Annotated in this window: 97 protein-coding genes, 1 other RNA gene and 3 pseudogenes; 48 read left to right on the forward strand and 53 right to left on the reverse strand. The window is 60.1% G+C overall.

The features are described 5' to 3' along the window. Window positions 1-154: 154 nt before the first annotated feature. The 8 genes and pseudogenes from E0F99_RS09510 to grpE form a co-directional block, all read right to left on the reverse strand. A pseudogene (locus tag E0F99_RS09510) lies at window positions 155-550 on the reverse strand (MFS transporter); the annotation flags it as partial. 28 nt (window positions 551-578) lie between these two features. Next, window positions 579-1055: a transcription elongation factor GreA gene (gene greA, locus E0F99_RS09515; protein ID WP_083356716.1), complete on the reverse strand. Its 477-nt coding sequence runs from the start codon at window positions 1053-1055 to the stop codon at window positions 579-581. Continuing rightward, a complete protein-coding gene (gene carB, locus E0F99_RS09520) occupies window positions 1052-4273 on the reverse strand; it encodes a carbamoyl-phosphate synthase large subunit (protein WP_017139259.1) in 3222 nt (1073 codons plus the stop codon). Before carB ends, greA begins: the two co-directional genes overlap by 4 nt. A gap of 105 nt (window positions 4274-4378) precedes the next feature. Further along, window positions 4379-5515, reverse strand: coding sequence for a glutamine-hydrolyzing carbamoyl-phosphate synthase small subunit (carA, locus tag E0F99_RS09525; RefSeq protein ID WP_083356715.1), 1137 nt, complete (start codon window positions 5513-5515; stop codon window positions 4379-4381). 259 nt (window positions 5516-5774) lie between these two features. Beyond that, window positions 5775-6581, reverse strand: coding sequence for a 4-hydroxy-tetrahydrodipicolinate reductase (dapB, locus tag E0F99_RS09530; RefSeq protein ID WP_083356714.1), 807 nt, complete (start codon window positions 6579-6581; stop codon window positions 5775-5777). Between the two features lie 10 nt (window positions 6582-6591). Continuing rightward, window positions 6592-7716, reverse strand: coding sequence for a molecular chaperone DnaJ (gene dnaJ / locus E0F99_RS09535; RefSeq protein ID WP_083356713.1), 1125 nt, complete (start codon window positions 7714-7716; stop codon window positions 6592-6594). A 317-nt stretch (window positions 7717-8033) separates the two neighbouring features. After that, complete coding sequence (dnaK, locus tag E0F99_RS09540) at window positions 8034-9950, reverse strand: molecular chaperone DnaK (protein WP_083356712.1); 1917 nt, start codon at window positions 9948-9950, stop codon at window positions 8034-8036. 102 nt (window positions 9951-10052) lie between these two features. Continuing rightward, window positions 10053-10613 (reverse strand): nucleotide exchange factor GrpE, encoded by a 561-nt coding sequence (grpE, locus tag E0F99_RS09545; protein WP_017139264.1) that lies wholly within the window; start codon window positions 10611-10613, stop codon window positions 10053-10055. A 254-nt stretch (window positions 10614-10867) separates the two neighbouring features. On the opposite strand from grpE, the gene recN reads away from it, so the two are divergent. Next, complete coding sequence (gene recN, locus E0F99_RS09550) at window positions 10868-12541, forward strand: DNA repair protein RecN (protein ID WP_083356711.1); 1674 nt, start codon at window positions 10868-10870, stop codon at window positions 12539-12541. A gap of 87 nt (window positions 12542-12628) precedes the next feature. Here the strand turns inward: recN and fur are convergent, their stop codons facing one another. Then, window positions 12629-13033, reverse strand: a complete 405-nt coding sequence (fur, locus tag E0F99_RS09555) for a ferric iron uptake transcriptional regulator (RefSeq protein WP_083360362.1) — start codon at window positions 13031-13033, stop codon at window positions 12629-12631. A 98-nt stretch (window positions 13034-13131) separates the two neighbouring features. Here fur and E0F99_RS09560 point away from each other — a divergent pair, with 98 nt between their 5' ends. Continuing rightward, window positions 13132-13659 (forward strand): outer membrane protein assembly factor BamE, encoded by a 528-nt coding sequence (locus E0F99_RS09560; protein WP_017139267.1) that lies wholly within the window; start codon window positions 13132-13134, stop codon window positions 13657-13659. 63 nt (window positions 13660-13722) lie between these two features. On the opposite strand, the gene E0F99_RS09565 is transcribed toward E0F99_RS09560, so the two are convergent. Both E0F99_RS09565 and E0F99_RS09570 read right to left on the reverse strand, forming a co-directional pair. After that, window positions 13723-14025, reverse strand: a complete 303-nt coding sequence (locus tag E0F99_RS09565; RefSeq protein ID WP_083356710.1) for an RnfH family protein — start codon at window positions 14023-14025, stop codon at window positions 13723-13725. Next, window positions 14018-14452 carry a type II toxin-antitoxin system RatA family toxin gene (locus tag E0F99_RS09570; protein WP_083356709.1) on the reverse strand — a complete coding sequence of 145 codons (435 nt, stop codon included), beginning with the start codon at window positions 14450-14452 and terminating at the stop codon, window positions 14018-14020. Before E0F99_RS09570 ends, E0F99_RS09565 begins: the two co-directional genes overlap by 8 nt. 166 nt (window positions 14453-14618) lie before the next feature. On the opposite strand from E0F99_RS09570, the gene smpB reads away from it, so the two are divergent. Then, on the forward strand, window positions 14619-15101 hold the full coding sequence (smpB, locus tag E0F99_RS09575; RefSeq protein ID WP_003235073.1) for an SsrA-binding protein SmpB: 483 nt from the start codon (window positions 14619-14621) through the stop codon (window positions 15099-15101). Window positions 15102-15135: 34 nt separating this feature from the next. Here smpB and E0F99_RS09580 read toward each other — a convergent pair whose 3' ends face one another. Then, window positions 15136-15903, reverse strand: coding sequence for an FCD domain-containing protein (locus tag E0F99_RS09580; protein WP_083356708.1), 768 nt, complete (start codon window positions 15901-15903; stop codon window positions 15136-15138). Window positions 15904-16153: 250 nt separating this feature from the next. On the opposite strand from E0F99_RS09580, the gene E0F99_RS09585 reads away from it, so the two are divergent. The 6 genes from E0F99_RS09585 to E0F99_RS09610 all read left to right on the forward strand — a co-directional run bounded on the left by E0F99_RS09585 (window position 16154) and on the right by E0F99_RS09610 (window position 24404). Next, window positions 16154-17848 (forward strand): lactate permease LctP family transporter, encoded by a 1695-nt coding sequence (locus tag E0F99_RS09585; RefSeq protein WP_083356707.1) that lies wholly within the window; start codon window positions 16154-16156, stop codon window positions 17846-17848. A gap of 70 nt (window positions 17849-17918) precedes the next feature. After that, window positions 17919-20729, forward strand: a complete 2811-nt coding sequence (locus E0F99_RS09590) for an FAD-binding and (Fe-S)-binding domain-containing protein (RefSeq protein ID WP_083356706.1) — start codon at window positions 17919-17921, stop codon at window positions 20727-20729. A gap of 136 nt (window positions 20730-20865) precedes the next feature. After that, complete coding sequence (locus E0F99_RS09595) at window positions 20866-21147, forward strand: hypothetical protein (RefSeq protein ID WP_083356705.1); 282 nt, start codon at window positions 20866-20868, stop codon at window positions 21145-21147. A gap of 104 nt (window positions 21148-21251) precedes the next feature. Continuing rightward, window positions 21252-21648: a transfer-messenger RNA gene (gene ssrA, locus E0F99_RS09600) on the forward strand. 170 nt (window positions 21649-21818) lie between these two features. Further along, on the forward strand, window positions 21819-22844 hold the full coding sequence (locus E0F99_RS09605; RefSeq protein ID WP_083356704.1) for a hypothetical protein: 1026 nt from the start codon (window positions 21819-21821) through the stop codon (window positions 22842-22844). A gap of 126 nt (window positions 22845-22970) precedes the next feature. Beyond that, a complete protein-coding gene (locus tag E0F99_RS09610) occupies window positions 22971-24404 on the forward strand; it encodes an ArnT family glycosyltransferase (RefSeq protein ID WP_083356703.1) in 1434 nt (477 codons plus the stop codon). A 15-nt stretch (window positions 24405-24419) separates the two neighbouring features. On the opposite strand, the gene E0F99_RS09615 is transcribed toward E0F99_RS09610, so the two are convergent. After that, entirely contained in the window at window positions 24420-24908 is a 489-nt protein-coding gene (locus E0F99_RS09615) for a TIGR00645 family protein (RefSeq protein ID WP_071485524.1), read from the reverse strand. 162 nt (window positions 24909-25070) lie between these two features. Between E0F99_RS09615 and E0F99_RS09620 the strand changes: the two genes are divergently transcribed. After that, complete coding sequence (locus E0F99_RS09620; RefSeq protein WP_083356702.1) at window positions 25071-26894, forward strand: hypothetical protein; 1824 nt, start codon at window positions 25071-25073, stop codon at window positions 26892-26894. A 148-nt stretch (window positions 26895-27042) separates the two neighbouring features. On the opposite strand, the gene E0F99_RS09625 is transcribed toward E0F99_RS09620, so the two are convergent. Together E0F99_RS09625 and E0F99_RS09630 are read right to left on the reverse strand one after the other, a co-directional pair. After that, entirely contained in the window at window positions 27043-27360 is a 318-nt protein-coding gene (locus E0F99_RS09625; RefSeq protein WP_083356701.1) for a PA4575 family protein, read from the reverse strand. 222 nt (window positions 27361-27582) lie between these two features. Continuing rightward, window positions 27583-30021 carry a Lon protease family protein gene (locus E0F99_RS09630; protein ID WP_083356700.1) on the reverse strand — a complete coding sequence of 813 codons (2439 nt, stop codon included), beginning with the start codon at window positions 30019-30021 and terminating at the stop codon, window positions 27583-27585. Window positions 30022-30288: 267 nt separating this feature from the next. Between E0F99_RS09630 and E0F99_RS09635 the strand changes: the two genes are divergently transcribed. From E0F99_RS09635 to E0F99_RS09645, 3 genes are all read left to right on the forward strand, one after another. Beyond that, entirely contained in the window at window positions 30289-30777 is a 489-nt protein-coding gene (locus E0F99_RS09635; protein ID WP_083356699.1) for a DUF3015 domain-containing protein, read from the forward strand. A 90-nt stretch (window positions 30778-30867) separates the two neighbouring features. Beyond that, on the forward strand, window positions 30868-32721 hold the full coding sequence (locus tag E0F99_RS09640) for an Lnb N-terminal periplasmic domain-containing protein (protein WP_083356698.1): 1854 nt from the start codon (window positions 30868-30870) through the stop codon (window positions 32719-32721). Window positions 32722-32893: 172 nt separating this feature from the next. Then, window positions 32894-33199 (forward strand): chorismate mutase, encoded by a 306-nt coding sequence (locus tag E0F99_RS09645; RefSeq protein WP_083356697.1) that lies wholly within the window; start codon window positions 32894-32896, stop codon window positions 33197-33199. A 51-nt stretch (window positions 33200-33250) separates the two neighbouring features. Here the strand turns inward: E0F99_RS09645 and E0F99_RS09650 are convergent, their stop codons facing one another. Next, window positions 33251-33541 (reverse strand): DUF3077 domain-containing protein, encoded by a 291-nt coding sequence (locus E0F99_RS09650; RefSeq protein ID WP_083356696.1) that lies wholly within the window; start codon window positions 33539-33541, stop codon window positions 33251-33253. Window positions 33542-33968: 427 nt separating this feature from the next. Here E0F99_RS09650 and E0F99_RS09655 point away from each other — a divergent pair, with 427 nt between their 5' ends. Both E0F99_RS09655 and E0F99_RS09660 read left to right on the forward strand, forming a co-directional pair. Then, window positions 33969-34325: a hypothetical protein gene (locus E0F99_RS09655; protein WP_083356695.1), complete on the forward strand. Its 357-nt coding sequence runs from the start codon at window positions 33969-33971 to the stop codon at window positions 34323-34325. A gap of 70 nt (window positions 34326-34395) precedes the next feature. Continuing rightward, window positions 34396-34893, forward strand: a complete 498-nt coding sequence (locus E0F99_RS09660) for a GreA/GreB family elongation factor (protein WP_083356694.1) — start codon at window positions 34396-34398, stop codon at window positions 34891-34893. Here the strand turns inward: E0F99_RS09660 and gdhA are convergent. Next, window positions 34890-36227, reverse strand: coding sequence for an NADP-specific glutamate dehydrogenase (gdhA, locus tag E0F99_RS09665; RefSeq protein ID WP_083356693.1), 1338 nt, complete (start codon window positions 36225-36227; stop codon window positions 34890-34892). The genes E0F99_RS09660 and gdhA overlap by 4 nt on opposite strands. A gap of 344 nt (window positions 36228-36571) precedes the next feature. Then, on the reverse strand, window positions 36572-38263 hold the full coding sequence (gene ettA / locus E0F99_RS09670; RefSeq protein ID WP_130908752.1) for an energy-dependent translational throttle protein EttA: 1692 nt from the start codon (window positions 38261-38263) through the stop codon (window positions 36572-36574). A 682-nt stretch (window positions 38264-38945) separates the two neighbouring features. Between ettA and E0F99_RS09675 the strand changes: the two genes are divergently transcribed. From E0F99_RS09675 to E0F99_RS09690, 4 genes are read left to right on the forward strand one after another with little or no spacing between them, the layout of a single operon-like run. Beyond that, window positions 38946-39725, forward strand: coding sequence for an efflux RND transporter periplasmic adaptor subunit (locus E0F99_RS09675; RefSeq protein ID WP_083356692.1), 780 nt, complete (start codon window positions 38946-38948; stop codon window positions 39723-39725). Next, complete coding sequence (locus tag E0F99_RS09680) at window positions 39722-41041, forward strand: efflux RND transporter periplasmic adaptor subunit (RefSeq protein WP_130908753.1); 1320 nt, start codon at window positions 39722-39724, stop codon at window positions 41039-41041. The genes E0F99_RS09675 and E0F99_RS09680 overlap by 4 nt, the downstream gene beginning before the upstream one ends. Then, window positions 41042-43138, forward strand: coding sequence for an efflux RND transporter periplasmic adaptor subunit (locus E0F99_RS09685; protein WP_130908754.1), 2097 nt, complete (start codon window positions 41042-41044; stop codon window positions 43136-43138). 12 nt (window positions 43139-43150) lie between these two features. Beyond that, complete coding sequence (locus E0F99_RS09690; RefSeq protein WP_083356689.1) at window positions 43151-43645, forward strand: GNAT family N-acetyltransferase; 495 nt, start codon at window positions 43151-43153, stop codon at window positions 43643-43645. A 55-nt stretch (window positions 43646-43700) separates the two neighbouring features. Here E0F99_RS09690 and E0F99_RS09695 read toward each other — a convergent pair whose 3' ends face one another. Both E0F99_RS09695 and E0F99_RS09700 read right to left on the reverse strand, forming a co-directional pair. Further along, window positions 43701-44012, reverse strand: coding sequence for a DUF6916 family protein (locus E0F99_RS09695; protein WP_083356688.1), 312 nt, complete (start codon window positions 44010-44012; stop codon window positions 43701-43703). 51 nt (window positions 44013-44063) lie between these two features. Continuing rightward, a complete protein-coding gene (locus E0F99_RS09700; RefSeq protein ID WP_083356687.1) occupies window positions 44064-44651 on the reverse strand; it encodes a phage tail protein in 588 nt (195 codons plus the stop codon). Between the two features lie 658 nt (window positions 44652-45309). Here E0F99_RS09700 and E0F99_RS09705 point away from each other — a divergent pair. The 6 genes from E0F99_RS09705 (at window position 45310) to glyA (ending at window position 60502) form a co-directional block, all read left to right on the forward strand. Further along, window positions 45310-46155, forward strand: coding sequence for a sulfotransferase family protein (locus E0F99_RS09705; RefSeq protein WP_083356686.1), 846 nt, complete (start codon window positions 45310-45312; stop codon window positions 46153-46155). 55 nt (window positions 46156-46210) lie between these two features. Further along, complete coding sequence (locus tag E0F99_RS09710) at window positions 46211-52567, forward strand: Ig-like domain-containing protein (protein ID WP_083356685.1); 6357 nt, start codon at window positions 46211-46213, stop codon at window positions 52565-52567. A gap of 48 nt (window positions 52568-52615) precedes the next feature. Continuing rightward, window positions 52616-54133: a TolC family protein gene (locus E0F99_RS09715; protein WP_083356684.1), complete on the forward strand. Its 1518-nt coding sequence runs from the start codon at window positions 52616-52618 to the stop codon at window positions 54131-54133. After that, complete coding sequence (gene cysC, locus E0F99_RS09720; protein ID WP_083356683.1) at window positions 54117-54722, forward strand: adenylyl-sulfate kinase; 606 nt, start codon at window positions 54117-54119, stop codon at window positions 54720-54722. The genes E0F99_RS09715 and cysC overlap by 17 nt, the downstream gene beginning before the upstream one ends. A 519-nt stretch (window positions 54723-55241) precedes the next feature. Continuing rightward, window positions 55242-59093: a sensor domain-containing protein gene (locus tag E0F99_RS09730; RefSeq protein ID WP_083356682.1), complete on the forward strand. Its 3852-nt coding sequence runs from the start codon at window positions 55242-55244 to the stop codon at window positions 59091-59093. Between the two features lie 155 nt (window positions 59094-59248). Continuing rightward, entirely contained in the window at window positions 59249-60502 is a 1254-nt protein-coding gene (gene glyA, locus E0F99_RS09735) for a serine hydroxymethyltransferase (RefSeq protein ID WP_083356681.1), read from the forward strand. Window positions 60503-60698: 196 nt separating this feature from the next. Here the strand turns inward: glyA and yjiA are convergent, their stop codons facing one another. The 3 genes from yjiA to E0F99_RS09750 all read right to left on the reverse strand — a co-directional run bounded on the left by yjiA (window position 60699) and on the right by E0F99_RS09750 (window position 64117). Beyond that, on the reverse strand, window positions 60699-61658 hold the full coding sequence (yjiA, locus tag E0F99_RS09740; protein WP_083356680.1) for a GTPase: 960 nt from the start codon (window positions 61656-61658) through the stop codon (window positions 60699-60701). A 179-nt stretch (window positions 61659-61837) separates the two neighbouring features. After that, window positions 61838-62035 (reverse strand): YbdD/YjiX family protein, encoded by a 198-nt coding sequence (locus E0F99_RS09745; RefSeq protein WP_003194308.1) that lies wholly within the window; start codon window positions 62033-62035, stop codon window positions 61838-61840. A 15-nt stretch (window positions 62036-62050) separates the two neighbouring features. After that, window positions 62051-64117, reverse strand: coding sequence for a carbon starvation CstA family protein (locus E0F99_RS09750; protein ID WP_083356679.1), 2067 nt, complete (start codon window positions 64115-64117; stop codon window positions 62051-62053). A gap of 175 nt (window positions 64118-64292) precedes the next feature. On the opposite strand from E0F99_RS09750, the gene E0F99_RS09755 reads away from it, so the two are divergent. Beyond that, window positions 64293-64661: a PilZ domain-containing protein gene (locus E0F99_RS09755; RefSeq protein ID WP_083356678.1), complete on the forward strand. Its 369-nt coding sequence runs from the start codon at window positions 64293-64295 to the stop codon at window positions 64659-64661. A gap of 68 nt (window positions 64662-64729) precedes the next feature. Here the strand turns inward: E0F99_RS09755 and radA are convergent, their stop codons facing one another. From radA to E0F99_RS09770, 3 genes are read right to left on the reverse strand one after another with little or no spacing between them, the layout of a single operon-like run. After that, a complete protein-coding gene (gene radA, locus E0F99_RS09760; RefSeq protein WP_017139308.1) occupies window positions 64730-66097 on the reverse strand; it encodes a DNA repair protein RadA in 1368 nt (455 codons plus the stop codon). Between the two features lie 35 nt (window positions 66098-66132). Beyond that, window positions 66133-66672, reverse strand: a complete 540-nt coding sequence (locus E0F99_RS09765; protein WP_083356677.1) for an ankyrin repeat domain-containing protein — start codon at window positions 66670-66672, stop codon at window positions 66133-66135. Window positions 66673-66732: 60 nt separating this feature from the next. Next, window positions 66733-68274, reverse strand: coding sequence for a catalase (locus E0F99_RS09770; protein ID WP_083356676.1), 1542 nt, complete (start codon window positions 68272-68274; stop codon window positions 66733-66735). Window positions 68275-68561: 287 nt separating this feature from the next. On the opposite strand from E0F99_RS09770, the gene mscL reads away from it, so the two are divergent. Next, window positions 68562-68978, forward strand: coding sequence for a large-conductance mechanosensitive channel protein MscL (gene mscL, locus E0F99_RS09775; protein ID WP_083356675.1), 417 nt, complete (start codon window positions 68562-68564; stop codon window positions 68976-68978). A 47-nt stretch (window positions 68979-69025) separates the two neighbouring features. Here mscL and E0F99_RS09780 read toward each other — a convergent pair whose 3' ends face one another. Beyond that, complete coding sequence (locus tag E0F99_RS09780; RefSeq protein WP_083356674.1) at window positions 69026-69802, reverse strand: ferredoxin--NADP reductase; 777 nt, start codon at window positions 69800-69802, stop codon at window positions 69026-69028. A 457-nt stretch (window positions 69803-70259) separates the two neighbouring features. Between E0F99_RS09780 and E0F99_RS09785 the strand changes: the two genes are divergently transcribed. Next, on the forward strand, window positions 70260-70970 hold the full coding sequence (locus E0F99_RS09785) for a helix-turn-helix transcriptional regulator (RefSeq protein ID WP_083356673.1): 711 nt from the start codon (window positions 70260-70262) through the stop codon (window positions 70968-70970). A 168-nt stretch (window positions 70971-71138) separates the two neighbouring features. Further along, window positions 71139-72263: a methyltransferase gene (locus E0F99_RS09790; RefSeq protein WP_083356672.1), complete on the forward strand. Its 1125-nt coding sequence runs from the start codon at window positions 71139-71141 to the stop codon at window positions 72261-72263. A 66-nt stretch (window positions 72264-72329) separates the two neighbouring features. On the opposite strand, the gene E0F99_RS09795 is transcribed toward E0F99_RS09790, so the two are convergent. Genes E0F99_RS09795 through E0F99_RS09805 form a run of 3 tightly spaced genes read right to left on the reverse strand, consistent with a single transcriptional unit; the run spans window position 72330 to window position 74958 of the window. Then, on the reverse strand, window positions 72330-72497 hold the full coding sequence (locus E0F99_RS09795; RefSeq protein ID WP_083356671.1) for a DUF2474 domain-containing protein: 168 nt from the start codon (window positions 72495-72497) through the stop codon (window positions 72330-72332). Between the two features lie 12 nt (window positions 72498-72509). After that, a complete protein-coding gene (gene cydB, locus E0F99_RS09800) occupies window positions 72510-73517 on the reverse strand; it encodes a cytochrome d ubiquinol oxidase subunit II (RefSeq protein ID WP_083356670.1) in 1008 nt (335 codons plus the stop codon). 1 nt (window position 73518) lies between these two features. Then, window positions 73519-74958: a cytochrome ubiquinol oxidase subunit I gene (locus E0F99_RS09805; protein ID WP_083356669.1), complete on the reverse strand. Its 1440-nt coding sequence runs from the start codon at window positions 74956-74958 to the stop codon at window positions 73519-73521. Between the two features lie 329 nt (window positions 74959-75287). Here E0F99_RS09805 and E0F99_RS09810 point away from each other — a divergent pair, with 329 nt between their 5' ends. After that, window positions 75288-76526, forward strand: coding sequence for an MFS transporter (locus E0F99_RS09810; protein WP_083356668.1), 1239 nt, complete (start codon window positions 75288-75290; stop codon window positions 76524-76526). A gap of 154 nt (window positions 76527-76680) precedes the next feature. Here the strand turns inward: E0F99_RS09810 and E0F99_RS09815 are convergent, their stop codons facing one another. The 4 genes from E0F99_RS09815 to E0F99_RS09830 form a co-directional block, all read right to left on the reverse strand. Continuing rightward, window positions 76681-78864 (reverse strand): xanthine dehydrogenase family protein molybdopterin-binding subunit, encoded by a 2184-nt coding sequence (locus E0F99_RS09815; protein ID WP_083356667.1) that lies wholly within the window; start codon window positions 78862-78864, stop codon window positions 76681-76683. Beyond that, window positions 78861-79850, reverse strand: a complete 990-nt coding sequence (locus E0F99_RS09820) for an FAD binding domain-containing protein (protein ID WP_083356666.1) — start codon at window positions 79848-79850, stop codon at window positions 78861-78863. The genes E0F99_RS09815 and E0F99_RS09820 overlap by 4 nt, the downstream gene beginning before the upstream one ends. Next, window positions 79847-80371 (reverse strand): (2Fe-2S)-binding protein, encoded by a 525-nt coding sequence (locus E0F99_RS09825; protein ID WP_083356665.1) that lies wholly within the window; start codon window positions 80369-80371, stop codon window positions 79847-79849. The genes E0F99_RS09820 and E0F99_RS09825 overlap by 4 nt, the downstream gene beginning before the upstream one ends. A 97-nt stretch (window positions 80372-80468) precedes the next feature. Continuing rightward, window positions 80469-80912, reverse strand: a complete 444-nt coding sequence (locus tag E0F99_RS09830; protein WP_083356664.1) for a DUF4879 domain-containing protein — start codon at window positions 80910-80912, stop codon at window positions 80469-80471. A 210-nt stretch (window positions 80913-81122) separates the two neighbouring features. Here E0F99_RS09830 and E0F99_RS09835 point away from each other — a divergent pair, with 210 nt between their 5' ends. Then, a complete protein-coding gene (locus E0F99_RS09835) occupies window positions 81123-82418 on the forward strand; it encodes an NCS2 family permease (protein ID WP_083356663.1) in 1296 nt (431 codons plus the stop codon). Beyond that, window positions 82415-83494: a tRNA (uridine(54)-C5)-methyltransferase TrmA gene (gene trmA / locus E0F99_RS09840; RefSeq protein ID WP_083356662.1), complete on the forward strand. Its 1080-nt coding sequence runs from the start codon at window positions 82415-82417 to the stop codon at window positions 83492-83494. Before E0F99_RS09835 ends, trmA begins: the two co-directional genes overlap by 4 nt. Here the strand turns inward: trmA and E0F99_RS09845 are convergent. Together E0F99_RS09845 and E0F99_RS09850 are read right to left on the reverse strand one after the other, a co-directional pair. Continuing rightward, a pseudogene (locus tag E0F99_RS09845) lies at window positions 83477-83647 on the reverse strand (DUF2442 domain-containing protein); the annotation flags it as partial. The gene trmA and the pseudogene E0F99_RS09845 overlap by 18 nt on opposite strands. 8 nt (window positions 83648-83655) lie before the next feature. Continuing rightward, window positions 83656-83883, reverse strand: a pseudogene (locus E0F99_RS09850) (DUF4160 domain-containing protein); the annotation flags it as partial. A 196-nt stretch (window positions 83884-84079) separates the two neighbouring features. Here E0F99_RS09850 and aroQ point away from each other — a divergent pair. Together aroQ and E0F99_RS09860 are read left to right on the forward strand one after the other, a co-directional pair. Beyond that, window positions 84080-84520 carry a type II 3-dehydroquinate dehydratase gene (aroQ, locus tag E0F99_RS09855; protein ID WP_083356661.1) on the forward strand — a complete coding sequence of 147 codons (441 nt, stop codon included), beginning with the start codon at window positions 84080-84082 and terminating at the stop codon, window positions 84518-84520. A 5-nt stretch (window positions 84521-84525) separates the two neighbouring features. Then, window positions 84526-85374 carry a shikimate dehydrogenase gene (locus E0F99_RS09860; protein WP_083356660.1) on the forward strand — a complete coding sequence of 283 codons (849 nt, stop codon included), beginning with the start codon at window positions 84526-84528 and terminating at the stop codon, window positions 85372-85374. A 115-nt stretch (window positions 85375-85489) separates the two neighbouring features. On the opposite strand, the gene E0F99_RS09865 is transcribed toward E0F99_RS09860, so the two are convergent. Then, window positions 85490-86155, reverse strand: coding sequence for a TetR/AcrR family transcriptional regulator (locus E0F99_RS09865; RefSeq protein ID WP_083356659.1), 666 nt, complete (start codon window positions 86153-86155; stop codon window positions 85490-85492). A gap of 80 nt (window positions 86156-86235) precedes the next feature. After that, window positions 86236-88137, reverse strand: a complete 1902-nt coding sequence (gene quiC / locus E0F99_RS09870) for a 3-dehydroshikimate dehydratase QuiC (RefSeq protein ID WP_130908755.1) — start codon at window positions 88135-88137, stop codon at window positions 86236-86238. 232 nt (window positions 88138-88369) lie between these two features. Here quiC and E0F99_RS09875 point away from each other — a divergent pair, with 232 nt between their 5' ends. After that, a complete protein-coding gene (locus E0F99_RS09875; RefSeq protein WP_083356657.1) occupies window positions 88370-89704 on the forward strand; it encodes an MFS transporter in 1335 nt (444 codons plus the stop codon). A 1-nt stretch (window position 89705) separates the two neighbouring features. On the opposite strand, the gene E0F99_RS09880 is transcribed toward E0F99_RS09875, so the two are convergent. Beyond that, entirely contained in the window at window positions 89706-90584 is an 879-nt protein-coding gene (locus E0F99_RS09880; RefSeq protein ID WP_083356656.1) for a DMT family transporter, read from the reverse strand. Window positions 90585-90783: 199 nt separating this feature from the next. Between E0F99_RS09880 and E0F99_RS09885 the strand changes: the two genes are divergently transcribed. From E0F99_RS09885 to E0F99_RS09895, 3 genes are all read left to right on the forward strand, one after another. After that, complete coding sequence (locus E0F99_RS09885) at window positions 90784-91200, forward strand: membrane lipoprotein lipid attachment site-containing protein (protein ID WP_083356655.1); 417 nt, start codon at window positions 90784-90786, stop codon at window positions 91198-91200. 170 nt (window positions 91201-91370) lie between these two features. Continuing rightward, window positions 91371-92243, forward strand: a complete 873-nt coding sequence (ypfJ, locus tag E0F99_RS09890) for a KPN_02809 family neutral zinc metallopeptidase (RefSeq protein WP_083356654.1) — start codon at window positions 91371-91373, stop codon at window positions 92241-92243. After that, window positions 92244-93230, forward strand: coding sequence for an alpha/beta hydrolase (locus E0F99_RS09895; protein WP_130908756.1), 987 nt, complete (start codon window positions 92244-92246; stop codon window positions 93228-93230). A 135-nt stretch (window positions 93231-93365) separates the two neighbouring features. Here E0F99_RS09895 and E0F99_RS09900 read toward each other — a convergent pair whose 3' ends face one another. From E0F99_RS09900 to E0F99_RS09910, 3 genes are read right to left on the reverse strand one after another with little or no spacing between them, the layout of a single operon-like run. Continuing rightward, window positions 93366-93953 (reverse strand): HAD family hydrolase, encoded by a 588-nt coding sequence (locus E0F99_RS09900; RefSeq protein WP_083356652.1) that lies wholly within the window; start codon window positions 93951-93953, stop codon window positions 93366-93368. Further along, entirely contained in the window at window positions 93950-94819 is an 870-nt protein-coding gene (gene tesB, locus E0F99_RS09905; RefSeq protein ID WP_083356651.1) for an acyl-CoA thioesterase II, read from the reverse strand. The genes E0F99_RS09900 and tesB overlap by 4 nt, the downstream gene beginning before the upstream one ends. Before the next feature lie 41 nt (window positions 94820-94860). Beyond that, window positions 94861-95430, reverse strand: a complete 570-nt coding sequence (locus E0F99_RS09910) for a GNAT family N-acetyltransferase (protein WP_083356650.1) — start codon at window positions 95428-95430, stop codon at window positions 94861-94863. Between the two features lie 75 nt (window positions 95431-95505). Here E0F99_RS09910 and E0F99_RS09915 point away from each other — a divergent pair, with 75 nt between their 5' ends. Continuing rightward, window positions 95506-96426 (forward strand): histone deacetylase family protein, encoded by a 921-nt coding sequence (locus E0F99_RS09915; RefSeq protein ID WP_083356649.1) that lies wholly within the window; start codon window positions 95506-95508, stop codon window positions 96424-96426. A 170-nt stretch (window positions 96427-96596) separates the two neighbouring features. After that, entirely contained in the window at window positions 96597-97823 is a 1227-nt protein-coding gene (locus E0F99_RS09920; RefSeq protein ID WP_083356648.1) for a TIGR03862 family flavoprotein, read from the forward strand. Between the two features lie 116 nt (window positions 97824-97939). Here E0F99_RS09920 and rhlE1 read toward each other — a convergent pair whose 3' ends face one another. Then, on the reverse strand, window positions 97940-99277 hold the full coding sequence (rhlE1, locus tag E0F99_RS09925; RefSeq protein ID WP_083356647.1) for an RNA helicase RhlE1: 1338 nt from the start codon (window positions 99275-99277) through the stop codon (window positions 97940-97942). 48 nt (window positions 99278-99325) lie between these two features. Beyond that, on the reverse strand, window positions 99326-100228 hold the full coding sequence (yedA, locus tag E0F99_RS09930) for a drug/metabolite exporter YedA (protein ID WP_083356646.1): 903 nt from the start codon (window positions 100226-100228) through the stop codon (window positions 99326-99328). 160 nt (window positions 100229-100388) lie between these two features. Between yedA and E0F99_RS09935 the strand changes: the two genes are divergently transcribed. Further along, window positions 100389-100850: an Lrp/AsnC family transcriptional regulator gene (locus tag E0F99_RS09935; RefSeq protein WP_083356645.1), complete on the forward strand. Its 462-nt coding sequence runs from the start codon at window positions 100389-100391 to the stop codon at window positions 100848-100850. Between the two features lie 120 nt (window positions 100851-100970). Here E0F99_RS09935 and E0F99_RS09940 read toward each other — a convergent pair whose 3' ends face one another. Both E0F99_RS09940 and E0F99_RS09945 read right to left on the reverse strand, forming a co-directional pair. Next, the gene (locus tag E0F99_RS09940; protein WP_064454251.1) at window positions 100971-101234 is read right to left on the reverse strand and encodes an acyl carrier protein; all 264 of its coding nucleotides are present in this window, start codon (window positions 101232-101234) and stop codon (window positions 100971-100973) included. Beyond that, entirely contained in the window at window positions 101224-101790 is a 567-nt protein-coding gene (locus E0F99_RS09945; protein WP_083356644.1) for a hypothetical protein, read from the reverse strand. The genes E0F99_RS09940 and E0F99_RS09945 overlap by 11 nt, the downstream gene beginning before the upstream one ends. Before the next feature lie 334 nt (window positions 101791-102124). Between E0F99_RS09945 and E0F99_RS09950 the strand changes: the two genes are divergently transcribed. After that, window positions 102125-102433 carry a DUF3077 domain-containing protein gene (locus tag E0F99_RS09950; RefSeq protein ID WP_083356643.1) on the forward strand — a complete coding sequence of 103 codons (309 nt, stop codon included), beginning with the start codon at window positions 102125-102127 and terminating at the stop codon, window positions 102431-102433. A 141-nt stretch (window positions 102434-102574) separates the two neighbouring features. Here E0F99_RS09950 and E0F99_RS09955 read toward each other — a convergent pair whose 3' ends face one another. The 3 genes from E0F99_RS09955 to E0F99_RS09965 all read right to left on the reverse strand — a co-directional run bounded on the left by E0F99_RS09955 (window position 102575) and on the right by E0F99_RS09965 (window position 104590). Further along, on the reverse strand, window positions 102575-103186 hold the full coding sequence (locus E0F99_RS09955) for a 3'-5' exonuclease (RefSeq protein ID WP_083356642.1): 612 nt from the start codon (window positions 103184-103186) through the stop codon (window positions 102575-102577). A gap of 42 nt (window positions 103187-103228) precedes the next feature. Continuing rightward, the gene (locus E0F99_RS09960) at window positions 103229-103705 is read right to left on the reverse strand and encodes a LabA-like NYN domain-containing protein (protein WP_083356641.1); all 477 of its coding nucleotides are present in this window, start codon (window positions 103703-103705) and stop codon (window positions 103229-103231) included. Window positions 103706-103822: 117 nt separating this feature from the next. Further along, window positions 103823-104590, reverse strand: coding sequence for a DUF2076 domain-containing protein (locus E0F99_RS09965; protein WP_083356640.1), 768 nt, complete (start codon window positions 104588-104590; stop codon window positions 103823-103825). Between the two features lie 180 nt (window positions 104591-104770). Between E0F99_RS09965 and E0F99_RS09970 the strand changes: the two genes are divergently transcribed. After that, window positions 104771-105430 (forward strand): YciC family protein, encoded by a 660-nt coding sequence (locus E0F99_RS09970; RefSeq protein WP_083356639.1) that lies wholly within the window; start codon window positions 104771-104773, stop codon window positions 105428-105430. A gap of 39 nt (window positions 105431-105469) precedes the next feature. Continuing rightward, complete coding sequence (locus E0F99_RS09975) at window positions 105470-106558, forward strand: endonuclease/exonuclease/phosphatase family protein (protein ID WP_083356638.1); 1089 nt, start codon at window positions 105470-105472, stop codon at window positions 106556-106558. A gap of 60 nt (window positions 106559-106618) precedes the next feature. Here the strand turns inward: E0F99_RS09975 and hrpB are convergent, their stop codons facing one another. Then, entirely contained in the window at window positions 106619-109126 is a 2508-nt protein-coding gene (gene hrpB, locus E0F99_RS09980) for an ATP-dependent helicase HrpB (RefSeq protein ID WP_083356637.1), read from the reverse strand. Between the two features lie 191 nt (window positions 109127-109317). On the opposite strand from hrpB, the gene E0F99_RS09985 reads away from it, so the two are divergent. Beyond that, window positions 109318-109737, forward strand: coding sequence for a polyribonucleotide nucleotidyltransferase (locus E0F99_RS09985; protein ID WP_083356636.1), 420 nt, complete (start codon window positions 109318-109320; stop codon window positions 109735-109737). Window positions 109738-109752: 15 nt separating this feature from the next. Then, on the forward strand, window positions 109753-110646 hold the full coding sequence (locus tag E0F99_RS09990; protein ID WP_083356635.1) for a cation diffusion facilitator family transporter: 894 nt from the start codon (window positions 109753-109755) through the stop codon (window positions 110644-110646). On the opposite strand, the gene E0F99_RS09995 is transcribed toward E0F99_RS09990, so the two are convergent. Then, window positions 110643-111710, reverse strand: a complete 1068-nt coding sequence (locus E0F99_RS09995) for a DUF6515 family protein (protein ID WP_083356634.1) — start codon at window positions 111708-111710, stop codon at window positions 110643-110645. The genes E0F99_RS09990 and E0F99_RS09995 overlap by 4 nt on opposite strands. Window positions 111711-112154: 444 nt before the next feature. Here E0F99_RS09995 and E0F99_RS10000 point away from each other — a divergent pair, with 444 nt between their 5' ends. After that, window positions 112155-112634: an Lrp/AsnC family transcriptional regulator gene (locus tag E0F99_RS10000; protein WP_003194418.1), complete on the forward strand. Its 480-nt coding sequence runs from the start codon at window positions 112155-112157 to the stop codon at window positions 112632-112634. 203 nt (window positions 112635-112837) lie between these two features. Next, window positions 112838-113047: a DUF2788 domain-containing protein gene (locus E0F99_RS10005; RefSeq protein ID WP_048724945.1), complete on the forward strand. Its 210-nt coding sequence runs from the start codon at window positions 112838-112840 to the stop codon at window positions 113045-113047. Here E0F99_RS10005 and E0F99_RS10010 read toward each other — a convergent pair. Both E0F99_RS10010 and amn read right to left on the reverse strand, forming a co-directional pair. After that, window positions 113042-113677 carry a pseudouridine synthase gene (locus E0F99_RS10010; RefSeq protein WP_083356633.1) on the reverse strand — a complete coding sequence of 212 codons (636 nt, stop codon included), beginning with the start codon at window positions 113675-113677 and terminating at the stop codon, window positions 113042-113044. The two genes, E0F99_RS10005 and E0F99_RS10010, sit on opposite strands and share 6 nt — an antisense overlap. A 71-nt stretch (window positions 113678-113748) precedes the next feature. Continuing rightward, on the reverse strand, window positions 113749-115221 hold the full coding sequence (amn, locus tag E0F99_RS10015) for an AMP nucleosidase (protein ID WP_162276180.1): 1473 nt from the start codon (window positions 115219-115221) through the stop codon (window positions 113749-113751). Between the last annotated feature and the right edge of the window lie 122 nt (window positions 115222-115343).

A 115343-nucleotide genomic window follows, 5' to 3' on the forward strand; every position in this document is an offset into this window, starting at 1 on the left:
CGAACGAGCAGAGTGTCGGGCTCGGTGCCCACGCTGTTGCACGGGTCTGGTAAGGTGAGTGCATGTGTAAAAAACAAAGACATACAGACAACAAAACGTGATCGACCTCCCCCTTCAACATTTCACATACAAACGACCCGAGTGGCGCGCGCGCCGCGCCGCGCGCCCCGCCACTCCATCCCGGCGCCGGTTGCAAAACCAGCACCAGGCCGCAGAACCCTAGCACAAGATAGCTGAATAGCTGCCAGCGCAACGCTTGCGGCAGCCACACATGCACCACGCAGAACATTGCGCATGCATACAGCGCCATCAACAGCAGTTGGCCGCGAATATCCCGCCACAAACTCTCCAAGCCTTCGGCCTTGATCAGCACCAGCACTTGGAGCGTCACGCACGCCGCCGCAAAAACCACCAGCAGCGCACTTAGCAATCCGTCGATCTCATCGATCAGCAACGGCGCCAGGCCAATCAGGCCCAGCGTCGGCAATATACCAATGTGTAACAACCACACGCCGCCCACCCAAAGCATCTGGGCAAGCTGCCAAAGCATGGCGCCCGCATGAAGCGGGCGCCGTCTTTCAGATGTGACGAACTTCAACAATCTCGTACTCGATAACGCCACCGGGCGTTTTCACAGCCACCACGTCACCCTCTTCCTTGGCAATCAAGGCACGGGCAAGTGGGGAACCAACAGAGATCTTGCCGAGTTTGAAGTCAGCTTCGTCTTCACCCACGATGTGGTAAACAACGCGCTCATCAGTCTCGACGTTGGCGATTTCCACGGTGGTGCCGAAAATCACTTTGCCCGTGTGCGGGATGGTCGTGACGTCGATGATTACCGCATTCTGCATACGGCCTTCGATGTCACGGATCCGCGCCTCGACCATACCCTGCTGCTCGCGAGCAGCGTGGTATTCAGCGTTTTCCTTCAAGTCACCCAGCTCGCGGGCCGTACCGATGTCCTGGCTCAGCTTTGGACGGACGACCTTGGTCAGATGGGCGTGTTCCTCTTCCAGGGCCTTGGCGCCCTGGACGGTCATTGGGTATTTGGTCATGCCTTCAATCCTGCGTGTAGATCCTGCAAGCGACGCACGGTCTTTTCCGGACCGAACTTGAGCGCTTCGCAGATGGCTTCGCCAGCAGCAATGGTGGTGGTGCAATAGATCTTGTGCTGCAAGGCATTACGACGAATGGAGTAGGAGTCCGCGATCGACTGGCGACCTTCGGTGGTGTTGATGATCAAAGTGACTTCGTCATTCTTGATCATGTCGACCACGTGCGGACGACCTTCCGTCACCTTGTTAACGCGGCGCACTTTCAGACCGGCAGCTTCGATCAGCTTGGCGGTCCCGGCGGTGGCCACGACTTCAAAGCCCAAGTTGATCAGATCACGGGCCACACCTGCAACCAGCGGTTTGTCATCATCACGCACGCTGATAAACGCGGTACCGCCAGTCGGCAGCACTTCGCTCGCGCCCATCTGGGCCTTGGCGAATGCTTCACCGAAGGTATCGCCCACGCCCATCACTTCACCGGTGGACTTCATTTCTGGGCCCAGGATCGGGTCCACACCAGGGAATTTAGCGAATGGGAATACCGCCTCTTTCACGCTGTAGAAGTTAGGAATGATTTCCTTGGTGAAGCCGATTTCCTTCAAGGTCTTACCCGCCATCACGCGGGCAGCGATCATGGCGAGGGACACACCGATGCACTTGGATACAAATGGCACGGTACGCGAAGCACGCGGGTTGACTTCGATGACGTAGATGTCTTCGCCTTGCAGCGCCAACTGAACGTTCATCAGGCCGACAACGCCCAGTTCCAGGGCCATTTTCTTGACCTGTTCACGCATCTCGTCCTGGATGTGCGCCGGCAGCGAGTACGGCGGCAGCGAGCATGCGGAGTCACCGGAGTGAACCCCCGCCTGTTCGATGTGCTGCATGATCGCGCCGATCACTACGTCGGTGCCATCGCAAACCGCATCCACGTCCATTTCGATGGCGCAGTTGAGGAAGTGGTCCAGCAGCACCGGGCTGTCGTTGGACACTTTCACCGCATCACGCAGGTAACGCTTGAGTTCTTCTTCTTCGTAAACGATTTCCATCGCACGGCCGCCCAATACGTAGGACGGACGCACCACCAGCGGGTAACCGATCTTGCTGGCTGCACGGATGGCTTCGTCTTCGCTGCGCACGGTGGCGTTAGGCGGCTGACGCAGGTTCAGGCGCTCAACCATTTGCTGGAAGCGCTCACGGTCTTCGGCACGGTCGATGGCGTCAGGGCTGGTGCCGATGATCGGCACGCCGGCAGCTTCCAGGGCGCGAGCCAGTTTCAGCGGAGTTTGGCCGCCGTACTGAACGATCACACCTTTTGGTTTCTCGACGCGGCAGATTTCCAGCACATCTTCCAGCGTTACCGGCTCGAAGTACAGACGGTCGGAAGTGTCGTAGTCAGTGGAAACAGTTTCCGGGTTGCAGTTGACCATGATGGTCTCGTACCCGTCTTCGCGCAGGGCGAGGGCGGCGTGTACACAGCAGTAGTCGAATTCGATGCCCTGGCCGATACGGTTTGGACCGCCGCCCAGGATAATGATCTTGTCGCGCCCAGACGGCGCGGCTTCGCACTCTTCCTCGTAAGTCGAGTACAGGTACGCAGTGTCGGTTGCGAACTCCGCCGCGCAGGTGTCAACGCGCTTGTAGACCGGGAAGATCTCCAGCTTGTGGCGATGAGTGCGCAGGTTTTTCTCGGTCACGCCCAGCAGCTTGGCCAGACGCTGGTCGGAGAAACCTTTGCGCTTGAGGCGGAACATCAGGTCGCGGTCGATAGAGGACAGGCCGAGAGTCTTGACCTTCTCTTCTTCCTTGATCAGATCTTCGATCTGCACCAGGAACCACGGGTCGATCATGTTCATGCCGAAGATTTGTTCGACGGTCATGCCGGCGCGGAAAGCATCGGCCACATACCAGATGCGCTCGGCGCCCGGCACGGTCAGCTCGCGCTTGAGCACGCTCATGCTTTCCGGGTTGCTCAGGTCGAGCTTTTCGTCCAGGCCGCAAACACCCACCTCCAGACCGCGAAGGGCTTTCTGCAGGGATTCCTGGAAGGTCCGGCCGATAGCCATGACTTCACCCACGGATTTCATCTGGGTAGTCAGACGAGCGTCAGCCTTGGCGAATTTCTCGAAGGCAAACCGTGGCAGCTTGGTCACGACGTAGTCGATAGACGGCTCGAAGGACGCTGGCGTTGCGCCGCCAGTGATTTCGTTTTGCAGCTCGTCCAAGGTGTAACCGATCGCCAGCTTGGCAGCGATGCGCGCAATCGGGAAGCCGGTCGCTTTCGATGCCAGCGCCGAAGAGCGCGAGACACGCGGGTTCATCTCGATCACGACCATGCGGCCTGTGTCCGGGCAGATACCGAACTGAACGTTGGAACCGCCGGTTTCAACGCCGATCTCACGCAGCACCGCCAACGAGGCGTTACGCATGATCTGGTATTCCTTGTCCGTCAGCGTCTGCGCCGGCGCAACGGTGATCGAGTCGCCGGTGTGCACGCCCATCGGGTCGAAGTTTTCGATCGAGCAGACGATGATGCAGTTGTCCTTTTTGTCGCGAACAACCTCCATCTCGTACTCTTTCCAGCCAATCAGCGATTCGTCGATCAGCAGCTCTTTGGTCGGCGACAGGTCCAGACCACGAGCGCAGATTTCTTCGAACTCTTCACGGTTGTAAGCGATACCGCCACCGGTGCCGCCCATGGTGAATGACGGACGGATGATGCACGGGAAGCCCAGCTTTTCGAGGACTGCATTGGCCTCCTCCATGCTGTGGGCAATGCCGGAGCGCGGGCAGTCAAGCCCGATGGACTTCATGGCCTTATCGAAACGCGAACGGTCTTCAGCCTTGTCGATGGTGTCGGCATTCGCGCCGATCATCTCTACGCCGAATTTTTCCAGGACGCCTTCGCGCTCCAGGTCCAGGGCGCAGTTCAGTGCAGTCTGGCCGCCCATGGTCGGCAGCAGTGCGTCCGGACGCTCTTTCTCGATGATCTTGGCAACGGTCTGCCACTTGATCGGTTCGATGTAGGTGGCGTCGGCCATGTCCGGGTCGGTCATGATGGTGGCCGGGTTGGAGTTCACCAGGATGACGCGGTAGCCCTCCTCGCGCAGAGCCTTACAGGCCTGGGCGCCGGAATAGTCGAATTCGCAGGCCTGGCCGATCACGATCGGGCCAGCGCCGAGAATCAGGATGCTTTTTATGTCTGTACGTTTTGGCATGGGTTTGTCACTCAAATCCGCAGGTCAGTCGGCAAGCCGTCTTGAACACTCTTTGAAGAGCCTGCGGGGGCCACCGAGGTTCGGGGCCGCCCGCAAGCCACTCAGTCAGCGTCGCTTGGCCATCTCATTGATGAAACGGTCGAACAGCGGCGCTACGTCGTTCGGGCCCGGGCTTGCTTCAGGGTGGCCCTGGAAGCTGAACGCGCTCTTGTCGGTGCGCTCGATGCCTTGAAGGGAGCCGTCGAACAGCGATTTGTGAATCGCGCGAACATTGGCCGGCAAGGTCGCTTCATCCACAGCAAAACCGTGGTTCTGGCTCGTGATCATCACGACGCCAGTGTCCAGGTCCTGCACAGGGTGGTTGGCACCGTGGTGGCCGTGGCCCATCTTCAAGGTTTTGGCGCCGGAGGCCAGAGCCAGCAGTTGGTGACCGAGGCAAATACCGAATACCGGGATCTCGGTTTCCAGCACTTCCTTGATCGCCTTGATGGCGTAGTCGCAAGGCTCCGGGTCACCCGGGCCGTTGGACAGGAACACACCGTCCGGCTGCAGGGCCAGCACGTCGCTGGCCGGGGTTTGCGCCGGCACCACGGTTACGCGGCAACCACGCTCGACCAGCATGCGCAGGATGTTGTACTTGATGCCGTAGTCGTAGGCGACTACGTGGTATTGCAGGTCAGCTGCAGCGATGGTCTCGTGGCTGTCAGTCTTCAAGTCCCAGACAGTGGAGCGCCACTCGTACTGCTCTTTAGTGCTGACTTCTTTCGCCAGGTCCATGCCTTTCAGGCCTGGGAAGCCTTGCGCTGCGGCAATTGCCGCTGCTTCGCAAATATTGTCACCCGCCATGATGCAGCCGTTCTGCGAGCCCTTTTCACGCAGGATGCGTGTCAGGCGGCGCGTATCGATACCAGCGATCGCCACAACGTTGTTGGCTTTCAGGTAATCGGACAGCGACATCGTGTTACGCCAGTTGCTCGCAACCAGTGGCAGGTCACGAATGACCAGGCCGGCCGACCAGACACGATCAGACTCAACGTCTTCCGGTGTAGTACCGGTGTTGCCGATGTGCGGATAGGTCAGGGTAACGATCTGTTGGGCATAGGAAGGATCGGTAAGGATTTCCTGATAGCCGGTCATGGCAGTGTTAAACACTACCTCTCCAACGGTTTGACCGTCGGCTCCAATGGCTTCGCCGCGAAAAATGCTGCCATCAGCAAGGGCGAGTATGGCTGGCTTAGTCAAGAAGACCTCCCGTAAATAAAGCCTGAAAGGGCGATCGCAGGTTGCAAAAAAGCGGAGTGACGTATGGACACGTCACCCCGCTTCTTCACTGAATTATTCTGCGCGCTTTTAGTGGACACACTAAAGCTGTAGCTTACAGAAAAAGGCTTTTTTGGTCCACCGCTAATGAGCCTTAAAGGCAGGAGAATGCGACAGGACGTCGCTTAGCGGGTAAAAACGGTGGCTCAGGATAATCCTGAGCCACCGTTTTAGCTACCGATTAGTGCAGATCCAGCACGTCACGCATGTCATACAGCGAAGGCTTGCGACCCTCCAACCAGAGCGCAGCACGCACGGCGCCCTTAGCGAACGTCATGCGACTGGACGCTTTGTGCGTGATCTCCAGGCGCTCGCCTTCGGAGGCGAACAGCACGGTGTGATCACCCACGACATCACCACCGCGTACGGTAGCGAAGCCGATGGTGTCACGCGCACGTGCACCGGTATGACCTTCACGACCGTACACTGCGACTTTCGACAGATCACGCCCCAACGCATCGGCGATCGCCTCACCCATGCGCAACGCGGTACCCGACGGCGCGTCGATCTTGTGCCGGTGATGGGTCTCGATAATCTCGATATCCGCCTCATCACCCAGCACACGCGCCGCCAGGTCCAGCAACTTGAGCGACAGGTTCACGCCGACACTGAAATTGGCCGCGAAGACAATCGGAATGTCCTTGCCCGCCTCAACCAGCAACTGCTTCTGCTCAACACTCAAGCCCGTGGTACCGATCACCATGGCCTTGCCTGCCTTACGGCAGAACGCCAGGTTTTTCAGCATCACCTCCGGCAAGGTAAAGTCGATCAGCACATCGAACTCATCAGCCACCTGCTCAAGGTTGCCTGACAACGAAACGCCAATGCGGCCCAACGAGGCCAGCTCACCCGCGTCCGCACCGATCAACGTGCTGCCCGGGCGAACGATCGCCGCCGTTAGCCCGGAGGCCGGCGAGCGCTGCTGCACCGCCTCGACCAAGGTCTTGCCCATGCGCCCGGCAGCGCCCATTACGGCTATACGTCGCATACTCACTTCCTTACAGGTCGCCAAAGAAGCGCTTCACGCCATCGAAAAAGCCGGTGGTTTTCGGCGAGTGAGATTCATCACCTTCCAACGAGCTGCGGAACTCTTCCAGCAGTTCGCGCTGACGACGACCGAGGTTGACCGGTGTTTCCACCGCGACGCGACACATCAGGTCGCCAGCACCGCCACCGCGCACCGGCGCAACGCCTTTGCCGCGGATACGGAACTGCTTGCCGGTCTGCGTGCCCTCAGGAATCTTCAGCTTGACCCGACCATCCAGCGTCGGAATCTCCAACTCGCCACCCAGGGCCGCATCGACAAAACTGATCGGCACTTCGCAGAACAGGTGCTTGCCGTCGCGCTGGAAGATCGAGTGCTCACGCACGTTGATCACCACATACAGGTCGCCCGTAGGCCCACCCTGAGCCCCCGCCTCGCCTTCGCCCGACAGGCGAATGCGATCACCAGTATCCACGCCCGCCGGCACTTTCACCGAGAGCGTTTTGTATTCTTCGACGCGGCCTTCGCCGTGGCAGGAGTCGCACGGATCGGAAATGATCTTGCCCTGACCATGGCAACGCGGGCAGGTCTGCTGCACTGAGAAGAAGCCTTGCTGCATCCGCACCTGACCGATACCGCCGCAGGTTGGGCAGGTGATCGGCGAGGAACCTTTCTTGGCACCTGAACCGTCGCACGGCTTGCAATTGACCAGCGTCGGCACACGGATATTGACGCTGGTGCCGCGCACGGCTTCTTCGAGGTTCAATTCCAGGGTGTAGCGCAGGTCGCTGCCGCGCTGAGCACCGCCACGCTGGCCGCCACGGCCACCGCCGAAAAAGTCACTGAAGACGTCGCCGAAAATGTCAGAGAAGTTCTGACCGCCAAAACCGGCACCGCCGCCGCCCATGCTCGGATCAACGCCGGCATGACCGTACTGATCGTAGGCCGCACGCTTGTTTGGATCACTCAGGCATTCGTAGGCCTCATTGGCCTCTTTGAACATCTCTTCGGATTCTTTGCTATCCGGATTACGGTCCGGGTGGTGCTTCATCGCCAGGCGACGGTAAGCCTTTTTCAGGTCCGCCTCGCTGGAGCCGCGCTCCACACCCAACACTTCGTAATAGTCACGCTTTGCCATAAGTCTTTGCACTCTTAAGGACGTTCGGCGAGACCCTCCTGAGCCTTGCCAAACTCGTTGAGCCCCAATACAGGCCCGGACCCAACTCACGTCAATTCAACGATCCTGGTCATTACTGCTTTTAGCCAGGGACCCGGCCAAAAAACACGGTGACTGTCAGCCAGGAAGCAGGAGCATTCCCAGTCACACCGCCAACATTCGACCTTGTCGCATGTTGTAAAAATTCGCATACCCCAGACACGCCAACGCGGGAGCAAGCTCCCGCGCGGCGACATCCTACCAGTCACCGCTTGATAGCGGTCAACCGTACAACCAACTTACTTGTGCTCTTTGACTTCTTCGAACTCGGCATCGACAACGTCGTCGTGCTTGGCTTCAGGCTCTGCGTGCTGCTCACCGCCTTCTGCCGGCTGGCCTTGCTCGGCATACATTTTCTGAGCAACCGGTGCGGAGACTTTCGACAGTTCCTCAACCTTGGCTTCGATGGCAGCCTTGTCGTCGCCTTTAATGGCGACTTCCAGGGCAACCACTGCCGCTTCGATCGCAGTTTTCTCTTCAGCGGTCACTTTATCGCCTGCTTCGGAGACCATTTTGCGCGTCGAGTGAACCAGGGCATCGCCTTGGTTACGGGCGCCGGCCAGCTCAGCAAACTTGGCATCAGCATCAGCATTGGCTTCAGCATCACGAATCATCTGTTGAATTTCTTCATCAGACAGACCGGAGTTGGCCTTGATGGTGATCTTCTGCTCTTTGCCAGTGGCTTTGTCTTTAGCACCTACGTGCAAAATACCGTTGGCATCGATGTCGAAGGTCACTTCAATTTGTGGCACGCCACGTGGTGCTGGTGGAATCTCGGCCAGGTCGAACTTGCCCAGGGACTTGTTCTGAGCCGCTTGTTTACGCTCACCTTGCAGCACGTGAATAGTCACAGCGCCTTGATTGTCGTCAGCAGTCGAGAAAACTTGCGATTTCTTGGTAGGAATCGTGGTGTTTTTCTCGATCAGCGCGGTCATCACGCCACCCATGGTTTCGATACCCAGGGTCAGCGGGCTGACGTCCAGCAGCAGCACGTCTTTCACGTCGCCGGCCAGTACTGCACCTTGGATAGCAGCACCCATGGCAACGGCTTCGTCCGGGTTCACGTCTTTACGTGCTTCTTTGCCGAAGAACTCAGTCACCAGCTTCTGAACCAGTGGCATACGGGTCTGACCGCCAACCAGGATCACGTCGTTGATCGCGCCAACGTCGATACCGGAGTCTTTCAGCGCGATGCGGCAAGGCTCGATGGTGCGCTGAACCAGGTCTTCAACCAGCGCTTCCAGCTTGGAACGCGAGATTTTCACGTTCAAGTGCTTAGGACCGGTAGCGTCTGCAGTGATGTACGGCAGGTTCACGTCAGTCGACTGAGCGGAAGACAGCTCGATCTTGGCTTTCTCAGCGGCTTCTTTCAGGCGCTGCATGGCCAGCGGGTCACCTTTGAGGTTCATGCCGCTTTCTTTCTTGAATTCGTCAACGAGGTAGTCGATCAGACGAATGTCAAAGTCTTCACCACCCAAGAAGGTGTCACCGTTGGTGGCCAACACTTCAAACTGGTGCTCGCCGTCAACTTCAGCGATCTCGATCACGGAGACGTCGAACGTACCGCCACCCAGGTCATAAACGATCACAGTGTGGTCGCCTTTGGCCTTGTCCATACCGTAAGCCAGTGCAGCTGCGGTCGGTTCGTTGATGATACGTTTTACGTCCAGGCCCGCGATGCGGCCGGCGTCTTTAGTCGCCTGGCGCTGGCTGTCGTTGAAGTAGGCTGGAACGGTGATCACCGCTTCAGTCACTGTTTCACCGAGGTAGTCTTCGGCGGTTTTCTTCATCTTTTTCAAGATTTCAGCCGAGATTTGCGGCGGCGACATTTTCTGGCCGTTTACTTCAACCCAGGCGTCACCGTTGTCAGCCTTGGCGATTTTGTAAGGGACCATCTTGATGTCTTTCTGTACGACTTCTTCGTCGAACTTACGACCGATCAGACGCTTCACCGCGTACAGGGTGTTATGCGGATTGGTCACAGCCTGACGCTTGGCCGACTGACCGACGAGGATTTCACCGTCGTTGGCGTAAGCAATGATCGACGGCGTGGTACGCGCGCCTTCGGCGTTTTCGATAACTTTAGCAACACCGTTTTCCAGCACGGAGACGCAGGAGTTGGTAGTCCCCAGGTCGATACCGATAATTTTGCCCATGATTTACTCTCCCGAAACTTTAATTTGGATGCCGCAGCAGTGGTGGCTAACTGCGGTAGCACTTAAACGCTTGACTTATAAATGGGGGCCTTGCGGCGGATTTCAAGCCTGCTCATCAATAGAAGGTGCAACAGGTGCAGGCGCCTTGCTCACCACCACCATTGCCGGGCGCAGCAAGCGACCGTTGAGCTGATAACCCTTCTGGAATACTTTCAAAACACTGTTCGGCTCCAGGTCATGGCTTTCCTGCATGGCCATGGCTTGGTGATGCTCTGCATTGAACGGCTCACCGCCTTGCGGATCGATGGCTTCCAACTGATAACGCTTCAGGGTGTCCTGAAACATTTTCAGGGTCAGTTCGATCCCTTCGCGCATCGGGCGGATGTTTTCATCGTCCGGGTTGGATAACTCAAGGCCACGCTCCAGGCTGTCGATGATCGGCAGCAGGTCATTGGCGAATTTTTCCAACGCGAATTTGTGAGCCTTCTCAACATCCTGCTCGGCACGGCGACGGACGTTCTGCAGATCAGCGGCAACACGCAAAGACTGATCTTGCGCAGCAGCCAATTGCTCCTCGAGCACTTGCACACGAGTCGCCAGTTCATCACCGGCAGCCGAATTGGCGTCTGGAGTTTGCGTATCCTGCGTCTGTTCGTCAGCCATAGATTTCTCCTTTCAAAATCATGCGCGAACTCAACTCGCGCTTCTGTTCCGGTATATGGGGCCACAATTTCCAGGTTCAAGAGCGCAAGCGTTACCAAAAGTCTTTCACTTGCGGCAGATCAATTCCTGCGCACTCATTCCCCGTTGAGCTAAAAAAGCGATTGCATCAAGCAAATCGAGCTAAAGCTCAGGATTGTCAGCATCAAGCAAAACACTGTATAAATAACCAGACCTAACGCCTCGGAGCGGCCGCTATGCTCGTGCATCTGTCTGTACATAACTACGCCATCGTTGAACATCTGGACCTCGAACTGGATCGCGGGATGAGCGTAATCACAGGCGAAACCGGTGCCGGCAAGTCGATCATGCTCGATGCCCTGGGCCTGACCCTCGGTGACCGCGCCGACAGTGGCGTCGTGCGCCCCGGTGCGGACAAGGCCGACATCCTGGCCACCTTCGACCTGGTAGACATTCCCGAAGCCGAAGCCTGGCTGGCCGAGCGCGACCTTAATAATGAAGGCCCATGCATCCTGCGCCGAGTCATCACGGCGGAAGGACGCTCACGCGGCTACATCAACGGCACGCCCTGCCCTCTTGGCGACCTGAAAGCCCTGGGCGAACTGCTGATCGATATCCACAGCCAGCACGAACACCAGTCCCTGCTGAAAACCGACACCCATCGCCGCCTGCTCGATGAGTACGCCGGCGCCACTGATCTTGCCCGGCAGGTACAGCTTGCCGCCCAGCGCTGGAGGCAGACACGCCAAGAACTGGAGCGTCTCTCCAATTCCGGCGATGAGCAGCGCGCCCGTCATCAACTGCTCAGCTACCAACTGGAAGAACTGGAAAGCCTCGGCCTGGGCGAGACCGAGTTGGAGCAACTGGAGCAGGAACACAAGAACCTTACCAACGCCGAGACCCTGCTGAGTATCTGCCGCCAGGTGGTGGAGCAATGCAGCGAAAGTGATTCGGGCAACGTGCTCAATGCATTGACCGCCAGCCTCAATCGCCTGTCCAGCGTGAACAGCGGGTCGGGCTCATTGGGTGAAGCCACTACCCTGCTGACCAGTGCACAGATCCAAGTAGAGGAAGCCGTGGGAGAACTCAATCGCTTCCTCGACCACTTCGATGCCGACCCGGCGCGCCTGCAGGAAATAGAAGAACGCTTGGACACCATCTACACCCTGGCGCGCAAACATCGCATCCAGCCCACCGAAGTGGCCACGATGCAGCAAAAACTGCTGGATGAAATCGAAACCCTCAACGCCAACGACGAATCCATTGAGCGCCTGGGCGATGAACTCGCCTCGTTCGCCCGGCACTACCAAGAAAAGGCCCGCGAACTGAGCGACCTGCGCCAACACGCGGCAACAAGCCTGGCCAGCGCCGTAGAGCAGGAGATTCAGCGCCTGGGCATGCCCGGCGGGCGTTTCACTATCGAGCTGCACGCCAACACCAGCAACGAGCTACAACCCCACGGCCTGGAACAGGTGGAACTGCTGGTCAGCGCCAACCCTGGCCAGCCGCTCAAGGCGCTGGCAAAAGTGGCGTCCGGTGGCGAGCTGTCGCGCATAAGCCTGGCGATCCAGGTGATTACTGCCCAGACCTCACGGGTACCCACGCTGGTATTCGATGAAGTGGACGTGGGTATCGGCGGGCCGACTGCCGAGATTGTTGGCCAATTACTGCGTCGCCTGGGGGATCGCGGCCAGGTGCTTACGGTGACTCACTTGCCGCAAGTGGCTGCCCAAGGGCATCAGCATTTGTTTGTACATAAAGTACGCGCAAGCGATGCGACGCACACGGCCGTGTCCAAGCTGAACAAATCGGAACGCGTGGAGGAAGTGGCACGGATGTTGGGCGGTATCGATCTGACGAAAGAGTCCTTGGCTCACGCGAAGAAAATGGTCGTGGCCGCCAAAGCCTGAATCGAGCATTTTTCTACCTTATAGAAAGCACGAAGGCGACCCTAGGGTCGCCTTCTATCGTTTCACAGAGCGAATCTGTGTCGATTTTTACTTTTTCTTACGGATGTAAAGAACCAGATTATGGTCCACCAAATCGAAACCATGCTCCTCAGCAATCTGGTGCTGGAGCTTCTCGATTTCCGGACTGGTGAACTCGATAACCTCATTGGTATCCAGGTCAACCATGTGATCGTGATGACCACCGTCAGCTAATTCGAACACTGCATGACCGCCGTCGAAATTATGACGAACCACCAGCCCTGCGGCTTCAAACTGGGTCAGCACACGGTAAACCGTGGCCAGGCCAACGTCCTCGTTAGACTCCATCAGTGCCTTGTAAACATCCTCGGCACTCATGTGGCGCTGCTCAGCAGAATCGAGCATTTGTAGAATCTTGACTCGTGGCAGAGTCACTTTAAGACCGGCTTTGCGTAGTTCGCTATTTTCAACCATGGTTAGCTTTCTCGCGGATGCTGCTTCGCAGCTTCTCTTAATACGGGTATGATCGGCGTTTACGTTGTCCCAGCCAAGATAGTGGAAGTCGCCCACCGATGCAAAACACCAAGCTCTTGCTAACCAGTTTCACCCTTGTGGGACTGCTCGCACTCGCCGGTTGTTCATTCCCCGGGGTTTACAAAATCGACATCCAGCAGGGCAATGTCGTCACGCAGGACATGATAGACCAGTTACGCCCGGGAATGACCCGACGGCAAGTACGGTTTATTATGGGCAACCCCCTGCTGACCGACACTTTTCATGCCGATCGCTGGGATTATCTCTATAGCATCCAGCCAGGTGGCGGTGAACGCCAGCAGGAGCGCGTCAGTGTCATCTTCAATGGCAATGACCAGCTTGTCAGCCTGTCCGGCGACTTCATGCCCGGCGTAAGCCGGGATGAAGCCTTGCTGGGCAAGGACAACGGCACCAATGTGACTGCGCCTGCGCAGGAAGCGGAGAAACCGAAGTCCGAGGTACCGGCCAAGCCTGGCTCCTTGCTGGATCAGATCCAGAAGGACGTCGACGGTGTGCAAACCGTTCCAGTCCCGACGCCTCAGCCTCTGGACACCAGCCCGCAGTAATTTTGCGGCGCTCGATAAAAAGCCCGGCATGCCGGGCTTTTTGTTGCCTGCCGTTTGGCCGACTTATGAGTTGCGTTGCTTGGCCATTGCAGCCTTGACCGCTCGTAGCCTGCGCACCTCTTTCGGGTCTGCCAGCAAGGGCCGATAAATCTCAATACGATCACCCGACTGCACCGCACGCACGTCCGCGTCGACAACCACTTTACCGAATATACCCAAAGGGCAATCGGCCAATGCGAGTTCCGGAAAGCGCACTGCAATTCCCGACGCCTGCACCGCCGCCTTCAGGCTTGTACCCGACGGTACCGTCACCGCCAGCAAAACCTGGCGATCCTCGGCGGCGTACACCACTTCAATCTCAACCATGCAGTTGTTTGGCCCGCTGACAGAATGCGTCCACCAAGGTGTTGGCAGCCTGATTGAACAATGGCCCCAACGTTGCCCGCACAATCGGACCTGCGTAATCAAAGGACAGGTCCAGACTGATCTTGCAGGCCTTGTCAGTCAGCGCCTTGAAGACCCACACCCCATGCAACTGAGTGAACGGCCCTTCCTGCAGGTTCATTTCAATCGATTGTCCAGGCGCCAGAGTATTGCGCGTGACAAAGTGCTGGCTCATACCCGCCTTGGCGACTCCGACACTGGCAACCATGTGCTCATCACTGCTCTCCAGCACCTCGGCGGTGTTGCACCACGGCAGGAATTCCGGGTAACGCGCCACGTCGTTGACCAGGTCATAGAGCGCCTGCGCCGGATAAGGCAATAAAGCCGAACGTTGAATATGCGTCGTCATGTGAGCGTTACTTCCACTGCTGAGGCAAACATCGCGAAAGAACAGCCCGATCCGCGAGAGAAAAAAACCAAAGAACTGCCGGTATTGTCCGGGATTCGTCCAACACGCTCAAGCACGCAGGTTGACCGTAGCCGACTCGCTCGCAACTCCCTATAATGCCGCCCCTATGGCTAAACAAAAGAAACACCCCACAGGGACCATCGCGCAAAATAAAAAGGCGCGACACGATTACTTCATCGAACATCGGTTCGAGGCTGGTCTGGTCCTGGCCGGCTGGGAAGTAAAAAGTCTGCGCGCCAGCAAACTGCAACTGGTCGACAGCTACGTATTGCTCAAAGATGGCGAGGCATGGCTGCTCGGCAGCCATATCACCCCGCTGACCACCGCGAGCACTCACGTAATTGCCGACCCGGTGCGCACGCGCAAGCTGTTGCTCAATGCTCGCGAACTGGAAAAGCTCGCTGCCGCCGTACAGCAGAAAGGCTATGCCTGCATCTGCCTGTCCTGGTACTGGAGCAAGCACCTGGTCAAGTGCGAGATCGCACTGGGCAAGGGCAAGAAGGAATACGACAAGCGCGATACCGAGCGCGAGCGCGATTCCAATCGTGAGCTGCATCGCGCTGTGCGCAACAAGGGCAAGGAAGACTAAGCCTTGTGATGTAGCCCTGGGTGACTCACCCAGGCTACATGCCTTTACGTCGCTCTGCCCGAGCCACGCGCTGAACCTCCTGACGCACCTCCTCCAACACTTCCTGCACATACAACAGGTGACGTGTTGAGACTTCACGTGCCTGCTCGGCCCGTCCCTCGATAATCGCCAAGTACAAATCCCGGTGCTGACTGATCAGCATGTCGCGGGTTTCCGTACGCTGCTGATACATGCCGCCGATGTTGGTCACCACGTTCCGCTTGAGCAGATCGAACAGACCGCGAATCGTGTGCAGCAACACCGCGTTATGGCTGGCCTCGGCAATGGCCAAGTGAAACCGCGCATCCGCCGCGCCCTCCTCCACCCGGCTGACCTCATCAACCCGCGTGTAGCAATCCTGCAACGCCTCAAAGGCGGCGGTCAGCCGCTCACGGTCAACCTCGGTGGCGCGCTGCGCCGCGTAGTAAGCACACGAAGCTTCTAAGGTCTGGCGAAACTCCAACAAATCACGCTGGGCCTCGGGGTTATTTTCCAGCAGGTGCAGCAGCGGATCGCTGAACGTCGACCCCAAGGACTCCGCCACATAGTTACCGCCGCCTTGGCGACTGACCAGCAACCCCTTGGCCGCCAGTTTCTGGATCGCCTCGCGCAACGACGGGCGCGACACGCCAAACCGCTCAGCCAAAGCGCGCTCGGCTGGCAAGCGCTCGCCTGACTTGAGCGTGCCCTCAAGGATCATGCCCTCAAGCTGCTCGACAATATCGTCAGACAAACGGCGCTGACGCACCTGATCAAACCCCATAACTCGCTCTCCGCAATCCCGACCACTCGCCGGGCCCTCTATTCTGGCCTATCGCCGCGCTTGCGGCACCTATCAGAACAGCTTCGATTGATCAGACCAGAACACTCCACTCGTGACCTAAGACCAAAGTTTCGCGAGCGGCAAATTGACACACCCCATCCGAGGCTTTTACTCTAGCCGACAGCGACTGTAAATTGGTATTACCAATTGTCCAAGCTGACCAAACAACAACAATCAGGGGCCACCCCATATGCAAACCTGGCAACAGCTCTACAACCCTCTCGGCAGTCTCGGCCTGTCCGCTCTGGCGGCCGTTATTCCGATCGTATTCTTCTTCCTCGCTCTGGCCGTGTTTCGCCTGAAAGGTCACGTCGCCGGGAGTATCACCTTGGGGCTGTCGATCCTGGTGGCGATCGTTGCCTTCCAGATGCCCATGGATATGGCGCTGGCCGCTGCAGGTTATGGGTTTGCCTACGGCCTCTGGCCAATCGCCTGGATCATTGTCGCCGCGGTGTTCCTCTACAAACTGACGGTCAAAAGCGGACAGTTCGAGATCATCCGCAGCTCGGTCCTGTCGATCACCGACGACCAGCGCTTGCAAGTGTTGCTGATCGGCTTCTGCTTCGGCGCCTTCCTGGAAGGTGCCGCCGGTTTCGGTGCACCCGTGGCAATCACCGCCGCATTGCTGGTCGGCCTGGGTTTCAACCCGCTGTACGCCGCTGGCCTTTGCCTGATCGCCAACACCGCGCCTGTCGCCTTCGGCGCACTGGGTATTCCGATCATCGTTGCAGGACAAGTCACCGGCATTGACGCATTCAAGATCGGCGCGATGACCGGCCGCCAATTGCCGTTGCTGTCGCTGTTCGTACCTTTCTGGCTTGTATTCATGATGGACGGCCTGCGCGGTGTTCGCGAAACCTGGCCAGCAGCACTGGTGGCAGGCCTGAGCTTTGCCATCACCCAGTACTTCACCTCCAACTTCATCGGCCCGGAACTGCCGGATATCACCTCAGCCCTCGTCAGCCTGATCGCCCTGACCCTGTTCCTGAAAATCTGGCAGCCCAAGCGCACCGCTGGCGCACAGATTGCCGGCGCCACCTCCAGCGCAGGCGTTACCGCCAGTGTCGGCGGCTTCGGTCAACCACGCCAAACTGTCGCTTCGCCCTACAGCCTGGGGCAGATTTTGAAAGCCTGGTCGCCGTTCCTGATCCTGACCGTACTGGTGACCCTCTGGACCCTCAAGCCGTTCAAAGCAATGTTCGCGGCGGGCGGCTCGATGTACAGCTGGGTGTTCAACTTTGCGATCCCTCACTTGGACCAGTTGGTGATCAAGGTCGCCCCCATCGTCACCAACCCAACGGCGATTCCGGCCGTGTTCAAGCTGGACCCGATTTCAGCCACCGGCACCGCGATTTTCTTCTCCGCACTCGTATCGATGCTGGTACTGAAGATCGACATCAAAACTGGTCTTACCACTTTGAAAGAGACCTTCTACGAGCTGCGCTGGCCGATTCTGTCCATCGGCATGGTGCTGGCGTTCGCCTTTGTCACCAACTATTCCGGCATGTCCTCGACCATGGCGCTGGTATTGGCAGGCACGGGAGCAGCCTTTCCGTTCTTCTCGCCTTTTCTCGGCTGGCTGGGGGTGTTTCTGACAGGCTCGGACACATCGTCCAACGCCTTGTTCAGCTCGCTGCAAGCCACTACCGCTCACCAGATCGGCGTCAACGACGTGCTGTTGGTCGCCGCCAATACCAGCGGCGGCGTGACCGGCAAGATGATCTCGCCGCAGTCGATCGCCGTGGCCTGCGCTGCCACTGGCCTGGTGGGCAAGGAGTCCGACTTGTTCCGCTTTACCCTCAAGCACAGCCTGTTTTTTGCCACCATCGTCGGGCTGATCACGCTGGCGCAGGCCTACTGGTTCACCGGTATGCTGGTGCACTGAGACCTGCACGCAATAGGGTAAAAATCGACGCCGGACAACCATGCCGGCGTCAGCTATTTCTGGAGGACCGATGAGCCTGCCTGCTGCTTTTTTCAGCGACGTCGCACAACTGATCCCGAAAGATCGCCGTTTCGACGATCCACTTTCCACCCTCGCCTTTGGCACCGACGCCAGCTTTTACCGACTGATCCCGCAGCTGGTGATTCGCGTGGAGTCGGAAGATGAAGTGATAGCGCTGCTGCAACTGGCCCAGCGTGACCGCGTGCCGGTCACCTTCCGTGCAGCCGGCACCAGCTTGTCCGGCCAAGCCATCAGCGACTCGGTGCTGATCGTGCTGGGTGACAATTGGAATGGCCGCGAAATTCGTGGGCAAGGCACGCAGATCCGCCTTCAGCCCGGCGTGATCGGCGCACAGGCCAATGCGTGGCTCGCGCCATTCGGGCGCAAGATCGGGCCAGACCCGGCGTCGATCAATGCCTGCAAAATCGGCGGCATCGTCGCCAACAATGCCAGCGGCATGTGCTGCGGCACGGCGCAAAACACTTATCACACCCTGGCAGGTATTCGTTTAGTACTGGCGGACGGCAGCCGCCTCGATACAGAAGATACCGCCAGCGTCGCGGCATTTCGTGAACAGCACGGCGAACTGCTTGAGCGCCTGGCGACACTGGGCCGCGAGACGCGGGCAAACGCAGAATTAGCAGCCAAGATCCGCCACAAATACCGTCTGAAAAACACCACCGGCCTGTCGCTCAATGCCTTGGTCGATTTTGATGAGCCGGTGGATATCCTCAGCCACCTGCTTGTGGGTTCCGAAGGCACTCTGGGCTTTATCAGTGCAGTGACTTACGACACGGTAATTGATCACCCGAACAAAGCCTCGGCGCTGATCGTGTTCCCGGATGTGGAGACCTGCTGCAACGCCGTGACCGTATTGAAATCCCAACCGGTCTCGGCCGTCGAGTTGCTGGACCGGCGCAGCATGCGTTCGGTACAGGACAAGCCGGGCATGCCCGCTTTCGTACAGCAGTTATCGGAAAATGCCTGCGCGCTATTAATCGAGTCCCGCGCCGCGTCGCCGTCATTGCTGCACGAGCAACTGGCGCTGATCATGGCGACCCTGGCGCCCTTCCCCGTGGAAAGACAGGTCGATTTCACCGAAGACCCGGTCGAGAACGCGCGCCTGTGGGCTATCCGCAAAGACACCTTCCCCGCCGTCGGCGCCGTGCGTAAAACCGGCACCACGGTGATCATCGAAGACGTGACCTTCCCAGTCGAACAACTGGCCATCGGCGTGAACCGCTTGATCGCGTTATTCGACAAACACCACTACGACGAAGCCATCCTTTTCGGACACGCCCTGGAAGGCAATCTGCACTTTGTATTCACTCAAGGCTTCAACAGCAGCGAAGAAGTCGCACGCTATCAAGCGTTCATGGACGACGTCGCGCAACTGGTGGCGGTGGAGTTCGGTGGCTCGCTGAAAGCCGAACACGGCACTGGCCGCAATATGGCGCCATTCGTTGAGCTGGAATGGGGCAGCGATGCCTATCAGTTGATGTGGCAGCTCAAACGCCTGCTCGACCCCAACGGCATTCTCAACCCCGACGTAGTGCTCAGCGAAGACCCGCAAATCCATCTTAAGCACCTCAAGCCATTGCCGGCCGCCGACGAGCTTGTGGATAAGTGCATCGAGTGCGGCTTCTGCGAGCCGGTGTGCCCTTCCAAGGGCCTGACCTTGAGCCCACGCCAGCGCATTGTGATCTGGCGCGACATCCAGGCGAAGAAACGTGCAGGCGTCGACACCACCAAACTGGAAGCGGCTTATCACTATCAAGGCATCGAGACCTGCGCCGCCACCGGGCTATGCGCGCAACGCTGCCCTGTAGGCATCAATACCGGCGACCTGGTGAAAAAGCTGCGCGCCCGCGACGCCGACCGTACGAAAACCGCCGACTGGCTGGCTAGCCATTTCGCCACTGCACTGCAAGGTGCGCGATTTACCCTACATGTCGCCAACGGCGCGCGCATGCTTCTGGGCGCGCCGCGCCTGGCCAAGCTGTCAGCCACAGTGACCAAGCTGTCCAAAGGGCAAATCCCCCAATGGACCAGCGCCATGCCACAGCCGGAGAAAGCCATCCGCTTCAGCCCCGCCGTGACGAACGAACGACCGCGTGTGGTCTACCTGGCCGCCTGCGTCTCACGCGCCATGGGCCCGGCGTCGGGAGATAAAGAGCAAATGTCGCTGTACGACAAAACGCGTGGCCTGCTGGAAAAAGCCGGTTACCAAGTCGTCTTGCCTGACAACCAAGACAGCCTATGCTGCGGCCAGCCCTTCGCCTCCAAAGGCTATGCCGAACAGGCCGAGCACAAACGCCAGGAATTGATCGGCGCGCTGCTCCATGCCAGCCGTGGCGGCCTCGACCCGATCTATTGCGACACCAGCCCATGTACCCTACGGCTGGTACAAGACCTCGGCGAAACACGCCTGGACCTCTACGACCCGGTACGGTTTATCCGCACCCACCTGATGGACCGCCTCGACTTCACACCGCAGGAAGCGCCCATCGCCGTGCACGTCACCTGCAGCACCCAGCACCTGGGCGAAAGCCAGGCCCTGATTGACCTGGCGCGACGCTGCTCCAAAACCGTGGTGATCCCCGAAGGCATCCACTGCTGCGGCTTTGCCGGCGACAAAGGCTTTACCACGCCGCAACTCAACGCCCACTCCCTGCGCTCGCTCAAGGACGCCGTGCAATATTGCAGCGAAGGCATTTCCACCAGCCGCACCTGCGAGATCGGCCTGAGTCAGCATGGAGGCATTGATTATCACGGGCTGGTGTACCTGGTGGACCGGGTAACCCAGGCGCGGGCGCATTAATCCGCCAACAAAACCGAACCCCTGCGCGCCGGCGTAGTCATCTGCATAGGCCTCGGTGAACGAGGCTCATCAGTGATGTCGCTGGCAGGTCTTGAACGCCAGTAGCGTCGAGCCCTTTTTCGCAAGGAGATACCCTATGAAGCGTTCCGCTCTTGCTGGCTTGTTTATTACCGCTGCGATGATGGCCTCGCCTGTTTTTGCAGCTGGCAAAACAGATGACCTTTGCCAGATTAACTTGGACAAAATCAACAACGGCAAAGCCCTGCTGGCCACCGACACCAGTGGCAAAAGCGGCGAAATCGACACCGCAGTCTCCCAGGCCAAGGCTGCCCACGCGGCCGGCGATGACAAGAAGTGCATCGAGATCACCTCCAAAGCCATCCAGGACTTGCAGAGCAGCGAAAAAGGCGGCCAGTAAGCCCCTGGCTCGCGCGCGGCCAACCTTCGGGTTGGCCTTCTGCGAACGTTTGGCGTACACTGCACAGGCTTGTCACTCACTATGAAACAACGAGTTACAAGCACGGGGCCGTTTAGGATTCGACGCCGGTCGCGAAACTTTAGGTGCATGCCGAGTTGGTAACAGAACTCGTAAATCCACTGTTGCAACTTCTTATAGTTGCCAATGACGAAAACTACGGCCAGGAATTCGCTCTCGCTGCGTAAGCAGCCTTAGCCCTGAGCTTCTGGTACCTTCGGGTCCAGCAATCACCAGGGGATGTCTGTAAACCCAAAGTGATTGTCATATAGAACAGAATCGCCGTGCAGTACGTTGTGGACGAAGCGGCTAAAACTTACACAACTCGCCCAAAGCACCCTGCCCTTCGGGTCGCTGAGGGTTAACTTAATAGAAACGGCTACGCATGTAGTACCGACAGCGGAGTACTGGCGGACGGGGGTTCAAATCCCCCCGGCTCCACCAATTCGAAGCATCGACAAAACCCGCCTAGTGCGGGTTTTGTTGTTTCTGGGGTTCTGAATGTTGCGGGACATAAAAAGGCGAGCGGCCTCACAACGCCTCGCCCGCTGGAATCCCCCCACGCTTCCCATTACCCTGACGGCCTTTATCAGACAACCGGAAGTCAGATACCCGTGCTCAAGCCCCTCGCTGTCATTACCCTCGCCTTCACGCCCTTGCTCGCCTGCGCCGCCGACCTCGCGGGCGTCTGGCAGGGCACGCTGGGTAAATCCGCTGTAACCGCCTGTTTCAACGGCGCCGATGGCGAGCATGGCAGTTACTACTACCAACGCATCCTCACGCCGATTCAACTGACCCAAGCCAGCGATAACGCGCCGTGGGTGGAGGAAGGCAACACCGGTTTCTGGGCATTGCAGAACCCCCAGGGCGATACGCTCTCAGGTGGCTGGAGTAAAACCAAGGGCGGCAACACGCTGCCACTCAGCTTGCAACGCATCAGCCCCGACGGCTGCGGCAGCGATGCCTACAACGCGCCTATGGAAGCGGCGCCTCTGCCGGTCAAGACCGAGAAGAAAAGCGTCGAAAACCACGCGTATCGACTCAAGACCCAAGGCGCCCAGGTCACGCTCAAACTGGGTGGCGACGGCCCGGCGATTCAGAAGATCAACCAACAACTCGCCGCCCTGGCCATCAATAACGATGACCAGGCTGACTACTTACAAGAGCGCCGCGAATACCTGGGTCGAAATGGCTCGGCCTACACCAGCGAAATCGCGGTGGAGCCCACGTATTGGTCATCGCAGTTCATCACCGTCAGGTTTTACCGCTGGGCCGCAGGTACCGGCGCCAGAGGCATCAGTTGGGGCCTGCATTCCTGGAACCTGCAAACCGGCGAAAGCGTTGACCCGTGGACGTGGCTCGGCGGGCGCCAGGAGTGGTACTCCGCTTACTCCGGCCACGTGGAGTTACCGGCCACATTCAGCGCCTGGCTGGCCAAGCAAACCACCACCGATGAGGGCTGCCCGGCGATCACCAGCTATTCCTCCTTTGACTTGAGCTTCAACACCCAAGGCCTGCAACTCTCCACCCGCGCCACGGGAGACGGCTGCGACAACGACTTGAGCTTCACTTGGGAGCAGTTGGAACCGGTACTGACCGAGCGAGGCAAAGCGGCATTACCGCGCTTAAAACGCCTTTGAACAGCAGGTTTGGCCGCCTTACAAAAACCCCACACTCGTTCACGAAATGTTAAGAAACGGATACATATACTGACGGATTAACATGCCCGCTCCTCCGAGCGGTCCCCTGCCCGGTAGCCAGAACCCATGACGCGCCCCGTTCCTCTGCTGCTCCTTCTCGTTGCTGTGTTGTTCTTCTTCGCCCTGGGCAGCCATGAGCTGCAAGGCTCCACCGAAGCCCGGGTCGCCGGGATCGCGATGGCCATGCACTTGGACAATGATTGGGTGATCCCGCGCCTGTTTCGAGAACCCTTCCTGGAAAAACCGCCCCTGAGCCTGTGGCTGGACGCCGGTGCGATTCGGCTGTTTGGCGGCACCACCTGGGCGGTGCGCCTGGCATCGGCGTTTGCCGGGCTGTTCAGCGTGATGCTGTTTTACGCGATGCTGCGTAAGTTTGGGCGGCCGCAGACGATGGCGTTCTGCGCGGCGCTGATCCTGGCGACCATGGCCAGTTACTGGGGCAACGTGCGCGGGGTGGGTGAAGATTCGTTGCTCAGCCTTGGCGTGACCGCCGCGCTGCTCGGGTTTTACCAGGCTGTGCGGCCAGAACGCGAGGGCTCCAGTGTTTGGGCCTGGGCGTTGTTTACCGTGGGGATGGTGATCGCCACACTGAGCAAAGGTGTGTTGGGCTTGGCGATGCCGGGCATTGTGATCTTTGTGTACCTGGCCAGCACCAGCGTGATGGATAAACGCCTGCGCATCGGCGACTGGCTCAAGCCGGCGCTATTCACCATGCTGGCCCTGGTGCCGCTGATGATCTGGCTAGGGTTTCTGTTTCATCGCGGCGGCATGCAGGCCGTGGCCGAAGTGCTGTGGACCAACAGCGTCGGGCGCTTCAGCGGCTCGTTTGTCGAGGCTGGGCATTACGAGCCGATCTATTACTACATCGCGAAGCTGCCCGAGGCGTTTCTGCCTTGGAACATTCTGGTGTACCTGGGCCTGTGGCACTTCCGCAAAAGCCTGGTACGTAACCGCTACCGCCTGTTTTTCAGCGTGTGGCTGCTGGCGCAGTTCACATTGCTGACCCTGGCTTCGAGCAAGCGCACCGTTTATTTAATGGCACTCACGCCCGCTGCTGCGGTGCTCGCAGCAGAATACGCCGGGGTGTTGCTGGCGTGGCTCAAAGCGAATAAACCCACGCTGTACCGTTATCACCGCGGCGTAATCGCCGGCGTGTTCACGCTACTGATCGCCAGTTACATGACTGCCGCCTTCTGGTTTGCGCCAAAAGCCGACTTACGTGAGTCTTTCGTACCGGTGATCAGCCAGGCGAAGGCGTATCAAACCGAAGGCAAAGAGGTGGTGCTGTTCCAGCCCAACGAGCGCATCGCCGGGGCCAGCGTGTTCTATCTGCAGGCCTACTTACCGATCCTGCAAACCGAAACGCAGTTGCGCAGTTTTCTTGAGGCCAAGCCCGGGAACATGGCGCTGCTGGATCGCCCTGACGACCTGGCGGAGAAGGTACACGTGATCAAGCAGATGGCAATCGGTCGCCAGCCTTACTTCTTCGTCGAACAGTAAGGCTGACGCGGGGCCTCAGTGCTTGGTGAGCTTGTCCAGGTAACCCATGGCGAACGCCGAGATCACGAAGGTCATGTGGATGATCACGTACCACATCAAATGCTGCGGATCGACGTTCTTGGCGTCCATGAAGATGCGCAGCAGGTGGATAGACGAAATCGCCACGATGGAGGCGGCCACTTTCATCTTCAGCGATGAAGAGTCCATGGTGCCCAACCAGTTAAGCTTTTCCTTGCTCTCATCGATATCCAGCTGCGAGACGAAGTTCTCGTAGCCGGAAATCATCACCATCACCAGCAAGCCGCCGACCAGTGCCATGTCGATCAACGACAGCAGCACCAGGATCAGTTCGGACTCGGCCATCGAGAACACGCTCGGCAGCAAGTGAATCACTTCCTGGAAGAACTTCAGCGCCAGCGCCAGCAACCCCAGGGACAAGCCGAAATAAATCGGCGCCAGCAGCCATCGCGAGGCGTACATGGCATTTTCGATAAAGCGTTCCATTGAATCTCACACAGCGTGGTTAAAAATGGCCGCGAGTATACCAGCCGCGCCCGAACACCTGTCACCGCGAGAAAACTGACGTGGGCGGCATCTGTAAGAGATTTTTTCTGCTAGTGTCGAGCCCATCAAATCAGCTTGATGCTGTGGAACAGGAAAACTCAGATGATGGATGTGCGATCCCCTTTGGCCACGTTCGGCCTGTGTGCGGTGTTGCTGATGGCCAGCGGCTGCTCCCCTAAAGAAGAGCAGAAGCAAGCTACCCTCGAAGAGAAAACCGCCAAGTTCGAACAATCACTGGACAGCATTCAAGACCCCAAGCTTAGAGATGCCATCGCCGACCTAGGCGGCTCGCTGCTGTTGCTGGAGCGCGCGCAGGCCAAGCTTGCCACCAAGCCCATCGAAGCCGAATACGGCGAAGACACCCTGGCGCTGCTCAAGCACTACCCCACGCCCCAAGCCTTGGTGGACACCTACATCAACGGCCTGTTCGTACTGCGCAAAGCCTCGCACTCCGACTACCTGACGGATCTGCAGCCGGTCCTGCCGTTCAACTTCAATACCCCGAATCAGTTCCCGTTCCCCCACGGCCTGGAATGGCAGTCGGTGACCTTGAGCAACAACAAAGTCATCCCCTTCCAGCCAGAATGGTCGGAAACCGACCCGGGCATCCAACTGAGCCCGAGCAGCTCCAACCTGACCAACCCCGATGATCTGACGGTAACCTACCCGTTCATCGAGGGCTTGGAGACCGAGAACAAGAGCCAGCCACAGCCCGTCAGCCTCAAGGGCGCGGTTGAGGTGGTTGCGCCCGGCAAGGTGCTGACGTTCGACTTGTCGAAAAAAGACGTGGGCCACAAACGCACCGAGGGCAATATCACCCTCAACCTGCTGCGGCTTGAGAAAAACTACGCCGAGATCGAGCTGACCAACCGCGAGCCGCTGGCGCCGGAAGTCGGCGACGACTCGCCGAACCCTTTGCTGGTGCAGGCACGCGACAGCACGGGGCAATTTCTCACCCGCTCGGGCTCGATCAACGAAAACGCCGCGCAGGTGGCGTTCTACGAGAAGCAACTGGCCGAGATGCAAAAGCAGACGGCTTGGTCAGACGCCTTTGAAAAACAACTGACCGACGAGCAGAAAGCCTTCGAACACAAACAGAGCAGCCATTACGCCAAGGTGTATTTCAATGGTTTGATCGAAAACCTGCAGGTCAACGTGCTGGACTTCTCCAAAGCCACGCTCACCCGCAAGGACCTCGACCTGCCGGTGATGCGCTTCGACAAGAACAGCCTGCAAAACACCGTGCAAGCCTTGCCGATGCCCGTCACCGTGTATGACGACAGCGCCGCCAGCTGGCTTAAAGATGCATCGATGACCGAGGAGCAGCTGAAAAAAAGCGTCACCATCAGCCAATCGACCGAAGACGCCAGCGCCGCGAAGATCGTGTTTGACCACCCGTTCACCTTCAATGACGACCTGGTTGGCGCCGAGCGCAACAACAGCGATGCCCCAATCACCTTCTTCACGGCGGACGACAAGGGCGAGCGCGGCGAGCCCATCGAGCTGCCAGCCGAGGCCTTTGAGTTGAATGCGGGCAGCGGCACGCTCACGTACGACCTCAACCTGTTCCCGGAAACCCCAGCGTTTGTGGTGGGCTCAGTGCCGCTGTTCCTGGCCACCATCGAGAAAGCCACGCTTGACGTGGCCAAGCTGCCCAGAGGCCTGTCACTCAAGGACAACGCGCTGATCGTCGATCAAACAGACTTTCCCGCCGACAGCTGGCGCTTCTACGCCAAGGACGCGAGCGGCAACTACCTCAAGGAGATCCTCGGCGTGAGCCACCGTGCCGAGGAGTACGGCACGGCGCTGTTTGACGTGCATTACTTCTACGGCCAGCCGACCAGCCTGGAAAGCTACCAGCGCACCGACCTCGACACCGTGCAATATGGTTTCGAGGTAAAGCTGGACAAGCCCGAGGCAAAATAGCCGCCTACGGCCGATCGTTCCTACGCGCAGCAAAGGCATGCATCCCCAGACGCGCAGCGTCACCCAGCGCAGGGCTTGAGCCGTGTGGCGACAGCGGGACGCAGAGCGTCCGGGGCGGCGTTACCACGCAGAGCGTGGGAACGATCAGTCACAAGGCCAGAAGCTCATGCCCGCCATTGAGCTGTCGCAGATGGGCCTGCATATGCAGGCACCATATCTGCGGATCGCCCGCCAGCTCATAGCCATGCAGCGTCAGGCTTTCGACGATTGCCCCCAGAATGGTTTCTGCCACAAAAGGCCCATGAAACGGGCCCTGGGACTTGATGGTGGACGGCTGTTCGCCGCTCATTCCGGCCGCAAACAACAACGTCCACATACCGTTATCCCCCGCGAGAGGGCGAATGGAGCATTCGATACGGGTGACCAGGCCCAGGCATTGGCGGGTAAGGCAAAGGTTGCGCGGCATGGCGGCGACCCTCGGTAGATCGGTGTTCAACCTCGCGCAGGGCAAGGCTGTCTCTATCCTGCGACTCCTGTGGATATCCCTAGCACTCAGAATAGAAGAAAACCGGTACAAACCAAGGTTGTAGGGACCAACGGGCGTTGGTCCCTACACACGAGTCAAGATTGTGGCGAGCGGGCTTGCCCAACAAGCCGGCGCCCGCCCTTACTGCGCCACCACAAAAAATCAGGTTGGTTTGGCTTCCGCCAACGCCTGCTGCGCCAGCTCCTTCTCCGCCTCTTTCAAATCATCCTCGCTGACCATCTCGGCAATCGCGCGCAAACGCTCAACCACGCGCGCATTCACGCTGCCTTCGGGGAACTGCCCTTCCTCATCCGGCTCACCGGCAGGCTCGCCCACCAACAAGCTCAACGCCTCGTCCGCCTGACGCACAGCATAGATGTGGAACTGCCCGTCGCGCACGGCCTTCAGCACCTTCTCATCGAGCATCAGCGTGGCGACGTTGGCCTGCGGAATGATCGCCCCCTGCTCGCCGGTCAAGCCGCGTGCTTCGCAGAGGCGGAAGAAGCCTTCGATCTTCTCGTTAACCCCGCCCACCGCCTGCACTTCACCAAACTGGTTGATGGAGCCGGTGATCGCAAAGCACTGCTTGAGCGGCGTCTTCGACAGGGCCGAAATCAAGGTGCACGCCTCGCCCAGGGACGCGCTGTCGCCGTCCACGTAACCGTAGGACTGCTCAAGTGCGATGCTCGCGGAGATCGCCAGCGGGAATTCCTGAGCATAACGGCTGCCCAGGTAACCGGTGAGGATCATCACGCCCTTGGAGTGAATTGGCTGGCCGAGGTTAACTTCGCGCTCAATGTCGACAATGCCGCTGCCGCCCGGGTACACCGTGGCGGAAATTCGCGCCGGCACACCGAAGGCCGAATCGCCGACTTCCAGCACCGTCAGCCCGTTGCACTTGCCAACCGCCGCGCCGGCGGTGTCGATCAGGATCACCCCGGCGAGCATGTCGTCGAGAATCCGCGCCGACACCCGCCCGGTGCGCGTAGCCTTGGCCTTGAGCGCGCGTTCGATATGGCCAGCATCGGTCATCTCATCGCCGGCCAGGTGGCGAATGAAGTCTGCCTCGCTGACCAACTGGAACAAGTCGCCAATGCGTGCCGACAAACGCCCTTGGTGTTCGGCCAGGCGTGCGCTGTACGTCGCCAAGCGTGCCACCGCGTCCGACGTCAGCGGCGCCATGCCTTCTTCCGACGTACGGGTTTTGAGCAACTGGGCGAACTGCTCCAGGCTCTCGTCCACCATCGGGATGTCTTCGTCGAAGTCCACCAAGACGCGGAACATCTCCTGGAAGTCTGGGTCGGCATCCTGCAACGCGTAGTACAGCTGGCGCGAACCGATGATGATGACCTTGACCTGCAACGGGATCATTTGCGGGTTGAGGGTCACGGTGGCCAAGCGGCCGAGCTCGCCCAGCGGCGACTCCATCTTCAGCTTGCGCGACTGCAGGGAGCGCTTGAGGGCGTCCCACACGAAGGGCTCGCTGAGCATTTTCTCGGCTTCAAGAATCAGGAAACCGCCATTGGCACGGTGCAATGCGCCCGGGCGCAACTGGCGATACGTGGTGTAGAGCGCACCTTGGTCGGTGCTGTATTCGATACGGCCGAACAGGTTGTCGTACGTCGGGTGCGGCTCAAACACCACCGGCGCGCCGCCGTTGACCGAGTGGCCCACCACCAGGCTCGGGCAGTATTGCTCTTCGAGCAGCTTGCGCGCCTGGGCGTCAGTCTTGGCGTCGTCGACAAACTGCTCGACCACGGATTTGAGCAAGTACACCTGCATGGCCTGCAGGTAACCGCAGACAGCCGCGTTTTCTGCGTACTTTTCCGACAGCGGCGCCAGCAAAGGCTGCAGGGCCAGGGTGATGGTTTCTTCGTTGAACTGGCGCAGTTGGTTGTTCGACTCGCGTTTCCACTGCGGCAGGCTGGCCAATTCTTCGTTGAGGCGCTCTTCCAGTTCGGAAATATCCGTGTGGAAACGCTCGCGGTCAGCCTCCGGCAGTTGCGAGAACTCCGCCTCGTCCAGCGCCTTGCCGTCGAGCATCGGCGTGAACGCGATGTTGGAGCTGTCGCGGTACAGCGCCACGTCCTTTTCCAGGGCCAGGCGTTCAATCACGTCCAACGCCTTGTCGTAACGCTGGTTGAAGGCGCGGTCGATGGCGCTTTTGCGCTGTTGATAAGTCGGGTGTTCAAACACCGCCGGGAAGGTGGCGACCAGATTGTCGACCAACCCGTTGATATCGGCGATGAACGCCGCCGCGCCGCCGCCCGGCAATTCCAGGGCCCGCGGTTCACGTGGCTCATCAAAATTATTCACATAGACCCAGTCCGCCGGGGTCTGCAGGCGTTTGCCTTCGGCTTTCAGGTAGCGTTTGACGAACGAAAAGCGGCCGGTACCCGGCTCGCCCATGACAAACACGTTGTAACCGGGGCGTGGCATGGCCACACCGAACTGCAAGGCTTCAACCGCACGTTCCTGGCCAAGCACACCGCGAAAGGGCTCCAAATCATTGGTGGTCGAGAAGCTGAACTGTTCAGCGGAGAAAGGGCGAGTCAGCGCGTCGGGCGCTAGACGCAAGCTGGCAGCAACAGGATCAGGCATCGGGCTTCCTTACATCAGGCGGGGCAGATGACGGCATTCTGGCTCCCGGTTACGCGCTCTGGCAAGGCGCGACTTTGGGAAAGCATCGTCAGGGGACACGTCTTACAAAAAAATCGCGGCAACACTGATTGTTTTATAAAAAATCACGGAACCCTAGGAACATGCCTAAACTCCAAACTGCGCGGGTTGGACTAATAACTGGCCCCTAGGGCGCTGCGATGCGCCTGAACCCTTGTCCATTGGTTTGCACACAAAGAGAACAAAGCTATGAAACGGATCCTTCTTGGTACTCTCTTCACCGTCGTCTCCCTCAATGCAATGGCAGAAGCACCAGGCGGCCCGAACTGCGGTTGGGGCAACATGTTGTTTGAAGGCCAGCGCGGTACGCCAGCGCATTTCCTCGCATCCACCACCAACGGCACCTCGGGTAACGCCACCTTCGGCATGACCTCAGGCACCAACGGTTGCAGCACCAACAGCGCCCTGACCTACGGCGGCAAGTCCTGGATTGCCATGAATGGCATGATGAACGAGCTGTCCGAAGACATGGCCAAAGGCAACGGCGAAGCACTGACCACCTACGCGGTGGTACTGGGCGTTGCGCCGGAAGATCGCGATCATTTCGCGGCCGTGACCCACGAGCACTTCCAGCAGATCTTCAGCAAAGCTGACGTGACCGCTGATGACGTGCACAACAACACCCTGGCTGTACTGAAAAGCGATGCCCGCCTGGCCAAATACGCGACCCAGGCTTAAGCTCGACCCGCCCGCGCCTTTCGAGGCGCGGGCTTTATTTTGGACCCGCCTCCCCTTTGGGTCTCACTATTTCCGACTTAAGTTGCCCCTATGCTCAAACGCTTTGCCTGGTTGGCACTCTTCGCCTGCGCCCCGCTGTACGCGGCCCCGCATATTGATGATCAACGTTTGCAGCAATTGGCCAACGATCCGTTCTGGCTGTCTTTGGGCCATTACGAAGCCGGCAAGATCAGTGGCTGGCGCAGCTATATCAGCGACAAGAAATTCTTCCTCGCCCCCGATGGCGCGCACCACCCGGACCAGGAACTGAAGGCGACCGTAGAGGCGCTGTATGCCCCGGCCAGCCTCGGCGAAAAGCACGTCCAATGCGTTTACCCCGCACGTACCCGTTGGCTCAAAGATCAGTTGCACCTGACCGACCTGCCCGCTCTGGACTGCAAAGCATTCACTCAATGGTTCAAGGACGTCGCCCCTCACAGCGCGGTGATGATCTTCCCGGCGGCCTACCTCAACAGCCCGTCGTCGATGTTCGGCCACACCCTGCTGCGTATCGACCAGGCTGACGTGCAGAGAGACAAGACCGCCCTGCTCAGCTATGCGATCAACTTCGGCGCCTATATCGAAGGCTCCGACAACAGCATTCTCTACGCCTGGAAAGGCCTGATGGGCGGCTATCCCGGCCTGTTCGCCCTGGTGCCGTATCAGGAAAAACTCTCGGAATACCGTAACCTCGAGAACCGCGACCTGTGGGAATACCGCCTGAATCTCACCCAAGTCGAGACCGAGCGCATGGTCCGGCACGTGTGGGAGCTCAAGCAGATCCAGTTCGACTACTTCTTCTTCGACGAAAACTGCTCCTATCGCCTGCTGGAACTGCTGCAAGTGGCGCGCCCGAGCCTGCGCCTGACCGAGCAGTTCCCGCTGACCGCGATCCCCACCGACACGGTCAAAGCGGTGAAAGAGGCAGGCCTGGTCGAGAAGATCGACTACCGCCCCTCCCGTGAGCGCGAACTGCTGGAACGCGCCAAGCCGCTCGATAGCGACGAGCAACAATGGGTGCTGAAAATCAGCGATGACCAGAAGCAATTGCAGGAGCCGACCTTCAAAGCCCTGCCGCGCGACCGCCAAGCCCTGATCATCGACGCCGCCTATCGCCTGGGCCGCTACCGCGCCAATGGCCTGGAACGCGACACCGAACGCTCACAACGCAGCTTCGAACTGCTGCGCGCGATCAACCAGAACCCTGCGCCCGACCTCCAAGTCGAACGCCCGGGCCTGCCCGAGAACGGCCATGAGTCACGCACCTGGCAAGCCGGCATCGGCACCCGTGGCAGCAAGACCTTCGGCGAATACGGCCTGCGCATGGCCTACCACGACCTCAACGACAACGCCGAAGGCTTCCCGCTGGGTGCGCAGATCGAAATCCTGCAGATGAAACTGCGCCAGTACGAAGGCAACCACTGGCAGTTGCAGCAACTCGACCTGGCGACCATCCGTTCCCTGACCCCACGCAACGCCCTGTTGCAGCCTTGGTCATGGCAGGTCACCGGCGGCCTGGAGCGCGTACCGGGCAAACACGACGACGAAACCTTGGTGGCCCACGTCAACGGCGGCGCGGGCGGCACCTGGCAACTCACCGACGACATGCTCGGCTTCGCCCTCGGCACCGTGCGCGTGGAACACAATAATGACTTCAGCGAAGCCATCTCCCCGGCTGCCGGGTTTAACACCGGCGTGCTGTGGAAAAACCCGCTGGGCAATTTAAGCCTGGAAGCCAAGGGTGATTTCTTCACCAATGGTGAAGTGCGCCGCAGTATCAGCCTGAACCAGCAGTGGGAACTGTCCCGCAACCTCGGGTTACGCCTAAGCGCCCAGCGTGAGTACAGCCACCTGTCCACGCCAGTCAATGAAGTGATGCTCGAAGTGAAGTGGTATCACTACTAACCAAAGCCAGACAAAGATCAAAAGGTGGGAGCCGGGCTTGCCCACGATGGCGGTCCTTCAGGCAATAATGTATTGATCGACCCACCGCATTCGCGAGCAAGCCCGCTCCCACATTTAGCTCGCGTATATTCAGATGCATCGCATTGCCCGCCTATACAGGAGTTCAACCAACATGGCCGTTAACTGCACCACCCTTGAAGAGATCCGCGCAAACATCGACCACCTCGACCAACAAATCGTCGCCCTGCTCGCCGAACGCGGCCACTACGTCTCCCAAGCTGCGCGCTTCAAAAAAGACACCGATGGCGTCAAGGCGCCGCAGCGGGTTGAACAGGTGATCGCCAAGGTGCGGGGTTTATCCGAGGCGGTAGGCGCCAACCCTGAGGTCACTGAGCAGGTGTATCGCGCAATGATTGCGGCGTTTATTGAGCAGGAATTGGCCGAGCATGCTTCGCTGAAGAACCTCCAGACGACATAACCCTTGTGGCGAGGCAGCTTGCTCCCTCGCCACAAGGGCGGTGTCAGCTTTTCAGGTGGCGGGTGTCATCGCTTGGGTCAGGTCATCAACGACGGCTTTGCCCATCTCGCACAGATAATGCGCGGCCCAGGCGTATTGTTCGCCGCGCACGTCCATGGCGGCTTCCATGGCGAGTTTCTTGGAGTAGTAAAGCAAGGTGGAGGCGTGTTCCAAGACTTGATCAATCGGCATGCCGGCATTGACACGAAACAGCGGTTTCTCGTTTTCGCCGTAGTCGCCAAAGGTGACGACGCCGAGGGTGGTGATTGAGGACAGGGGTGGATCGGGGATGACTTTGGACATGGTTTTTCCTTAGGTTAATAAGTAAGAACCGCCACAGCACGTCGCTAAACATGGAGAGGTGGCAGCTGTACGCGGGTTAGCGAACCGGTAACCTAGGAACCCGGTAGACCCGAAAGTCTCCCGCGCACAGCCGCCATAACACGATAAGGCAGGCAAAAAGCGCGAGCCAAAGGAGTTGAGGAAGTTGTACCTACGTTTCTCGGGTCGCTAAACCCAATCGCTGTTTCGCAGCGACCCGAGGAGGCTAGACACTCAAATCCTATGGCGCAATAGACCAAGGATTCTCTAGGAAACGTCCTGCAATTTAAAGAGAATCGTCGTTGATGGCCCTTTAATCCAACACCGTTCTCACCTCCCTTTCACGCCGCCCCGACAAATCCCCGACTAGACTGCCCCTATCAGCCGTGAAACGGCGGGGGAGTACGCAATGTGGCGGTACGCGTTATTGCTGTGCGCGGTAGTGGGGCTGTCGGGTTGCCAGTCAACCCATCAGGATTTACTCGCCAAAGGTTATCCACCGGCGTTTGCCGATGGCTTTGATGACGGTTGCAGCAGCGGTCGCCAGGCCGCTGGCGTGATCAGTGGGGAGTTTCGCAAGAACGTACCGCGCTATCTCAAGGACCGCGAGTACGCCGAAGGCTGGGAGGACGGCTTTCGTCAGTGCAAGGCCATGCGTGAGAACGAGGAACTGCGCGACTACAAGGACAATCACTGGGATGACCGTGAGCGTGCCTGGCAGCATGAGAAAGACCGCGACGCCGGCAAGGCTTATCGCGCTCAATAGGTCGCTTTCAGACATCCAGCGAAACTAAAGCCCGGCGACCATGGCCCAAACGCCATAGAGGGAGAATGTCATGAGCCGAGCTTTTGTTAACGAGGACAACGCCGCCGCCCAGGCAGACCAGCCGGTGGAGCGCCAGGTCAGTGAGCAACCCAATCATCTGACTGCGCAAGGGTTGGCGCAGTTGCAGGCCAAGGTCGCGCAATTGCAGCAGGAATACAGTGTGGAATCCGCCAAAGGCGAAGACGCCGATAAGCAGCGCCAAGCGGACCTTGAACGGGATTTGCGCTACTTCAACCAGCGTGTGCAAAGCGCCCAAGTCGTGGCGCCGGCCACCTCCACCGACAAGGTGCAGATCGGCAGCTGGGTCACCTTCGCCAACGAACAGGACGAACAGCAGCGCATTCAATTGGTGGGGGAAGACCAGGCCGATGCCCACGCTAACCTCATCAATTGGGGCTCGCCTTTAGGCCGCGCATTACTGGGCGCCCAGGTGGGCGACGAGGTGCTGTGGAAGCGCCCCGTCGGCGATCAAGTGATTGAAGTGCTGCAGGTCGAAACCGAGTCTTAGACGATACCTTGCGCCAACATCGCGTCAGCCACCTTCACGAAGCCCGCGATGTTCGCGCCCTTCACGTAGTTGACCCGGCCGTTTTCCTCACCGTAATGCACGCAGGCGTGGTGAATCGACTGCATGATCGTGTGCAGCTTGCTGTCCACCTCGCCAGCAGTCCACAGCAGGCGCATGGCGTTCTGCGACATTTCCAGGCCACTCACGGCCACGCCGCCAGCGTTGGAGGCTTTGCCGGGGGCGAACAGAATGCCGGCCTCGATAAAGATATCCACCGCCGCAAGCGTGGTCGGCATGTTGGCGCCTTCGGCCACGCAAATGCAGCCATTGCGCAGCAGCGTGCGGGCGGCGTCGGCGTCAAGTTCGTTCTGGGTCGCGCATGGCAACGCGATGTTGCAGGCCAACTCCCAAGGCGCTTTGCCTTTACGAAACTCCAAGCCAAAGCGCTCGGCCAGTTCGCTAATACGCCCGCGCTGCACGTTTTTCAGCTCCAGCAGGGCTGACCATTGCTCCTCGGTCAAACCGCTTTCGGCGTACAGGGTGCCTTCGGAGTCGGACAGCGAAATGACCTTGCCGCCCAGGTCCATGACCTTGCGTGCCGCGTATTGCGCCACGTTACCCGAGCCGGACACGGCCACGCGTTTGCCTTCAACCCGCTGACCACTGCGCTTGAGCATTTCTTCGGCGAAGTACACGCAGCCGAAACCGGTGGCTTCGGGGCGAATCAGGCTGCCACCATAGGTCATGCCTTTGCCGGTCAACACTGAGGTGAATTGATTGCTGAGGCGTTTGTACTGGCCAAACAGGAAGCCGATCTCGCGCGCGCCCACGCCGATATCGCCGGCCGGCACGTCCACGTCGGCGCCAATGTGGCGGTACAACTCGCTCATGAACGCTTGGCAGAAGCGCATGACTTCAGCGTCGCTCTTGCCCTTGGGGTCGAAGTCCGAGCCGCCTTTGCCGCCGCCCATGGGCAGCGAGGTCAAGGAGTTCTTGAAGGTCTGCTCGAAGGCGAGGAATTTCAACACGCCCAGGTTCACCGACGGGTGGAAGCGCAGGCCGCCTTTGTAGGGGCCGATGGCGCTGTTCATCTGGATACGGAAGCCGCGATTGACCTGGACCTTGCCGTGATCATCCACCCACGACACCCGGAAGGTAATCGCGCGTTCCGGCTCGCAGATGCGCTCCAGGATGCCCGAGGTCAGATAATGGGGGTTGGCTTCAAGAAACGGCCACAAACTGCGCAGGACTTCTTCTACCGCTTGGTGGAATTCGGGTTGGTCGGGGTCGCGCTTTTTGAGGCGAAAAAGGAAGGATTCGACAGATTCGATCATGGAAACGTCTCGGCAAATTGATTGTTTTTAAAGGAGATTGAGCCGGACCTTAGCAATTCACGTTGCACCTGAAAAGCGCAAAATGTCGCCTTTGTGAATTTAAATGGTGCATTAGATATAAATTATTGTGCTTTTTTGCACCATGAGAGGGATTTCAACTCAAGGTATGCACCAACAGTTAAACCGCCTTCGCGAGCAAGCCCGCTCCTACATTTGATCGGGTTGCCACTTTGGAATGCGGTCGAATGTGGGGCTTGCTCGCGAATGAATTCAACGCGGTCCACCTGAATAACGCGCACAAAAAAACGGAGCCCGAAGGCTCCGCTTTTTCAAACCCGCCCGAATCAGGCCAGTTTTTTGTGCCGTACACGGTGCGGCTGGGCAGCTGCTTCGCCCAAGCGCACTTTACGGTCCGCTTCGTACTCGGTGTAGTTACCTTCAAAGAACACTGCTTGCGAGTCGTCTTCGTACGCCAGGATATGGGTCGCGACACGGTCAAGGAACCACCGATCGTGAGAGATCACAATGGCGGCGCCCGGGAAGTCCAGCAGGGCTTCTTCCAGGGAACGCAGGGTTTCAACGTCGAGGTCGTTGGACGGTTCGTCGAGCAGCAACACGTTGCCGCCCTCTTTCAGGGTCAGGGCCAGGTGCAAGCGGCCACGCTCACCACCGGACAGGTCCTTGACGAACTTCTGCTGGTCGCCGCCCTTGAAGTTGAAACGGCCGACGTAGGTACGCGACGGGATTTCATAGTTGCCGATGCGGATCTGGTCGGAACCGTCAGAGATTTGCTGGAACACAGTCTTGCTGCCATCCAGGTCTTCGCGGCTTTGGTCGACACAGGCCAATTGCACGGTTTCACCGACTTCGATGGTGCCCGAATCCGGGGTTTCCTTGCCCATCAGCATGCGGAACAGCGTGGATTTACCCGCACCGTTACCACCAATAACGCCGACGATCGCGCCTTTTGGCATGGAGAACGACAGGTTGTCGATCAACACGCGGTCGCCATAGCCTTTGCTGACGTTCTTGAACTCGATGACCTTATCACCCAAGCGTGGGCCGGCCGGGATGTAGATCTCGTTGGTTTCGCTGCGCTTCTGGAATTCCTGCGACTGCATTTCTTCAAAGCGTTGCAGACGTGCCTTGGATTTGGACTGGCGGGCCTTGGCGCCTTTGCGCACCCACTCCAGTTCTTCCTTCATGGCTTTTTCGTGGGCCGATTGCTGCTTGGATTCGGCAGCCAGACGGTCGGACTTGGCTTCCAGCCAACCGGAGTAGTTGCCCTCGTAAGGGATACCGGCGCCACGGTCGAGCTCAAGGATCCAGCCAGCTACGTTGTCCAGGAAGTAGCGGTCGTGCGTGATCGCAACCACGGTGCCCGAGAAATCGTGCAGGAAGTGTTCCAGCCAGGCGACGGAATCGGCGTCCAAGTGGTTGGTCGGTTCGTCGAGCAGCAGCATGTCAGGGGCCGACAGCAGCAGGCGGCAAAGGGCCACACGACGTTTTTCACCACCGGACAGGAATTCGATCTTGGCGTCCCACGCCGGCAGGCGCAGCGCATCGGCGGCGACTTCCAACTGGCGCTCCAGGTTGTGACCGTCGCTGGCCTGCAAGATGGCTTCGAGCTTGGCCTGTTCGGCGGCGAGCTTGTCGAAGTCAGCATCTTCTTCGGCGTAGGCGGCGTAGACCTCGTCCAGGCGCGCCTGGGCGTTCTTGATCACGGCCACGGCCTCTTCGACCACTTCGCGCACGGTCTTGGTCGGGTCCAGGATCGGCTCTTGCGGCAGGTAGCCGATGTTCAGTTCGGGCATCGGGCGGGCTTCGCCTTCGAACTCGGTGTCAACGCCAGCCATGATTTTCAGCAGCGTGGACTTACCCGAACCGTTAAGGCCAAGCACGCCGATCTTGGCGCCTGGGAAGAAGGACAGCGAAATGTTTTTCAGGATTTCCCGCTTCGGCGGAACAACTTTTCCCAGCCGATGCATAGTGAAGACGTACGAACCTGTCTGCCCGTGTTTGTCACCTTTTGCCATTTTTAATTACACCTATGGGTCGGAGATTGCTCGGCTTTTTAGTATTTTGAGCACGAGATACAAAAATCAAAAAAGTCGTGCTTCTGACTCAGCCAAACTCGATTCGTCACTATACGTTGAAAACGTTGAGTGTTGGGGCCGACTCGTGGGGTCATCAGAGGATAGAAATAAGCATCAATGTTGCTAGAAGAAAAGTGTTGGTGCAAGCGCACTGGCCTGTTGACTACCCTACCTTTAGGTGACCTGGGAGCAGTCGGGGCGGGCATCAAAATTTCGAGCCTGGGTCTATACATTCACGGGTAAAGCAAGAACCGAATCAAGCGTTCTCTCGGCACTCCCATTCCTGTCGAGTATCGTGAGAGTGCAGGGTCTCGCGGCATCACCAACCCAAGTTTTTGCCGCCCCCTTAATAGCCTCAAGGGTTAGTTTTCGGTCAGCGGCAACGACTCGTTTCAGCCAGGTCTTCCCTCCATATGCCGAACGTTTCGGTGTATTCGATGCACGCCTTCATGGAAAGCGAATATGAGCGTTATGGAATATCCCACTCAGGTAATATTTACGATGGGTTGAGTTGGGCTCTTTCGATTTTTTACACCAAAAACAACAGGCGCAATGCTGGCCTATCGCTTGACGTTAACCCTCGCTGTCGTAGACTCCGCTCATCCGTCAGGGAGTAGCGGTTATGCAGCGTTTTCGTGGTTGGGTTTTTGGATTGACCTTTATAACGTGTGCAGTTCAGGCGCAAACGCCCGGGCTGGGCGATCCGCTGCTGGATAGCCCAGCGGTCGGGGCGGGTGCCGCAAGCAGTGAGGCGCGGGGTGTGCTTCGCGCTCGAGATCAGGCGGTTCTGGCCAGTGAGCTGTCCGGGCGGATTGTCGAGTTGCCGTTCAGTGAGGGCGAGTCGTTCAAGAAGGGCGACGTGCTCGCGCGGTTCGATTGCTCGGCCTATCAGGCGCAACTCAATGCCGCGCAGGCGGCTGGCCGCGGCGCCGGTGAAGAGCTGGCGCACAACAAACAATTGGCCGCACTCAATTCCGTCGGGCGTTTCGAAGTGGCGCGGGCTGAGGCCAAGGTCAGCGAAGCCCAGGCGCAATCTCAGGTTTATCAGGTGCAGGTCAAACGCTGCAGCGTGATCGCGCCGTTCGACGGGCAAGTGGTCGAACGCAAGGTCAAACGCTATGAGAGCGTGCCGGCTGGTGCGCCGCTGCTGGACGTGGTTGACAACCGCACGTTGGAAATCCATCTACTGGTGCCGTCGCGCTGGATGGCCAAACTCAAGCCAGGCCAGACGTTTTCCTTTATTCCCGATGAAACCGGTCAACCGATCGAAGCCACGGTCAAACGCCTCGGCGCGCGAATCGACGAGGGCAGTCAGACCCTGTTGCTGGTCGCCTCACTCCCAGAAGCCAAAGGCCTGCTGGCCGGCATGAGCGGCACGGCGCATTTTCCGGAGCTTGATTGAACGCCCCCGTCGGTGGCGGCGCCGGGCAGGTATTTGCGCGCTTTCTTGACCTCGAACGCCAGACCCGTGCTGCCCGCGACGCCGCGCAACTGGCCTACAGCCTGGTCAATGACGGCCAGTCGCTGTTCGGTTTTCGCCACGTAGCGTTGTTGATCGCTGGCAAGGTGCAAGCGGTGACCGGCGTCAGCGCGGTTGAGCCCAATGCGCCGTTCGTGGCGTTTGTCGAGCAAGCCGTGGCACAGTTGTTCAAGCAGGATGTGCTGCAGCAGGCGCGGGTGATTGCGCCGCAGTCGCTCGGCGAATCGATCCAGGCCGATTGGCGTAGTTTGTCCGCCGCACACGTGTTCTGGCTGCCGTTGATTGATCGGGATAGGCAAGTGTTCGGCGGCTTGTGGCTGGCCCGCGATGTGCCGTGGAATCCTTCCGAACACGTCTTGCTCTCGCAACTGGGCGACACCTACAGCCACGCCTGGCTGGCGTTGCAGCCACGCACACCATGGCGGTTGCGCTGGACACGTAAACGTCAGGTAGCACTGGTCGCGGCGCTGTTGCTCGGGCTGTTCATCCCGGTGCGTCAATCGGTGCTGGCACCGGCCGAAGTAGTACCACTGGGCGGCCGTGTGGTAGCGGCACCGCTGGACGGGGTGATCGCCGAGTTTCTGGTCAAACCCAATCAGACGGTGAAAACCGGCGAACTGTTGCTGCGCTTCGAAAGCACCACCCTCACGGCTCAGGCCGATGTGGCCGAACGGGCATTGGATGTGGCCGAAGCCGAACTCAAATCCAATTCCCAGCGCTCGTTCACCGATGCCGAATCCAACTCGCGGATGGACTTGCTGGCCGCGCGCGTCGAGCAAAAACGCGCCGAACGCGACTACGCACGCGAACTGCTCAACCGCAGCGAAGTGCGTGCCGAACGCGATGGCATCGCGGTGTTCGCCGATGCCGAACGCTTGACCGGCAAACCCGTGCAGACCGGCGAACGCCTGATGGAAATTGCCGACCCGAACCAGGCCGAACTGCGTATCGAACTGGCCGTGGGCGACGCGATATCGTTAGAGCCCGGTGCCGAGATCGCATTGTTTCTCGACAGCGACCCCTTGAAGCGCCACCTCGCGACGCTGGAGCGCTCGGCCTACGAAGCACAACCGACGGCTGGCGGGCAACTGGCGTATCGGCTCGACGCCAATTTCGTCGACGCACCGCCGCGCATCGGCCTGCGCGGTACGGCGAAAATCTTCGGTGACCGTGCGCCGCTGGCGCTGTATCTGTTGCGTCGCCCATTGGCCGGTCTGCGCCAGAGCGTGGGCCTGTAAATGACCCTGCCGAGCCTACGTGCCGACCTGCAACTGTCGCCCGCAGCGCCAGCATTGGATGGCTCGCCACGCTGGACCCTGGCCGACCCGGTGCGCGGGCGTTATTTCAAACTGGGCGCGGCGGCGATGCGCCTGTTGCGCCACTGGGCGCTGGGCGATACCGAGCAGGTCCTGCGTGCGGCCAATCGTGAGCCGGGCCTACCGCTGGACGGCACCGAGCTCGAGCAACTGCTGGAGTTTCTCCGTGGGCACGATTTGATCAGTGCCCTCGACGATCAACAGCGCGCCAGTTATCGGCTCAAGGCCTTGGCGCAGAAACAGAGCCTGTGGCAAATCCTTCTGCATCAGTACCTGTTTTTCCGCATACCGCTGTGGCGTCCAGACGCCTTTCTCAATCGCGCCTGGCCGTGGCTGGAACGCTTCGGCCCACGCGTGTTGCGCTACGGCTTGCCGGCAACGTTGGCGCTCGGGGTGTTTCTGGTCTCGCGGGACTGGCAGCGGTTTGTCGGCACTTTTCCGCACCTGTTCAGCCTCGGCGGCGCATTGGCGTTCGCCATGGCGCTGTTCTTTGCCAAGCTTTGTCATGAGTTCGGCCACGCGTTCATGGCCAAGCGCGCCGGGTGCCGGGTGCAGAGCATGGGCGTGGCGTTCATGGTGCTGCTGCCGATGTTCTACACCGATGTCAGCGATGCCTGGCGCGTCAATGATCGTCGTGCACGGTTGTTGATTGGCGCCGGTGGCGTGCTGGCTGAATTGCTGTTGGCGTGCATCGCACTGCTGGCATGGTCGTTGTTGCCTGATGGCCCGGGACGCACGGCGGCGTTCATGCTCGCCAGCGCCACCTGGATCACCACGCTGGTGGTCAACCTCAATCCCTTCATGCGTTTTGACGGCTACTTTCTGATCAGCGATTTGTGGCAAGTCGACAACCTTCAGGGCCGTGCGTTTGCCTTGTGTCGCTGGCGCTTGCGCGAGTTTTTGTTCGGTTATGGCGCACCCGCGCCGGAACCTTGGTCGCCGAAAATGCAACGGCGTTTGCTGATCTGGGGGTATGGCTCGTGGTTATGGCGTGCGGCGTTGTTTTTCGGGATCGCGCTGGCGGTCTATCACCTGTTCTTCAAGGTGCTGGGGATCTTCCTGATGCTGGTGGAACTGGTGTGGTTCATCTTTCTGCCGATCATGCGTGAATGGCGCCAGTGGTGGAGCCGCCGTGAGCAGGCGTATGGCCCGCGCGTGGTGCTCTTCAGTCTGGCATTGCTGGGGTTGATGCTGGTGCTGATTGTGCCTTGGCGCAGCGCCGTGGAGCTGCCGACGATGTTAGAGGCCGGACGTGCAAGCGCTCTGTATGCACCCACTGCGGCGCGGGTCAAAGCGGTGAAAGTGCAGGACGGTCAGAAGGTCGCCCAAGGGGATGTGCTGATCGAACTGGAATCTCCGGATCTCGATTCGAAGCGCGCCATCGTGCGGCGGGAGATCCAGATCCAGCAGTTGCTGATGCGCCGACAGGCCGGCCGCAGTGAAACAGCGGCGGACGCCGGTGTCGTTGAGCAAAAACTGGCCGAAGCGGTGGCCGAATACCGCGGGCTCACGGCCCGCCGTGAACGCCTGTTGCTACGCGCGCCGCACGCCGGACATGTGCGTGATTTGCTGCCGAACCTGAGCGTCGGGCGCTGGATTTCGAGCAAGGATGCACTGGCCCGAGTCGTCGAAGACGGCACACGCCTGCGTGGTTATCTGGCCGAAGCGCAGTTGTGGCGGGTCGAGCCCGGCGCCAGCGGCCGGTTCATCGCCGACGACCCGATGCACCCGGCGCTCGCGGTGCAACTGGACGAAGTCGACACCAACGGCGTTGCCTACGTCGATCAGCAAGCACTGACGTCCGATCACCACGGGCCGATTGCCGTGCGCCGCGATCAACAGCAACGGGCGGAACCGGTGCAGGCGCAGTACGGCGCGCGCTTGAGTGTGCTCGATAACGCGCCAACGCCGCTGCAACCGTTGCGCGGCGTGGTCGTGTTGCAGGGGCGCGGCGAGTCGTTGCTGGGTGTGGCATGGCGGCGGATGGCGGCACTGGGTGTCAGGGAAAGCGGTTTTTAACGGAGAGCGGCGATGACGAATAACGCAGCAGTGGCAGCAGAGGGATTGGTAGTGCGGCCTTCGCGGGCAACCGACGGCCCATTTCTGCAAAGCCTTTATCAAACGGCGCGACCGGATCTGCAATGGATCGACGACGAGCCGGAACAGGTGCAGCAAATAGCCGCCCAGCAGTTTCAGGTGCAGGAACAGGGCATGGGGGATAACTACCCCAACGCCATGCACTACGTGGTGGAAAAACTCGGTACGGCTATCGGTGCCTTGAGCACTGATTTTGGCGCAAACGAAATTCGCGTGTTGTATCTGGCGTTCATCCCGCCGGCGCGTGGCCAGGGTTTTGGCCGCGCCGTGCTGCAAGGCGTGCAGAAAGCCGCGCAACAGATTCGCTGCCCGGTGGCGACGGTGGTGTGGAGCAGCAATCGCCAGGCACGCCAGCACTATTTGGCACTGGGATTTGCCGTGGAAGAAAGTAATCCGGCCGCCGAAAGACTTGTCTGGTATCCCCAATAAACGGATAGGGTCTTTTCGCAAGCGCGCTCGCGCCCACCGGGGGATGTTTGTTGAGTCAGTTGAAGGCGATGTGGAAGTAGCCCAACTGCGGATCCCGTCCCATCGGCGGCACCCGGGAAACGAAGATGTCCTGCACCTGCCCGAGCTCTGGCAGTTGCAGCGCACACAATCCATCGACAAATTCAGTCGGTTCCAGACTTCTCAATTCGACACTGAATGGCATCCGCTCGCTGTAGCGCATTTTCGCGGCGGGCTGCTCTTCAAGGTATTCGATGTGGATTTGCAGTGCACTGCCATCAGGCAGGTGCAGGATGCTGCTCCGGCCCAGCAGTTCCTGGAAATGTTGGCTTTGAATCGTCTGCAACATAGCTTCGCTCCAGCCAAGTAGGAAGCCGGGGGACAGCCCCCCGGCAGTCGTTCAGTTGCGTGCAGGGAAAATGCCTTGCAGCGCGATGCTGAAGTTGAGCACCAGATACGGGTTCATGATCGCCATCGACTGGCCGTTGCCCGTGGGGGTGATAGTGCCGCTGATCGCGGTCTGCGCACCTTTGAGGGGGACGGGCGAAGCGCCTTGTGCGTCCGAGAAGATATTCGCCAGACCTGGCCCTGTGCCCGAAGCACCGATATAGGCGTTGGTGGCGGTCGGGGCGCCCAACGGGTTGCTCGCCGGGTTGGCCAGTTGCACGGTGGTGGTGGCCGTGAGGCCGGCCAGTGTGTGAGTGTGGGTTGGCAGATTATTGAGGGTTGGAATCACGGCTTCAGTGCCGGCAACTTCACCCATTACGCGAGTCGACAGGCCCTGACCTGTGCCCTGGCAGATCGGCATTCGACTCTGCAGATTGGGCAGTCCGAACGTCTGGACACCGTTGCCGCCATAGTTGGTGCCCAGCAACGCAAACAGCGCGCTGTATTGCGAAACACTCATCATCTGACCGTTGCAAAAGGCCCAGCCGCTGGGCGCGTAGTTGAAGGCAAACGTCATAACAGTGCCCATGTAAACGTCCATAAATTCCTCATCCCTTCTGATTGATTGTCGGCGGGCCGCGAGTGGGTTCAGGCTTGTGCTTTTGCTTGGGCACTCCGTGGCCAGGTCACGCCACGCCACAGCGTAGACCGGGATCGGCGAGGTTGCCGGATGTCGTGGAACAGCGAATGGCATCGACGCTCATCACACGTCTGCCCTCAAGTGCTACAGGCTCAAACGTAGTGGGCGCCGTGAGACGACGAGAGCAAGCAATGGCGGTAAACGGAGTTGAGCCGGTATTCATCAAGCGGTAGCTGACGGCGTTTGCGTTGGGCTCGCCGATGCTCGCGTCGTTGGCCATCGCCCGTTTGTAAAATCGTGTACGGGTGTTGGTGTCGCTGGTCGGGGCCGAACTGACGGGGAATCGCCAGGTCTCGTTGGCGGCAGCGCTTGAGGGGCCTGGCGAATGCATGGCGTTTGCGGCGACTTGGCAAGTTCGCGCTGGTGGAGCGCAGCGCGAGTCTTCGTCGCGAAGCTGGCGGTTAAATCAGTCCTGCGTGGACCTAATCGTTTCACCTTTCTTTTCGCGATAAAAAATTAATTGATTAGTTCTTTTTGCTCTTAACTGATGTCAAAACACTACTAGTCGTGGGGTCAATGTTGAACTACGCTTCGTCGAACAAAAGGACTTTCGATTACGGTGAATGGATTGCAGCAGTTCCACTTTGTCGCCGGTTTGCCGCGCTCAGGCTCGACCCTTCTTTCTGCGATCCTTTTGCAGAATCCGCGGTTTCACGCCGGTATGACCAGCCCGGTTGGCTCTCTCTTTTCCAGCGTGCTCGAGCAATGCAGCGCCGGCAGTGAGTTCGGCGCGGTGATCGACACCCAGACGCGCCGCCGTCTGCTGCGTGGTCTTTTCGATTCCTACTACGCCGACAAGACCGACAAACCGGTTGTGTTTGACACCAACCGGCAATGGAGCTCGCGGCTGCCCGCGCTCAACGACCTGTTCCCCAAAGCCAAAATCATCGCTTGCGTACGCAACGTTGCGTGGGTGATGGACAGCCTTGAACGGCTCTATCGCGCCAACCCTTACGAAAACACCAAGCTGTTCGGTGACGCCGTCGAGCGCAACACGGTCTACAGCCGCTGCGAAACCCTGGCTCAGCGTAACCGGCTGGTGGGTTTTGCCTGGGCGGCGCTCAAGGAAGCCTATTACGGCGAGCACGCCGACTCGTTGCTGATCATTGATTACGAGTTGCTGACTCAGGCCCCGGAGCGAGTGCTGCGGCTGGTCTACGATTTTATCGGCGAGCCGTGGTTCGAACACGATTTTGAACATCTGGCGTACGACGCGCCCGAATTCGATCAAGCCCTTGGTGTTGCCGGCCTGCACAAGGTCAAACCCAAGGTTGCTCTGCAGTCACGGCGCACGATTCTGCCGCCTGACCTGTTCAAGCAATACGCTGATTTGTCTTTTTGGCTTGATGGCTCAGCCAGCGCTGCCAATGTCATTCGTATGAAGTCCGACGCCGCGGTCAACTGATCGCGGCGTTTTTCATTGATGCGTCAACAACTGTGTTCGAATCCGGGTGAGCAGCATGTGGTGGAGCAAGCAGAAGTCGCGAGTAACCGAATGTCAGCAGACGCTTGCCGCGCCGATGATCATGTCGCTGGAACCGCGCATGCTGTTCGACGGAGCCGTTGCGGCGACGGTGGCCGATACCGCTGCCCAGGCTGACAGCCACACCACGGCGGATGCAGCGAAAACGCCGACGGCCGATCAGCCGGTGGCCAGTAAGGACACCCACGGTCAGGCCGATGCGACACCGGCCGTCAGCCCCGTCGCAGTGCCGGGGCAGAGCGTGGTATTCGTCGATTCACGGGTCAAGGACGCCGACAGCCTGCTCCAGGGCATTGCTCCCGGCACTCAGGTGGTGAAACTCAACGCGACCCAGGACGGCTTGCAGCAGATCGCCGATTATCTTGATCAGCATCAAGGCGTCAGCTCGGTGCAGATTATTGCGCACGGCAACGCTGGCGATCTGTGGCTGGGCAACAGTTATCTGTCTGCCGACAACGTCGCGCAGCGCAGCGCAATCCTCGGCGAAATCGGCAAGGACATGAACGTTGGCGGCGACATCCTGATTTACGGCTGCTACACCGCCGAGGGTGATCGCGGCTTGAATTTCGTCGACTCGCTGGCGCAGTTGACCGGACGGGATGTGGCCGCTTCGAACAACCGCACCGGTGTCGGCGGCGACTGGGATCTGGAAATTGCCACCGGCACCATCGAAAGCGCCAACGTCCTGTCGACCAAGGCAATGAGCGAATATCAGTGGGGCCTGGCCACCTGGACCGCGACTAACAACCTCGACTCGGGAGTCGGCTCGTTGCGTACGGCACTGGCGTCTGCGCAAAACGGCGACATTGTCACCTTCAACGCCGGTATGACCGTGCAGCTCAACTCCGAGTTGTTGATCAACAAGAACATCACCGTCGATGGCGATCTGAATAACGACGGCGTGGCCGACGTGACCCTCGATGGGCAATACAAGACCCGTGTGGTGGAAGTCACTTCCGGCAGCACCGTGACACTGGACGGGCTGGTGATCACCAAGGGACTGGTGGCCGGCAATGGCGGTAACGGTGGCGCGGCAGCGGCGGGCGCCATGGGTGGCGGGATTTTCAACGCCGGCATTCTTACGCTCAATAACGTGACGGTCACTGCCAACGCCGCTTCCGGTGGTGGCGGCGGCGGTGGCTTATCCGGTGGATACTCCGGTGGCGGCGGCGGTGGCGGCGGTGGGATCGGTGGCGGTAACGGTGGCCATGGTGGTTCGACAGGCCCAGGCAACTTGAGCTATGCCGGTGGGGCCGGCTCTGCCAATACCGGTGGTTATGGCGGCGGCTACACCCAGAACGACATGGGCGGGCGCGGCGGTACCAGCATTGGCGGCGTCGGCGGCAATGGCGCCTCCGGCTACAGTCACGGCGGCAACGGTGGCTCCGCGACCAATAGCACGCTGTCCATTGGTGGCGGCGGTGGTGGTTCGGGCTGGAACGCGGTCGGCGGCGTTGGTGGCAGCGCGGCCGGTGGTATCTACAATGCCTCGTCCGGCACCTTGAAAGTCATCGGCACGTCAGTCATCAGCAACAACCTCGCGGCGGGTGGTGGCGGCGGTGGGGGTGGCAGCGGCGGCAACCTTGCCAACGGCGGTGACGGTGGCCGTGGCGTCGGGGCCATCTGGAACAACGGCGGTACGGTATTGATCACCGCTGCCAACGTCGCCGCCATGACCGGCAACGCGGCGGCCAGTGGTGTTGGCGGCCCTTCAAACAGCGGCTCGACAGGCGCTTCGCCCAGTTCCACGGATGCGGTTTACAGTACCGGCGGCACGTACAACCCCAACTACGTCGAGCCACCGACCGCGACCATCGTACTGGCGGACAGCGCCCTGAAAATTGGCGAAACCTCGCTGGTGACCATCACCTTCAACACGGCAGTCACCGGTTTCACCAATGCCGACCTGACCATCGCCAACGGCACGTTGACGGCCGTGAACAGCAACGACGGCGGTATCACCTGGACCGCGACTTTCACGCCGACCAACGGCATTACCGACACCACCAACGTCATCACCCTGGACAACACCGGTGTGGCGGCCGTCTCTGACGGTACCGTGGGTGTCGGTACCACCAATTCCAGTAATTATGTAATCGATACCCAGCGCCCGACGGCCACTATCGTTGTTGCTGACACGGCCCTGAAAGTCGGTGAAACGTCGCTGGTGACCATCACCTTCACTGAAGCGATCAGTGGTTTCACCAACGCCGACCTGACCATCGCCAACGGTACGTTGTCCGCCGTGAGCAGCAGCGACGGAGGCATTACCTGGACGGCGACGTTTACGCCGAGCGGCGGTGTCACCGACACCACTAACCTGGTCACGCTGGATAATACCGGGATCGCTGATCTGGCCGGTAACGCCGGCAGCGGTACCACCGATTCCAACAATTACGCCATCGACACTGTGCGCCCGACGGCCACCCTTGTCGTCGCGGACACCGCGCTCAAGGCTGGGGAAACCTCGCAGGTCACCATCACGTTCAGCGAGGCCGTGACCGGTTTCACCACCGCCGATCTGTCCGTGGACAACGGCAGCGTGAGCGGTTTGAGCAGCAGCGACGGCGGGATCACCTGGACGGCGACCTTCACGCCAACCAATAACGTCAGCGATACCACCAACCTGATCACCCTGGACAACACCGGCATCTCCGATCTGTCCGGCAATGCCGGCAGCGGCACCACCGACTCCAACAACTACGCCATCGACACGCAGCGCCCGACCGCGACCATCGTCGTCGCCGACAACGCCTTGAGAATCGGCGAAACATCGTTGGTGACCATCACCTTCTCCGAGGCCGTGATGGGTTTCAGTAATGCCGACCTGACCATCGCCAATGGCACGCTGAGCGCCGTGAGCAGCAGCGATGGGGGGATCACCTGGACGGCAACCTTCACACCGACCGCCAACATGACCGATCTCACCAACCTGATCACCCTGGACAACAGCGGGGTCAGTGACTTGAACGGCAATGCCGGCAGCGGCACCACCGACTCCAACAACTACGCCATCGACAACCAGCGCCCGACGGCCACTGTCGTGTTCGCTGACACAGCCTTGAAAATCGGCGATACATCGTTGGTGACCTTCACCTTCTCCGAAGCGGTGACCGGGTTCAGCAACGCCGACCTGACCATCGCCAACGGCACGCTGACGGCCGTGAGCAGCAGCGATGGCGGTGTCACCTGGACGGCAACGTTCACCCCGACCAGCAATATCACCGACGCCACCAACCTGGTGACCCTGGACAACACCGGCATCGCTGACCTGGCCGGTAACGCCGGCAGCGGCACCTCCGATTCGAACAACTACGCCATCGACACGCAACGCCCAACCGCGACCATCGTGCTGGCCGATACCAGCCTCAGTGCCGGTGAAACGTCGCTGGTGACCATCACCTTTTCCGAGGCAGTGACGGGCTTCACCAACGCCGATCTGAACATTCCCAATGGCACGTTGACCGCCGTGAGCAGCAGCGATGGCGGCATCACCTGGACGGCGACGTACACGCCTACGCTCGGGGTCAACGATACGAGCAACGTTATAGGCCTGAACAACACTGGCATCGCTGACCTGGCCGGTAACGCCGGCACCGGCGTCACCAACTCCGGCAACTTCGTGATCGACACGATGGTGCCGACGGCCACTCTTGTGGTCGCCGACAACAGCCTGAGCATCGGCGAGACCACCACGGTGACGATCACCTTCTCCGAGGCCGTGACGGGCTTCAGTAATGCCGACCTGACCGTCGCCAACGGCACGTTGAGCGCCGTGAGCACCAGCGACGGTGGCATCACCTGGACGGCGACCTTTACCCCAAGCGCCAATATCACCGACGCGACCAACCTGATCACCCTGGACAATACCGGGGTGCAGAGCGGGTCTGGCAACGTGGGGGTCGGCACCACGGATTCGAACAATTACGCCATCGACACCCAGCGCCCAACCGCCACCATTGTGGTAGCCGATACGGCGCTGGGCATTGGCCAGGCCACCACCGTCACTGTCACCTTCAGCGAGGCAGTGACCGGTTTCACCCTGGCAGACCTGACTGCTGAAAACGGCACGCTTTCCGGGCTGAACACCTCGGATAACATCACCTATACCGCGACGTTTACCCCAGCAGCCGGCATCACCGACACCAGCAACCTGATCACCCTGGACAACACCGGTATCGTCGACGGGGCAGGCAACGCCGGGAGCGGCACCAGCGATTCGAACAACTACGCCGTCGACAGTCAGCGCCCGACCGCGACCATCGTCGTGAGCGACAACGATCTGCGCCCCGGTGAAACAGCGACCGTGACCATCACCTTCAGCGAAGCGGTGACCGGTTTCGACAATTCCGACCTGGGCGTCGTCAATGGCACGCTGAGCAACGTGTCGTCGAGCGACGGCGGTATCACCTGGACGGCGACGTTTACCCCGACCATTGGCGTCAGCGACGCCAGCAACCTGATCACCCTGAACAATACCGGCATCAGCGATCTGGCCGGTAATGCTGGCACTGGCTCCACCAACTCGGGCAATTACGCAGTGCATACCGAAGTGCCGACCGCAACCATTGTTGTCGCAGACACCGCGCTCAAGGCCGGGGAAACCTCGACGGTGACCATTACCTTCAGCGAGGCCGTCGCAGACTTCAGTAACGCTGACCTGACCATCGTCAATGGCGCCCTGAACAGCGTCGTGAGCATTGACGGCGGCATTACCTGGACGGCGACGTTCACACCCACCGGCAATATCACTGACACGACCAACGTCATCACCCTCGACAACAGCGGTGTGGTCAATACATCGGGCAACAGCGGCGTGGGCACCACGGACTCGAATAATTTCGCGATCGACACCGCACTGCCCACCGCCACGATCGTGGTGGCCGACAATCGCCTGGGCATCGGCGAAACCACCACCGTGACGATCACCTTCAGTGAAGCGGTGAGCGGCTTTGACCTGTCGGACATCAGCGTCGCCAACGGCACGCTGTCGAACCTGAGCAGCAGCGATGGTGGCATCACCTGGGTCGCCACGCTGACGCCGACCGCCAACGTCAACGACACAAGCAACCTGATCGTGATCGACACTGCCGGCGTGCAGGATCTGGCCGGCAACCTCGGTGCGAGCATCGCCATCTCCAACAATTACGCGCTCGACGCGACCCGGCCAACGGTGAGCATCGTGGTCGCCAACCCGACTCTGGGTATCGGCCAGACCACCACCGTGACGTTCACCTTCAGCGAGGCGGTGAGTAACTTCGACCTGTCCGACCTGAGCGTGACCAACGGCGAATTGAGCAACCTGAGCAGCAATGACGGCGGCAACACCTGGACCGCCACGTTCACGCCAACCGCCAATGTGACCGACCCGAGCAATTTCATCGCGCTCGACACGAGCAACGTCACGGATCTGGCGGGCAACGTCGGCAGCACCGTGGCGGTGTCGAACAACTATGCCCTGGACAGCGAACGGCCGACCGCCACCGTGGTGGTCGCCAATCCGAACCTGGGTGTTGGCCAGACCTCGCAGGTGACGATCACCTTCAATGAGGTGGTCAGCGGTTTTGATCTCTCTGACATCAGTGTCGCCAATGGCACCTTGTCCAACCTGAGCAGCAATGACGGCGGCAAGACCTGGACCGCGACCCTGACGCCAAGCGCCAATGTCAGCAGCGCCAGTAACGCAATCACCGTCAACCGGGGCGGCGTCAGTGACCTGGCGGGCAATAGTGGCAGCGGTGTGAGCCAGTCCGACAATTACGTGGTGAACACGGCCGCTACGCCGACCTTCGTGGTCACACCGAATCCGCAGTTCCGCAGCAGTGATCCGGTGACGTTCCCCGATGTGCCTTACACCGCGCTGCAACCGATCGTGTTCAGCGCACCGACGGGCGACCTTGGCTCACCGCTGACCTTTACGCCGTTGTTCGAACAACGGGTGATTGGCAACGGCATCCGTCCCTTGGGCGACATATTCATGAACCATGGTGCCCTGAGCCCGAGTTTCCTTGCTCAGGTGTTCACCAGCAGTGACAGCACGGGTGACGGCGCCGGGCATGGTTTCCTTGGCTTTGGCGGCGGCGATGGTGGGGTGTTCGGCACCAGTACGCTCTCCAGTCTGTTCAATCAGAACAGCGACGCCGCGCGTGATTCGCTGAATGCCTTCGGCAGCCATTCGATCAAGGCCGGCGATGCTTCCCAAGGGCTGCGCGGCGTGTTTGGCGCCCCGTCCCTGGTTGAGCAATTGCAGCAACTCAAAGACAACGAGCAGCACCGGGTCTACAACTTGGCGTGCGCTCTGCAACAGGCCGGCATCAGCGAAATGTCGGCCTGATAACACACAACTCATTAACACTGAGCGGGACCTAGGGGCGATCCAGGGATGAATAAGAGTCAGAAGTTGTTCGGCGCCAGCCTGCTGGCGCTAGCGATCAGCGGGTGCGCAGTCACCAGCGAACCGATTGAGCGCAGCGTCAGTGAACAGCGGGCCAGAACCGACCTGCAAAACATGTACAAGGATCAGGAGCCGCTGCGCGGCCCTCTGACGCTGCATCAGGCCATGGCCCGCGCAGTGAAGTACAACCTTGAAGGCCGCTTGAAGATCATGGAGGAAGCGCTGGCCAAGCGGCAGCTCGACCTGGCCAGCTTCGACATGCTGCCGCGCATGGCGCTGGATGCCGGGTATGTGGGGCGTAACAACGTCAGTGCTTCCAGTAGCCAGAGCGTGCGCACCGGCACCCAGTCGCTGGAACCGTCGACCTCGCAGGATCGCGACCGCGAAGTGGCGGATCTGACCATGGTCTGGAACGTCCTCGACTTCGGTGTCAGCTATATCAGCGCCAAACAACAGGGTGATCAGCGCCTGATCGTGCAGGAACGTCGGCGCAAAGTGATCAACACCATCGTCCAGGATGTGCGCTCGGCGTACTGGCGAGCGATGGCCGCCGAACGTTTGCTCAAGCAGATCGACAGCTTGATGGTACGGGTCGACGCTGCCCGAAAAAACAGCCAGAGCATGAGCGAACAACGTATCGGCGACCCGGTTCAGGCCTTGGGTTATCAGCGCTCACTCATCGAAGCCACGCGTCAATTGGAGGAGCAGCGCCGCGCGCTGTCACTGGCGAAAACCGAACTGGCCACCCTGATCAATCTGCCGCTGGGTACAAATCTCACGTTGGCCACTGATGCTGGTTATCAGGTTCCCGAACTCAAGGTCGATCTGGCAAAGCTCGAACAGGAGGCTTTGACCAGCCGTCCGGAACTGCGCGAGCAGGATTACCAGACGCGCATCAGCGCCGCCGAAACCCGCAAAGCCATGCTGCGTTTGCTGCCAGGCCTGGAGTTTTCGGCCGGCGGGCATTACGACAGCAACTCGTTCCTCGTGGAGCAAGGCTGGGCCGACTACGGCGTAAAAATCACCTGGAACCTGTTCAACGTGATCTCCGCTCCAGCGGCGATCAACGTCGCCAAGGCAGGCGAAGAAGTCGCCGCTGCACGGCGTGAGGCGATGTCGATTGCAGTGCTGGCGCAGCTTTATGTGGCCAACGCCAACTATCAAGAGGCGTTACGCCAGTTCAAGACCAGCCAGCAGTTGTCCGACATTGACGGGCAAATCGTTGGCCAGTTGCGCAATCGTCATCAGGCCGCAGGCATTGGTGAACTGGAGTTGATTCAGGGTGAGCTGAACAACCTGCAAGCCGACCTGCGTCGTGATCTTTCTTACGCCGATCTGCGCAATGCCTACGGCCAGATTTTCGCCAGTGCCGGGCTCGACCCGCTGCCGGATCAAGTGCAGTCCACGGACGTGCAGGCGATCGCGAACGCACTGGCCAAGCGTGAGTCGGCGTGGGCGGCGGGGGATATTTCGTTGCCAGTGGTGGCGAATGCCTCGGTGCAATGACGTGCTGGCGCCGAGCGCCAGCATCAGCCGTATGCAACGCGAGGTCCGCAATGGCCATCGCGGTGCGGCCATTTTGCTGACCGGTTTGCCGGCGGCGGGCAAATCAACGCTGGCTCAAGCGCTGCACGCCACGTTGTTCGGGTGTGGCTGGCAAACGGTGGTGCTTGATGGCGATAGCTTGCGTATCGGGCTCAGTCGGGATTTGGGATTCAGTGACGCGGATCGCCAGGAAAACATTCGCCGCGCCAGCGAACTCGCCGCTCTGCTGGTGGAAAATGGTCAGATCGTGATTCTGGCAATGATTGCGCCATTGGCCGAACTGCGCGAAGTCTTTGCCCAACGTTTGGGCGAGGACTATCGCGAGGTCTGGTGCAGCGCTTCATTGGCGGTGTGCGAGCAGCGTGATCCGAAAGGGCATTACGCTCGGGCGCGACGAGGTGAGTTAGCCGGATTTACCGGGGTCTCGGCGCCGTATGAGCCACCGTTGCAGGCCTCGTTGGTGCTCGATACGGGTACGCAGACAGTGGAGGCCTGTCTTGATCGTCTGGTGACCTGGCTCGGCGAGTGCTCGGTGCTGCATAAGACATGAGCTGTGCGGCGTATTCGCGACTGCCGGTGCCGGTAGATTTGCCACGGTTGCTGCAGGCGTTGGCGTCAATTGCCGAAGACGCCTGGCGCAGTCACTTCAACACGCAATATTTCTCGAGGGGTTGGATAGGCATGGCGCTGATTACGACAACCGACAAGCCAATCTATGTGAGGCCATTCAGTCAAAAACAAGACGTCACTAAAACTTTATAGGATAGACAGGCGTATTGTGCCTTGGTGCACCTTGCGTCAGCGACTGATCAATTGAGCGGGCGAAGCCCGTGCAGGCCATGCGCCGCGCGGGCCGGTGACGGTGATCAATGCCTGCGTGCGCAAAAAGCCTGAATGTCTGGGGCTCGAACGCCCCCGCGTAACCGGCAAAGCGACCTCAATGCGCTTGGTCAGTCCAGCCAGCCGGGACTGGCACTTTGCCACAACTCAAGGCATGCTAGCCGCCCTCCGGGCGTCCGGCTTATAGTGCACGTCGCGCGCCAATCCAGCCAAACCGCAGGATCACAGCTTGTCCAAAGTCACGCCGCCCACTCCCCTGCGCGCCGCTCATATAGCGCCGGGAGCGCCCCTGCACGGCACCCTCAAAGGCGCATTGGCGACGCTTGTCCTGATGCTGCTCGCGTTATTGTTCTGGCAACTGCTGGACCAATTGCAGCAAAACCAAAAAAACCAGCAACAGTACACCATTGACTACAGCGCCGACCTGGCTGAACAGATCAGCCTGAACATGGCCCTGAGCGCAAAAATAGCGCTGAATTTACTGCCGATGGTCGAGCCGCCGCGCAACGACGAACAGCAACAGACGCTGATGCGCACCTTGCAACGCTCGCTGCCGGAGCTGCGCAGTGTTGCCCTGCTGGCCCCCAGCGGCGCGATGATCAGCGACAGCGCCAAAAACAGCCAGGACAGCGCCTGGCTTGAAGAGCTGGTGCAGCGCAGCCACTCGCAGCCTTATTACCTGAGCAACAACACCGACGGCACGCTTATCTATCTGTTGTTGCAGCAGCCCAGTGGCGGCTCGAAAATGTATTGGGCTCTGCGCCTGGCGCCCAGTTACCTGAGCAACCTCACCCGCCAGGACAGCCAGGGCCAGCGCCCGATGTGGGCCGTGGAGAACCGTCTCAACCACCGCGTGGTCAGCCGTGACAACGGCATGCCGGCGCAATGGGCCTCTGCTCTCACGCCGGACGAATTGAATAAAAGCGTGCTGGTCACGCCGCTGAGCAAAAGCGACTGGCAGTTGCGCGGGCTGTTCGACCGCAGCGCCGTGCTGGAGCAACTGCTGCCGGCGTTTATCGGCAAATGCCTGCTGGGCCTGGCCTTCTCGCTGATCCCGGTGATCGTGCTGCTCAACATGCGCCGCCGCCAGCGCCAGGTGCATGAAGGCCGCCGCCGTTACCAGGATATTTTCGAAGGCACCGGCGTGGCCCTGTGCGTGCTCGACCTGTCGGGCTTGAAGGCGTTCTTCGATAAAGCCCACCTGCACACCCGTGAGCAATTGCAGGCGTGGCTGCACAACAACGCCGAAGAACGCCAACAACTGCTCAAGGAGTTACGCATCACCGAGGTCAACCAGGTGGCTGTGCGCCTGTTGAACGTGAGGTCTTGCGAGCAAGCCTGGGAGCGCCTGATCGATGACTGCCCGCGCAACGCCACAGCCATCGGTTATCAGGTGTTAGAGGCCGTACTGACCCAGCAAAAACAGCTGGAGCTGGAAATCCAGCTCAATGACGTCGACGGCAATGATCAATACCTGTGGCTGGTGATGCGCCTGCCGGAGCAGCAGGACGACTTCAAGGCGGTGATCCTCAGCATCAGCGACATCACCAGCCGCAAGCTGATCGAGCTGTCGCTGGTGGAGCGCGAAAGCTTCTGGTCAGACGTGGTGCGCACCGTGCCGGACCACCTGTATGTGCAGGACGTGATCAGCCAGCGGATGATCTTCAGCAACCACCATTTGGGCCACACCCTGGGCTACAACAGGGAAGAACTGCAGCAAATGGGCGAGTACTTTTGGGAAATCCTGCTGCACCCGGAAGACGCCGAGTATTACCACGACTTACGCCAACAGCAACGCGATGAAAGTTACACCACTCAGTTGCAATGCCAGTTGCGCTTTCGGCACCGCAATAACCAATGGCGGCGCTTCGATATCCGCGAGCAAGCCCTGGCACGCGACAAGACCGCCGTGGTCACGCGGATCATCGGCGTGGCCAAGGACATCACCGACCAGATCGAAGCCAGCGAATCCCTGCGTGACAGCGAGCAGCGCTACCGCATGCTGGCCGAAAGCATCAGCGACGTGATCTGCTCCACCGACAGCCAGTTGGCCCTCAACTACATCAGCCCGTCGGTCAGTGCCGTGCTCGGTTATGACGTGGATTGGGTGTTCAAGAATGGCTGGCAGTCGATCATCGCCAACCCGCAACAATTGACCGGTATTTACAGCCTGGTGGAACAGGTCAGCCGTTCGCTGGGCGACGTTGCGGCGTTGAATAAGCTGCGCGATGACGTGCAAACCCAGCTGTTCTTGTTCGACTGCCTGCGCGCCGATGGGCGCAAGGTGCCGATCGAGCTGCGCCTGGTGCTGGTGTGGGACGAACACGGCGCGTTTGAAGGCATCCTCGGTGTCGGCCGCGATATCAGCCAGCAACGCCGCGCCGAGAAAGACCTGCGCATGGCCGCCACGGTATTCGAACACTCCACCTCGGCGATTCTGATCACCGACCCGGCGGGCTACATCGTGCAAGCCAACGAGGCGTTCAGCCGTGTCAGCGGTTATGCCGTGGCGGATGTGCTCGACCAGTTGCCGAACATGCTCACGGTCGACGAACAGCAGGAAGCTCACCTGCGTTATGTGCTCAAGCAACTGCACCAGCACAGTACCTGGGAAGGTGAAGTGTGGCTCAAGCGGCGCAATGGCGAACATTACCCGGCGTGGGTCGGCATTACCGCCGTGTTCGATGACGAAGGCGACTTGGCGAGCTACGTGTGCTTCTTCAGCGATATCAGCGAGCGCAAGGCGAGCGAACAACGCATCCACCGCCTGGCCTACTACGACGCCCTGACCCACCTGCCCAACCGCACCCTGTTCCAGGATCGCCTGCACACCGCATTGCAGGCAGCGGATCGGCAGAAGTCGTGGGTGGTGCTGATGTTCCTCGACCTCGACCGCTTCAAGCCGATCAACGACTCCTTGGGCCACGCCGCTGGCGACCGCATGCTCAAGGAGATGGCCACCCGCCTGCTGGGCTGCGTGGCCGAAGACGACACCGTGGCACGCATGGGCGGCGACGAATTCACCTTGCTGCTGCAACCGCGAGCCAGCCGCGAGATGGCGCTGAACCGCGCAATCACCGTGGCCGAGCAGATTCTGGCGAGCCTGGTGAAGCCGTTCGTACTGGAAGGCCGCGAATTCTTCGTGACCGCCAGTATCGGCATCGCCTTGAGCCCGCAGGACGGCAACGAGCTGAGCCAACTGATGAAAAACGCCGACACCGCGATGTACCACGCCAAGGAGCGCGGCAAGAACAACTTCCAGTTCTACCAGGCGGATATGAACGCCAGTGCGCTTGAGCGTCTGGAGTTGGAAAGCGACCTGCGCCACGCCCTGGAGCAGAACGAATTCGTGCTGTATTACCAACCGCAGTTCAGCGGCGATGGCAAACGTTTGACCGGCGCCGAAGCGCTGCTGCGCTGGCGCCACCCACGCCGTGGGCTGGTGCCGCCGGGTGATTTCATTCCGGTGCTGGAAGAGTTGGGGCTGGTGGTGGACGTGGGCGATTGGGTGCTGGCGGAAGCCTGCCGCCAGCTCAAGACCTGGCACCAGAACAAGGTGCGCGTGCCGAAAGTCTCGGTGAACATCTCGGCGCGGCAATTCTCGGACGGCCAACTGGGCGAGCGCATCGCTACCATCCTCAGGGACACTGGCCTGCCGCCGGCGTGCCTGGAATTGGAGCTGACTGAAAGTATCCTGATGCGTGAGGTCAACGAGGCCATGCAGATCCTCGCCAGCCTGAAAAACCTCGGCCTGAGCATCGCGGTGGACGATTTCGGCACGGGTTATTCGTCGCTGAACTACCTCAAGCAATTCCCCATCGACGTGTTGAAGATCGACCGCACGTTTGTCGATGGCCTGCCGTCCGGCGAACAGGATGCGCAAATCGCCCGCGCCATTATCGCCATGGCCCACAGCCTGAACCTGGCGGTGATCGCCGAGGGTGTGGAAACCCATGAGCAGCTGGACTTCCTGCGCGAGCATGGTTGCGATGAAGTGCAGGGCTATCTGTTTGGGCGGCCGATGCCAGCGAATCGGTTTGAGGCGCAGTTCAGTAACGATGCGCTATTCATGTTCGACTGATTCGCTGCGTCTGTGGCGAGCCCGCTCGCCACAGGGAGGCCGCCTATCCCCAGATGAGCCCCACTTGTCCGCGACATGATGTCCTTTCATATGCCATCTAAAACCCATTGGGTTAGAATGCCCTCCTTTTCTGCCCCCGATCCTTGAGGACCGCCATGTTCAGCCGTGATTTGACCATTGCCAAGTACGACGCCGATCTCTTCGCCGCCATGGAGCAAGAAGCCGTGCGCCAGGAAGAGCACATTGAGCTGATCGCTTCGGAAAACTACACCAGCCCTGCGGTCATGGAGGCTCAAGGTTCGGTTCTGACCAACAAGTACGCCGAAGGCTACCCAGGCAAGCGCTACTACGGCGGTTGCGAGTACGTCGACGTGGTTGAGCAACTGGCCATCGACCGTGCCAAGGAACTGTTCGGGGCCGATTACGCCAACGTCCAGCCACACGCCGGTTCCCAAGCCAACAGCGCCGTATACCTGGCGCTGCTGCAAGGCGGCGACACCATTCTGGGCATGAGCCTGGCTCACGGCGGTCACCTGACCCACGGTGCCAGCGTTTCCTCCTCCGGCAAGCTGTACAACGCCGTTCAATACGGTATCGATGCCAACGGCCTGATCGACTACGACGAAGTCGAGCGTCTGGCGGTTGAACACAAGCCAAAAATGATCGTGGCCGGTTTCTCTGCCTACTCGCAGATTCTGGACTTCCCACGCTTCCGCGCTATCGCCGACAAGGTTGGCGCTTACCTGTTCGTCGACATGGCCCACGTGGCCGGTCTGGTCGCCGCTGGCGTCTACCCGAACCCGGTGCCTTACGCTGACGTGGTGACCACCACCACCCACAAGACCCTGCGCGGTCCACGTGGCGGCCTGATCCTGGCGCGCGCCAACGCCGATATCGAGAAGAAGCTGAACTCCGCTGTATTCCCAGGCGCCCAAGGCGGCCCGCTGGAGCACGTGATCGCGGCTAAAGCGATCTGCTTCAAAGAAGCCCTGCAGCCTGAGTTCAAGACTTACCAGCAACAAGTGGTGAAGAACGCCAAAGCCATGGCCGGTGTGTTCATCGAACGCGGCTACGACGTGGTGTCCGGCGGTACTGAAAACCACCTGTTCCTGCTGTCGCTGATCAAGCAGGACATTTCCGGTAAAGATGCTGACGCTGCCCTGGGCAAAGCCTTCATCACCGTGAACAAGAACTCCGTGCCGAACGACCCACGTTCGCCGTTCGTCACCTCCGGCCTGCGCTTCGGTACTCCGGCTGTGACCACGCGTGGCTTTAAAGAAGCAGAGTGCAAGGAACTGGCCGGCTGGATCTGCGACATCCTGGCGGACCTGAACAACGAAGCCGTGATCGACGCGGTACGTGAGAAGGTCAAGGCCATCTGCAAAAAGCTGCCGGTATACGGCGCTTGATTGCAGTTGCTTGAACAAAAAGCCCGGCTTTAGAGCCGGGCTTTTTTATGCCTGAAATCACTGCTTTCCCAACTTGAAATGCATTTCCCTGTGGGAGCTGGCTTGCCTGCGATGGCGGTGTATCAGTCACAACTGTATCAGATGAAAAACCGCTATCGCAGGCAAGCCAGCTCCCACAATTTGATCGCATTTCAAATCAAAATTGGTAGACCTTCGCAAAGCCCTCGCGAATCTTGTCTTCTGGCAGTTCGTCAGCAATAAACACAATCACACTTTCGCGCGCCTCACCTTCGGCCCATTCGGTATCCCAATCAAAGCCGTAGAGCTTGAGCACGCCTTGGAACACCATGCGCCGGTCTTCCCCGGCAATGTTCAGCACGCCCTTGTAGCGCAGCAGTTGCTTGCCGTGGTCTTCCAGCAACTCGTTCATGAACTCACTGAGGCGGTCGATATCCAGCGGCTGGTCGGTGCGCAGCACCAGGCTGGAAATGCGGTCGATAGATGGCGCGGCGCTGACCGGGCGCAGGCTCATGCCGGCGTTGAGGTTGAAGCCGCGCACGTCGAGTAGCTCGGCCAGGTCGATAGCGCCGTGGTCGACCACACGAATCGGCGCGCGGCGGTTGATGCGGGTCAGACGCTGGCTGAGGGCGTCGAACGTCGCCTCGTCCACCAGGTCGCGCTTGCTCACCAGCAGGCGGTCGGCGAAACCGATCTGGGCCTGGGCGATGGTCTGGGTCAGGTGATGTTCGGCGTGGGCCGCGTCCACCACGGTGATGATACCGTCGAGGATGTAGCGCTCGCGCAGTTCTTCATCGATGAAAAAGGTCTGGGCCACCGGCGCAGGATCCGCCAGCCCGGTGCACTCGATCACCAGACGGTCGAAGGCGATCTCGCCGCTGTCCAGGCGTTCCAGCAGCAGGTACAGGGCTTTGGTCAGGTCGGTGTGGATTGTGCAACACACGCAGCCATTGGACAGGGTCATGACTTGCACCGGTTCAGCGCCCAGCAATTGGGTGTCGATACCGGCATCACTGAATTCGTTTTCGATCACGGCGATTTTCAGGCCGTGTTCGGCCTTGAGCAGGTGGCGCAGCAAGGTGGTTTTGCCGGCGCCGAGGAAGCCGCTGAGGATGGTGACGGGGATGGGAGAGGACAAAATATTCTCCTTGAAGAAACACAGAAACAAATGTGGGAGCAGACCTATGTGGGAGCTGGCTTGCCTGCGATGCAGACACCTCGGTCTTCCAGTTAGACCGAGCTGATGCTATCGCAGGCAAGCCAGCTCCCACACAAGCCCGCTCCCACAGGGGATCACCACACGCCCAACTTACCGGGCTAGCAGCACTTAGGCCCACCCTTGCCACCGTAACGGGCTTCCTGGCGTTCCCGGAAGAACGCCTTGTAGTCCATCACCGGTTTGTCCGGGTGTTTGGTTTGCATATGCTCGACGTAAGTGTCGTAGTCGGGCATACCGACCATCAGGCGTGCGGCCTGACCGAGGTATTTACCGAGGCGACTGATGTCATTGAACATGCTTGCAATCCTCGATTACGCGTCCGGAACAGCCTGGAACGGGGCTTCTTTATCCGTACGTTCTTTGTTGCCCCAGGCGGCGACGCCGACCTTGAGCGCATAGAACAGGATGCTGAACACCACGAACAGGAACAGCGCCGTCAGCGTTGCGTTGGTGTAGGCGTTCCAGATCACATGCTGCATCTGGTCGATGTTCTTGGCCGGCGCGAGGATCTGGCCGTTGGCCAGGGCATCGCTGTACTTCTTGGCCAACGACAGGAAGCCGATCGCCGGGTTGGCGTCGAACAGCTTGATGAAGCCTGCGGTGGTGGTGCAGATCAGCAGCCAAACCGCCGGTAGCATAGTCACCCAGATGTAGCGCTGGCGCTTCATTTTGATCAGCACAACGGTGGCGAGCATCAGCGCGATACCGGCGAGCATCTGGTTGGAGATACCGAACAGCGGCCACAAGGTGTTGATACCGCCCAAGGGGTCGATCACGCCTTGGTACAGCAGGTAACCCCACATCGCCACACAACCTGCGGTCGCAATCAGGTTGGCGGTCCAGGACTCGGTACGTTTGAGCGACGGCACGAAGGAGCCGAGCAAGTCTTGCAACATGAACCGGCCGGCACGGGTACCGGCGTCGACCGCCGTCAGGATGAACAGCGCTTCAAACAGGATCGCGAAGTGGTACCAGAACGCCATGGTGTTTTCACCCGGCAGCACACTGTGCAGGATCTGCGCGATACCCACCGCCAAGGTCGGCGCACCGCCGGCGCGCGCCAGGATGGTGGTTTCGCCGATGTCATGGGCCACGGCTTGCAGCGCTTCCGGAGTAATTGCAAACCCCCAACTGCTGACGGTTTGCGCCACGGTCATTACGTCACCGCCAACCACAGCGGCCGGGCTGTTCATGGCGAAGTACACGCCTGGCTCGATCACCGATGCGGCAACCATCGCCATGATGGCCACGAACGACTCCATCAGCATCGCGCCGTAACCGATGTAGCGCGAGTTGACTTCGTTATCCAGCAGCTTGGGCGTGGTGCCCGAGGAAATCAGTGCGTGGAAACCCGAGACCGCGCCACAGGCAATGGTGATGAACAGGAACGGGAACAAACCGCCCTTCCACACCGGGCCGGTGCCGTCGATGAATTGGGTCAGAGCCGGCATTTTCAGCTCTGGCATGGTGACCAGGATGCCGATCGCCAGGGCGATGATGGTGCCGATTTTGAGGAAGGTGGAGAGGTAGTCACGCGGCGCCAGGATCAGCCACACCGGCAGTACCGCGGCGACGAAACCGTAGCCGATCAGCATCCAGGTGATCTGGATGCCAGTGAACGAGAAGGCTTTGGCCCAAAACGGGTCAGCGGCAATCTGCCCGCCCAGCCAGATCGAACCGAGCAGCAAGAGCACGCCGATGACCGAGATTTCCCCAATGCGGCCCGGGCGGATGTAGCGCATGTACACGCCCATGAACATCGCGATCGGGATGGTCGCCATCACGGTGAAGATGCCCCACGGGCTCTCGGCCAGGGCCTTGACCACGATCAGCGCCAGCACCGCGAGGATGATGATCATGATCAGGAAGCAGCCGAACAGCGCGATGGTGCCGGGGATGCGGCCCATCTCTTCGCGAACCATGTCCCCCAAGGAACGGCCGTTACGACGGGTGGACAGGAACAGGACCATGAAGTCTTGCACCGCACCGGCCAGCACCACGCCGGCAATCAGCCACAGGGTGCCGGGCAGGTAGCCCATTTGCGCCGCCAATACCGGACCGACCAGCGGGCCTGCACCGGCAATCGCCGCAAAGTGGTGACCAAAAAGGATGTGTTTGTTGGTCGGCACATAGTCCAGACCGTCATTATTGAGCACGGCGGGGGTGGCCCGCCGTGGATCAAGTTGCATCACGTTGTTAGCGATGAACAGACTGTAGTAACGGTACGCAACCAGGTAGATGGCCACCGCAGCGACCACAATCCACAAGGCGTTGATCGCCTCGCCGCGGCGCAAGGCCACTACGCCCAGGGCGCACGCGCCTACGATTGCCAGCACCAGCCAGGGTAGGTGGCGTAGCAGGCTATTATTATTTTTCATTTTTATATTCCAGCCAGGGTGGACAGAAAGGACAGCCAGTCCGAGTTTAGCGCTACTGGCCTTAAAGGCCACCCCCCTACGTTGGTCTAGAGCCTTGCAACGCTAAAAAAAAGCAGAAATAAAAGCCGGTTGATCGCTCGCAGCTACAATCCTTCTACCCACAGAGGATTTGAGTATGAGCGAACAGCCGTCTGATCGACGCCGTTTTCGGCGTATCGCCTTCGATGCACGAACGACCATTACGCAAAACGGCTGGAATTGGCCGGTGCAATTACTGGATTTGTCGCTCAAAGGCTTGTTAGTACAACGACCGGATGACTGGCAGGGCAATCGTGCAGAGTCGTTCGGCGTGGATATCCGCCTGGACCCAGAGGCGCGTATCAAGATGCAGGTCAGGCTGGCCCATGATGATCATGGGCAGTTGGGGTTTGTGTGCGAGCACATCGACTTGGAGTCGATCAGCCATCTAAAGCGTCTGATCGAACTGAATTTGGGCGACGAGGAAGAATTGCACCGCGAGTTGGCGGCATTGCTGGAAATCTAACAGCCAACACAAATCAAACGGTGGGAGCTGGCTTGCCTGCTCCCACATTGGTTTTGCAGGGTTGCTTATTATTCGAAAAGTGCATCCAGCGCCTGCTCCAGGCGGGTTACACCGATCACCTTCAACCCTGCCGGCATTTCTTTCGGCGCATTGCCCTTGGGCACAATCGCACGTTTGAAACCGTGCTTGGCGGCTTCCTTCAAGCGCTCCTGACCACTGGGCACCGGGCGCACCTCGCCCGACAAGCCCACCTCACCAAACACCAGCAGATCGTGTGGCAGCGGTTTATTGCGCAGGCTGGACATCACCGCCGCCATCAGTGCCAAGTCAGACGCGGTTTCCAGCACCTTGACCCCGCCGACCACGTTGAGGAACACGTCCTGGTCGTGAGTGGGAATGCCGCCGTGACGGTGCAATACCGCGAGCAGCATCGCCAGGCGGTTCTGATCCAGGCCGAGAGTGACCCGGCGCGGGTTGGCCAAGTGGCTGTCATCCACCAGTGCTTGCACTTCCACCAGCATCGGCCGGGTGCCTTCCCACGTCGCCATCACCACACTGCCCGGGACTTCTTCTTGGGCGCGCGTGAGAAAAATTGCCGAAGGGTTAGAGACTTCTTTTAGCCCACGGTCGGTCATGGCGAACACACCCAGTTCGTTGACCGCGCCGAAGCGGTTCTTCACCGCCCGCAGCAAGCGCAAGCGGCCATCGGATTCGCCTTCGAAATACAACACGGTGTCGACCATGTGCTCAAGCACCCGTGGCCCGGCCAGCGCGCCCTCTTTGGTCACGTGGCCGACCAGGAAGATCGCCGTGCCGCTCTGCTTGGCATACCGCACCAGCAGTGCCGCACTTTCGCGCACCTGGGAGACGCCGCCGGGTGCCGATTGCAGTTGCTCGGTGAAAATCGTCTGGATCGAGTCGATCACCATGACCTTGGGCTTTTCGATACGCGCGGTGGCGATGATGCTTTCGATGCAGGTTTCGGTCATCACCCGCAGTTGGTCCTGGGGCAACCCCAGGCGACGGGCACGCATGGCCACTTGTTGCTGGGATTCTTCGCCGGTGACGTACAGCGCCGGCATGCGGCTGGCAATGCTGCACAGGGTTTGCAGCAGGATGGTCGATTTACCGATGCCGGGGTCGCCGCCGATCAACACCACAGAGCCGTCCACCAAGCCGCCGCCGAGCACGCGGTCCAGCTCGCCGGACGCGGTGGAAAAACGTGGGATTTCTTCGACGCTGACTTCGGCCAGGGTCTTGATCTGCGCCTGTTGCCCAGTCCAGCCAGCGCGGCCAGTGGGGGCCGCAGCGCCGCCGCTTTCGATCATGGTTTCAGTCAGGGTGTTCCACGCGCCGCACTCGGTGCATTGGCCGGCCCACTTGGGAAAGGTCGCGCCGCACTCGGTGCAGCCGTACATGCGCTTGGCCTTTGCCATTTGAGAACCTCCAACTAAAAAACCGCGATGATAGCTCAGCGCGGTGCCGGGGTCCGAATTTCACCACTGGCTAATCGTGAAGCACTGTTGCCGATCGGGTCTTCGGCGTTGAGGTCGGCGCCTTTGGCGCTGAGTTCATCGAGCAGTTCGACACGCTTGAACAACCCCGCGTACATGGCCGCCGTCTGCCCGGCGCCGTTGCGCTGGTCGGGGTTGCAGTCGGTAGCGAGCAGGCGCTGGGCAATGTTCAACTCGCCTTTGAAGATCGCGCCCATCAGCGCGGTATTGCCGCGTTTGTCCTGCACACAGGCGTCGGCGCCGGCGCTGAGCAAGCGCTCCACGAAGGCCCCCTGGCCGTGATAGGCGGCGAGGATCAGCGCGGTGTAGCCCTTGTCGTCCTGGGTGTTGAGGCTGTAGCCGGACTCGATGAAGGTGTTGAGCATGTCGATATCGCCACGGCGGGCGGCGTCGAAATAGTAGTCCTGCAACTGCGCCTTGAGCGCCACGGGGTCGGGCGACTCGGCATGAGCGACAAAGGCCAGCATCGCCATCAGTAAACCAATCGATATACGCATGGGGCGTCTCCTGCCAGGGGTCGACGCCCATGCCAGGGCGCCGACCGGTATCAACGTCAGTCAGTCAGTCAGTTTGTCTGCCAACGCTTTCACGCGCGCCAAATCACCCTTGGCGACCTTGGTCACGCCGGTGCCGTACTCCGGGTCCGCCTTGTAGAGGAACGACAGGATGATGTGCTTGCTCTCATCGTCGGTGGTGGCCAGCGAGCCACCGAAGTTGTCGATCAAGTCCTGGCGCTCTTTCTTGTTGTAGGAGCGGTACAAGTCACCGGCCTGCTTGAAGTTCTGCTCACGCTGGATCTTCGCCTGCTGGGTGCTGCCCGACAGCGCCGACTGGCTATAGCGTGCGGTTTGCGGCTCTTCGCGCGGCAACAGACGGCTTGGCTGGTAGTTCACGCCGGTGCTGGTTTTGCCGACGTTCATCGCGCCGTCCTGGTTACCGTTGTTGACGGTGACACGGGGGGCGTTGATCGGCAGTTGCAAGGCGTTCGGCCCCAGGCGGTACATCTGCGTGTCGGCGTAGGAGAACACCCGGCCTTGCAGCAGGCGGTCTTCCGACGGCTCGATGCCCGGCACCACGTTGGCGGGTGCCATGGCGACTTGTTCGGTTTCCTGGAAAACATTCGCCGGGTTGCGGTTCAACACCATCTGCCCGACTTTACGCTCCGGTACGTTCGGCCAGATCTTCGTGGCGTCCAGCGGGTCGAAATCGAACGTGGTCAAGTCCTCAGGCTTGAGCACTTGCACGTACAGGTCCCACTTGGGGAAGTCGCCCTTGTTGATGTGGGTAACCAAGTCATTGGTCATGTGGCTGTAGTCACGCCCCTGCACGTCGATCACTTGCTTGGGGTCGAGGTTCTTGATGCCTTGCAAGCTCTTCCAGTGGAACTTGACGTAGTGCACGTCGCCCTTGGCGTTAATCAACTTGTAGGCATGTACGCCGTTGCCGTCCATCTCCCGATAACTGGCCGGAGTGCCAGAGTCGGAGTACAACTCGGTCAGCGTGCGAGTGGACTCTGGTACATGGGAGAAGAAGTCGAAACGGCGAGAGTCGTCGTCCAAGTTGGTGCGTGGGTCGGGCTTGAACGCATGAACCATGTCAGGGAACTTGATGGCGTCGCGGATAAAGAACGTCGGGAAGTTATTGCCGACCAAGTCCCAGTTGCCGTCGGCGGTATAGAACTTGGTGGCGAAGCCACGTGGGTCACGCAGGGTTTCCGGGGAATGGTTGCCGTGAACCACGGCTGAGAAGCGCACGAACACTGGGGTGGCCTCGCCAGCGGCGAAAACCTTGGCCTTGGTCAAGTCGCTAAGGTTGTCGGTGACGGTAAAGGTGCCGTGGGCGCCAGTGCCACGGGCGTGGACCACACGCTCGGGGATGCGCTCTCGGTCGAAACGCTGCAGCTTTTGGATCAGTTGCACGTCTTGCAGCAGCACCGGGCCGTTGGCGCCGGCGGTTTGCGAGTTCTGGTTGTCACCAACGACGGCGCCGTTATCGCGGGTCAGGTTGGCGGCGTGTACGGACAGCGAAAGCAGGCTGGCGCTCGCCAGTATCAGCGCATGTCGCGCGATAACCGGGCCGCGCTGCATTGGATTCTTCATCGAGGGTTCCTCTGGTTTTTTTAGCGCACATTCAGTTGTGCTTGCCAGAGGCTAGTGACCCGCGAGTCAGAAGATAAATAGAAAAACACCACCAGGTCGATTGAGAAAATAGTGTGGTAACCCACTGAAATGGCGAGTAATCCGCGCGCGAATAGTGGCAATGTGCAAACTATTTGCGATTTAATGTGTCGATAAAAATTGACAGTGTTAAAGGTTGTGTCGCGCAAGCCTTCTGCGACTGACTTACACTGACCTCCACCCTTCTCATCTGTAACAAGGAATAACCTATGGGCGTGATCAGTGAGTTCAAGGCCTTCGCGGTCAAAGGCAATGTGGTCGATATGGCCGTCGGTATCATCATCGGCGCCGCCTTCGGCAAGATTGTTTCCTCATTTGTAGGCGACGTGGTGATGCCACCTATCGGTCTGCTGATCGGCGGCGTGGACTTTGCGGACCTGGCGATAACGCTCAAGGCAGCGCAGGGCGATCTACCCGCCGTTGTCCTGGCGTACGGCAAGTTCATCCAGAGCGTGATCGACTTCGTGATCGTGGCCTTTGCAATCTTCATGGGCGTGAAGGCAATCAACCGCCTGAAGCGCGAAGAGGCTGTGGCACCCAGCTTGCCGCCGACTCCGACCAAAGAAGAGGTGTTGCTGGGCGAGATCCGTGATCTGCTCAAGGCACAGAACAACAAGCCGCTTTAAACAACACGGTTTTGCAAGACAGGCGCCTATTGCAGGCGCCTTTTTTATTACCAGTAATTTTCCACTGCCACCTGACCAGGACGCCGGCTCAGGCTCAACTGCATGTCGCGCTGCTTGAGCAATTGGCGTGTGTCATCGACCATCTGCGGGTTGCCGCAAATCAGCACGCGGGAGTGTTCCGGGGTCAGCGCAGCGCCGGCAACGCGCTCCAGCTCGCCATTCTCGATCAACGTAGTGATACGCCCATTCAACGCGCCGGGGTGCTGCTCCCGTGTAACGGTGGGGATATAAATGAGTTTGTGAGCGTATTCAGCCAGATACTCGCGCGCTCCCAGTTCCTTGATCAGCGACTGGTAGGCCAGTTCCTTGGCCTCGCGCGCGCTGTACACCAGAACAATGCGCTCGAATTTTTCCCACACTTCGAAGTCCTGCAAGATCGACAGGAACGGCGCTACTCCGGTCCCCGTGCCCAGCAACCACAGATCGCGCCCATCCACAAAACGGTTCAGGGTCAGGAAGCCAGTGGCTTGGCGCTCCACCATCAGCGTATCGCCCACCTGCAGGCGGCTCAACTCACTGGTGAATTCGCCACCCGGTACGACAATAGAGAAGAAGTCGAGATGCTCGTCAAACGGCGAAGACACGATGGAGTAGGCCCGCCATACGGTGCTGCCGTCGGACTTGTTCACGCCCAGGCGCACGAACTGGCCTGCGGTAAACCGAAAACCTGGGTCCCGAGTGGTGCGCAGGGTGAACAGGCTAGGGGTCAGCGATTGCACGTCGAGCAAGGTCTGGCGGGTAAATTTCTCAGCACTGGCCGTCATGGGGGGCTCCGTTGAACAGGTGCCCTAGTGTCCCTCAAAGTCACGCGGGGAAACACCGTTGGTTTGTACTGGCATTGGCATTGCGCCACACGGTGCCGGCCGGGGTGAGCTTAGGGTTTTCCGGTATTTTTAACCTTTGTACCCTGCAGTCTCCCTCAAGCTCAAACTAATCATTTAGCTATTTCACTGCTTACTTAACGCCATTAGATGAGGAAAGGCATTTAAAACGCCATTAATTTAATATTGCAGACAGAAGACTGAAATCAATCGTACTCTTCAGTCCAGAACAGCCTATGTACAGGCAGCGACTCTTTGTACAAATTAGCTAAAATTAAATACGTATAACGAGCAAATTTATTTCACACAAAACACGTAGGACTTGTCCTACACTCATTCCCGTTCCGCATTGGGAGCCAGGACGTCCCCAAGTCACACTAATACTCATGGAGAGTTCCCGATGGTTAACTGGCGTAACACAAGGCTCCCCAAACTGGAAGGTGAGAACAAGATCACCACTGTTTACGAAATGGTCATCAACCACACCTACCAGCTCGGATTTGAATACTGTTCTTTCACGATGAGTTCCCAAACACTAACTAACCAAACAAAGCCCGTAAACCTAAACAACTATCCAAATGAATGGAACACACTTTATAACCAAGCGCATTTCTTTGACATAGATCCCGTAGTAGCCCACTGCAAACGTAGTGTATTGCCGATTGTGTGGGAGGAAAAAGCGTTCAACGCCTCTCCGGACTTATGGGCGTTGGCCCAATCGTTCGGCGTGCACTTGGGATGGAGTCAGGCAGTGCACGACTTCCAAGGGGTGTTCAGCATGTTGACCTTGGGCCGACGTACCGGCGAAGTCAGCCCTGAAGAGCTGTACGAGAAAGCCGGCCAGGTGCTATGGCTCTGTCATGCGATGCACGCGGTGATGGCACAAAAGTTTGCCGACAGGCCAGGCATCGCGCCCCCTTGCAAGCTGACGCCACGGGAAACAGAAGTCCTCAGATGGTCAGCCATGGGCAAGACTGCCTCGGACATTGCCACGATCCTGTGTCTGTCAGAGCGTACGGTGGGCTTCCATATCAGCAGTTGCCTCAAGAAGCTGGGGGTCAATAACAAGATCGCTGCCGTGCTCTGTGCCTCGAAAGCGGGGCTGTTTTAGCTAACCCCGAATCACTGCATGTAATCCCACCTAAAAAAAAGTAACATTTACGCCCAATTCTGAGTGTTGATGCAGCCCCACCGGGAGTGCCTCGCAGTTCGCTCAGATGGTTGCGCCGGTTGCCAGCACCCGCCCAACGCCCATCGATGACCCAGAGCCTGCCCCGCCATGCCCCTGCTTGACAGCCCCTTCGCCCAGCTCGATCTGATCCGCCAGCCAGAGCAACACAACGACCCGCTACAGGCCTTCGATGCCGCTGACGAGTACCTGCTCAGCCATTTGGCCAGCCAACAACCCACCGCCTCTACCCGTGTACTGGTGCTCAATGACAGCTTTGGTGCGCTGGCGGCCAGCCTTGAAGGCCAGGTGCAACTCACCTCAAGTGGCGATTCATTTCTCGCAGCCCTTGGCCTTGAGAAAAACCTGGTACGCAACGGCAAGGCGTTTGATGCGCTAGCGTTTATACCTGCCAGCCAGGTGCCGGTGGGCCCGTTTGACCGCGTACTGATCCGCGTACCCAAAACCCTGGCGCTGTTGGAAGAGCAGTTGATCCGTCTGCAAGGGCAATTGGCACCGGGCGCCGAAGTGATCGCCGGGGCGATGGTCAAGCATCTGCCACGGGCGGCAGGCGAGTTGCTGGAGCGTTACATCGGGCCGATGCACGCGTCCCTCGCGGTAAAAAAAGCCCGCCTGCTGATCGCGACCGCAGAGACTCGCCCAACCGCCGTCTCGCCCTACCCCACCCGTTACACCCTGGACACACCGAGCATCGAATTGCTCAACCACGCCAACGTGTTCTGCCGCGAAGGCCTGGACATCGGCACCCGCGCCTTCCTCCCGCACTTGCCGAAAAACCTGGGCAGCGCCCACGTGGCGGACTTGGGCTGCGGCAACGGTGTACTGGCGATCGCCAGCGCAATGCAAAACCCAGACGCGCAGTACACACTGGTGGATGAGTCCTACATGGCGGTGCAATCGGCGCTTGAAAACTGGCAAGCCGCGCTCGGCGGGCGCGAAGTGACCGTACGCGCCGACGATGGCCTGGCTGGGCAAGAAGCACACTCGTTGGACGTGGTGCTGTGCAACCCGCCATTCCACCAGCAACAGGTGGTCGGCGACTTCCTCGCCTGGCGCATGTTCCAACAGGCGCGCGAAGCGCTGGTGGTTGGCGGCGCCCTCTATATAGTCGGCAACCGTCACTTGGGTTATCACACCAAGCTGGCGCGCTTATTCCGCGGTGTCGAGCAAGTCGCTACCACGCCGAAATTCGTGATCCTCAAAGCGCGCAAATAAAAAAACCCTGCCGCTCTTGCGAGTGACAGGGCTGAAAAGCCGGGCCGCGAGGCCCGGATTGGGATGTCAGTGGGTGGTCAGGCCGGCCGCACTCATAAACATGCGCATCAAGCTGGCTACGACGAACAGGGCCAGCACGCTGGCGGTCCAAATCATCGCCAGCCACCCAAGGCGGCGCCACAACGGCTGTTTCTCGGCCTGTTCGATCTCGTGCAACGACGGTTTGCCGGACATAAAACAACCCTCCTAGTGATAACCGTCTTCGTGGGTGACCTTGCCTCGGAACACGTAGTAGCTCCAAAAGGTGTAGCCCAGGATGAACGGGATAATGAACAACGTGCCGACCAGCATGAAGCCCTGGCTTTGCGGCGGCGCGGCGGCGTCCCAGATGGAAACCGACGGCGGGATGATGTTCGGCCACAGGCTGATGCCCAGGCCACTGTAGCCAAGGAAAATCAGCACCAGCGTCAGCAGGAACGGCGTGTAGTGGGCATTACGTGCCACCGCGCGGATCAAACCGTACATGGTCACCAGCACCAGGATCGGCACCGGCAGGAACCAGAACAGGTTCGGCAGGGTGAACCAGCGCGAAGCGATTTCCGGATGCGCCAGCGGCGTCCACAGGCTGACGATACCGATCACCGCCAACACCACGAAGGCCAAAGGCCGCGCCAGGTTGTGCATCTGCTCCTGCAACTTGCCTTCGGTCTTCATGATCAGCCACGTGCAGCCGAGCAAGGCATAGGCGATGACCAAAGCCACGCCGCAGAACATCGTGAACGGCGTGGCCCAGTCGAGCGAGCCACCGGCAAACTGGCGGTTGACCACCGGAATGCCGTCGATAAACGCCCCCAGCGCCACGCCCTGAAAGAACGTCGCCGCGACAGAGCCGCCGATAAACGCCTTGTCCCACAGGTGACGCTTGTCGTCCTTGGCCTTGAAGCGAAACTCGAAGGCAACGCCACGGAAGATCAGCCCGATCAGCATCAGGATCAGCGGCAGGTACAACGCCGACAACACCACCGAATAGGCCAGCGGGAATGCGCCGAACAACGCTGCGCCTCCCAGAACCAGCCAGGTCTCGTTGCCGTCCCATACCGGGGCGACGGTGTTCATCATTACGTCACGGTCGACTTTGCCGGGGATAAACGGAAACAGAATGCCGATACCCAGGTCGAAGCCATCCATCACCACGTACATCATGATGCCGAAGATGATGATCACAGCCCATATCAGCGGAAGATCAATACCCATCTCAATTCCCCTTGTGCTGGATGTGGGCGTGGTCGTCATCGCTGCCATCATCGGCGGCGGACAACGGACGCGCCGGTGTACGTTTCTGGCCGGGCCCACCGTGAGTAGGCTCGGAGCCCTCGTGAGTCTGAGGCCCTTTGCGCACCAGGCGCATCATGTAGCCCAGCCCTGCGCCAAACAGCGCGAAGTACACCACCACAAACAACACCAACGTGATCGTCATCTGCGCCAGGCTATGCCCGGACGATGCATCCGCCGTGCGCATCAGCCCATAGACCACCCACGGCTGACGGCCGATTTCGGTGGTGAACCAACCGGCGAGAATCGCGATCAGGCCGGACGGGCCCATCCACAGCGCCAGGTACAGGAACGGCTTGGACGTGTACATCTTGTCGCCGCGGCGCAGCCAAAGGCTGAAAATGCCGGTGAAGATCATCAGGAAACCCAGGCCGACCATGACCCGGAACGACCAGAACACAATGGTCGAGTTGGGGCGGTCTTCAGGCGGAAACTCCTTGAGCGCCGGCACCTGTTTATCCAGGGAATGAGTGAGGATCAGGCTGCCAAGGTACGGGATCTCGACCGCGTATTTGGTTTTTTCAGCTTTCATGTCGGGCCAGCCGAACAGGATCAGCGGCGTCGGCTCGTTGCCGATGTTCTCCCAGTGGCCTTCAATCGCGGCGATTTTCGCCGGCTGGTGCTTGAGCGTGTTCAGGCCATGGAAGTCGCCGATCACCGCCTGGATAGGCGCCACGATCAGGGCCATCCACATCGCCATCGACAACATGGTGCGGATTGCCGGGTTGTCCTTGCCGCGCAGCAAGTGCCAGGCCGCCGAGGAACCGACGAAGAACGCGGTGGCCACGAACGCCGCCGTGGCCATATGCGCCAGGCGATAAGGGAATGACGGGTTGAAGACCACGGCAAACCAATCCGTCGGTATCACGCGGCCGTCAACGATTTCAAAGCCCTGGGGCGTCTGCATCCAGCTGTTGGACGACAGGATCCAGAAAGTCGAGATCAACGTACCGACAGCGACCATCACGGTGGAGAAAAAGTGCAGCTTGCGCCCCACCTTGTTCCAGCCGAACAGCATTACCCCGAGGAAACCTGCCTCGAGGAAGAAGGCCGTGAGCACTTCGTACGTCAGCAACGGCCCGGTAACGGCGCCGGCGAAGTCCGAGAAGCGACTCCAGTTGGTGCCGAACTGGTAGGCCATGACCAAGCCCGAAACCACGCCCATGCCGAAGTTGACGGCAAAGATCTTCGACCAGAAATGGTAGAGGTCACGGTAGGTGTCGTTATGGGTCTTGAGCCACAAGCCTTCCAGCACCGCAAGGTAGCTGGCCAGGCCGATGGTGATCGCCGGGAACAGGATGTGGAATGAGATGGTGAACGCGAATTGAATTCGGGCGAGATCTAGCGCCTCCAAACCGAACATAAGTCTTCCTCTGTCAGGTAATACCGGCTGCTGGCTGGGAGCCTGCACCCACTGCCCCCACGTATATGGAGTGCGGCGAATTTCAATTCGTTTCTTTTTTAACCAAACACGTAGGGAATCCGGCCTTTCAGCCGCCAGAACAATCCCGGGGCTGGTTTTGATCTGGATCAAGCATTGCTGAAAGAATAGTCCTATTTTGGCTGTAGGAAGGCGTGGTCTTTTGACGCGTGACAGCTTGCCTCAGCCGGGCCCCCAGCAAACCCTTGCAACTATTTGTTACAGCTTGATGCTAATCTCGCCATTCCCTCCGCACCTGATTTCCATTGCCGATGCCTAGTGAACCTGCGTTGCTGTTGCGTCACCACCGCCCTTTCATCGCGTTCTGGCTGGCGCGGATCTTTACGGCCAGCGGCTTCCAGATGCTCACCGTGGCGATCGGCTGGAACCTCTACCAACTGACCGGAAATGTGCTGGACCTGGGCCTGGTCGGCCTGGTGGAATTCATACCGCGCGTGCTGTTCATGCTGCATACCGGGCACGTGGCCGACCGCTATGAGCGGCGCAAGGTCGCCGCCCTCTGCCAGACCGTGCAGGCGTTGATTGCCCTGTCCCTGGCCATCGGCGGCCTGAGCGGCAACGTGACCCGCGAGATGATCTTTATCCTCGCCTTCCTGCTTGGCGCCGCGCGCTCGTTTGAAATGCCCACCACCCAGGCACTACTGCCGAGCATCGTACCCAGCGCGCTGTTCCCACGGGCGGTGGCCTCCTCGCAGTCGGCGCAGCAACTGGCGACCATCGTCGCACCGGCCCTCGGCGGCTTGCTGTATGCATTTGGCAGCGTGTGGGTGTATGGCCCGACAGTGGCGCTGTACCTGATCGCCTGCGTGCTAACCCTTAATCTGCCCGCCCGCCAGACCCCGCTGAACAAAGCCAAGGCAACTATGGATTCGCTGCTGGCCGGGATTCGCTTTATTCGCAGCCGCCCGGACATCCTCGGCGCGATCTCCCTGGACCTGTTCGCCGTGCTGCTGGGCGGCGCCACCGCGTTGCTGCCGGTGTTCGCCAAAGACATTTTGCTGACTGGCGCCTGGGGCCTGGGCCTGCTGCGCTCGGCGCCGGCGGTGGGCGCTTTGTTGATGTCGTTGTGGCTGGCGCGGTTCTCGGTGGACCGCAAGGTCGGCCGCGTGATGTTCACCGCCGTCGGGGTGTTCGGCGTAGCGACCATCGCCTTCGGCCTGTCGACATCGTTCTGGTTCTCGCTGGCGGTGCTGGTAGTGCTGGGTGCAGCGGACATGATCAGCATGGTCATCCGCGCCTCGTTCGTGCAGTTGGAAACCCCGGATGAAATGCGCGGCCGGGTGAGTGCGGTCAACGGCCTGTTTATCGGCGCCTCCAATCAGTTGGGCGAATTCGAGTCGGGCATCACCGCCCACTGGTTCGGCACCGTGCCCGCCGTGGTCATGGGCGGGATCGGCACGCTGCTGGTGACGGGGGTGTGGATAAAACTGTTCCCTACCCTGGCCAATCGCGACCGTATGCACGTACCGGTGGAAGAGGCAAAGCAATAAGCCCCGCCACCTAGTCTGGTGTTGGAATACAGCAAATGTGGGCGCTGGCTTGCCTGCGATAGCGGTGGGTCAGCACCGTATTGATGGCTGCCCCACCGCTATCGAGGGCAAGCCCGGCTCCCACATGGGTGCTTCAGTGGTTTGAAGGCTTGCGCTACAGCACCTTATCCAGGGTGATGGGAAAGTCCCGTACCCGCCTGCCGGTGGCGTGATAAATCGCATTCGCCACCGCCGCCGCCACGCCGACTATGCCGATCTCGCCTACGCCCTTGGAACCCAAGGCGTTGACGGTCGCGTCATGTTCTTCGACAAAAATCACCTCAATGTCGCCGATATCGGCATTCACCGGTATGTGGTACTCGGCCAGGCTGTGGTTCATATAGCGGCCCAGTTGATGGTCGATCTGGGTTTCCTCATGCAACGCCATGCCAATGCCCCACACCACGCCGCCGAGAATCTGGCTACGGGCCATCTTCGGGTTGACTACGCGCCCGGCCGCAATCGCGCTGACCACCCGGCTGACCTTAATGATGCCCAGGTCTTCGTCAACCCGAACTTCGACAAACACCGCCGAGTGCGTCGCCGAGGCGTAACCCTCGCGTTGCTTGCCCGGCTCGCTGTCAACCTGCACTTGCAAGGCGTCTTCGCCGCTGTCTTTAACCAGTTGCGCCAGCGATACACACACGTCACCGGTATGCAGTTGGCCGTCTTCAAAGCGCACCGCTTCAGCATCCTTAAATACCGGGTAAGTCTGCCGGGCGACTTTCAGCAGCTTGGCATTCAGAGCCTCGCACGCCTGCTGCACGGCGGTGCCGACAGACGACACGGTAAACGAGCCGCCCTGCAACGGCGCCGTGGGCAATGACGAGTCACCCAGCAAAAAGCTAATGTCGGCCATCGGCACGCCGCTGGCTTGGGCGGCAATCTGGGTCATCACCGTGTAAGTGCCGGTGCCGATATCGGTGGTGGCGCTGCTCACGGTCAATTTGCCCTCGGCGTCGATGCGCGCCTTGGCGCTGGCCTTCATCTGTAACGCCTCCCACACGCCACCGGCCATGCCCCAGCCGATCAACTGGTTGCCGTCACGCATGCTGCGCGGCTCCGGGTTGCGCTGGCCCCAGCCGAAGCGTTCGGCGCCTTCGCTGTAGCACTCACGCAGGGCTTTGCTCGACCAGGGTTTATCTTCGTTCTGGTTGCGCTCGGCGTAGTTGATCAGGCGCAGTTGCACCGGGTCCATGCCCAGCGCACAGGCCAGTTCGTCCATGGCGCATTCCAGGCCGATCACGCCCAACGCGGCGCCTGGCGCGCGCATATCCAGCGGGGTGAACACGTCCAGCGGGACCAGGTTGTAGGTCAACTGCACGTTGTCGCAGTGGTAAAGCATGCCGCTCCATTCCACCACGTGTTCGCTGAAATCTTCGAAACGTGAGGTCTGGCCAATCGCGGTGTGCCCCAATGCCAGCAGGCGGCCATTAGCGGCGGCGCCCATCTGCAAGCGCTGCAAAGTGCGCGGGCGATAGCCGAAGGTGAACATCTGCTGCCGGGTCAGGGTTACGCGCACCGAACGCTTGAGCGCCAGCGCGGCCATCACTGCCAGGGGCAATTGGTACTGCGGGCGCAGGCCCGAGCCGAAGGCGCCACCGACGAACGCAGCAAAAATCCGCACCTGGCTTTTATCCAGGCCGAAGACCTTTTGCACATACGCCTGGCAGTTCTGCGGGCCTTGGGTCTTGTCGTGGATGTGCAGGGTGCCGTCCGGTTGATACAGCACGGTACTGGCGTGGGGTTCCATCGGATTGTGGTGCTCGATGGGCGTGCTGTAGTGCACGTCGAGGCTGACGGCCGCAGTGGCCCACTCGGCCTGGAAGTTGCCGCGTGGCTTGGGGGGCGTTTGCGGCGATGGGTACGCCTGTTCCTGCAGGGCCACCAAGTCGGTTTCAAAGGCTTCGCTTGCATACTCGATCTCGACCAGAGAGCCGGCATGCCGCGCCAGCTCCAGATTATTGGCGATCACCAGGGCCAACGGTTGGCCGCTATAAAGGACGCAGTCGTTATACAGCGGGCGGAACGGCGCGCCATCCGCCGCATCGGCGTCAGCGAACGCGTCATCGTAGCTGGCGAGTTTGGGCCGGTTGAGATGATCAAGCACCATGACCACGCCCGGCAGTGCCAGCGCTTTGGAGGTATCGATCTTAACCACCCGGCCTCTCGCGATGGTGCTGGAGACCACGCTGCCATGCAGCAAGTCTTCGCCTGGAAACTCGCCGGCATAACGTGCCTGGCCAGTCACTTTGAGCAGGCCGTCGACGCGGTCCATGGGTTTGCCGATAGCGGTCATGGGCGTTCTCCTGCCGTCGCGGCGTCGCTCAGGGCACGGATAATCCCGCGGCGCGCCAGCTTGATCTTGAAGCCGTTGTGTTCCAGCGGTTCGGCGTCTTGCAGCAAGGCGTCGGCAGCGTTGCTGAAGGTTTCACGGCTCACCGTCTGACCAATCAGTGAGGCTTCCACTGCACGGTCACGCCAGGGTTTGTGCGCCACGCCGCCCAAGGCCAGGCGGGCGTCGATGATTTGATCGCCGTCCAGTTCGAGGGCGGCGGCGACGCAGACCAAGGCGAAGGCGTAGGACGCACGGTCGCGGATTTTCAGGTAATGGCTGTGACTGGCCAACTGGTCGGCGGGCAGTTCGATGGCGGTGATCAACTCATCATCAGCCAGCAGGTTGTCGCGCTGCGGCGTGTCGCCGGGCAGTCGGTGGAAGTCGGCAAACTCGATGACCCGTGCGCCGCCACGCCCCTCTACATGCACCCGCGCCGCCAGTGCTGCCAGGGCTACGCACATATCCGAAGGGTGCGTGGCCACGCAGTGTTCGCTGGCGCCGAGGATCGCGTGAATGCGGTTCAAGCCGGTGCGCGCCGGGCAGCCGCTGCCGGGTTCGCGCTTGTTGCAGGGCACGCTGGCGTCATAGAAGTAGTAGCAACGGGTACGCTGTAACAAGTTGCCGCCGGTACTGGCCATGTTGCGCAGTTGCGGCGAGGCGCCGGCCAGGATTGCCTGGGACAGTAACGGGTAACGCTGTTCAATCAACGGGTGCCAGGCCAGGTCGGCATTGCTCACTAACGCGCCGATCAGCACGCCGCCACTGGCGGTTTGTTCAACGCTTTTGAGCGGCAGGCCGGTGATATCGATCAGGTGTTCGGGGCGGCTGATGTTTTCTTTCATCAGGTCCAGCAGGTTGGTGCCACCGGCGATAAAGCGTGACGCCGCGCTGCTCAGGTGCACGGCCTCGTGCACATCGGCCGGCTTGCTGTACTGGAAGGGGTTCATGGCTCACCTCTCTGTGCACGGCAGGCGGGCAAGGCCTCTTCGATGGCATCGCGGATGTTGGTGTAGGCACCGCAACGGCAGAGGTTGCCGCTCATCAATTCCTGGATTTGTGCGCTGTCGTGGGCGCGGCCCTCATTAGCCAGGCCGACGGCGGAACAGATCTGGCCGGGAGTGCAGTAGCCGCACTGGAAGGCGTCATGCTTGATGAAGGCCTGCTGCATCGGATGCAACACGTCGCCGTCGGCCAGGCCTTCGATGGTGGTCAGCTCGGCGCCGTCGCACATCACCGCCAGGGTCAGGCAGGCGTTCACGCGCTTGCCATCGCGCAATACGGTGCAGGCGCCGCATTGGCCGTGGTCGCAGCCTTTTTTGCTGCCGACCAGGTCGAGTTGCTCACGCAAAAGGTCGAGCAGGGTGGTCCAAGGCAAAACCTTCAGGTGGCGGTCTTGCCCGTTCAGGGTCAAGCGTATCGGGTGACTGGCGAACGGCTTAGCCGCCGCGCCATTGGGGATTGCGCTCATAAACACCTCACGGGTTGGTATCCATCCGCGGCGTTCAGGAAAGTCGCCGTCTCAAGGGGTACGACTTCCCGGGGTATTGAGCGTTCAAGGCAATTGATCAGCGGATATTGAGCAGCGTTTTCAGGATGTTTTGCGGGCCATTGATCGAGGCATTGCTGTATTCGAACCAGCCAGGCGCTTGGACATTCAGGTCGAAGACATAGATGTAGCCCATCACGGTGCCGGCGCCATTGCACACTTCGCTGATGGTGCCGACCTGGCACACCGGCGTGCGCTGCCCGTTCAACTGCGCGCCATCGAAACGGCCCATGGGGTTTTTGCCCAGGCCGACCTCCATCACTGAAACCTGGGTTGGCCCACGGTGCGTGCACATCTGGGTACTGCTCGCCCGCTCAGGGATGGTCTCAGTGCAACCGGCCGATTCAACCTTGAATACGCGCACCTCGCTCAAGGGCGGTGCAGTCGCGCCCCAAGCCGGTGCCACCAGCCCCAGGCCGATAACGGCGAACAGAGCTAGACTGCTGGCGTTGGCTTTTTTCATGCTGTTATCGACCCTGTATTAGACGTCGGCGCAGTATGCCTCAAGGCCATGCACCATCAAAACCAAGCCTATGCGCCACTGGCCGTCGGCTGCTGGTATGATGCGCCGCTTTTTCCGATCCTCTCTGAAACCACAGGCGCTTGGCGCAGTTTGTGCTTTGACTTAGAGGTCAACAAATAACGACGCAAAATAGCGTCACAGGGAGCCGGCATGCTGGAAAAGCTGTTTCAACTCAAGGCACACAACACCAATGTGCGCACCGAGATCCTCGCAGGGATCACGACCTTTTTGGCCATGGCCTACATTCTGTTCGTGAACCCGAGCATCCTCGGCGAGACCGGCATGGACAAGGGCGCGGTGTTCGTCGCGACCTGCTTGGCCGCCGCCATCGGTTCAACCGTGATGGGCCTGATCGCCAACTACCCGATCGCGCTGGCACCGGGCATGGGCCTCAACGCCTTCTTTACCTACACCGTGGTCCTGCACATGGGCCACACTTGGCAAGTGGCGCTGGGCGCAGTGTTCATTTCGGCGGTGCTGTTCTTCCTGCTGTCGATCTTCCGCATCCGTGAGTGGATCATCAACAGCATTCCCTTGCCCCTGCGCTCGGCGATTGCCGCCGGTATCGGCCTGTTCTTGGCGCTGATCGCCCTGCACAACGCCGGGATCGTGGTCGGCAACCCGAACACCTTGGTTGGCCTGGGCGACCTGAAGAAACCGGCGCCGATCCTGGCCACTCTTGGCTTTATGCTCATCGTAGCGCTGGAAGCCCTGGCCGTACGCGGCGCAGTGCTGATCGGCATCCTGGCCGTGACCATCGTGTCGATCCTGTTGAATGTCACCCCGTTCGGCGGCGTGATCTCGATGCCGCCATCCCTGGCCCCGACCTTCCTGCAACTGGATATCAAAGGCGCGCTGGATATCGGCCTGGTCAGCGTGATCTTCGCGTTCCTGTTCGTTGACCTGTTCGACAACTCCGGCACCCTGATCGGCGTCGCCAAGCGCGCCGGCCTGATGGGCAAGGACGGCCACATGCCGAAAATGGGCCGTGCACTGATCGCCGACAGCACCGCCGCCATGGCAGGTTCGCTGCTGGGCACCTCGACCACCACCAGCTACATCGAGTCCGCTGCGGGGGTGAGCGCCGGTGGCCGTACCGGTTTGACCGCCGTCGTGGTCGCGATCCTGTTCCTGTTGGCGCTGTTCTTCTCGCCACTGGCCGCCAGCGTTCCAGCCTTCGCCACCGCGCCGGCGCTGCTGTTCGTGGCCGTGCTGATGACCTCCGGCCTGGCCGAAATCGACTGGGACGACATTACTGTTGCAGCGCCGGTGGTGATCACCGCCCTGGCGATGCCCTTCACTTACTCCATCGCCAACGGCATCGCCTTCGGTTTCATCGCCTGGACCGCCATCAAGCTGCTTTCGGGCCGCTACCGTGAGCTGAACCCGGCACTGGTGATCCTGTCGATTCTGTTTGTGATCAAGCTGGGCTGGTTCAACGCATGACTTTTGACGCCGCAAGTTACACCGCTCAACTGCAAGACAAGGTCACGCGCTTGCGTGACCTGCTGGCATCGTTCGACGCACCCGAGCCACAGGTCTTCGATTCGCCGCTGCAGCACTTTCGCCTGCGGGCGGAGTTCCGCCTGTGGCGCGAAGGCGGCGAGCGCCACTACGCGATGTTTTCCCAGGACGACAAGCGCACGCCGATCCTGATCGAAGAGTTCCCCATCGCCAGTGCACGTATCAACCAGTTGATGCCGAAACTCAAGGCTGCCTGGCAAGCCAGCGCAGCACTGAGCCACAAGCTGTTCCAGGTGGAGTTCCTCACCACCTTGGCCGGCGACGCGATGATCACCCTGTGTTATCACCGCCCACTGGATGAGCATTGGCACACGGCCGCCAACACGCTCGCTGCCGACTTGAATGTCAGCATCATCGGCCGCTCCAAAGGCAAGCGCGATGTGATCGGCCACGACTACGTGGTGGAAAAACTTGAAGTGGGCGGGCGCACATTCAGCTATCGCCAACCCGAAGGCGCATTTACCCAGCCTAACGGCACGGTGAACCAAAAGATGCTCAATTGGGCGTACGCAGCCTTGGGCGATCGCCCGGATGATTTGCTTGAGCTGTACTGCGGCAACGGTAACTTCACCCTGCCTTTGGCCACTCGCGTGCGCAAAGTGCTGGCCACCGAGATCAGCAAAACCTCGGTTAATGCTGCGCTGAGCAACCTCGATGAAAACGCCGTGGATAACGTCACCTTGGTGCGCCTGTCTGCCGAAGAACTCACCGAGGCGCTCAACGAAGTGCGCCCGTTCCGCCGCCTGCACGGCATCGACCTGAAAAGCTACGAGTTCGGTAGCGTCTTCGTCGACCCACCGCGCGCTGGCATGGACCCGGACACCTGCGAACTGACCCGGCGCTTCGATAACATCCTGTACATCTCCTGCAACCCGGAGACGTTGGCGGCGAACATTGCGCAACTGCATGACACGCACCAGATTACCCAGTGTGCGATGTTTGACCAGTTCCCGTGGACGCACCACATGGAATCCGGAGTGTTATTGACCCGGCGGTAATTCAACGCCCTCTTCTTCCTTCTTGCGTGGACGACCGCCCTTCTTGCCGTTGGCTCGGGCGGCCGCCGACTTGGCGGCGCTGCTTTTGCGACCGTTGCGCGACGCTACCAGGCTCGCCGCCAACGCCATCAACGGTTGGCTTGTGGCGATCAGGCTGCGTCCCGCGCCAAGTAGTGCCGCTGCATTATTGCCTCGCGTATTTCCTTCATGACCGCCGTGGGTGGCTGCCTCCGTTCAGGCTCTATATCCCACAACTCCACGTCCCCATTCAAAAAACTGAAACGAAACCGTGCATCCCATTCCTTGCCCCTGACATGCACGTGAGGCGGGCAATGCTCATCCCTGAGAAACACCGAGATTACATAGCCTTTGTAAGCACCTACTTTCATCGCAACCCATCCGTTAGGTTATTTTCCGCCAAGTTACACTTTTCCCCGTGCAGCCCGACAACCGGCGTCGAAATCCCGAAGCTGTTTCACAGATAACGGTTCGATAATCGAACACATCCGCTATCAACAATTGACCAAACTAACCATCCAGTACATTTTATCTCCACAACAGATAAGAACTGTGGAGACCCCCTAAATGCCGCCTCTCGTGCTGGTGCTCAACGGCCCCAACCTCAACCTGCTCGGCACCCGCGAGCCCGCCACCTACGGCCATGAAACCCTGGCCGACATCGCCGCCCTGTGTGGCCGCAGCGCCGAAAAGCTCGGGCTGAAAATCGAATTCCGCCAGACCAACCACGAAGGCGAATTGCTCGACTGGATCCACGGCGCCCGTGCCCGTTGCGCCGGTATCGTGATCAACCCGGCGGCCTGGACCCACACCTCGGTCGCGATTCGCGACGCGCTGGTAGCCAGTGAAGTGCCGGTGATCGAAGTGCATTTATCCAACGTGCACGCACGTGAGGCGTTCAGGCATCACTCCTTTGTGTCGCCCATCGCCAAGGCGGTGCTCGCCGGGTTCGGCAGCCACGGCTACCACCTGGCCCTGGAACACTTCAGCCACACCTTGAAAGGATGAGCCCGATGAAACCGCGCATCCTCGCCGGCCTGATCGGCTCGGGTATCCAAGCCTCCCGCACTCCCGCCCTGCATGAGCAGGAAGGTGACGCTCAAGGCCTGCGTTATTTGTATCGCCTGATCGATCTGGAACCGCTGCAACTGAACATCAACGCCCTGCCCGAGCTGCTGGACGCCGCCGAGATGATGCAGTTCACCGGGTTGAACATTACCTACCCGTGCAAGCAGGCCATCCTGGCGTTGCTCGATGAGTTGTCCGACGAAGCCCAAGGCATTGGCGCGGTCAACACCGTGGTGTTCAAGGGCGGCAAACGCATCGGCCACAACACCGATTGCCTGGGCTTCGCCGAAGGCTTTCGGCGCAATTTGAATGACGTCGCCCGCCAACGTGTCGTGCAGATGGGCGCCGGCGGCGCGGGCGCGGCAGTGGCCCACGCGCTGCTGGCGGAGGGCGTGGAACACTTGAGCATTTTTGACGTGGACGTGGCCCGCGCCCGTGACCTTGTGGACAACCTCGCCCAACGTTTCGGCGCCGGTCGCGCCCAGGTCGGCAGCCACCTGGAAAACGCCATGGCCGAGGCGGATGGGCTGGTCAACACCACGCCGATGGGCATGTCCAAGTTGCCCGGCACACCGGTGCCGCCGGCCTTGTTGCGGGCGCAGTTATGGGTCGCGGAGATCGTGTATTTCCCGCTGGAAACCGAGCTGCTGCGCAACGCTCGCGCTTTGGGTTGCCGCACGTTGGATGGCGGCAATATGGCGGTATTTCAAGCGGTGAAGGCGTTTGAGTTGTTCAGTGGGCAGGCGCCGGATGCGCAAAGAATGCTGGCGCACTTCCAGAGCATGAATACTTAACTCTAGAAAACCGATCCAAGAAATGTGGGAGCTGGCTTGCTTGCGATAGCGGTTGAGCAGTCAGTATTGATCTGACTGACACAGCGTTATCACGGGCAAGCCAGCTCCCACAGGATTAGGCCTGCAGGTAACGCATCACCGACTCACAAATCATCTCCCGATGCCGCTGTTTAACCGCCTCATCCGACAGCTCGATCTGAAAGATCTCACTGAACGTATGGCGGTTGGACACCCGGTAAAAACTGAATGAGTTGATCAGCAGGTGCACGTCCAGCGGGTTCAACCCTTGGCGAAACACCCCCATCTCAGCGCCGCGCCGCAACGTGGCACCCAGCCCTTCGAGAATATTGCTGTTCATCGCCTTGATCGAGTCCGAGCGCTTCACATACTCGGCGTTGTTGATGTTTTCGATGCTGACGATGCGCACGAAATCCACGTTCTGATCGTGGTGATCAAAGGTGAACTCCACTAGCCGACGAATCGCTTCGCGCGGCTCCAGGGCGGTGAGGTTCATGCGGGTTTCGGTGTTGCGAATGTCGCCGTAGAGTTTCTCCAGCACCTCGACGTACAACTGCTCCTTGCTGCCGAAGTAGTAGTAGATCATGCGTTTGGAGGTGTGGATGCGCTCGGCGATGGCATCCACGCGAGCGCCAGACAGCCCCTGCTGAACAAACTCGACGATGGCTTCCTGGAGGATGTTTTCGCGGGTCTTTTCTGGGTTGTTCTTACGACTCTTGCGCGGTGCGTCTGACACAGCGGAGAGGTCGGGGGTCAGGGTCATGGTGCGCTCACGGCCATTTTTGTTGTGCAGGCCGCGATTATGGGCCGAGGCGCTCCCCGAAGGAAGCACCTGGCCGGCCGTTATAAACGCGCCTGCCGTGCTGCACCGCTGCGCGACTTGGCCATCGCCGCCAGGCGCACCGCCACGTTGGCTGCGCCATACCCGGCATAGCCGTTTTTACGTTGGATAATCTCGAAGAAAAACCGCCCCTCGAATGGCTCGGTATACACGTGAAACAACTCACCGCCTTGAGCGTCACGGTCGTACAGCACGTTGTAGTACGCCAGCTCGCTGAGGAACTCGTCATCGAAATCAAAACGCGCCGCCAGGTCGTCGTAGTAATTGAGCGGGATATCCAGCAACGGCACGCCCGCCGCTTTGGCCCGGCTGACCTCGGCGAAAATATCCGCGCAGTCGAAGGCAATGTGGTGCACGCCCGAGCCACGATAGCTCGACAGCGCGTGGGAAATGGCGGTGTTGCGATTCTCGGAAATATTCAGCGGCAGGCGGATCGAGCTACAACGGCTGCGCAGCGCACGACTTTTGACCAGACCGTAAGGGTCGGGCAGCACCACTTCGTCATCGGCTTCGAAATCCAACAGGCTCTTGTAGAACAGCACCCAGCTGTCGAGGCTGTCGGCTGGCAGCGCCATGGCCATATGGTCGATGCGCAACAGCCCGCCACTTGATGCGGCAGCCGCTTGCAGGTTGAAGTCGGTGTCGTATAGCCCGCCTTCGCTTTGGTCCACCAGGTAAATCAGGCTGCCGTCTGGCGCACGCACGGCGGCCAGTTCCAGTTCATTCGGCCCGACCAGGCCACGATAAGGCTGACCTTTGTAGGCAACTGCACGCTGCAACGCCTTGGCGCTGTCCTTGACCCGGATGGCCGTGGCGCACAACGACGGCCCGTGGGCTTCGAAGAAGTTGTGGGCAAAGGAATAGGGTTCGCAGTTGAGGATCAAGTTGATATCGCCCTGGCGCAACAGGCTCACGCTCTTGGAACGGTGCTGGCCAGCCTTGACGAACCCCAGGCGCTCCAGCCATTGCGTGAGCTTGGCGCCAAGGTTTTCATCCACGGCAAACTCGAGAAATTCGATGCCGTCGTATTCGCTGGCGGCGGGCGTATCAAACAAGATACCGACGGGCTGGGCCGGTGCTGACTGCTTGAGACGCTCGCGGGTTTTTTCTTCCAAGTACAACAGCGAACGCAAGCCATCTGCCGCATTCGCCCGCGTCGGTGCCGCGCGAAAGCCATCATTGAAAATTTCCAGGGACAACGGCCCGGTGTAACCACTCTGGACGATCGGCGCCAGGAACCCCGCCAAGTCGAATTCGCCCTGCCCTGGGAAGCAGCGGAAATGCCGGCTCCACTCCAGCACATCCATGGCCAGGATCGGCGCATCAGCCATTTGCACGAAGAAAATTTTGTCGCCGGGAATCTGTGCGATTCCACTCGGGTCGCCCTTGAGCGACAGCGTGTGGAAGCTGTCGAGCAACCCGCCCAGGCTCGGGTGGTCGATCTGGCGCACCAGGCTCCACACCTGCCGCCAGGTGTTCACATGCCTGCCCCAGGCCAACGCTTCATAGCCGATGCGCAGGCCACGGCGGCCGGCGTGTTCGGCCAGCAAGCTGAGATCATCGAGTAAAATGCGCTCATCGCCGACGCAGTCGGTCGAGGCATTGCTGCACACCAGCACCAGGTCGGTACCCAGCTCCTGCATCAAGTCGAACTTGCGCTCGGCACGCTCGAGGTTGCGCGCCAGGCGGTCGCGGCGGCAGCCTTCAAAGTCGCGAAACGGCTGGAACAGGGTGATGGCGATGCCGAGGTCGGCGCACATCTGCCTGACTTCCCGTGGGCTACCGTCGTAATACAGCAGATCGTTTTCGAAGATTTCTACACCATCAAACCCGGCGGCGGCGATGGCTTCGAGTTTTTCCGGCAGGGTTCCACTCAAGGAAACAGTGGCAATGGAGCGTTGCATGGGGCGACTCCCGGCATATGAGGCTCGTCTTATTTACGGCAAATTATTCGCCGCTAAACTGTTTGCAGCAATTGAAATGTACGAACCAGTTAGTTTTATGGGCGATTATCGAACAAAATGGCACTCGGTGAATTGACGAGTTTTTAGCCACTGCGCACCATCGACTACGCAGCCTCATAGAAAAAATGACCCAGAACACACCATAAAAATTTCAAAAAACGGGTACGACCTCATGCCTTCGCAAACTCCCGCCGTGGCCGTGCGCCACAGCAATCCACACAGCGGCATCGGCGACAAAATCCGCGGCGCCATGGCCGTGGGCAAAACGCGCTGGGGCATGCTGGCCCTGGTGTTCTTCGCCACCACCCTGAACTACATTGATCGCGCCGCCCTGGGCGTGATGCAACCGATCCTGGCCAAGGAGATGAGCTGGACGGCGATGGACTACGCCAACATCAACTTTTGGTTTCAGGTCGGCTATGCCATCGGCTTTGTGCTGCAAGGTCGCTTGATCGACCGCGTCGGCGTGAAGCGCGTGTTCTTCTGCGCAGTGCTGTTATGGAGCCTGGCCACCGGCGCCCACGGCCTGGCCACGTCGGCCGTAGGCTTTATGGTGTGCCGCTTTATCCTCGGGCTCACCGAAGCCGCCAACTACCCCGCCTGCGTCAAGACCACGCGGTTGTGGTTCCCGGCCGGTGAGCGCGCGGTGGCCACCGGTATCTTCAACGCCGGTACCAACGTGGGCGCGATGATGACGCCGATGCTGCTGCCGTTGATCCTCCACGTGTGGGGCTGGCAAGCGGCGTTCCTGTGCATGGCCTCGCTGGGCCTGATCTGGCTGGTGTTTTGGGGTTTGAAGTACTACAACCCGGAAGAGCATCCGACGGTCAAACAATCCGAATTGGACTACGTGCAACAGGAAGTCGAACCGGAGCAACCGAGCGTGCCCTTCAGCCGCATCCTGCGCATGCGCGGCACCTGGGCCTTCGCCCTCGCTTACGCAATGACCGCGCCGGTGTTCTGGTTCTACCTGTACTGGCTGCCGCCGTTTCTGAACCAGCAATACAACCTGGGCATCAACGTGACTCAGATGGGCATCCCGCTGATCATCATTTACCTGACAGCCGACTTCGGCAGCGTGGGTGGGGGGATTCTGTCGTCGTTCCTGATCGGCCGTGGGATGAATCCGATCAAGGCACGGCTGTTGTCGATGCTGCTGTTCGCCTGCTGCATCATCGGCGTAATCATGGCCGCCGGCTCCAGCCAGCTGTGGGTCGCAGTGTTCGCCATCTCCCTGGCCATTGGCGCGCACCAGGCCTGGACCGCCAACATCTGGAGCCTGGTGATGGACTACACGCCCAAGCACATGATGAGCACGGTGTTCGGTTTCGGCGGTATGTGCGCGGCCATCGGCGGCATGTTCATGACCCAGATCGTCGGCCATATCCTCACGGTCACGAACAACAACTACACCGTGCTGTTCACCCTGATCCCGGCGATGTACTTCATTGCGCTGACCTGGATGTACTTCATGGCGCCGCGCAAGATTCCTACCGTCGACGAGTGATTCAACGCCGCCGCTGCTGCCAGGCAGCGGCCAACCCGCTCATGCAGATCACCCCGATGCCGACCACCGTGGTCAAGTCGGGGGTATGGTTGAACACCAGCCAGCCCAACAACCCCGCAAACACGATCTGGCAATAGCCGAACGGCGCCAGCAAGGCCGGCGCCGCGAAGCGGAAGGCCTGGGTCAACATCAAGTGGGCGGTCATCCCGCACGTGCCCAGCGCCAGCATCATCACGCCATGCCACAGCGAGGGCAGCTGCCAGAAGAACGGCACCATTGCACTCATCACCAAGGTATTGCACAGCCCGGCGAAAAAGTTGCTGGTGGTCGGCGTATCGTATTGGCTGAGGATGCGCGTGAGCAGTTGGTAGAAGCAGAAGAACAGCGCCGAACACAGCGGCAGCAGCACCGCAGGCGTGAACAGCTCACCGCCGGGGTGGATGATGATGAGCACCCCGACAAACCCGCAGATCACCGCCAGCCATTGGCCGCGCGTCACGTGTTCACCGAGCAAGGGCACCGACAGCGCCGTCACCAGGATCGGCGCCAAGAAGTTCACCGCCGTAGCTTCCGCCAACGGGATGAAATGCAGCGCCGCGGTAAAAAACAGGCTGGTGCCCAACAAGCACAACGCCCGCACCACCTGCATGCCCGGCCGCTTGCTGCGCAGCACACGCAAGCCTGATTGCGGCAAGAAAATGCCAGCCATCAACAAGGTGTGCACCAGGTAACGCGCCCACACCACCATCACAATCGGATAGAACCCGGCCAGGTATTTGGACAAGGCGTCGTGGCTGGAAAAAAGGAACGTCGCCACCACAATCAGCAGAATGCCTTTTAAGGGATGGTTGACGCCGGAAAGGGGTGTGCTGACAGTCATTGAATTCTCTTGCATGGCGGGTTGAACCCAGAGCACTGAACGCAATAGCACTCAACCCGGTAATCTAGCAGCCGGGCTTGCGTCTGCCCCAAGAGCATAACCAAACACCGTGCGAACAGCGCACTAAATCACGGGATTTGAGTCCAACGCTGCACGCTCCCCCGTGCGTTGTACACTTTTTAACCAAGGCCTTGCTGCTATGAAAAAAACACTCTTTGTGCTTTCTGCCCTCGCCCTGCTCACCGCTTGTAACCAAGAGCCCAAGGAAGCGCCCAAACCCGCTCCGGCCTCGGTACAAGCCACCCTGGTACCGGCCACCCCGCCCACCGACAAATGGGTCGGCAAGTGGATCGGCGTCGAAGGCCTGAACCTGACGATCGCCAAGGACGACAGCATCGGCCGTGGCCATTACCTTTTAACCATGCAATACGGCCTCGACGCCGACGACTCCGGCACCTTCAAAGGTGAAGCCAACGAAGACGGCATCGCCTTTACCCGCCCGGACGGCCCGCAGCAGTTGAGCGCCGGCGACGGTGAAGCCACCGGCCTGAAATGGCTGGCGGATAAAAAGGATTGCCTGATCGTCGACACCGGCGAAGGTTACTGCCGCGACTGACTCGGCGTTGCTGACACAACGTTCATCTGGCGCCCCTGCCTGCACGGCCTGACAGCAGCGATACTAGGCGACTCTCGTCTCTTGTCGGACAGCCGGGCTGGCGCCATTCAAACGCACCAACAACACTGCTCTTAGAAAAGTGAGCACAGGATCAACGAGAGGATTGCCCCATGCTATGGAAAAAAGGCCGACGCAGCGACAACGTGGTAGATGCCCGCGATGACAGTGGCGGCGGTGGTGGTGGCGGCAAGGGCCTGAGCCTCACGGCCATCGTGCTGATCGTCGGAATCGGCTGGCTGACCGGCCAGGACCCACTGCAGATCCTCGGCCAGTTGACCGGCCAGGTCGAGCAAGCGCCCTCGGTAAGCACGCAATCGCGCCAGGCCCCACCGGCCAACGATGAGCAGGCCGATTTTGTACGCGCGGTACTGGGTGATACCGAAGACACCTGGGGCCAGGTGTTCAAGGAAAACGGGTTGGCCTATAAGAACCCGAAACTGATTTTGTTCCGTGGCCGGGTGAATTCCGCCTGCGGTGGCGCCACCTCGGCCAGCGGCCCGTTTTACTGCCCGGCTGACCAGCAGGTGTACCTGGACCTGGATTTCTTCCGGGAAATGTCGCAACGCTTCCAGGCCGCTGGCGATTTCGCCCAGGCCTACGTGATCGCCCACGAAGTCGGGCACCACGTGCAAACGTTGCTGGGCATCTCGGCCAAGATTCAAGCCGCGCGCCAGCAAGGCCGCCAAATGCAAGGCGACGGCGGCCTGCTGGTGCGCCAAGAACTGCAAGCCGACTGCTTCGCCGGGGTGTGGGCCAACCGTGCGCAAAAACGCCTGAACTGGCTGGAGCCCGGCGATATTGAAGAAGCACTGAATGCCGCCAACGCCATCGGTGATGACCGTTTGCAGCAACAGGGTCAGGGCCGCGTAGTGCCGGACTCGTTTACCCACGGCACCTCGGCACAGCGGGTTCGCTGGTTCAAGACCGGCTTCGCCCAGGGCCAGATCACTCAATGCGACACCTTTACAGCGAAGAGTCTTTAGATGAATAAACGATTGGGATTGCTGCTCGGCGTGATGATTGCCTGTTCCTCCTCCACCTGGGCCGCCGAGAAAGAGCATGGCGTCAAGGTGGTCAGCCCCAATCGTTTTCACCTGGACGCTGGCGACCTCAGCCTGGGCTTGAGCCAGGACTGGAACCAGCCACTGCCCAACGTCACCCGCGCGCTGATCATCGTGCATGGTCGTCTGCGCAACGCACAGACCTACCTGCAAAGCGGCGAAGATGCAGCCGAACACGCCGGGGTTGCCGCCAATACCCTGGTGATCGCGCCGCAGTTTCTCAATGAGTCAGACATAAAGCGCAACCACCTGGGCAACCAGGTGCTGCGCTGGAATGGCAACGACTGGATGGCCGGCGAGCCGTCCGTCGGCCCTGGCCAGCTCAGTTCCTACGGTGCGCTGGACCAGATTATCAAGCACCTAGGCAACCGCAACCTGTTCCCGGCGTTGAAACAAATCGCAGTCGCCGGCCACTCCGGCGGTGGCCAAGTGGTGCAGCGTTTCGCCCTCACCGGCCACGATCACCCGATGCTGCAAACCGAAGGCATCAGCCTGCGTTACGTGGTGGCCAATCCATCGTCCTACGCCTACTTCAGCCCACAGCGCCCGGTGAAATTCGACGCGGCCAGTTGCCCAGGCTTCAACGACTGGAAGTACGGCATGCAAAACCTGCCGGACTACGCCAAAGGCCAGAGTGCCCAGCAGCTTGAACAGGCTTACGTGTCACGCGACATCACCTACCTGCTCGGCCAGCAGGACACCGACCCTAACCACCCGGCGCTGGATAAAAGCTGCGAAGCCGAAACCCAAGGCGCGTACCGGTTGATTCGTGGGCATAACTCTTTTGACTACCTCAAGGCGCGCCATCCGCAACTGACCCACACGCTGGTGGAAGTGCCGGGGGTTGGGCATGACGGGGATGGGATGTTTACTTCGTCTGAGGGCGAGAACGTGTTGTTCCCGAAGTAAAAGTAGCTGACGAAACCGGATCAAAATGTGGGAGCGGGCTTGCTCGCGAATGCGCAGTTTCAGTCGACTCATCAGTGACTGATCCACCGCATTCGCGAGCAAGCCCGCTCCCACATTGGTTTTGTGGTGTTTGGTTTAAATCATCTGGCGCAGCGCCGCGCAATCCTGGGCATGCCAATCCGCCAACGCCGGCCACGGGTTCTGCGGCAAGTTAACCAACACCGTCTTGGCCCCTGCCGCCCGGCCGCAATCCAGGTCAAAGCGGTAATCCCCGACCATCACCATCTCACTGGGTGATACGTCCCAAGCCGCCGCCAGTTTCAACAGGCCACCCGGATCAGGCTTAGGCGGCGCATCGTCACGCCCCAGCACATCCTCGACAGCAAAGCAGTCCGCCAGGCCAATCGCTTCAAGGGTGATATGCGCTAACTCCCGCGCATTGCGGGTCAGGATACCCAGGCGATAACCGCGCCCAGCCAGCTCGCGAACCAGCTCCACCGCCCCCACAGCGGCAACCGAACCCAGCGCCAACTCGCGCTCATGCTCGAGCAGCCACGCATGCTTGGCGACCGCTACCTGCGCCGGCAATGCCGCCAGGTGCGTGAGAATGTCTTCCTCAGGCGGAATCTCCAACGCCACGCGAATTGCCGCAAAATCATGCACGGCCACCGTGAGGGTGCCGTCCATGTCAAACACCCAATGCTTAACGTCCGACAGGCTCACGCCCAATCCTTGCGATGGCGAATCAAGCCTTCCTGAGTCACCGAGGCCACCAGTTGCCCGGCGCGGTTGTACACGCTGCCGCGTGAGAAACCGCGCGAGTTACCGGCCCACGGGCTGTCCATGGCGTACAGCAACCAGTCATCGGCGCGCAGGTCGGCGTGGAACCACAGCGCGTGGTCGAGGCTGGCGACCTGCATGTCTTTCTGCCACACAGTCTTGCCGTGGGGCAGCAGCGAGGTGGTCAACAAGCCGAAGTCCGAGGCGTAGGCCAGCAGGTATTTATGCAGCGCCGGTGAGTCGGCCAGGGCGCCGTCGGCACGAAACCACACGTACTTCACCGGGTCGGACGGCTGTGGGTTGTACGGGTCTTTCTCAGTGACTGGGCGCACTTCGATCGGCTTGGGGCACAGCAGTTTTTCGCGCATGTGCTCAGGGATCAGATGTGCACGCTGCTGGGTCAGCTCCAGCTCCGACGGCAGGTTCTCCGGGCCGACCACCACGGGCATGGTGGTCTGGTGCTCAAAGCCTTGTTCGTCGTACTGGAACGAGGTGGTGCAGGTGAAGATCGGGTTGCCCTTCTGGATCGCGGTGACGCGACGCGTGCTGAAACTGCCGCCATCGCGCACGCGGTCCACCGAATACACCACCGGCAACGACGCATCGCCGGGGCGCAGGAAGTAACCATGCAGGGAATGCACGTGCCGCGCGGCTTCTACGGTCTGGCTGGCAGCCGACAGCGACTGGCCAAGCACCTGGCCGCCGAACAGTTGGCGAAAGCCCAGGTCCTGGCTGCGGCCGCGAAAGAGGTTTTCCTCGATCGGCTCCAGGGTCAGCAAGTCCACTAGATCTTCCAATACTTGGCTCATAGAGCAACTCCTACAACAATCGATAGGGCATTCCGGGCTGCTTATCCGTGCAGCGTGTCCAACCATTGGGCGCGGGTGATGCGGTACAAAACATGATGGCGCAGCGGGTCATCGGCTGCGACCTTGGGGTGTTCAAAATCTGCCTGCGGATCGTAATGCATACCGATGGCCTGCATGACTTTTTGTGACGGCAGATTGGTTTCAGTGGTGAAGGCGAGGATTTCATTCAATTGCAGTCGGTCAAAACCACAGCGCAGCGCGGTCCAGGCCGCTTCACTGGCGTAACCCAGGCCCCAATGCTCGCGGGCCAGGCGCCAGCCGATTTCTACCGCCGGGGTAAAGTCTGCTTCAAAGCTGACATTCATCAGCCCGGTCAGGCCAATAAATTCGCCAGTGTCCTTACGCTGCAAGGCCCATAGGCCAAAGCCGTATTCGGCGAAATGCCCGCGAATCCGGCCGATCAGGGCGGCGCTTTCCAAATGATTCAGCTTGGCTGGGAAATAACGCATCACCTGCGGGTCGGCACACATGCGCGCAAATTCCGGCAAGTCGCTGTCGCGCCATTGGCGCATCAGCAAGCGCGCGCTTTCCAATTCCAGTATCGGCTCCATGGGTCCCCTCCCTTGCCATGTGCGTGAGTGTACAGCGCTGTTAAGATCCTTCGCAGGTTCCCGTCAGAAAATCCCATGCCCTTGCCCTTGATCTACCACGATGACTACAGCCCCGAGTTCCCGGCGGACCACCGGTTCCCGATGGACAAGTTTCGCCTGTTGCGCGACCACTTGGTGGACAGCGGCCTGACCGAGGACAGCCAATTGCTGCGCCCCGAGCTCTGCCCGGCAGAGGTTCTGGCCCTGGCGCATGAACCTGGGTATATCGAACGCTACATGAGCGGCGCGTTGTCCCGTGAAGACCAGCGGCGTCTCGGCCTGCCTTGGAACGAGGCCCTGGCCCGGCGCACTGTGCGCGCGGTCGGCGGCTCGATACTGGCCGCCGAACAGGCGCTGGAACACGGCTTAGCCTGTCACTTGGCCGGCGGCACCCACCACGCCCACTACGATTACCCAGCGGGCTTTTGCATCTTCAATGACCTGGCGGTGATCAGCCATTACCTGCTGGCCAGCGGGCGGGTCAACCGCGTGCTGATCTTCGACTGCGACGTGCACCAGGGCGATGGCACCGCGCGCATTCTCCACGACACGCCGGACGCCATCACCGTGTCGCTGCACTGCGAAAAGAACTTCCCCGCGCGCAAAGCCCAAAGCGACTGGGACATCCCGCTGCCCATGGGCATGGGCGATGCTGATTACCTTAACGTCGTGGACGATGCGCTCAACTACCTGCTGCCGCTCTACCAGCCCGACCTGGTGCTGTACGACGCCGGCGTTGATGTGCATAAAGATGACGCCCTCGGTTACCTCAAGCTGACAGACGCAGGCGTCGCCGCCCGTGATGAAGCCGTAATGCGCCATTGCCTGGGCCGCGATATTCCAGTGATGGGCGTAATCGGCGGCGGCTACAGCAAGGACCGCCCTGCCCTGGCCCGCCGCCACGGCATCCTGCACCACAGTGCACAACGGGTGTGGACGTCATCAGGCTGTCATTGAACTGTGCGCGTTACCCACAATGCCTGTGGAGCGGCCTGTGGATAACTTGAGCGTAAGCGCCTGAAAGCGAGTAGCCGCATGGCCTGCAGGAAAGTGTACATTTTTTGATCAGGCAGCCACGCTGGCGTCGGGTAGAATACCCGGCCTATTCAGCGACCGCAGTCTTGCCCATGCCTCAGACCCCCTCTCAACACGTCACTATTATCGGCGGCGGCCCTGCCGGGCTGATGGCCGCTGAAGTCTTGAGCCAAGCGGGCGTGCGGGTGGACCTGTATGACGGCATGCCCTCGGTGGGGCGCAAATTCCTGCTGGCGGGCGTAGGCGGCATGAACATTACCCACTCCGAAGCGTACCCGGCCTTTCTGTCGCGCTACGCCGAACGCGCGCCGCAGATGGCGCCGTTGCTACGCGCGTTTGGGTCCGAGGCATTGTGCGAATGGATTCACGGCCTGGGCATTCAAACCTTTGTCGGCACTTCCGGCCGCGTCTTTCCTACCGACATGAAAGCCGCCCCACTGCTGCGCGCGTGGCTCAAGCGCCTGCGCGATCAAGGCGTGGTTATCCACACCCGCCATCGCTGGGTAGGCTGGGCTGCCGACGGCGGTCTACTTATCCACAGCCCGGACGGTGAGAAAACTGTCCACAGCGACGCCGTGCTACTGGCCTTGGGCGGTGGCAGCTGGTCGCGCCTGGGTTCCGATGGCGCCTGGCTCAAATTGCTGGAAGACAAAGGCGTGCCCTACGCGCCATTGCAACCGAGCAATTGCGGCTTCGAAGTGTCGGCTTGGAGCGAATTGATGGTGAGCAAATTCGCCGGGGCGCCGTTGAAAAACGTCGCTATTGGCCTGGCGGATGACAAACCTCGGCTGGGGGAATGCGTGGTCACCGCCACCGGTATCGAGGGCAGTTTGATCTACGCACTGTCGGCGCCGGTTCGCGAAGCGATCAATCGTGACGGCTCAGCCACGGTGCATATCGACCTGCTGCCGAGCAAGCCGCTGGATAAAGTCCAGGCGGCATTGGCCAAGCCGCGTGGCTCACGCTCAATGAGCAAGCACTTGCACAGTCAGTTGGGCTTGGATGGGGTCAAGGCGGCGCTGTTGCGTGAACTGGCGCCCGCTGAGCACTTCAATGATCCGGCGCAGTTGGCGGTGGATATCAAAGCATTGCCGCTGACCTTGATAAAAACCCGGCCGATGGATGAAGCCATCAGCACGGCCGGTGGCGTGCCGTTCGAGGCGCTGGATGATCGGTTAATGCTCAAGCAACTGCCCGGCGTGTTTTGTGCCGGGGAGATGCTGGATTGGGAAGCGCCGACCGGCGGCTACCTACTGACAGGAAGCTTTGCCAGCGGGCGAGCGGCTGGGCGAGGGATGTTGGAGTGGCTTAAGCACTGAGGTCTGTGGCGAACTCAAAGCCGCCTTCGCGAGCAAGCCCGCTCCCACACTTGGAATGCATTTCAAATGTGGGAACGGGCTTGCTCGCGAAGAGGCCCTCAATAACGCCTCAAATCTTATTTTTTCTTACGCGGGCCAGTGTTGAAAACCGGCACCTTGCGCACCGGCTTAATCGACGGCTCAGCCGCCGCTGCATCCCCACTGTCCACCCACTTACCCAAATTGCGCTTGCCGCCGCCACCGCCCGATGCCTTAGGCTTCTTCGGTTTCTTCGGCTTCTTCACCACCTGCCCACTGGCATCGGTATCCGGCACACGATGCTCCGGCTCAAAGTCCGGCTCCATCTTGCGGGTCAGGGTCTGACGCGTGAGCATCTCGATGGCCGACAGCATGTTCACCTCATCGGCGCACACCAGCGAAATCGCCTCACCGGTATTGCCCGCGCGACCGGTACGGCCGATACGGTGGATGTAATCCTCAGCCACGATTGGCAGGTCAAAGTTGACCACCAGCGGCAAGTCTTCGATGTCCAGGCCGCGGGCCGCCACGTCGGTGGCCACCAGAATCTGCACGTCGCTGGATTTGAAACGGTCCAGTGCGCGCTGGCGGGTGGCTTGGGGTTTGTCGCCGTGGATGCCGTCGGCATTGATGCCCAGGCCTTGCAACTTATCCACCAGCGCATCCACGCCGTTACGGGTCTTGGCGAACACCAGCACCTGCTTCCAGCGGCCTTTGCGCATCAGGTGCACAAACAGCTCCGGCTTGCGCTTCTTGTCCACCGGCACCACCCACTGCTTCACAGTGCTGGCGGCGACGTTGCGCGGGCTGACTTCGACGGTCAGCGGGTCATTGAGCATCTGCCCGGCCAGCAGGCGAATTTCATCGGAGAAGGTCGCGGAGAACAGCAACGTCTGGCGCTTTTTCGGCAGCATGCGGTAGATGTTCGCCAGTTCTTCCGAGAAGCCCAGGTCGAGCATGCGGTCGGCTTCGTCCAGCACCAGGGTTTGCAGCTGGTTGAGTTTCAGCGCGTTCTGGCGGAACAGGTCGATCAGGCGGCCAGGCGTGGCCACCAGAATGTCGACGCCCTTGCGCAGCTTCATCATCTGCGGGTTGATGCTCACGCCGCCGTATACGGCGTAAGTGGTCAGCGGCAGGTGTTGGGCGTATTCGGCGACGCTGGCGTGAACCTGCTCGGCCAGCTCGCGGGTCGGGCACAGGATCAGCGCCCGCGCCGAGTTGGCGGCGACTTTCGGCCCTTCCATCGTCAGCAATTGCAGGAGCGGCAGGGCGAAACCTGCGGTCTTGCCGGTGCCGGTCTGGGCCGCGGCCATCAGGTCGCGACCGGCCAGAACCGCCGGAATGGCTTGCGCCTGCACCGGCGTCGGGGTCTGGTAGCCAAGCGTCTCAAGGGCGCGCAGCAAGGGTTCGATCAGGCCAAGGGTGGCGAAAGTCATGTGTTTACCGTAGGAAAAATTCAGCGCATAGGCGTAATGCGCCGCAGTTTACCTTATTTCCGGCTTGGGCTTGGGCTTGCGCCACTGAGGCAGGCTGATCAATAGCACCGCGCTGATGATCACCAGCATCGCCAAGGCTTCTTCCATACCGATGGTCTCGCCGACGAACACAATGCCCAATAACACCGCGACTGCCGGGTTCACATAGGCATAGCTGGTCGCTGCCGCCGGGCGCACATGCTTGAGCAAATACATATAAGCATTGAAGGCGATGATCGAGCCGAACACGGCCAGATACGCCAACGCCAGCCAGCCCTCAATCGGCGGGATGGAATGCAGTCGCTCACCGGTCAGCGCACTGCCCACCAGCAACAAGACACCGGCAATAATCATCTCGGCCGCGCTGGCCATGGCGCCCGGCGGCAACGGCAAATGCCGGCTCCATACCGAACCGAAGGCCCAGGAGGCCGCAGCAAACAGCAACAGCATCGCACCGGTCGGGCTCGATTGCAGGTTGGAGCCCATGTTGAGCATGGCGATACCGATTATCCCCAGTACCACCCCGGCCCATTCCAAGCGGGTATTGCGCGCGCCCCAGAAATACCCGCACAGCAAGGTGAACAACGGCACCGTCGCCACCGCCAGCGCGGCCACACCGGAGGCCACCCCCGTGTGCTCGGCCACCGTCACCGCGCCATTACCAAAGGTCAGCAGCAAAACGCCGATCTTGGCGGCGGCCTTCCACTGCACCCACGTCGGCGCAGGTGCGCCGCGCCAGCGCAAAAAGCCATACATCGCCACCCCCGCCACCAGGAATCGAATGCCACCGAGCATCAGCGGCGGCCAGTACTCAACACCGATTCGAATCACCAGGTAGGTAGAACCCCAGATCACATACAGCGCAAAAAAAGCGGCGATCAACGGCAAGGGAAAGCGACGTGGGCCAGGCATTGGGTAGCTCTGTGGCAGGAAATTGGAGGCTTATTCTAGAAAGGCAGCCCGATAAACTTAAGTTACAAAACCTGTTTAAAGCGCCCATACACTTTTCAAAACATGGTTATGAAGGCTATAACCCGTGCATTCGAAAGCCATGCGTTACTGGAGCCTTATCATGGACAAATACGACCGCATGCTCCTCAGCGCCCTGCTCGAAGACGGCCGCGCTTCCTACGCGCAACTGGCCCGCACCGTAAACCTCTCCGCCCCCGCAGTGGCTGAACGCGTGGCCAAGCTGGAAGCCAGCGGCGTGATCACCGGGTATCAGGCCAAGGTAGACCTGTCCAAAATCGGCTTGCCGATCCAGTGCGTCATCGAACTGCGGCTGACCAACCATGGCAGCCAGAAGGTGTACGACGCCCTGGCTGAAATTCCCGAGCTGACCGAGTGCCACCGGGTGACAGGCGACCCGTGCGTGATCATGCAGGCGGCAGTGGGCTCGATGCCGGAGTTGGAGAACCTGATCAATCGAGTGGCGAAGTTCGGGTTCAGCAAGACCTCGATTATTTTGTCCAGCGCGATAGAGCGGCGGGTGCCGTTGGGGCAGTTGGAGGCCAATGGCAAAAATGGCGGCTGATACACCGCCATCGCGGCGATGCGGCGACCCGACAAGCCCGCTCCCACAGTAGATTGCATCCAGCCCTGGCGAGCTCGGTCAAATGTGGGAGCTGGCTTGCCTGCGATAGCGTCAGCGGCCTCACTGCAAAATTGAGCGCTGAACGATCAAGTCGACAATCTGCTTGATGCTCGTGATGTGATCCCAATCCTCCTGAGTCGCCTGCAGGTTGAATTGCCACTTGATCTGCATGACGAAGCAGGTCAAATCGTCATCGATGATCTTGAAGTCATGGATGAAATCCGTATTTTCCGTCACTTGGCTTCGGTCAATAAAACCAATGATATCGACGAACAGTTGGATCACTTTTTCTGTGATCTCGGCTCTGGTAGGGCTACCTTCCACTTCTCGCCTCATAGGCACACTTACCAATACTGATTAAGTCAAAAACGGCTAACCCCACAGCAACGAAGGGAATGCCCCGCCCAATAATGCCAAATACCCGGACGGTGCCAAACGTTGCTTTTGCCATCCTAGCCATTGTTGGTTGCCTGATCAGTGTACGAGGGAAAAAGCGCATTCCAATGAGGCTGGCCAGGTTCGTCGTTTTACTGGAGCCAACGTGGACCCAAGTTCCCACGGCGATTTTGCTGATCGGTATGCCCGCCGCGCCAGTAAGAGCCGTTGCCGCCGTCAAACCGTAGTGTTGCTGTGTACATTTCCAGAGGTTGTCAACAGTGGTGTCAGGCACAGTGGAGTCCGCCTGAATGGGCCTGAGTAACGTGTAACTGGCGCCATGAGTCCAACCTGGCGAATGAGGTAAAAGCATGACTGCCGGGCAGCTTGTCATTGTGTTTCCCAAATGAAACGCCATGCTGGAAGTTGAGCCGAAATCGATGCCATTTTGCGCGAGTTCAAATTGGCTTTGCATGATTGCGGTGTGTAGATCGCTTTCCTGCATGACGTAGTTCCTTTACGTAAATGACAGGCGGGATGTTAGGTCGCAGCAAAGGGCGATGGAGGGGCGGAGGGAAAAATCAGAAAGGTCCGACAGTGCAATAGGGACTCCCCTACTGACTATTCAGAAAGAGCGTAAAAGGCCCCACAAACAGCTGATGTTTTAGTGGCCAGCAAGACTGATCCCTTTTATTTGCGGGAGGTTTCCGAGCGCCATTTCACGCCTTGTTCCGGCTGAATTCGGCCGCTAGTCTTCACCACGTCATCGGCCCTTCGGTGACCGGAAGTGCAAGCCGAAATTGGCGGAAGGAGAGCGTCAAAAGTCCCGGAGATTCAACATGGTCAAAGCAACCTCCGCTTCAACTGATACCCAGACAAACTTCCTCAGCGAAGACGCCCTGCTCAACCGCCGAGCCATCGACTACTACCTCAAAGCCTCCGCCCCGGACGCGCCCAACTTTGTTCTAAATGACAACCTGAGCTTCGAAGACGCCCTCGCCCATGCCGCCGACTTGCTGCATTGTGCGGTGGAGACGGTGCATGTTTCGAGAGATACGATCAGCGCGCAGCAGCGGGCGGTGATGCATTTGGTGGGGATGGCGAAGGAGGTGGTGGATCGGGCGTTGGAGTGTGTGCAGCCTCGATGAACAGCGCCTAACCCAATGTGGGAGCGGGCTTGCTCGCGAAGGCGGTGGGTCAGTCAATTTATCCGGCGACTGACACACTGCATTCGCGAGCAAGCCCGCTCCCACATTTGGAATTTCGGTGTTCTTGGAATTGTGACTGGCTTAGAACCCGCGGTGCTTCTTCAGATGTTCATTGATCTTCGCCGCCGGCACTTTCTGCAAGGTGCACAGCAGGTCGTGGGACAGTTCGCGCACCCCATGCGTACCGCGCAACTGCTCGGCCAGGTGCGCCGTGAGGTTGGCCGCCATCTCCGCATCCGCCATCGCCCGGTGAGCCTTGCCGGTGTGGGGCAGTTGGGCGTAGCTGTTGAGGGTGCCGAGTTTGTGGTTCGGCGCCGCCGGCATCAGGCGACGGGCCAGCAGCAGGGAACAGGCGAATTTTTGCAGGCGGGTGCGGCGGATCAGGCCCAGTTCGAAGTCCCAGAACTTCTGGTCGAACGCAGCATTGTGCGCCAGCAGTGGCGTGGTGCCGACGAACTCGTTGACTTCGTTCATCACCCGCTCGGCCGGAGGCGCGCTGCGCAACATGGCGTTGCTGATGCCGGTGAGTTGTTCGATAAAGCCCGGCACACGCACGCCGGCATTCATCAGGCTCTGGTAGCGGTCCACGATTTGGCCGCGCTCAAGGATAACCACCGCGATTTCCGTGGCCCGGCAGTGGCTGCTCGGGGTGATGCCGGTGGTTTCAAAGTCGATGACCGCTATACGTTCCAAACCTGTTCCAACTCCGTCTAACAATTTATTGAGCCGCCGCGCTTATTTGAGCAGCAGCGCGCCTTCGATCGGCACGTAGCGGCTGGCGGCGCGTATCAGCGAGTTGGCCGTCAGCCCCGGCACGCCGTAGGCCACGGCTTCGACGCCATGCTTTTGGATGATGCGGTCGAGCAGCATGTCGAAATCACCGTCGCCGGAGGCCAGCACCACTTCGTCGACGTGGTCGGCGGCGTCCATGATGTCGAGGGTGATGCCTACGTCCCAGTCGCCCTTGGCCGAGCCGTCGGCGCGCTGGATGTAGGGTTTGAGTTTTACCGTAAAGCCCAGGTTGCGCAGGATCTGCTGGAATTGCTGCTGCTTGCTGTCGCCACGGTCGATGGCATAGGCATAGGCCTCAACGATCTGGCCGCGCGAACTGATGTCAGCCCACAGGGCCGCATAGTTGAAGTGGCAGCCGTAGGCCTGACGCACGGTGTAGTAGAGGTTTTGTACATCGGCGAACACCGCAATTTTCTTCACCGCACTTCCTCATGACAGCCAGGCGCCAGCGCCCGGAAAGGCGCCAGTATGCCAGCCATAGGAAAGTTTCAGCGAAAAATCAGCCCGGGGCGACGAAGCGCCCCGGTTGAGTGCGGATCAGACGAAGGAGTCGTCGTCGCCAAAAGAGGAGGAATCGTCGGCATAGTCGTTGTCAGCGAAGCTGTCGGAGGCGTTGTCACTGCCCCAGTTGTCATTGCCGGCAAACTGCTGGTCGTCGTTGCCCCAGTTGCTGTTGTCACTGGCAGGCGCCGGTGCTTCGCGAATGATTTCTTCCACCACTTGCGGCTGTTGCGAGTTGTGGTTGAACAAGCTGCTGATGCCTTCGGCCAGCATCACGCCACCGGCCACGCCGGCGGCGGTTTTCAGCGCGCCACCGAGGAAGCCACTGCCGATCGGGGCGGCTGGCGCTGGCTGCGGTTGCTGATAGTTCTGCTGCGGCGCGGCGTAATTTTGCTGCGGCGCAGGCTGGCCAAACTGAGGCCGTGCCGGTTCACGCCAGCCACCCGATGAAGGCGGGGCGCTTTGCGCTGGCTGCGAATCGCGAGAACCGCCGCCACCAAAGATGCTCGACAGGAAACCACCGCTGCTCTGCGCAGGCTGCGCCGCCTGGGATTTGGCTTGTTGCAACTCGTCCTGCAACTGCTGGATCTGCTGCGCCTGTTGCTTGTTCTGCGCGTCGAGACTCTTGATCGCGTGCTCTTGCACCAGGATCGACTGGGTCATGTAGTACCCGGCGGCCGGTTGGCGAGTCATGTGCTCCTTGATCCGCGCTTCGGCCAGGGCGTCGCGGGGGGCTGAGTCCGTTTCGGCTTGTTGCAACCGTGAAAACAGTCCATCGATCAGGGTTTGCTCTTCGCTGTTCATGGCGACCTCGTTAGATTGCCGGTAAAAATCATGGGCCCGCCTGTACTCAAGCGAGCTACGCACTAGTTATGGGGCTGTTACCAGACGTTTCAATGGTCTTTACGCAAGGTTTACGTTTGCTTACGGCGAGTCATGATCGGTTAAAGTGTGGGCCTTGCTTTTAGGCCTGTGACGAACCAGATGAATCCGTTAGACGTATTGCGCGACTCTTTCCGTTTCACCCAACGTAACCTGGGTGCCATCGTCCAGCTGTGCCTGCCGTTGGTGATCCTCGAAGCCCTGCTGCAGCAAGTGCTCGACCACACGCTGGGCCCGGATGCCTTCCCCGGTTACAGCGTCATCGTGGGGTTGTTGGTGTACCCGCTGTACACCGGCGCCTTGATCCTGTTTCTGGATGCGCGCACCCGTGGCGAGTCGCCACGCACCAAGGATGTGTGGGCCATGGCCTTGGCGCTATGGCCACGTTACGCCCTGCTGACGGCACTCAGCACGTTGCTGATCCTGCTGGGCCTGTCGCTGTATTTCCTGCCGGGCCTGTGGCTGATGGTGGTGCTGGCGTTTGCCGAATACCTGTTGGTGCTGCGCGGCATGCCGGCGCTGGAGGCAATGAAAGAAAGCTTTCGCCTGACCCGTGGGCATTTCTGGCGAATCCTGGTGTGCCTGCTGTGCGTGATGACGCCGCTGTGGCTGCTCAAAGGCGCCAGCGTGGCGGCCTATCCTGATCCTGCGCCGCTGCTGGGCGTACTGATCGACAGCGCCCACAGCTTCCTGCAACTGTTTACCAGCGTGGTGCTGTTTCGTTTATTCATGCTGATCGGTGGCGATGCCGACGCGCGGTGATATGCTCCTGCCACTTCTGAAACGCTATAAGCCGAGCCGATGACACGTTTATTGCGCATCACCCTGTTTAGCCTGTTGATCATCGCGGCCCTGCTCACGGCCCTGATCTATAGCCTGACCTGGCGCCCCGTCGACAAAGAAACCCTGCCCGTGAGCTGCGTCGCGCCACGTGCGCCGACGCTGCTACCGGGGCAGGCGCTCAAGGTCATGACCTGGAACGTGCAATACCTGGCCGGCAAGAATTACGTATTCTGGTACGACACCGCCGACGGCAGCGGCCCGGACGACCGCCCGACCGTGGAAGACATGGCCTCAAGCCTGGACGAAGTGGCCCGCGTGATTCGCGACGAACAACCCGACATCCTGCTGTTGCAGGAACTCGACGAAGGCGCCAAATCGTCCCACTACCAGGACCAGGTGGCCTTGCTTCAGGAACGCTTGGTCGACCTCTACCCGTGCAGCGCCCAGGCCTTCGACTGGAAAGCCGATTTTGTGCCCAACCTGCATATCTTCGGCAGCGTCGGCCGCAAGCTGGTGACACTGAGCCGTTACCAGATCGAACACGCCGAACGCCTGCAACTGCCTGCGTCCCCGGCCAACTTCATCAGCCGCCAGTTCCAACCCAAACCGGCCTTGTTGCTGACCTACTTGCCCTTGAGCGATGGCGGCCAACTGGCGGTGCTCAATACCCGCCTGGATGGCGACGTGCCTGGGCGGTCGGCAGTGCAGGAACAGGCTAAAGCCACGGTGAAGCTGCTGGACAAGTTCGAAGGTCGTGGCACGCCATGGCTGATCGGTGGGGATTTCAACCTGCTGCCACTGGGGCAATTTCTACGCCTGGACGCGAGTAAGCGCGGCCAGTATTCACCGGACAGTGAGCTGCATCTTCTGTGGGACAAATACCCAATGATTCCGAGTAACAGCGAATCCAGTGGGATTGATCGTGAGAAATGGCTGACGAATTTTCCGAATGATCCGAGTGTAGATGGCCCGGATCGTACGTTGGATTACCTGTTCTATAGCCCACGGATCAAGCGGGTGGAGGCCAAGGTGCGGCAGGCGGATACGTTGCGCATCTCCAACCATTTACCGGTGATTGCGCGGTTCCTGCTGCCGGCCGCTCAGTAAGCAACATCATGGGACCCAATGTGGGCGCAAGCCCGCTCCCACATTTAATCTCCACACGACCTACTTGCGGGGTTTGATCCGGGCGGTTGGTTCGGCCACCAACGGATCATCCGGCCAGTAATGCTTCGGATACCGCCCCTTCAAATCCCTCTTCACCTCGGCATACGTGCTGCGCCAGAAGTTCGCCAGGTCCTGCGTCACCTGCACCGGCCGGCGCGCCGGGGACAGCAGGTGCAACTTCACCACCTGACGCCCACCGGCGATACGCGGTGTGTCCGCCAGCCCGAACAACTCCTGCAAACGCACCGCCAGAATCGGCGGCTGTTCGCTGTAGTCCAAACGCACCGAGGAGCCAGACGGCACTTTCACATGCTGCGGCGCCAACTCGTCCAGGCGCTGGGGCAGCGGCCAGGGCAACAGGTTGTGCAGGAAACTGGAGATGTCCAGGTTGGCAAAATGGCTCAGGCGCGAGACTTTGCCCAGGTAGGGCATCAGCCAATGTTCGAGGCTGGCGAGCAAAGCCTTGTCACTGATGTCGGGCCATTCGCTGGTTTTTCCGGCGTCCAACTGGCGCAGCAGCATGACGCGGGCCTGCCATTGGCGCAGTTCAGGCGTCCACGGCAGCAGCTCCAGGCCTTTGCGGCGCACGAGGTTGACCAGCGCCTGGCTGCGCGCGGACTCGTCAAGACCGGTCAGCGGCTCACGGCTGAGCACCAGTTCGCCGACTTTGCGTTGGCGTTCGGCGCGCAGTACGCCTTCGCGCTCGTCCCAATCCAGTTGGTCGACGTTGCGCACTTGTTCAGCGAGCACGCTATCGAACAATGCCGGATCAAAATCAGCCGCGAGGTAGATGCGTTCTTCGCGCTGGCCCTGGCGGCTGCCGAGGTCGGCGATGACCAACCACGGTTGTTTCATCAGGCTGTCGGCCTCGGCGAACAGCGCGGCGCGGCCGTTGGCCAGACGGTATTCGGCGCCGCCGGGGCGGCGTTGCTGGGCGACGCGGTCCGGGTAGGCCAGCGCCAGCAAGGCGCCGAGCCAGCGTGGGTGGTCAGGGTCAGCGACGGCTTGGGTCGCCTGGCCTCTTAAATAACCGCGGTACTGCCGCGCCAATTGCTTGGCCCGCTGCACGCCACCTTGGGTGCCCCGCGCGCGTTCTTCGCCGGACATCAGCGCCAAACGGCTGTGCAAATCCGCACCGCCGCCGCGCAAGATATCGCGCTCACCCAACAGCGCGGCGACATCACAGGCGGTGGCTGCCAGCCCCAGGTCCTGCCCGCGCAGCAACAGGTGGGCAATACGCGGATGCGCCGGCAGCTCGGCCATCTTCTGGCCATGGGTTGTGAGTTTGTCGTCATTCAAAGCGCCGAGGCGCACCAGCAACTCCTGGGCCTGGGCATACGCGGCAGTCGGCGGCACGTCCAGCCACACCAGTTGCGTGGGCGTGACGCCCCAGCGCGCCAGTTGCAAGGCCAACCCGGCGAGGTCGGCGGCGAGGATTTCCGCACTGCCATAGGCCGCCAAGCCTTCATGCTGGTCCTCGGACCACAACCGATAACACACGCCCGGCTCCAGGCGCCCTGCCCGACCGGCGCGTTGGGTGGCGCTGGCGCGGGAGATGCGCTGAGTGTCGAGGCGGGTCATGCCGCTGCCGGGGTCGAAACGCGGGACCCGCGCCAGCCCGGCGTCGATCACCACGCGCACGCCATTGATGGTCAGGCTGGTCTCGGCGATGTTGGTGGCCAGCACCACTTTGCGTTTGCCGGCCGGTGCCGGGTCGATGGCCGCACGCTGGGCGTTGAGGTCCAGCTCACCATGCAGCGGGCACAGCAGCACATCAGGGCGATCACCCAAGGCGTCAGCCAGTTGCTGATTAACGCGGCGAATCTCCGCTTGCCCCGGCAAAAAAACCAGAATGCTGCCAGTTTCGTCGTGCACAGCGTCGAGGAGTGTTTGCACCACGCGCGGCTCAATAAATTCCCCTGCCTGGTACGGCCGCCCCCAGCGCATCTGCACCGGGAACATGCGCCCTTCACTGCGCAGGATCGGCGCGTCATCCAGCAGCCCGGCCAGGCGCTCGCCTTCGAGAGTGGCGGACATCAGCAGGATTTTCAGCGGTTGTTCATCGCGAAACAGGTCGCGGCCATTCAGGCTCAGCGCCAACGCCAGGTCGGCGTCGAGGCTGCGCTCGTGGAATTCATCGAAGATCAGCAGGCCCACGCCTTCCAGCGCCGGGTCGTCCTGCAAGCGGCGGGTGAGAATGCCTTCGGTGACCACTTCGATGCGCGTATTGGGGCCGACCTTGCTGTCGAGGCGGATACGATAACCGACGGTTTCACCGACCTTTTCACCCAGCTCACTGGCCAGGCGTTCGGCGGCGGCGCGTGCGGCCAGGCGCCGAGGCTCGAGCATCAAGATGGTCTGCCCGGCCAGCCACGGCTCGTTCAACAGGGCCAAGGGCACGCGGGTGGTTTTACCGGCGCCGGGCGGCGCTTCCAGCACGGCTTCATGGCGAATCGCCAAGGCGTCACGCAGGGCGGGTAAAACATCATCGATTGGCAACGAATTCATACTGGCTCCAAAGCAGAGCGGCGAGTATAACGGCGAACTGCCGGATGCCGGTGTTGGTCTCAGCACCACCACCGGCTTGGGCTGCGAATGCAGTCAAAGGTGGAAGCTGGCTTGCCTGCTCCCACATTAGAGCGGCGTCGCTCAACAGAGTTGTCATATAGTCCCGTATCAACCGTGTTCAGGAGATTTTCATGCGTATCGCTTCCCGTGTCATCGGCGGTGTCCTCGCCGTCACCCTGCTGAGCCAATTGACCGCCTGCGGTTCGATTTTCTACCCGGACCGTCGTGGCCAGATCGATGGCAAGATCGACCCGACCATTGCCGTACTCGACGCGGTGGGCCTGCTGTTCTATGTGATCCCGGGCCTGATCGCGTTTGGTGTCGACTTCGCCACCGGCGCCATCTATTTCGAGCCGGGCAAGACCGCCCAAGTCGCCCCCGAGAAACTGCGCGAAGCCATCGGCGCTGACGGCAAGGTCGACAATGCCAAGCTGCAAACCATCATCGAGCAGGAAACCGGCCGCACCCTGCCCCTGGACGACCCGCGCATGATCCAATTCAAGGGCAGCGTGCAACAACTCGCGGCCCTGGGCCTGCAACCCGCCGCTTAAGGATTCGACCCACTTATGACCAGCAGTCCCGAACACGCCAGGCTCTTGCGCCTGGCCACTCGCGCCTCCGTGGGCGTGGCCTCTGCGCTGATTATCACCAAGGCCGTCGCCTGGTGGCTCAGCGGCTCGGTGAGCATGCTTGCCGGGTTGACCGACTCGCTGCTCGACGGCGTGACCTCGCTGCTCAATTTGCTCGCGGTGCATTACGCGCTGCGCCCGGCCGACGATGATCACCGCTATGGGCATGGCAAGGCGGAATCACTGGCAGGCATGGCCCAGGCACTGTTTATCGCCGGCAGTGCGGCGTTGATCGCGTACCAGGCGTACCAGCGCTTGCAGCATCCGGAGCCCGTCGGCGCGCCTTGGCTGAGCATTGGTGTGATTGTGTTTTCGCTGGTGATGACCGTGGCGCTGCTGATGCTGCAACACCGGGTAGTCCGTGAAACCGGCTCCAACGCGGTGCGCGCGGACTCGCTGCATTACCGCTCGGATTTGCTGCTCAACGGCAGCATCCTGGTGGCACTGGTGTTCGCGGGCATGGGTTTCCATCAGGTGGACGCGTGGTTCGGCCTGGGGATCGCCGCCTACATCCTGTGGAGCGCAATCCAGATCGCCCGAGAGAGCTTTGCGGTGTTGATGGATGAGGAGCTGCCGCCGGACGTGAGCCAGCACATGCTGGAACTGGCGCAGGGTGTGCCGGGCGTGTTGGGTGCGCATGATTTGCGCACGCGAATTTCCGGCAGCCACTGGTTTGTACAGTTGCACCTGGAATTGCCGGGGGAATTATCGCTGTCGGTGGCCCACGGCATCAGCGATCAAGCCGCCGATGCCATTCACCAAGCCTACCCGCGCGCCGAAGTGCTGGTGCACGCCGACCCGCGGGAAGTGGTCACGGGCAACAAAGCCTAGTACTGCACCTGATAGCCGCGACTGGTCAGGCAGTTGCCCTGGGCCTGGCGGTAGGTTTGCACCACCGCCGGGTCAGGGGCGTAGGTCACTGCCTGCGGGTCGAAACCGCTTTGCTGCACGGCCCAACGATAACAATCGTAGCCGTCCTGCTGCACTTGAGCCGGTGATTGGCCATTGGCCGGGTAAGCCACTACGTCATAACCGTTGCCTTGCGGCGCGGGCTGGGGCGTCGGCACTTCTGTAGGCGGCTGCACCACCACGTACTGCTGAGTGGCGCTTTCATAGGTGTAATACGAGCCGGCGGCGAGGAAGAACAGCGCGCTGCCCACCCACACTTCCCGCGCGTAGTCCGGTAAGTAGTGCACACGGATGCCGTACGGCGGCGTCACCACCTCATAGCGCGGGCCTTGCGGGCGATACCAGTAGCCGCCGGAGAAGAAATAATCCTGGCCACGGTAAGGCACGCGGTAATTACGGTCGGGGAAACGGTCGACCATATAGCCTGGGCGGTATTGCGGGCCTGGGCCCCAGCCGTTGCCATGCCCATTCGGGCGGCCTGGCCAACGGTTGTCATTGGGGTGGCCATTATTGAAGCCGCCACTGTTATTACCCAGGCGCGAACCTGGGCCGCCGGCCTCCCAATGCGGGTTGCCGTCGTTGCGTCGTGGGATGTCACGGTAGTAACCCTGGCGCGGTTCCTGGGTCTGGCGCACGGTGTCCGGGCGACCTTGAATCGGCAAGTTATTCGCAGGCGCAGGCGCGGGTCGGGTCTGCTCGGCACCTTGCGGGCGGCCTTGCCACTGCCCGGCGCCGTGCGGCTGTTGCTCGGCGCGATCGAAGTGCTGGTTTTGCGGGCGCGGCGGGTTGTTTTCCCCACGCGGTTGATTGTTCTGCGGGCGGGGTTGGTTATTTTGCGGTCGCGGCTGCTCGTTGCCTTGCCGCCCGCCTTCCGGACCTCTTTCATGTTGACCGCCCCCTTCAGGGCGTGGGTCGTCGGCCATCACTTGCGTGCCGACGCTAACCATCAGCAAACCTACACCTGCCATACGCCAGATGCGCTTCATGCTATTCCTCACTGCGGATAAGGGCCTAGAACGTCCGGCCTCATAGATAAGACTGGAAAAGCCCTGCCCGGTTCTGAGATAGGTTATCAGTCGCAAGAGTTATTTTCGTAGGTAAAAGGCGCACGCAAAAGAAAAGGGGTGACCCGTCGGCCCCCCCTTGAGAATTTCGTCCTGGCTCAACGCTTTTGACGTTGGCTCACCTCACGCCGTCTTGTGGACAGTGTGCAGCCTGGAGGCCGGCTCAACCCTGCTAGGGCGGCGGCCGCAGCGAGCCTGATTGGGCTCGCTTTAAGTGGACTGTTGTCCAGGCGGTGATTCTGTTGGTAATCATAGGCCCCGCGCGCCGACAGATGATTGCGAAGATTGCGTCAATAAACAGTGCTTGCGCAATTTTTAACCCTTCATAGATAATTCGCCGCAATAGTTACGACAAAGGCCAACCCAATGAGCAAGCTTGACCGATACGACCTGAGTATTTTGGCGGAATTGCAGCGCGACGCGAGGATCTCCAACCAGGAGCTGGCCGAACGCATCGGCTTGTCGCCGTCGCCCTGCTCGCGCCGGGTCAAGCAGCTTGAGGACGACGGCTACATCGCGCGCCAGGTTGCCTTGCTGGATCGCAAGATGCTCGGCCTGAGCCTCACGGCCTATGTGCTGATCGGTATGGACCGCCACACGCCCGAACGTTTCGAGAACTTCGAGGCGGCCATCCGCACCCTGCCGCAAGTACTGGAATGCAGTTTGGTGACGGGGATGGATGCTGACTATCAGTTGAAAGTGGTGGTGCCGGACATGGACCACTATCAGAAACTGCTGCTGGGGCATTTGACCCGTATTGAAGGCGTGACCAGCGTGCGCTCAAGCTTTGTGCTCAATCAGGTGCTCAACAGCACCGAACTGCCGCTGACGCACCTGCGTACCTGATCTCAAAAACGATGCCCCCCCCTGTGGGAGCTGGCTTGCTCGCGAATGCGGTCTGTCAGTTAATGAGGATGTGACTGATGCACCGCATTCGCGAGCAAGCCCGCTCCCACATTTAGCCCCTGTACGACGCAGGTCAATGTAGCGCCTGCCACGCCGCCTTATACTTGCAGCCTGCCCTGCCGGAAAAAACTCCCATGAACAACATCGACCCCGCCGTGTTTGAAGAATGGATGATGACCGGCCTGGTCACCCTCCTGATCATTTTCATGGGCTTTATCGTCTGGGACCTGGCAAAGAAATCCAAAGCCGGGCGCTTTGGCTCTTTCATCCTGTTTTTCGTGCTGGGCCTGGGCGTGGCCGCGTTCATCATCAAGAGCGTGGTAATCGGCCTGATCGAGTCCGGCGCCCTATAACCGCGCCGGCACTTCCTTCCATTGGCCTTGGTCCAGGCCCTCAATCGACCAGTCACCAATTCGCACGCGCACCAGACGCAAGGTCGGCAAACCCACCGCCGCCGTCATGCGTCTTACCTGACGGTTACGTCCCTCACGAATCACCAATTCCAGCCAATGCGTCGGCACACTTTTGCGAAACCGCACGGGCGGGTTGCGCGGCCATAACTCAGGCTCGTCCAACGGCCGCGCTTGCGCGGGCAAGGTCATGCCGTCGTTAAGCTCCACGCCGTCACGCAGGCGTTGCAGTTGTTCTTCGCTGGGTTCGCCTTCGACTTGCACCCAGTAGGTTTTCGCCAGCTTGTGCTTGGGGTCGGCAATCCGCGCCTGCAGTTGGCCATCGTTGGTCAACAGCAACAGACCTTCGCTGTCACGGTCCAGGCGACCGGCCGGGTAAATGCCGGGGATGTCGATAAAATCCTTGAGGGTCGCCCGCCCGCCTTCGTCACTGAACTGGGTCAGCACATCGAAAGGTTTATTGAACAGGACCAATTTCGGCTCAGCCGGTGGCGCCTTGGCAACGCGACGCGCAGCAGAATGTGGAGGTTTCACGCCTGGGCGGCGCGAATCGGGACGGGTGGGACGGGACATGGCAAAGAAACATCTAACGGTCAGGACCGACAATGCTAGTGGCCTGACCGCTAAATGACCATCCCAACCGCTTAGCGGAACGGCGGCTCGTCGAAGCTGCGCAGTTTGCGCGAGTGCAGCGAGTTGAGTTCGGTGCGCAACAGGTCCACCGCCTCGATGCCGATTTTCAAGTGCTGGCTGACCGCACGCTCATAGAACGCGTTGGCCGAACCTGGCAGCTTGATCTCGCTGTGCAGCGGTTTGTCCGAGACGCACAGCAACGTGCCATAAGGCACGCGCAGGCGATAACCCTGGGCGGCGATGGTGCCGCTTTCCATGTCCACTGCTACGGCGCGGGACAGGTTGATTAGCGGCCGTTCCTGGGCCCAACGCAGCTCCCAGTTGCGATCGTCGTAGGTCAACACGGTGCCGGTGCGCAGGCGCTTTTTCAGCTCTTCGCCTTTTTCGCCGGTGACGTTGGCCGCGGCTTGCTGCAAGGCCATCTGCACCTCGGCCAGGGCCGGAATCGGGATATTCGGCGGCACCACACGGTCGAGAATCCCGTCGCGGCGCATATAGGCGTGGGCCAATACATAGTCGCCGATGGTCTGGGATTGGCGCAGCCCGCCGCAGTGGCCGATCATCAGCCAGCAGTGTGGGCGCAGCACGGCCAGGTGGTCGGTAATGTTCTTCGCGTTGGACGGGCCGACGCCGATGTTCACCAGCGTTACGCCGTGGCCGTCGCTGGCTTGCAGGTGGTAGGCCGGCATCTGGTAACGGTGCCAGACCACACCGGCAGCAATCGCCGAGGCTTCGCCGTGGTCCATGCTCTTGTCGATGATTACGTTGCCCGGCAACACCATGCGGATAAACCGTGGGTCGCTGCGCAATTGCTCCAGGCCATGCAGGATGAACTGGTCAACATAGCGGTGGTAGTTGGTCAGCAGGATCCACGGCTGCACATGGCGCCAGTCGCTGCCGGTGTAGTGCACCAAGCGGCGCAGGGAAAAGTCCACGCGGGCGGCGTCGAACAGCGCCAGCGGCAGCGGGTCGGTGTTTTCCCAGTCGTAGAGGCCATCGGCAATGCCGTCGGTGGCGGCGGACAGGTCGGTGCTGGGGAACACACGCGCCAGCGTTGCGGCGGTTACGCCGGAGCCGGCCAGTTCGTCGCCCTGCTCCACCACATACGGGTAGGGAATGTTCTGTTGGCTCACGCCGACTTCCACCGTTACGGTAAAGTCATGCATCAGCGGCACCAACTGCTCCAGCAGGTACTTACGGAATGCCGCCGGATGAGTGACGGTAACGCTGTAGGTGCCCGGCAACTGGACCTTGGCATACGCACGGGTGGTCTGTGGGACTTCGCCCTGAACTAGGTAGGTCAGGCGCAATTCCGGGTAGCGAAACAGTGCGCGTTGTGCGGCGTCGGGCTCGACGCGGTCCTTGAGGTATTGCTTGAGAGCTTGATTGAGGGCGCCGGTAGCACGCTCATGAAGAGCCGCCAGCCGATCCACGGCTTCTTCGGCGGTTTGAACGACAACAAAAGCTTCGGTCACGGTAAGCATCCTGTGTTCTGACTTGCAGGCCTTTATCTTGCCTGTATCGCGGCCTCACTGAAACAGTGGAATTGGATTGCGATCAATGTGGGAGCGGGCTTGCTCGCGAATACGGTCTGTCAGTTGCTGAA

Origin of the sequence: Pseudomonas antarctica (assembly GCF_900624995.1) — a bacterium.
GTDB classification, from domain to species: Bacteria; Pseudomonadota; Gammaproteobacteria; order Pseudomonadales; family Pseudomonadaceae; genus Aquipseudomonas; species Aquipseudomonas antarctica.

Bases quoted from the DNA above. Each gene is read 5' to 3' on its own strand.
- E0F99_RS09660 (WP_083356694.1), top strand. From the start codon at position 34,396: ATGAGCCGAGCTTTTGTTAACGAGGACAACGCCGCCGCCCAGGCAGAC.
- E0F99_RS09610 (WP_083356703.1), top strand. From the start codon at position 22,971: ATGACGCGCCCCGTTCCTCTGCTGCTCCTTCTCGTTGCTGTGTTGTTC.
- E0F99_RS09880 (WP_083356656.1), bottom strand. From the start codon at position 90,584: ATGACTGTCAGCACACCCCTTTCCGGCGTCAACCATCCCTTAAAAGGC.
- E0F99_RS09595 (WP_083356705.1), top strand. From the start codon at position 20,866: ATGAAGCGTTCCGCTCTTGCTGGCTTGTTTATTACCGCTGCGATGATG.
- mscL (WP_083356675.1), top strand. From the start codon at position 68,562: ATGGGCGTGATCAGTGAGTTCAAGGCCTTCGCGGTCAAAGGCAATGTG.
- E0F99_RS09570 (WP_083356709.1), bottom strand. From the start codon at position 14,452: ATGACGACGCATATTCAACGTTCGGCTTTATTGCCTTATCCGGCGCAG.
- E0F99_RS09860 (WP_083356660.1), top strand. From the start codon at position 84,526: ATGAAACCGCGCATCCTCGCCGGCCTGATCGGCTCGGGTATCCAAGCC.
- E0F99_RS09935 (WP_083356645.1), top strand. From the start codon at position 100,389: ATGGACAAATACGACCGCATGCTCCTCAGCGCCCTGCTCGAAGACGGC.
- E0F99_RS09640 (WP_083356698.1), top strand. From the start codon at position 30,868: ATGCTCAAACGCTTTGCCTGGTTGGCACTCTTCGCCTGCGCCCCGCTG.
- E0F99_RS09625 (WP_083356701.1), bottom strand. From the start codon at position 27,360: ATGCCGCGCAACCTTTGCCTTACCCGCCAATGCCTGGGCCTGGTCACC.
- yedA (WP_083356646.1), bottom strand. From the start codon at position 100,228: ATGCCTGGCCCACGTCGCTTTCCCTTGCCGTTGATCGCCGCTTTTTTT.
- E0F99_RS09645 (WP_083356697.1), top strand. From the start codon at position 32,894: ATGGCCGTTAACTGCACCACCCTTGAAGAGATCCGCGCAAACATCGAC.
- E0F99_RS09685 (WP_130908754.1), top strand. From the start codon at position 41,042: ATGACCCTGCCGAGCCTACGTGCCGACCTGCAACTGTCGCCCGCAGCG.
- E0F99_RS09945 (WP_083356644.1), bottom strand. From the start codon at position 101,790: ATGCAGGAAAGCGATCTACACACCGCAATCATGCAAAGCCAATTTGAA.
- ettA (WP_130908752.1), bottom strand. From the start codon at position 38,263: ATGGCAAAAGGTGACAAACACGGGCAGACAGGTTCGTACGTCTTCACT.
- dnaJ (WP_083356713.1), bottom strand. From the start codon at position 7,716: ATGGCAAAGCGTGACTATTACGAAGTGTTGGGTGTGGAGCGCGGCTCC.
- E0F99_RS10000 (WP_003194418.1), top strand. From the start codon at position 112,155: ATGAGCAAGCTTGACCGATACGACCTGAGTATTTTGGCGGAATTGCAG.
- E0F99_RS09700 (WP_083356687.1), bottom strand. From the start codon at position 44,651: ATGGACGTTTACATGGGCACTGTTATGACGTTTGCCTTCAACTACGCG.
- trmA (WP_083356662.1), top strand. From the start codon at position 82,415: ATGACTTTTGACGCCGCAAGTTACACCGCTCAACTGCAAGACAAGGTC.
- E0F99_RS09580 (WP_083356708.1), bottom strand. From the start codon at position 15,903: ATGGGGTTTGATCAGGTGCGTCAGCGCCGTTTGTCTGACGATATTGTC.
- smpB (WP_003235073.1), top strand. From the start codon at position 14,619: ATGGCTAAACAAAAGAAACACCCCACAGGGACCATCGCGCAAAATAAA.
- E0F99_RS09810 (WP_083356668.1), top strand. From the start codon at position 75,288: ATGCCTAGTGAACCTGCGTTGCTGTTGCGTCACCACCGCCCTTTCATC.
- E0F99_RS09560 (WP_017139267.1), top strand. From the start codon at position 13,132: ATGCAAAACACCAAGCTCTTGCTAACCAGTTTCACCCTTGTGGGACTG.
- cydB (WP_083356670.1), bottom strand. From the start codon at position 73,517: ATGGGTATTGATCTTCCGCTGATATGGGCTGTGATCATCATCTTCGGC.
- E0F99_RS09895 (WP_130908756.1), top strand. From the start codon at position 92,244: ATGAATAAACGATTGGGATTGCTGCTCGGCGTGATGATTGCCTGTTCC.
- E0F99_RS09915 (WP_083356649.1), top strand. From the start codon at position 95,506: ATGCCCTTGCCCTTGATCTACCACGATGACTACAGCCCCGAGTTCCCG.
- E0F99_RS09990 (WP_083356635.1), top strand. From the start codon at position 109,753: ATGACCAGCAGTCCCGAACACGCCAGGCTCTTGCGCCTGGCCACTCGC.
- E0F99_RS09710 (WP_083356685.1), top strand. From the start codon at position 46,211: ATGTGGTGGAGCAAGCAGAAGTCGCGAGTAACCGAATGTCAGCAGACG.
- E0F99_RS09715 (WP_083356684.1), top strand. From the start codon at position 52,616: ATGAATAAGAGTCAGAAGTTGTTCGGCGCCAGCCTGCTGGCGCTAGCG.
- E0F99_RS09920 (WP_083356648.1), top strand. From the start codon at position 96,597: ATGCCTCAGACCCCCTCTCAACACGTCACTATTATCGGCGGCGGCCCT.
- E0F99_RS09795 (WP_083356671.1), bottom strand. From the start codon at position 72,497: ATGTCCGGCAAACCGTCGTTGCACGAGATCGAACAGGCCGAGAAACAG.
- E0F99_RS09780 (WP_083356674.1), bottom strand. From the start codon at position 69,802: ATGACGGCCAGTGCTGAGAAATTTACCCGCCAGACCTTGCTCGACGTG.
- E0F99_RS09790 (WP_083356672.1), top strand. From the start codon at position 71,139: ATGCCCCTGCTTGACAGCCCCTTCGCCCAGCTCGATCTGATCCGCCAG.
- radA (WP_017139308.1), bottom strand. From the start codon at position 66,097: ATGGCAAAGGCCAAGCGCATGTACGGCTGCACCGAGTGCGGCGCGACC.
- amn (WP_162276180.1), bottom strand. From the start codon at position 115,221: ATGCTTACCGTGACCGAAGCTTTTGTTGTCGTTCAAACCGCCGAAGAA.
- E0F99_RS09585 (WP_083356707.1), top strand. From the start codon at position 16,154: ATGCAAACCTGGCAACAGCTCTACAACCCTCTCGGCAGTCTCGGCCTG.
- E0F99_RS09815 (WP_083356667.1), bottom strand. From the start codon at position 78,864: ATGACCGCTATCGGCAAACCCATGGACCGCGTCGACGGCCTGCTCAAA.
- E0F99_RS09630 (WP_083356700.1), bottom strand. From the start codon at position 30,021: ATGCCTGATCCTGTTGCTGCCAGCTTGCGTCTAGCGCCCGACGCGCTG.
- quiC (WP_130908755.1), bottom strand. From the start codon at position 88,137: ATGCAACGCTCCATTGCCACTGTTTCCTTGAGTGGAACCCTGCCGGAA.
- E0F99_RS09590 (WP_083356706.1), top strand. From the start codon at position 17,919: ATGAGCCTGCCTGCTGCTTTTTTCAGCGACGTCGCACAACTGATCCCG.
- E0F99_RS09835 (WP_083356663.1), top strand. From the start codon at position 81,123: ATGCTGGAAAAGCTGTTTCAACTCAAGGCACACAACACCAATGTGCGC.
- E0F99_RS09755 (WP_083356678.1), top strand. From the start codon at position 64,293: ATGAGCGAACAGCCGTCTGATCGACGCCGTTTTCGGCGTATCGCCTTC.
- hrpB (WP_083356637.1), bottom strand. From the start codon at position 109,126: ATGAATTCGTTGCCAATCGATGATGTTTTACCCGCCCTGCGTGACGCC.
- E0F99_RS09910 (WP_083356650.1), bottom strand. From the start codon at position 95,430: ATGGAGCCGATACTGGAATTGGAAAGCGCGCGCTTGCTGATGCGCCAA.
- E0F99_RS09825 (WP_083356665.1), bottom strand. From the start codon at position 80,371: ATGAGCGCAATCCCCAATGGCGCGGCGGCTAAGCCGTTCGCCAGTCAC.
- carB (WP_017139259.1), bottom strand. From the start codon at position 4,273: ATGCCAAAACGTACAGACATAAAAAGCATCCTGATTCTCGGCGCTGGC.
- aroQ (WP_083356661.1), top strand. From the start codon at position 84,080: ATGCCGCCTCTCGTGCTGGTGCTCAACGGCCCCAACCTCAACCTGCTC.
- fur (WP_083360362.1), bottom strand. From the start codon at position 13,033: ATGGTTGAAAATAGCGAACTACGCAAAGCCGGTCTTAAAGTGACTCTG.
- E0F99_RS09745 (WP_003194308.1), bottom strand. From the start codon at position 62,035: ATGTTCAATGACATCAGTCGCCTCGGTAAATACCTCGGTCAGGCCGCA.
- E0F99_RS09750 (WP_083356679.1), bottom strand. From the start codon at position 64,117: ATGAAAAATAATAATAGCCTGCTACGCCACCTACCCTGGCTGGTGCTG.
- dapB (WP_083356714.1), bottom strand. From the start codon at position 6,581: ATGCGACGTATAGCCGTAATGGGCGCTGCCGGGCGCATGGGCAAGACC.
- gdhA (WP_083356693.1), bottom strand. From the start codon at position 36,227: ATGATCGAATCTGTCGAATCCTTCCTTTTTCGCCTCAAAAAGCGCGAC.
- E0F99_RS10010 (WP_083356633.1), bottom strand. From the start codon at position 113,677: ATGTCCCGTCCCACCCGTCCCGATTCGCGCCGCCCAGGCGTGAAACCT.
- E0F99_RS09865 (WP_083356659.1), bottom strand. From the start codon at position 86,155: ATGACCCTGACCCCCGACCTCTCCGCTGTGTCAGACGCACCGCGCAAG.
- grpE (WP_017139264.1), bottom strand. From the start codon at position 10,613: ATGGCTGACGAACAGACGCAGGATACGCAAACTCCAGACGCCAATTCG.
- recN (WP_083356711.1), top strand. From the start codon at position 10,868: ATGCTCGTGCATCTGTCTGTACATAACTACGCCATCGTTGAACATCTG.
- E0F99_RS09650 (WP_083356696.1), bottom strand. From the start codon at position 33,541: ATGTCCAAAGTCATCCCCGATCCACCCCTGTCCTCAATCACCACCCTC.
- E0F99_RS09765 (WP_083356677.1), bottom strand. From the start codon at position 66,672: ATGCGTATATCGATTGGTTTACTGATGGCGATGCTGGCCTTTGTCGCT.
- E0F99_RS09830 (WP_083356664.1), bottom strand. From the start codon at position 80,912: ATGAAAAAAGCCAACGCCAGCAGTCTAGCTCTGTTCGCCGTTATCGGC.
- E0F99_RS09985 (WP_083356636.1), top strand. From the start codon at position 109,318: ATGCGTATCGCTTCCCGTGTCATCGGCGGTGTCCTCGCCGTCACCCTG.
- E0F99_RS09875 (WP_083356657.1), top strand. From the start codon at position 88,370: ATGCCTTCGCAAACTCCCGCCGTGGCCGTGCGCCACAGCAATCCACAC.
- E0F99_RS09805 (WP_083356669.1), bottom strand. From the start codon at position 74,958: ATGTTCGGTTTGGAGGCGCTAGATCTCGCCCGAATTCAATTCGCGTTC.
- E0F99_RS09950 (WP_083356643.1), top strand. From the start codon at position 102,125: ATGGTCAAAGCAACCTCCGCTTCAACTGATACCCAGACAAACTTCCTC.
- tesB (WP_083356651.1), bottom strand. From the start codon at position 94,819: ATGAGCCAAGTATTGGAAGATCTAGTGGACTTGCTGACCCTGGAGCCG.
- E0F99_RS09695 (WP_083356688.1), bottom strand. From the start codon at position 44,012: ATGTTGCAGACGATTCAAAGCCAACATTTCCAGGAACTGCTGGGCCGG.
- rhlE1 (WP_083356647.1), bottom strand. From the start codon at position 99,277: ATGACTTTCGCCACCCTTGGCCTGATCGAACCCTTGCTGCGCGCCCTT.
- E0F99_RS09885 (WP_083356655.1), top strand. From the start codon at position 90,784: ATGAAAAAAACACTCTTTGTGCTTTCTGCCCTCGCCCTGCTCACCGCT.
- glyA (WP_083356681.1), top strand. From the start codon at position 59,249: ATGTTCAGCCGTGATTTGACCATTGCCAAGTACGACGCCGATCTCTTC.
- E0F99_RS09975 (WP_083356638.1), top strand. From the start codon at position 105,470: ATGACACGTTTATTGCGCATCACCCTGTTTAGCCTGTTGATCATCGCG.
- E0F99_RS09675 (WP_083356692.1), top strand. From the start codon at position 38,946: ATGCAGCGTTTTCGTGGTTGGGTTTTTGGATTGACCTTTATAACGTGT.
- cysC (WP_083356683.1), top strand. From the start codon at position 54,117: ATGCCTCGGTGCAATGACGTGCTGGCGCCGAGCGCCAGCATCAGCCGT.
- ypfJ (WP_083356654.1), top strand. From the start codon at position 91,371: ATGCTATGGAAAAAAGGCCGACGCAGCGACAACGTGGTAGATGCCCGC.
- E0F99_RS09965 (WP_083356640.1), bottom strand. From the start codon at position 104,590: ATGAACAGCGAAGAGCAAACCCTGATCGATGGACTGTTTTCACGGTTG.
- dnaK (WP_083356712.1), bottom strand. From the start codon at position 9,950: ATGGGCAAAATTATCGGTATCGACCTGGGGACTACCAACTCCTGCGTC.
- E0F99_RS09820 (WP_083356666.1), bottom strand. From the start codon at position 79,850: ATGAACCCCTTCCAGTACAGCAAGCCGGCCGATGTGCACGAGGCCGTG.
- E0F99_RS09565 (WP_083356710.1), bottom strand. From the start codon at position 14,025: ATGGTTGAGATTGAAGTGGTGTACGCCGCCGAGGATCGCCAGGTTTTG.
- greA (WP_083356716.1), bottom strand. From the start codon at position 1,055: ATGACCAAATACCCAATGACCGTCCAGGGCGCCAAGGCCCTGGAAGAG.
- E0F99_RS09620 (WP_083356702.1), top strand. From the start codon at position 25,071: ATGATGGATGTGCGATCCCCTTTGGCCACGTTCGGCCTGTGTGCGGTG.
- E0F99_RS09970 (WP_083356639.1), top strand. From the start codon at position 104,771: ATGAATCCGTTAGACGTATTGCGCGACTCTTTCCGTTTCACCCAACGT.
- E0F99_RS09690 (WP_083356689.1), top strand. From the start codon at position 43,151: ATGACGAATAACGCAGCAGTGGCAGCAGAGGGATTGGTAGTGCGGCCT.
- E0F99_RS09770 (WP_083356676.1), bottom strand. From the start codon at position 68,274: ATGAAGAATCCAATGCAGCGCGGCCCGGTTATCGCGCGACATGCGCTG.
- E0F99_RS09785 (WP_083356673.1), top strand. From the start codon at position 70,260: ATGGTTAACTGGCGTAACACAAGGCTCCCCAAACTGGAAGGTGAGAAC.
- E0F99_RS09995 (WP_083356634.1), bottom strand. From the start codon at position 111,710: ATGAAGCGCATCTGGCGTATGGCAGGTGTAGGTTTGCTGATGGTTAGC.
- E0F99_RS09655 (WP_083356695.1), top strand. From the start codon at position 33,969: ATGTGGCGGTACGCGTTATTGCTGTGCGCGGTAGTGGGGCTGTCGGGT.
- E0F99_RS09615 (WP_071485524.1), bottom strand. From the start codon at position 24,908: ATGGAACGCTTTATCGAAAATGCCATGTACGCCTCGCGATGGCTGCTG.
- E0F99_RS09635 (WP_083356699.1), top strand. From the start codon at position 30,289: ATGAAACGGATCCTTCTTGGTACTCTCTTCACCGTCGTCTCCCTCAAT.